Raw genomic sequence first — 104,736 nt, 5'->3', positions numbered from 1 at the left:
CTCTGTATTTCCTTCTCACTTTTTTGGGGTGTGTTTCTGGGGGCGCCGGGATCACTCCCGGTCCGCGCTTCATCAGCTACCGGCGGTCAGCCGAGCAGCTTGGTCGCCAGGGTCGCCGCGTTGTACGAGCCCCAACCGGTGGTGAAGTCCCAGCCGGTGGCGGCGGAGTAGGCGCCGTTGCTGCCACTGGTGATGTCGTGGAAGCCGGTGCCGCTCGCCGTGTAGAGCGCGGGGTTGGCGAAGCCGAGGTTCGCCTTGCCGGCCGCCGCGGCCTGCTGGTTGTAGAGCGCGCCGAACGCCGCCCACTCGGGCGCGGCGGCGCTGGTGCCGCCGACCGTGCCCCAGCTGCCCTGCGAGTAGATCGAGACACCGGGGCTCGGGTTCGCGAGCGCCGACACGTCGGGAACCTGCCGGTAGCCGCCGCCCGCGCTCTTCTGCACCGCGGTCTGCCAGCTCGGGATCTTGAAGACGGAGGACTTGCCGCCGCCACCGCCCGACCAGGCGGTCTCCTTGCTCCACGCGTTGGCGGAGGTGACGGTCAGCGTCGTGCCGCCGACGCCGGTGACGTACGGGTCGGCGGCCGGGTAGTCGACGGTGGTGGTGCCGTCGCCCGCGTCGTCCGAGCCGTCGTCGCCGGAGGCCGCGTAGAAACCGAGGCCCTCGGCCGCGCCCGCCTTGAACACGGCGTCCACGGCGTTGATGTTGGAGGTGGTGCGCTGGCTCTCGGAGGCACCCCAGCTGATCGAGGTGGTCGGGATGCCGCTGTCGACGATGGCCTGGTAGGTGTCGACCTCACCGGCGTCGGAGTTGGGACCCTCGAAGACGGTGACGTTCGCCTTCGGGGCGATGGCGTGCAGGACCTCGATGTCCAGCTCGACCTCGACCTGACCGTCACCGAGCGCGCCGGAACCGCCGTCCACCTTCGAGACGGTCGGAGTGGGGGAGCCCAGGCTGTAGTTGGTGTCGTACTTGGTGATGTTGGACTGCGCGAAGCCGTCGAACTCCAGCAGCGCGATCTTCTGGCCGCTGCCGGTGTACGTACCGGAGACGTTGTAGCCGCCCTTGATCTGGGCCGGGGTGTAGCCGCCGCCGGGGCCGTTGTGCGGGTTGACCTTGGCGGACCCCTGGTGGTGCAGCTGGGCGCGGTTGTTGAGGCCGGTCACGTCGCTGACCAGGCCGGCGATGCCGGTCGGCAGGGTGGGCGCGGTCTCGTTGGCGTAGAAGGCGCGGCCCGACTTGGCGTCCTTCCACGTCGACAGCTTGGTGCCGAAGGCCTTCTCCAACTGGGCGGCGGTGCCGCTGGCGTCGACCAGCAGGTTCCCCGAGTGGACCTTGCCCACGGTGAGACCCTGGGCGCGCAGGAAGTCCTTGACCTGCTTCACCTCGGCGTCCGTCCGGCCGAACCGGGCCGCGAACTGAGCCTTCGTCAGATAGTGGCCGTACGAACTCGACCGCGGATTACTGACGTTGGCGATGAAGGCGTCGAGGCCCTTGTTGTTTCTCGGGGTCAGACTGATGGCCACCGATATGCGCTTGGCGGCGGAGACGGCGCCGGTGCGGGCCGCGTCGTGGTTCAGGCCCTGGAGGACATCTCCCGCGATGGCGGCGCGAGTTGTGTGCGGCTGGGCGGCGGCGTACGCGGTGGGGACGGCGGCGGCGAGCAGGGCCGGTACGGCGACCAGGCCGACCAGTTTCAGTCGTGACGTCACTGAGGTCCTCCGAGGAGTGGGGGGTTGGCGTCCCGGAAGGGAACGGCTTCACCGTAGGAACACCAGCCCCACCCGCATAAGCGGGGGAACCCTTGCGTTGTGTGTTAACTGCGGATGACACATGAACCGCGGATGACACGTGACACGCGGATGACACGTCAGCGGCGGGTGCCGAGTGTTCGGGGAGTCCGGACCCGGCCGGGCTGACTGATCGTCACCGCCCGGGCCGTGGCCTGCTGTTGGTCGTCGTCGCCGACGCTCACGGTCGCCGCTCCGGACGCGATGACGGCGACCGCCATCGCATGGGCGAGCGCGGTGCGCGAGCGGACCCCGACCTTGCGGTAGACCCGCGACAGGGTGCCCTCGACCGTCTTGACGCTGATGAACAGCTCTGCCGCGACTTCCCTGTTGGTGGCCCCGCCGCCGACCAGTTCGGCGATCCTCGCTTCCGTGGGCGTGAGTTCGGGCCGCCCCTCACCGTCCCGGTCGCCGGCCTCCAGCCGGGCCAGTTCGTCCCCGGCCCGTGCCGCCAGCGGAACGGCACCGATGCGGGTCGCCGTCTCCAGCGCCTCACCGAGTGCGGTCCGTGCCGCGTTCCGGTGCCGGGCCCGGCGTTCGACGGCGCCGAGGGCGATCAGGGTGCGCACCAGCTCTATGGGCAACGGGAGTTGGCGCAGCCGGTCCACGGCGGCCCGCAGCCGTACCGCCCCCTCCTTCGCCCGGCCGAGCCCCGCCTCGCGCAGTCCCGCCGCCCGTTCCAGAGCCGCCAGCACGCTGCCGGGTACCTCGCCGGAGACCCGGGTGCGGGCCTCGTCGATGACGGCTCCGGCCGCGTCCGTCTCACCCAGCACGACCAGGGCCTCGGCCAGGTCGCTGTACCAGTGCAGCAGGGGCGGGTCGGCGGCCGACATGGCTGCGCCGAGTTCCCTGACGCGTTGCAGCGCCTCCACCGCGGCGGCTGCTCCACGCGGGTCACCGGCGAGCAACTCGGCCTGCCCCAGCACCGCCAACGCCCGCAGCAGGAACAGCCGGTCGCCGTCCGCCTCCGAGGCCCGCACCGCCTGCTCCGCGAGCCGGCGGGCCTCGTCGGCGCTGCCGCCCGCGGTCGCCGCGAGCGCCGCCGCGTACAGTGCCGGAGCCGTCTGTACGCCGGTGTCGGCGACGGCGCGCGTGCAGCGGGCGGCGGTGCGCAGCGCCTCCCGGCAGTGCCCGGCGCGCACTTGGATCCGGGTGAGCGACACCAGGGTCGCCATGACCTCCTCGACCCCGGCGAACTCCCCGATCTCCGCGAGGAGTTCGGTGACCCGCTCCTGGGCCTCGGTGACCTTGTCGGAGTCCAGGGCGAGGATCGCGCGCATCCGGATCAGCCCCCAGCTCTCCGGTCCGGCGCCGGCACCACCGGCCAGAGCGAGGGCCTCCTCCAACGCGACGTCGGCGGCGACCGGTTCACCGCCCAGGGAGCGCACCCGGGCGAGCGTGGCGAGCGCCCCGATCCTGGTGTCGGTGTCGCCCGCCACGGCCGCCTGCCGGGCAGCGCGCCGGGCATGCCGGGCCGCGTCCTCCAACTCCCCGCACAACAGGCCCCGTACGGCTGCCCAGTGGTGCAGCCACGCCTCGGCCTCAGGGTCGCCGTCGGCATCCCGGAGCCCCTCCTCGATCAAGGCATGGGCACCCCGCAGCGCCTGCCCGGCGTTCCGCAGCAGGACCAGCCGCGCCCGCACCCGCTGCCGTGCGGAACCCGACCCGGCGAGGACGGTCTCGGCCGCGTGCCCGGCCTCCTCCAACTGCCCGGCGTCACAGGCGTATTCGGCCGCCGCCAGCAGCCGGTCGGCGCGCTCCACCGGACGGTCGCCGGGGGTACGCCGGGCCGCGAGCCCGGCCAGCTCGAAGGCGGCGTCGGGCGCGCCGTCGCGGCGGGCGGACTCGGCGGCGGCCAGCAGCGTACGGGCGGTGGTCTCGTCCTCGTACGGGTGGGCGAGCGCGAGGTGCCGGGCCTGCTCCACGGGCTCGGTGACCGCCCGCGCCAGCAGGGCGTGCGCCTGTCGACGACCGTACTCCGGAGCGTCGGCGTAGAAGGCGGCCCGGATCGCCGGATGCCGGAAACGTACGGTCCCGTCGGCGTCGGCCGTCGCGACCCCGAGCCGTTCGGCCTCCGCGAGATCCGCGGCGGGATCGTAGAGTCCGGCGGCGCGCAGCAGTGTGAGGGTGGGGCGGGCGGCAGTGCTCGTGACGAGGAGGGTGTGCCGCGCCGTTTCCGGCAGTGTGCGCACCTGGTCCAGCAGCAGGGTGCGCAGCCTCTGCGGTACGGGCAGGGTGCGGCCGAGCCCGACGGCCGCTCCGTCGCGCGGGGCCGCCCGCCCCAACTCCAGGGCGTACCAAGGGTTTCCGGCGGCGGTGTCCTGGACGGCCCGCAGTACCGCCGGTGGCAGATCGGCCCCGAGACCGGTGTGCAGGAGCTGGGCCACCTCGTCGTCGGTCAGGGGCGGTACGGGAAGCTCGACGGTGCCGGGCGGGCAGCAGCGCGGCCGTTCGGGCTGCTCACCCTCGGCCACCCGTTCCGCGGCCACCACTCGTACGTCGAGGCCCTCGACGCGGCGCAGGACGAAAGCGAGGACCTCGGCGGTCGGCTCGTCGAGCCACTGGAGGCCGTCGAGAACCAGCAGCACGGGGCCGCCGACGGCGAGGGCGCGCAGGACGTCGAGAACCGCGACGCGGATCGCGAGCCGGTCCCGGTCGCCGTCCGGTGTCCCGCCGCGCAACAGGGCCGCCCGCAACGCCACTTGGGGTTCGGGTGCCAAGGCCGCCAGGCAGCTCTCCGGCACCCGGGCGAACAGGTCGACGAGAGCGGCGAACGGGAGCCGGGCGTCCTCCTCGGCGGGGGAGCAGTGCAACACCGTTCCGGCAGGCCGGACATGAGCGGCCGAGGACGCCACGAGGGCGGCCACCAGCACGGACTTGCCGATCCCCGCAGGGCCGTACAGAAGCACTCCGTGACGGATCGTCAACTCGGCCCGGGCGGTGTCGAGCAGCTCGCGGCGCCCGGTCAATGACCGTACTTCCACGGCGAGTCCAGGGACGGAGCACAACCGGAGCCGAGGGCGGGGCGGGTGGATCGGTGGGTGAGGCGGGTGTGTCGGAGCCCCGGATATTTCGGCATGTGTTCATGACAACCGTTGCGGAATCGGCTTGTCAATGACATGACTGATCACGGAGCCGATCTGGTGATCCGGGCGAACGCGATCCACACACTCGTGCCGGGCCAGGCGCCGCAGCGGGCGCTGGCCGTGCGCGGCGACCGCATCGCGGCCCTCTCGCCCGGCCCGGACGGTCTCGACCACCTCGTGAGTGAGCGCACGACGGTCCACGACCTGCCCGGCGCCACGGTGCTGCCCGTGTTCGACGACACCCACACCCACCTGATCTACGCCGCGCTCGGCGCCCACGACGTCCCGGTCCACGAGGCCCACGACATCCCCGAGTTCCTGGACCTGATCAGGCAGCGGGCCAAGGTGACCCCCGAGGGCGAGTGGATCCGCACCACCACCAACTGGTAGGAACTGAACCTGGCCGAGCGCCGCATGCCCACCGCGACCGAACTCGACCGGGCCACCGACCGGCACCCCGTCCTGGTCAAGCGCGGGGGCCACAACGACGTCGTCAACAGCTACGCGCTGCGGCTGGCGGGCATCACTGAGGACACCCCCGTCCCGCCGGGCGGTGTCATCGGCCGCGACGCCGACGGCAGGCTCAACGGCAGGCTGATCGACAACGCACTGGGCCTGGTGGAGCGCCTGGTCCCGGCTCCGGACCGGACCCAGCGCATCGAGGGGCTGCGCCTGGCGTCCGCCCACGCCGCCACCGGCATCGGCACCGTGCGCGACTGCGCGGTCAGCCCCGAGGACTACGCCGTGCTCCTCGCCGCCCGCGAGGCGGGGGCGCTCAGCACCCGGATCCGCGCCCTGATCTCGGCGCTCGGCATGGCCGGCGCGGCCCAGGTGGAGGACCTGCTCGACGTCATGGAGGACTGGCGTGACAGCGCCGACCCGTGGCTGCGGGTGTGGGGCGTGAAGTTCGGCCTCGACGGCGGCCTGGAGGCCGCGGCGACCGAGCAGCCGTACGCCTGTGACCACGCGTTCTCCGGAACGCTGATCTGGGAGCCCGACGCACTGGTCGAGGCCGTCGAGGCCGTGGTCCGCCGCGGCTGGCGGGTCGGCACCCATGCCTACGGCGACCGTGCGGTGCGTGTCCTCCTGGACGTCTACGAGCGCGTCCTCGCCCGCAACCCCGGCCTGCCCCCGGGCACGCTGGTGATGGAGCACGGGGGCTTGGCCGGTCCCGAACAGCGCGCCCGCACCGTCGAGTTGGGAATCCCGGTCACCATCCAGCAGCCGCTCCTGCACGACACCGCCGAGGTGGAGGAGGGCTTCTGGGGCCCGGAACGCGTCGCTCGCCTCTTCCCCGCCCGCGGCTGGATCGACCTGGGCGCCGAGGGCAGCGCCGAATCCGACTTCCCCGTGGGCCAGTTCGGCGCGATGCGCTCCGTCTATGGCATGACCACCCGCCAGACCGTCATCGGAGTCAAGGGTCCGGAACACGCCATCGCCTACGACGAGGCCGTCGCCCTGCACACCGTCAACGCCGCCCGCCTGTGCGGCGATCAGGACCTGCGCGGCACCCTCACCCCCGGCCGCCTCGCGGACCTCACCGTCTGGGACCAGGACCCCGCCCACTGCGCGAGCGACGCCCTGCGCGACCCGAACCCCCTCCACACGATCGTCGGCGGCCGTCTCGTCACCCGGTAGGGAGAACGCGCGGCCCGGAGGGAGGAAACCCATGACTCGCCCGGCACGCAGCGACACGGCGTCCGGGCGAGCAAACGTTCCGTCAGGCGGCCGGCACCGTGCGGATCGCGGCGATGTCGAACTGGAGCCGTACCTTCTCGCTGACCATCGCGCCGCCCTCGGCCAGCCGGGAGTTGTACGTCAGACCCCAGTCGGAACGGTCGATGGTGGTGGTGCCGTCGAAGCCGGCGCGCTCGTAGCCGAACGGGTCGGTGACATGGCCGATATAGGTGAGTTCCAGGACGACGGGACGGGTGACGTCCTTGATCGTGAGGTCGCCGAGCATGCGGTAGACATCGTTGCCGGCCATTTGCACGGCGGTGCTCGCGAAGCGCATCTGCGGGAAGTTCGCGGAGTCCAGGAAGTCACGGCCGACCAAGTGCCCGTCGCGTTGTTCCACGCCGGTGTCGACACTGCCGGTGGACACCACGATCTCGGCCTGCGAGCGGGCGGGGTTGCGGCCGTCGAAGTAGAGGCGGCTTTTGTATTCGGCGAAAGACCCGCGCACGGTCGTCACCATGGCGTGCCGGACGGAGAAGCCGATCCGGCTGTGCGCGGGGTCGATCATCCACTCGCCGGTCAGCGCCGCCAGGGCGGGATCAGGCAGGCCGGAGGAGGTGAAGGCCGGTGGGGCGGCGGGGCGTTGCGGGGCGGCGGGGGGTGCCGAGCGGCGGAGGGGCGCAGCACGGTTGAACAGGTTCATGATTCACGTAGTTACTGCACGCCTGAAATCGCCGCAAGCCTTCATCGGAAACCGACAGCAGCGCGAATCGGCACTGACACGGTTAAATACCGCCACCTCGTGGGCCGTTACACATTTCCCACACATGTTCGTCATCCGGAAAACAGCTACTGCCAATTCGGCGAAGCGTTCAGCGCACAGGGAACCCGAACGAATAACCCTGCTGCTTCAGCCACGGCAGAATCTCGCGCAGCGCGGCCACGGTCTGGGAACGGTCGCCGCCGGCGTCGTGGAACAGGATGGTCGGCCCGTTGGGCAGTTCGCTCTTGACGGTGGCGATGATGGCGTCGGTACCGGGGAGTTCGAAGTCCTTGGAGTCGACGTTCCAGCCCAGCGGCCGCATCCCCTGGGCGGCGGCGAGGTGTCGGCTGTACGGCGTGAAGGCGCCGCCCGGCGCCCGGTAGTACAGCGGGCGGACACCCCCCGAGGCCTTGGTGATCATGCTCGCGGCGTTCAGGATCTCCTGCGACTGGTAGGCGTCGGACTTCTTGTCCATCGTGGTGTCGTGCGAGACCGAGTGGTCGCACAGCCGGTGCCCGGCGGCCACGACCGCCTTGACCAGGTCGGGGTGGGCCAGGGCCTGCGGGCCCACCATGCAGAAGGTGGCCTTCACGCCGTTCTCCCGCAGCACTTGGAGCACCTCCGGCGTCCAGGTCGGGTCCGGCCCGTCGTCGATCGTGATGTTGACGCCCCGCGCGCCCTTGTCCGAGGCGTGCACGATCTCCTCCGACACGGCAGCCGCACGGGCGGGGGCCGAACCGGAGGCGGAGTGATGCGCGGAACCCCCGGAGCCCTGCGTGTCGACGACACCGGCCTGCGCGGTCCACACCGAGGTGGCCGCCGCCACCGCGGTCACCCCGACCGCCGCCGCGAGTACCCGGCCGTACCATCCCCGCCCACCATGCCGCGCCATGTCAGCCCTGTTCTGTTCTGTCGTTCGGTTCCGTGCATTCGTCAGGACGGCACAACGGCGCGCAAGGATCCGTCTGTTACTGATCACGGACAATTTCGCGGGCGTTCCGAGACGCATGAGCAACGAGCGGAAGCCCGAGAGGTTCCGCTGGACGGTGCCGGCCGCACACGCGATGCCCGCGGCCGGGCGCCACACGTCGTGGACACCGTCGAACTCCGCCGTCAGCAGGGCGAAACGGGTCGCGGACGCGGGGTGACGATGCCGCGGGGAGTGCGGACGGGCTCGCCGTACCCCTGACGCGTCGCGGACGACTCCATGGGGCCCTTCTTCGGAAACGCGGAGGCGCGGCACACCAGGTGCGGTACGTGTGGCGTCCCGACCGACACGACCAGCCTGCTGACAGGCCGGCGCCCTGTCGCCTGCCGTGCCGGTGAGCGGAACGGCGGAGTGCGCCCCCGTTGCACCGCCCCCGTCTCTTGACGCCCGTCACCACCGCACCTAGCCTCGACTGAACACGTCTAGACAGGTAGGTCGACGATGACGGATGACTCCCAGGCCCGGCAGTCCCGGCAGCTCCAGGTCGAGACGCACGGTCTCGACGTGATCGGCGACGCCGAACGCAAAGGCACCCCACGCACTCTGTTCTGGCCCTGGTTCGGGGCCAACGTCTCGATCCTCGGGCTGAGTTACGGCGCCTTCGCGCTCGGCTTCGGGATCTCCTTCTGGCAGGCGCTCGTCGCCGGTGTGATCGGGATCGTCTTCTCCTTCCTGCTCTGCGGCTTCGTCGCCGTCGCCGGCAAGCGCGGCTCCGCGCCGACGATGGTGCTCAGCCGCGCCGCCTACGGCGTGCGCGGCAACCGGCTGCCGTCGGTGATCTCGTGGATCCTCACCGTCGGCTGGGAGACCGTCCTCACCGCCCTCGCGACCATGGCCACCGCGACCGTCTTCAGCAGACTCGGCTGGGGCGGCGGCACCGAGACCAAGGTGGTCGCGCTGATCCTGGTCGGCGCGCTCACCGTCGTCGGCGGAGTCATGGGCTTCGACCTGATCATGCGGCTCCAGACGGTCATCACCGTGGTCACCGGCGTCCTCACGATCGTCTACATCGCGCTCGTCGCCGACCACATCCACTGGAGCACGGTCAGCGCCGTACCGGCGGGCTCCGCCCAGGAGTTCATCGGCGCGCTGGTGTTCATGATGACCGGCTTCGGCCTCGGCTGGGTCAACGCCGCCGCCGACTACTCCCGTTACCTGCCCCGCAGTTCGTCCGGCCGGGGCGTGATCGGCTGGACGACCTTCGGCGCCTCCGTCGCCCCGCTGCTCCTGCTGGTCTTCGGACTGCTGCTCGCCGGTTCCTCCAGCACACTCAACAAGGCGGTCGCCGCCGACCCGATCGGCGCGCTCACGACGATCCTGCCCACCTGGTTCCTGGTCCCCTTCGTCGTCGTCGCGGTGCTCGGCCTGGTCGGCGGCGCGGTCCTCGACATCTACTCCTCCGGCCTGGCCCTGCTGTCGGCGGGCCTCCGGGTACCCCGCTACCTCGCCGCGCTCGTCGACGGCGTCCTGATGATCGCGGGCTCCGTCTACATCGTGTTCTTCGCCGACGACTTCCTCGGCCAGTTCATGGGCTTCCTCACCACCCTCGGCGTCCCCATCGCCGCATGGTGCGGCATCATGCTCGCCGACCTCGCCCTGCGCCGCCGCGACTACGACGAGAGCGACCTCTTCCGCCCGAACGGCCGCTACGGCGACGTAGCGCTCACCCCGCTCCTCCTCACCCTCGCCGCCACCGCGATCGGCTGGGGCCTGGTCACCAACACGGCTGCCAGCTGGCTGACTTGGCAGGGCTACCTGCTCGACCCACTCGGCCTCGGCGGCAAGTCCGGCTCCTGGGCCTACGCCAACCTCGGCGTCCTGGCCGCCCTCGCCCTCGGCTTCCTCGGCACCCTCGCGCTGGGCCGCGCCCGCGTCCAGCGGCAGGAAGCAGAGGCCGCGAGCCCGGAGGCGGTGCCCGCCGTATGAGCACCGCGACCGGCCACCTCGCCGTCATCGACATGCAACGCGTCTTCGCCGAGCCCGACAGTCCCTGGGCCACGCCCCGCTTCGAGGAAGCGGCCGCAGGAGTACGACGACTGCTGCCGGCCTTCGGGGAACACATCACCTTCACCCGCTTCGTGGCGCCGGAGAAACCCACCGGCGCCTGGCGCGCCTACTACGACCAGTGGCCCTTCGCCCTCCAGCCGCCGGACGCCCCGCTCTGGCAGCTGACCGACGAACTCGCCGCGCGGGCACGGCACTTGGTGGACGCGCCCACCTTCGGCAAGTGGACTCCGGAACTCGCCGAACGCGTCGTGCCCACCGGCCGCCTCGTCCTGGCCGGCGTCAGCACCGACTGCTGCGTCCTGTCCACGGCACTCGCCGCCGCCGACGCCGGGGTCGAGGTGCTGGTCGTCGCCGACGCCTGCGCCGGTGTGGACGACGACTCCCACGCCAAGGCGCTGCACGTCATGGACCTGTACCGGCCCCTGATCCGGGTGGTCACGGTCGCCGAGGCGGTCGGGGAGGCGTCGTGACCGGCGTCCGGCTCAAACACCAGCGGATCACCGAGGTCCTCGCCAAGGAGATCCGCGGCGGGCGGCTCCCGGCCGGAGAACAACTGCCCGGCGAACACGCCCTGGCCCAACGCTTCGGCGTCAGCCGTACGACCGTCCGCGCGGCCCTCGCCGAACTCTGCGAGGCCGGACTGATCGCCACCCGCACCGGCAAGGGCTCCTACGTCCTCTTCGACGGCCGCCCGCTGGACGACCACCTCGGCTGGGCCCACGCGCTGGCCGGCCACGGCATCGACGCCCACGTGCGGACCCTCTCCGTGCGGGAACTGTGCGACGACGAGCTGGCGGCCCAACTCGCCCTGAAAGAGGCCCGGTTCATGTGCGTCGAGCGCATACGCGAGCTGGCCGGCGACGAAGTCGTCGTGTCGTACGAACGCAGTTTTCTGCCGCTCGTGCCCGGGGTGCGGGACCTGCCGTCCCGCGGGCTCGGGCTGGAGTCGCTGACCGACGTGATGCTGCGGGCCGGACTGCGGCCCGACCACGGCGAGCAGCGGGTGAGCGGGCGCCGGATCGACGGGCGGGAGGCGGAACTGCTGCGCCGCGAACCGGGTGACTGGTTCCTCGACACGCGGCGGACCAGCCGGGCCGCCGACGGTTCCTTCGTCGAACATGTCGTGAGCCTCCTCGACCCCGACCACTTCCAACTGACCCTCGAATTCGGCTGACCCCGCCCCGGAAGCCGCTCCCTGCCCCGGAAAGTACCCATGACCCTCCAGAGCCGCGCCACCGGAGCCCTCTACGGGCTCGCCCTCGGAGACGCCCTCGGCATGCCCACCCAGATGCTGTCCCGCCCACAGATCACCGCACGCTACGGCCCGGTCCTCACCGGCTTCCACCCGGCCGACCCCGACCATCCGCTCGCCGCCGGTATGCCGGCCGGTGCCGTCACCGACGACACCGAACAGGCCCTGCTCCTGGCCGAGTTGCTGCTCGACGGCAAGGGACGTGTCGACTCGGCGGAACTCGCCCGGCGCCTGGTCGCCTGGGAGGACGACATGCGAGCCCGAGGCTCGCTCGACCTCCTCGGGCCGTCCACCAAACGCGCGGTGGAACTCGTCCTCGCGGGTACCCCGGTCGACGAGGTCGGGCGCTACGGCACCACCAACGGCGCGGCGATGCGGATCGCTCCGGTGGGCATCGCGGTGTCCGCCGAGGACCCGGCCGAGTTGGTGGACCGGGTGGTGGAGGCCAGCAGCCTGACTCACAACACCGGAGTCGCGCTGGCCGGTGCCGCGGCCGTGGCAGCCGCTGTGAGCGCGGGACTTGACGGGGCGTCGGTTCCCGAGGCTGTCGAAGTGGCCGTGTCGGCCGCCCGGTTGGCGGCGGGACGCGGGCACTGGGTGGCCGCCGCCGACGTCGCCGAACGGATCGTATGGGCGACCGGGCTGGTGCGGGGCCTCACCGAGGCCCAAGTCCCCGAGCGGGTCTACGCCTTGGTCGGGACGAGTCTCGCCACGCAGGAGTCGGTGCCCGCCGCCTTCGCCGTACTGGCCGCCTGCCCGGACGACCCGTGGCGGGCCGCGCTGCTCGCCGCGTCCGTCGGCGGTGACTGCGACACCATCGCGGCGATCGCCGGGGCCGTCGGCGGCGCCTGCCACGGTGTGGACGCCTTTCCGGCCGACGCGCGGGAGACGCTCGTACGCGTCAACCCGAAGCTCGGCCTGGACGCGACGGCCGCCGCACTGCTCGGACTCCGGGTACGACCGTGAGCAGCAGGCTGTGGCACCTCGGCAACGTCGTCGTCGACCTGGTCCTGGAGATCCCCGCCCTCCCCGAGCGCGGCGGCGACGTCCTCGCCACCCGCACCGAGCGCACCCCGGGCGGCGGCTTCAACGTCATGGCCGCCGCCGCCCGCCAGGGACTCCCGGTGACCTACGCCGGAGCGCACGGCACCGGCCCCTTCGGCGACCGGGCGCGCGCCGCGCTGCACACCGAGGGCATCGACGTCCTGCTCGCACCGCGGACTTCAGAGGACACCGGCTTCGTGGTCTGTCTGGTCGACGCGGACGGTGAGCGCACCTTCGTCACCAGCCCCGGCGCCGAGGCCACCCTGACCGCCACCGACCTCGCCGAACTCCGGCCCGGGGCGGGCGACTTGGTGTACGTCACCGGGTACGGCCTGCTGCATGACAGCAACCGGGCCGCCCTGCTCGACCTCCTGCCCCGGCTGGACCCGGCCGTCACGCTGGTCACCGACCCCGGCCCGCTGGTCGGCGAAATCCCCGTCACCGCCCTGCAGTTGTTCCTCACCCGCTCCGACTGGTGGAGCTGCAACGCCCGCGAGGCCACGCTGCTCACGGGCATCGACGACCCGGCCGAGGCCGCCCGCGCCCTGCAATCCCGCCTGAGGCGCGGCTCGGTGCTGGTCCGTACCGGCCCCGACGGCTGTCTCCTGCACCACGGTGGCCGACTCGTCACGGTCCCCGGCTTCGCCGTGGACGCCGTCGACCTCAACGGCGCGGGCGACGCCCACACCGGTGTCTTCATGGCCGCCCTGGCTCGGGGGACGGACCCGGTGGCCGCCGCTCACCGGGCCAACGCGGGCGCAGCCCTGGCCGTCACCGCACCGGGCCCGGCGACCGCGCCGGACGAGGCACGACTGGACGCGTTCCTGAACTAGGCGCTCTCCTCGGTCAGTTGCCGTCCCGGCGGGAGACCTCGACGTTCTCCAGGATGCCGAGCGCGTCCGGCACCAGGACCGCCGCCGAGAAGTAGGTGCTGACCAGGTACGAGATGATCGCCTGTTCGTTGATGCCCATGAAGCGTGCGTTGAGGCCCGGTTCGACCTCCTCCGGGAGGCCCGTCTGGTAGAGGCCGATCACGCCCTGGTCGTCCTCGCCGGTGCGCATCGCGATGATCGACGACGTACGGGACGCGCTGACCGGGATCTTGCCGCACGGCAGCAGCGGCACCCCGCGCCACGCGGGCAGATGATGACCGCCGACGTCGACGCCGCTGAAATAGACGCCCCGTTTGTTGCACTCCCGGCCGAACGCGGCGATGGCCCGCGGATGGGCGAACAGGAAGCGGGTGTCGCGCCGCATGCTCAGCAGCTCGTCCAGGTCGTCGGGGGTCGGCGGCCCCGAATGGGTGGAGATCCGCTGGTCGTAGTCGGCGTTGTGCAGCAGCCCGAAGTCCCGGTTGTTGACCAGCTCGTTCTCCTGCCGCTCGCGCAACGCCTCAATGGTCAGCCGGAGTTGCTGCTGGGTCTGGTTCATCGGCTGGTTGTAGAGGTCGGTGACGCGACTGTGCACCTTCAACACGGTCTGCGCGACGCTGAGTTCGTACTCGCGCGGGGCGAGGTCGTAGTCCACGAACGTGGCCGGCAGATCGGGCTCGCCCACATGCCCGGCGCTGAGAGCGATCGCCGCCTCGCCGAACGGGTTGGCCGGGCCGGGTTCGTCCGAGCCGAGCGCCTCTACGTGCGCGCGCAGGCCCGCGTGCCGATCTGTGACGGCCTGGTACGCCGTGTGCGGCAGCGTCAGCACCGTGGTGGCCGTCGCCGCGCGGGCCGTGAACTCCCAGGTTCCGTCCGGGCCGGCGAGCACCTGGCCGCCGAAGGTGTCGCCGTCGGCCAGCAGACCGACGACCGCCTCGTCACCGTAGGGACCCTCCCCGAGCTGCTCCACCTTGCCGTGCGCGATGAGGACCACCTGGTCGGCGGGGTGGCCCGCCTCCACGATCAACTGCCCCGCTGCGTACTCCCGTTGCTGGAACCGCTCGGCGAGCGCGCCGAGCGCGTCGGTGTCCGAGAAGCCGCGCAGCAGCGGGAGTTCGCTCAACTCGGCCGGAACGACCCGGACTTGCGCGCCGGTCTGGACGAACGTCACCCGCCCGTCGCCCCACGTGTACGTCAGGCGGCGGTTGGCACGATAGGTGCCGCCGGGCACGTTCACCCAGGGCAGCATGCGGGTCAGCCACCGGGAACTGATCCCCTGCATCTGGGGCTCGGACTTGGTCGTGGTCGCCAGAGTGCGTGCCGCGGCGGTACCGAGGCTCTGCTGTTCCCACTCCTCGGCGCCCGCCTCGGGCTCGTTACCGGTGTCGACCGACATGGTGCCTTCTCTCCTGTACGCGGGTGACGGAACGCCTGCCTCCCGTCACATTCCGTGCGTACAGCTACCCGGCATCGGCCACGACGATTGATGACTTCGGACGGCGGTCGAGGCACACGCCGCTCGCACGTGCTTCCACACCACCCCCGGTTCCTTCGCCCCCACCCGCTTGGCGGTGTCCGAACCGGGGGCCTCAGAGGGTCTTGCCGGGGTTGAGGATGCCCCGGGGATCGAACGCCTCCTTCAGCCGCCGCTGCAACGCGTGGGCCGTGGGCCCGAGTTCGTCCGCCACCCACTGCCGCTTCAGCACCCCCACACCGTGCTCGCCGGTCAGCGTCCCGCCGAGCCGCAGCGCCAACGCGAAGATCTCGCCGGCCGCCTCCCAGGCCGCGTCCGGCAGCCGGTCCAGGGCGGGGTCGACCACGATGATCGGATGGAGGTTCCCGTCCGCGGCGTGCGCGAGCGTGTAGACCGGCACGTCGTGGCGGGCCGAGATGGCGCGGATCTCGCGGGCCGCCTCAGCGAGCCGGGAGCGGGGCACGGCGATGTCCTCGATCAGCGGCCGGCCCAGCCGCTCCAGCGCGGGCAGGGCGAGCCGGCGGGCCGCGAGCAGGGCCTCCGCCTCGACCGGGTCCGCGGTGGTCTCCACCGTCGTCGCGGTCGGCGTCAGCACCCGCGCGACCTGCTCCGCCTCGACCGCCGCCCCCGTCCCGTCGCACTGCACCAGCAGCAGCGCCGCCCCGCGCTCGCCCAGTGCCGGATCGACGGCACGCAGCACCGGCCCGTCGAGCAGCTCCGCGAGCGCCGGTACGACCCTGGCCCGCCCGATCGCGTACGACGCCTCGGCCGCCGCCTCGAACGAGTCGAAGTAGGCGGCCAGCGTGGTGGTCGCCACCGGCACCGGGCGCAGCCGCAGCGTCGCCGACGTGATGACGGCGAGAGTGCCCTCGGAGCCGGTCAGCAGCGCGGTGAGGTCGTAGCCGGTGACCCCCTTGACGGTACGGCGGCCGGTCGTGACCACCGTCCCGTCGGCGAGGACGGCCTCCAGGCCGAGCACGCTGTCCCGCGTCACCCCGTACTTCGCGCACCGCAGCCCGCCGGCGTTGGTCGCGATGTTCCCGCCGATCGTCGAGATCGCCGCACTCGCCGGATCGGGTGCGTACCGCAGACCGTGCTCACCCGCCGCCCGGTCCAACTCGGCGGTGATCACGCCCGGTTCGACCACCGCGAGCTGGTCGTCGGCCGACAGTTCGAGGATGCGATTCATCCCGGACAGGTCGAGGACGAGCACGCCCTCACCGGCCGACGCCCCGCCCGACAGACCGGTGCCCGCACCGCGCGGCACCACCGGCACACGCAGCGCGTTCGCGTGCCGGAGCGTGACGGTCACGTCCTCGGTGCGCCGCGCGTGCACCACGGCGAGCGGGACACCGTCCGGCCGGGTGTCCGAACGGTCCGTGGCATGTGCGGCCAACGTGCGCGGGTCCGTGGCCAGTTGGTCGGGTGGCAGATCCCGGGCGAGCAGACCGAGCAGCCGGGCGGCGGCGGTGGGGGTGGTGGGGGGAGCTGTGGTCACGGGTTCAACGCCTTCGTTCCGATCGCGAGCAGGGAGATGTCCTCCTGGGGCGCGTGCACGGGCGCGCACTGGATGTCCCGGAAGTGCCGCTCCAGCGGGTTGCCGCGGGCGAGCCCGGGATTGCCGAGCAGCCGTACGGCGAGCTCCACCGCCCGCACGCCGTGCCGGTCGGCCAACACCCGTGCCCCGAGGGCCTGTTCGGGGGCGTACGAGGAGTCGCCGGAGTCCACCCGGGCGGCGCCGTCGAACACCAGGTGCTCGGCGGCGGCGAGCAGCACTTCGATCTCCCCGGCGGCCCTGCGGAAGCGTTCCGTACGGGCCACCGGATGACCGAGGTTGGCGGGCACGCGCGCGTGGGCGAACGTGTGGAAGAAGGACTGCGCGGCCCGCGCCACCCCCAAGTAGAGGGCGGCCAGCGGAAGATGGAGGGCCGCGCCCGCCCGGTTGTCCTGCTCGGCGGACGCACCGTACGGGCCGATGCCGATGACGTGCTCGTACGGGATCTCCACGTCCCGGAACGTCACGTCGTGGCTGCCGCTGGCCCGCAGCCCCAACTGGTCCCAGCGGCCGGTGATCTCGATACCGGGGGAGCCGCCGGGCACCAGGAAGGTGCCGACCCGCGGCTCCGGTTCGTCGGTGGTGGCCCACACCAGGAACCAGTCCAGGCCTTCCGCGCCGGTCACGAAGCGTTTGGTGCCGCTCAGCGACCAGCCGGTCGGGGTGCGCCGGGCGAGGGTGGAGGGGAGGCCGCCGCGGGCGGGGGAGCCCAACTCGGGCTCCACACGGGCGTGGTTGACGAGCACCGGCCGCTCGAAGGACTCCTTGACGATCCGCGCGTACAGCTCCTCGGGCCAGTGCGGCTGTACGGCCTGCCGGGCGTGCGTGTTCAGGGTCATCGCGGCGATCAGGGCGACGGACGGGTCACCCTGCCCGATCCGGTGGAGGATGCGCGCGCTCTCCTCGACCCGGGCACCCCGGCCGCCGTAGGACTCGCCGATGGTCGCGGTGAGCAGCCCGGCCTCGTGGGCGATGCGGAGGGAGTCGGCGGGGAAGGCGCCCGACTGGTCGTAGCCGGCGGCCAGTTCGGCGATGCGGGCGGTCACAGGGCCTTCTTCAGGTCGGAGTTGAGTGCGGTGGTCCAGAAGGACTTCACGTCCAAGTGCTTCTTGAGCGCGCCGAGCTCGGTGAAGGCGTCGGCCACCTTCTGCTGCGAGGCGATCGTGTCGTCGCCGACCGTGCGGGCCTGTGTCGGGCGCTGCTTCTGCGCGGCGACCAGGTCCGACTTGGCCTGCGCCACCGGCTGGTGGGTGGCGTCGGCGGTGACCTTCGCGAAGCCGTCCACGTGACCGTCACGGACATAGGCGTACGCCTTGGTGATCCGGGCGATCAGGTCTGCTGCGGCGGCCCGCTGGGCGGGGCTCTTCAGGACGTTGTCGCGCGCCGACCAGAGGAAGTTGCCGGACAGGATGTCCGCGCCGGAGCCGACCGTCGTCGCGCCCTGCTGGTGGGCCGTGATGATCGACGTGCCGTAGGAGGCGAAGGCGTCGATGGAGCCGCCGTTCAGGGCCGCGAGGCCGTCGTTGGGGAGCAGCGGCTTGGCGTCGATGTCCGACCACTTGAGGCCGGCCCGCTTCAGCAGCTCGTACAGGAAGTAGTGGGCGGTGGTGTTCTGGACGTAGCCGACCTTCTTGCCCTTCAGGCCGGCGATGTCGGTCACCTTCGAGCCCTTGGGGACCACGACCTCCTGGTTGAGGGTGGTGCCGCGTTGCACGGCGACGACCTTGAAGTTGGGACTGCCGTCGGCGGCGGCGAAGAGGGGCGGGATCTCGCTGGAGGAGGCCAGGTCGAGGGCTCCGGCGCGGATCGCCTGGAGTTGCTGGTCACCGCCCTGGAACAGGTTCCACTTCACCTTGTACGGGGTGTCGTCGAGATGGGCGTACTTCAGGACGGCCTCGTCAACCTTCCAGCCGGTGTCGCCGACCCGCAGCGTGACGGAGGAGATGTCGGACGAGGTGTCGGCCGTCGCGCTGCCTCCGCAGGCCGCGGCGAACGGCAGGAGCAGGGCGAGGGCGGCGGCGGACGCGCGCAGGGAATGGCGGAACAACACGGGCTCTCCATAAGGGGGTTCGCAATCAGACGAAGGACGGACGGGTCAGGCGGCCTGTGAGGTCGTCGCGCGGTGCGCGAGTTCCTGGCGAACCAGCGGCAGGACGTGCCGGGCGTAGTCGATCGCGTCGTTGAGCGGGTCGTAGCCGCGGATCGACAGCAGGTCGCAGCCGATGTCGACGTAGTCGAGCAGCGCCTGGGCGACGGTCTCGGGCGTGCCCACAAGGGCAGTTGACGCGCCCGCGGCATTCGTGGCGACAGCGGGGGCGGTCCACAGGCAGCGGTCCTGGACCTCGCCGCGCTCGGCGATGTCGAGCAGGCGCTGCGAGCCGACGTTCGCCGGGCGGCCGGTGGTGCGGTAGTGGCGCAGCAACTCGGTGTTCTTCGCCTGGTCCTTGAGGACGCCGAGGGTGCGGTGCGCCTTCTCCCAGGCCAGTTCCTCGGTGGGCGCGATGATCGGGCGGAAGGACACCCAGATACGGGGATGCGGGCGCCCGGCGGCATCCGCGACCGCGTTGACGGAGGCGATCTGCTCCGCCGTCTCCTTCAACGGTTCGCCCCACAGCCCGAAGATGTCGCCCTGCTGACCGCCCACCCGGTACGCGTCCTGCGAGGAGCCGCCGACGGAGATCGGGACGAGGCCGTTCACCGGCTTCACGTCGGAGTAGTAGCCCTCGAACCGGAAGTGCTTGCCCTCGTGCGAGACGGGTCCCTCGGCCTGCCACACCTTCCGCAGGATCTGGATGTATTCGTCCGAACGCTCGTACCGTTCCGCCTTGTTGAGGTAGTCACCCTCCCGGCGCTGCTCCTCGTCGCTGCCGCCGGAGATGATGTGCAGCGTCAGCCGGCCGTTGCTGATCTGGTCCAGCGTGGCCAGGGCGCGCGCGGCGTGCGTCGGGAAGATGACGCCGGGCCGGTGCGCGAGGATCGGGCGGATGCGCTCGGTGTGGGTGGCGACGAACTGGGCGACCTGGAAGGCGTCGGGCGAAGCCGAGTGATAGGCGACCAAGGTGTGGTCGAAGCCGCCGTCGTCCAACGCGCGGGCGTACTTGCGCAGATGGTCGACGTCGAAGCCGGTACGGCTCGACGCGGCGGGACCCGAGGCCCCGGAGTCGGTGTGGACCGCGCTGATGAACTCGACAGGCATGAGCGAACTCCTAAGACGGGAAGGTCACTTGAGCAGTGGAGGTGTCCGTGGTCACTTGAGCAGCGTGGTGTCGGCGGACTTGGCCACGTCGACGTTCGGGTCGAGAACCCCGATGCTGTTCATGAGGTCGGCGACCTGCTGGACGGTCGTGTTGACGTCCGAGGTGATCGGCAGCACCTGGCTGTACGCGGCGGAGGCGAGAGTCTTCGCGACCGTGGCGTCGGCGCCGTTGCGCTGCTCGATGGCCTTCGCGTACGCGTCCTGGTGGGTGCTGGTCCACTTCAGCGCCGTGCTCAGACGCTGGAGGAAGTCGGAAAGGGCGGTCTTCTTCGCCGAGTTGGCGAGGGCCTTCTCGGAGGCGTTGATGAAGCCGTAGCCGCTGACCCGGCCGTCCGCGCCGTCGACGAGGAGCTTGCCGCCCTGTTCCAGACCGACGGCCTGATAGACGCCGAAGGTGGCCCAGATCTTGACCTTCCCGGAGGCGAAGGCGGCCTGCGCGTCGGTCGGCAGCAGGTACTGCACCTTGACGTCCTTGTAGCTGAGCCCGTTCTGCTTGAGGACGTTGGCGAGCAGGTACTCCGAGATGCTGCCCTTCGCCGAGGACACCACGACCTTCTGGCCCTTGAGGTCCTTCACGCTGTCGATGCCGGAGTCCTTGCGGACGACGATTCCGACATGCGTGCCGTCGTTCTTGAGGGCGGCGACGTTCTTGATCTTGACGCCACCGCTGAGCGCCTGGAGCGCGGGCAGGTCGGCCGAGTACCCGGTGTCGGCGGCGTCCGCCTGCACGGCCTGGTAGAGCGGGGCCGCGCCCTGGAACTCGGCCCATTTCACCTTGTACTTGGCGCCCTTGAGCGCGTCCGAGGCGGCGATGATTGTCTGGAGGGTCTTGGCCTGGTCGCCGATGGTGAGGGTGACCTGGCCGCCGGCCGAGGTGTCCGCCGAGGAGTCGGCGCCGCAGGCGCTCAACGCCAGCAGGGAGGCCAGGCTCAGGGTGGCGGCGGCGATTCTGCGGATCACGAGGGGGTTCCTTCCAGGGTGCGGGTCACGCCGAGCCAGTTCAGGAGGCGGGCGCGCAGGGTCACGAACTCGGGGGCGGTCAGATCACGGGGGCGGGGCAGGTCGACGGTCACCTCGTGGGCGATACGGCCCTCGTCCATCACCAGGACCCGGTCGGCGAGCAGCAGCGCCTCCTCCACGTCATGGGTGACCAGGAGGATCGCGCACCCGTGCAGTCGCCACAGCTCGGCGACGAGCGCCTGCACCTTGCCCCGGGTCAGCGCGTCCAGCGCGCCGAACGGCTCGTCCAGCAACAGGAGTTCGGGCTCACGGACCAGGGCACGGGCGAGCGACACGCGCTGGGCCTGACCGCCGGACAGCGTCTTCGGCCATACGGTCGCGCGCTCCGCGATGCCGACCTCGTCGAGGGCCTTGAGAGCAAGGTCCCGGTCCGGGCGGCCGGGCAGCCCGAGCACGACATTGCGCCACACCTTCAACCAGGGCAGCAGCCGCGGCGATTGGAAGGCAGCGCTGCGCCTCGCGGGCACGGTCACCTCCCCGCCGATCTCGTCGTCCAGCCCGGCGAGAATCCGCAGCAGCGTCGACTTGCCGCAGCCGCTGTGCCCGAGCAGGGCCACGAACTCGCCCTCACGGATGTCCAGATCGAGGTCGTGCAGGACGGTGTTGCCGTCGAAGGCCCGCGAAAGCCCCCGAATCTCAACGGAGTTGGCCATGTCTACGCCTCACCCTCGAAGTTGGCCCGCCAGGTCAGCAGGCGGCGCGACAGGATCCGTACGGCGAAGTCGCAGGCCAGCCCGAGCAGCGCGTACACGACGAGGCACAGCACGATGACGTCCGTACGGAAGTACTGCTGGGCGTTGCTCATCAGATAGCCGAGCCCCGCGTCCGCGTTGACCTGCTCGGCGAAGACCAGCGCCAGCCACGCGGTGGACAGCGCGTACCGCAGGCCCACGAGTGCCCCGGGCAGCGCGCTCGGCAGGATCACGTACTTGATCAGCCCGAACCGGCCGAGCCCCATCATCCGTGCGGCCTCGACGAGTTGGGCGTCGGTCGAGCGGATACCGCCGTAGATGTTGAAGTACAGCGGATACGTCACCCCGAGCGCCACGAGCGCGATCTTCGGGGTCTCCTCGATGCCGAACCAGACGATGAACAGCGGGATCAGACCCACCCAGGGGATCGCCCGGAACATGCCCATCGATGAGTCGATGACGTCCTCACCGAGCCGGAACAGCCCCGCCAGCAGCGACAGGGTCAGTGCGACGGTCGCGCCGATGAGGAACCCGATGGCGGCACGGCGGCCCGACGCGGCGATGGCGTGCGGCAGTTCGCCGTTCTTCGTCAGGTCCACCGCCTGACGCAGGACGTCCACGGGGGAGGCCAGCACGGACTCGGGGAGCACGCCGGTGGCGGAGGTCAGGAACCAGAGCAGCACGAGGCCGACCGGTCCGGCGGCCCGTCGCACCGAACGGGGCACGGTGAAACGGCGGTTGACCTTCGCGGTGCCGCGGATGGTGACCCGGGTGGACGGCGCGGGCACGACTTCCTTCTGCTGCGGCAGTACCGCCGCGTCAAGTGGCTTCGTCGTCATGGCCGGTCTCCCTTGGCGGCCGGGCGCGCGGGATCGGCGGACCAGGCGGACCAGGAACCGGGGAAGAGGGTCGCCTCGAACCCGGCGATCTCCAGCGCCGCGATCTGATGGGCGGCGGTGACCCCGGACCCGCAGTACACGCCGATGCGCGCCGCGTCCCCGGCCCCCCGCTCCTCGAACCGCTTGCGCAGCAACTCCGGTGCCAGGAAGGTCCCGTCCGTCGCCAGGTTCTCCCCGGTCGGCGCGGACACGGCCCCCGGGATGTGCCCCGCGCGCGGGTCCACCGGCTCGACCTCACCCCGGTAACGCTCACCGGCGCGGGCGTCCAACAGCAGCCCCGACACGGCGAGTTCGGAGGCCCCGTCGGCATCAGTGATCCGCAGTGCACCCGCGCGGAGTGCGATGTCACCCGGCGTCGGATCAGCGGGAACCCCGGACTCCAACGGCAACCCCGCCGTACGCCAGGCGCCCAACGCCCCGTCCAGCAGGGTCACTTCGGTGACTCCCGCATACCGCAGCAGCCACCAGGCCCGTGCGGCGGCCGTGTTGCCCAGGTCGTCGTAGACGACGACGGATCGGCCGTCGGCGATGCCCCAACGGCGGGCGGATTCCTGCAGTTCGGTGAGGTCGGGGAGCGGATGCCGGCCGCCCTCGGGGCTCGGTGGCGCGGCCAGCTCGGTGTCGAGGTCGACGTAGACCGCGCCCGGGATGTGACCGTCCGCGTAGTGGTCGCGGCCGTACGGATCGCCCAGGGCCCAGCGGACGTCCAGCAGCACGGGCGGCTGCTCGGAGCCGAGGAGTTCGGCCAGCTCGGCGACCGTGGTCGTCACGTGGCTGCTCATGTCAACTCCTCGGCGATCAAAGGAAGTTCACGGGCCTCGCCGGTCTCGCGGACCTCGGGGGCCAGCCGGAGCCGTTCGAGGAACAGGACGACCGTGGCGGCGGCGGTGCGGTGCAGCGCGTCGTTGAGGACGTCGTGCCGGCCGCCGTGGAAGACCACGGTGTGCACGGCCGGGTGACCGTCGTAGACGCTCAGCGCCCGGTCGAGCGGGCTGATCGTGTCGTCCTTCCCGTGCAGGGCCAGGACCGGGACGCGCACCAGGTCCAGGCGCGGTTCGGGTAGCTCGGGGGTGTCGTCGATGGCACCGCGCCGGAATTCGGGGTCGTTGGTGAGCCGCCCCTGATGGGTCGGGCAGGCGGTGCGCGCCGCGACCTCTTCCTCCCAACTGCCCGCTGTCCAGGCGCCGGTGGGCAGCCCGGCCAGGATCAGCGCGTCGACGCCCGCGGTCTGCTCCGCGGCGAGCTGAAGGGCATAGAGCGCGCCCGTGTCGGAACCGACCAGCACCTTCGGGCCGGGCAGCGACTCGTCGGCGAGCAGCTTGGCGGCCTGCTCCAGTACGGCGGGGTCGGTGGTCGGGTCGCCGAGGGCGCGGACGCGGTAGGCGTCGTAGCCGAGCCGGCGGCCGAACCGCTCGTAGACACCGCCGTGTTCGCCCCGCCCGGCCAGCACGATCAACGTGCCGCGCGCGGCGAGGCCTTCGGGTTCGTCCCAGGAGGAGAGAGCGGAAGAGGGCATGGGGTGACAACTCCCAACGAGGGGAAAGGGGAGGGGAATTGAGCAAGGGGGAGGAAGAGCGCAGGCCGGAGCCGCCGTCACGTGTCAGTGCGCAGGGCGGACGTGATCAGCGAGAACTCGGGAGGGGTGCCGCGGAGAGGCGGTGGGTCAACGACAGCGCGCGCTGCACGCCACGCCGAAGTCGATGACTCGGCGCTGCGTCAGAAGGGCAGCAGAAGCGGTCGTGTGCAGCATGCGCCCATCATGACCGGCCACGACCGATCGCGTCCAACGATGATTCCGCATCGAAATCGATCAGTTATCGCGATCGATGCCCGAAACAGCTACCGTCACCGGCATGCCCCAACCTGTCCTCGACATCGTGGCCCTGCGCAGCCTGACCGCGATCGCCGACTGCGGCGGCTTCCACCGCGCGGCGCGGGCCCTCGCCCTGAGCCAGTCCGCGGTCAGCCAGCACGTGCGCAGGCTGGAGAAGACGCTGGGCCGGCCGATCGTCGAGCGGGAGGGGCGTGGCACCCGGTTCACACCCGAGGGGCGGCTGCTCCTCGAACAGGCCCGCCGCATCCTCGCCGTGCACGACGAGGCCGTACGCACTCTGCTCGACGTGGACGGCGACACCGTCACCATCGGCTCCACCGAACACGCGGCCGACCAGTTCCTGCCACGGCTGACCGCCGCTGTCCAGGAGGTGCGGCCGGGTTGCCGGGTCCGCTTCCGCATCGACCGCTCGGCCCGCCTCGTCGAGGCCGTGGAACGCGGCAGCGTCGACGTCGCGGTGTACGTCACCGAGGCCGCCGCCACCGAGGGCACACCGGTCGGCGGCCTCCCGCTCACCTGGCACGCCACACCCGGCTGGCAGCCACCGGCCGCACCCGCGCCCGTCCCGCTGGTCGCCATCGAGGACCCGTGCGCGATCCGTCGCCGCGCCATCTCCACCCTCGCCGCACACGGAGTACCGGCCGCGGTCGTCGGCGACGCCGGCTACCTCGCCGGGGTCCTCGACATCGCCCGCACGGGACAGGGCGTCGCGCTGCTCGCGGCGGTCGGTTCGCCTCCGGACGGCCTGACCCCGTACGACGGCCTGCCCTCCGTCACCCCCATCCCCATGAGCGCGCTGGCCCGCCCGGGTGCCGATCCCGCGACGGTGGAGGCGGCGTTCGCGGCGGTACGGGATCTGTTGCGTTAGCCGGAGGGTGAGGGGAGTGAGCGGGGGAGATCGGCCGGAACTGCCCCCTGTGGTGGGGTAGTCCGGCCTGTTTTGGAGGAAAGATCCCTCGGGGAGAATCGCTGATTCTGCAAGAGGGGGCGCGATCGTCGTGAGGGTCGTCCTGCTCGGTACCGCCTCCGGTGGCGGTTTCCCGCAGTGGAACTGTGCCTGCGCACTGTGCGCCGCCGCCTGCGACGGGAAACTTCCCTCGCGTACGCAGGAGAGCGTGGCCGTCACCGGCAACGCGCGCGACTGGTGGCTCCTCAACGCCTCACCCGACATCCGCACGCAACTCACCGCCACCGCCGCACTCCGGCCGGGCCCCGGCCCGCGCGACTCCCCGCTGCGCGGCGTGCTCCTCACCGACGCCGAGCCCCACCATGTGGCAGGCCTGACCGTGCTGCGCGAGGCGACGGGCCTCAAGGTGTACGCCCCGCGGCCCGTCCTTGCCGCACTCACCCCGGCCCGTGCAGTCCTCGACCACTACGCTCCCTGGGACTGGTCCGACAGTCTCGCCGAGGGCGGTTTCGTACTGGCCGGAGGCCTCGTCGTCACGGCTCACCCGATGGGCGCCAAGCCCCCGACGTACGTGCTGCCCAGCCCGCCGGACGAGCGCTGGGTGACGGCGTACCGCATCGAGGACCTGGCGACCGGCGGGGCACTCGTCTACGCACCACGCGTAGCCGCCTGGACGGACACCCTCGACGACCTGCTGACGGCGGCGGACTGCGCCGTGCTGGACGGCACGTTCTTCACCGCCGACGAGATGGGTACGACGGCACGCGTCGGCGCCCGCCGACGGTCCATGGGTCACCTGCCCGTCTCGGGCCACCGCGGCAGCCTGACCGCCCTCGCCCGCCACCCCGGAGTCCGCCGGATCTACACCCACCTCAACAACACGAACCCCCTGCTCGACCCGAGGTCGGCGGCGCGGGCGCAGGTGAGTGCGGCGGGGGTCGAAGTGCTCATGGACGGGGCCGAGTTCGTGGTGTGAGGCGGGTCCGGAGGTGACCGGGTGCCGGGGGTGACTCGGCGCGCCAGGTCCTGGTCATCAGGGCGAGCATGCTGTGCGGTGCGTCGTCGTCGATCATGACCGTGTACATGTCGTCGTCGTTCGCTTCTACGGCGGCGGCGCGGGCGAACATGCTCTGCTCGTGCTCGGCGAGGGTGGCCTCCACGTCGTCCGGGTGCGCGGCGAGGGCCAGGCCGAGCTCGGCGCCGTCCTGCATGGCGAGGTTGGCACCCTCGCCGTTCGGCGCCCTGAGGTGGGCCGCGTCGCCGAGCAGGGTCACCCCCGGCCTGTGGTCCCAGCGGTGCCCGGCCGGCAGCGTGAAGATGCGGCGCAGGACCGGCGGGGTGTCGCTGTCGGTGATCAGGGCGGTGAGTTCAGGGGCCCAGCCGTCGTACTCCTTCGCGACCTGCGCGGTCAGTGCGGCGGCATCGGTGGTGTCGAGGTCGGCGAGCCAGTCCTGCGGCTTCCTCAACTGCGCGTAGGTGTGCAGGGTTCCGGCACCCTCCCGATGGGCCAGCAGTCCCCTGCCCGGCGCGAGCGCGAACAGTGATCCGGCGCCGACCGCTTCCGCCGCGGCGGGATGGCGCGTGTCGCCGTCGAACAGGAACGTCTCCACGCTGCAGACGCCGAAGTACTCAGGCGTGGCCCCGGAGAGCACCGGGCGCACCCGCGACCACGCTCCGTCGGCTCCGACGAGCAGGCTCGTGACGACGGAGGTGCCGTCGTCGAAGCCGACCTCGTGACGGCCCTCGCCGAGGGCCCGCACGCCGGTGGCCTTGCGGCGCCAGCGGACGGTGCCGGCCGGAAGCGCGTCGAGCAGCAGCTGTCGCAGCGCGCCGCGCGGAACCTCGGGGCGCCGGCCGGTGCCGTCGTCGGGCAGGTCGAGCAGCACGGCTCCCGTCCGGTCCAGGACCCGGTAGGACTCGCGGCCGGGGAGGACGAGCTTGCGGAACTCCTCGGTCAGACCCGCGGCCGCCAGCGCGGGCTGACCGTTCTCGGGATGTATGTCGAGCAGACCGCCCTGGTGACGTGCGGCCGGTGAGGGCTCCGCCTCGTGGACCGTGGCCGGGATGCCGTGCAGGTGCAGCACGCGGGCCAGCACCAGACCGCCCAGACCTGCTCCGATGATCGTGACCGGTGTCGTCATGGTTTCCCTCACAAGCTCCCCGAATCCGCGACGGATCCCCGGCGGATCGCCGACGCATCCGCGTTGGATCGTCACTCCAACAAGCTAACACCGCTTTGGATCGGCGATCCATTCATGCGACACTGAGGACCATGGCGAAGAGAACTGCGAAGACGACTGCGAAGGGAACTGCGAAAGGAACTTCACGGGCCCCGAGGCGCACGGACGGCCTGTCCAGGGAAGTGATCATCGAGGCCGCGACCGACCTTCTGGACGGCGGAGGCGAGAGCGCGCTGACGCTGCGCGCGCTCACCGTGCGCCTGAGCACCGGCTACGGAGCGATCTACCACCACGTCGCGGACAAGGGCGACCTGCTCGCGGCGGCCACCGACGACATCATCGCTCGCGTCCTGACCGACGTGGTCATGGACGGGGACGCGGACCCGCGGGAAGCCCTGCGTCGTGTCGCACTGGGCCTGTTCGACGCGATCGACGCGCACCCCTGGGTCGGTGCCGAACTCTCCCGGGAACCGTGGCGGCCCGCGATGCTGGAGTTCTACGAAAGCATCGGCAGGCTGCTGGACGCGCTCGCCGTCCCCGAGCGAGCACGCTTCGACGCGGCCGGCACGCTGGTGAACTACGTCCTCGGCGTCGCCGGGCAGAACGCCGCGAACGCCCGGCGCCGTGCCGCCGGCGACATGGACCGAGCGGCCTTCCTGGACACCGTCGCCGCGCAATGGGCGCAACTGGACCCCGACCGGTATCCGTACGTCCACGAGGCGGCGACGAGACTGCGTGAGCACGACGACCGCGCTCAGTTCCTCGCCGGCGTCGACATCTTCCTGGCCGGTGTCGCGACCCTGCGTTAACGGTGCGGGCTCGGCTGGGCGTCGTCCAACATCCGCGCCAGGACGCCCCGTTGCAGCGGCAGCACCTCCGCGTGCAGGTCGCGACCCTTCCTGGTCAGTGCCACCCACACCCCGCGTCGGTCCTCCACGCAGACCGAACGTTCCACGAGGCCGTCCTTCTCCAGTCGTCCGATGAGACGGGACAGCGCGCTCTGGCTGAGATGGACCCGTCCGACCAGGTTCTGCACCCGGCACTGGTCGCCCTCCTCGGGCGACTCGGACGCGAGCATGTCGAGGACCTCGAAGTCGCTCGCGCCCAGGCCGTGCGGATGCAGTACGCGGTCGATCTCGCACATCGTGCGCGCGTGCACGGACAAGATGTCCCGCCACTGTTCTTCTAGCTGCCGGGCACCGGCCGACTTCACTGCCATACCCGCACGGTAACACCGATCCGGCCATTTATTGAGTGCGCAACTAGTGCACGTGCAAGTAGCGCGGCCGGCCCGGCATCGGCGTCAGGCGGCCGGATTCTGGGTGAGCCCGACGAAGTTCCCGTCCGCGTCCTTCACGAAGGCGATCAGCTTGCCGCCGCCGACGTCCTGGACGTCCTGGACCAGCTCGGCGCCCGCCTCCACCATGGCCGCGAGCCGTGTCCGGATGTCGTCCACGGTCCAGTACGGCACCGGTCCGGTCATGCCCCTGGAGTGCCCGTTGGGGTCGAGGCCCACGTCCTGCCCGGCGGCCTTGTAGCCGACGTAGTACGGCTCGTCCGCGTACGGCTCGACCCCCAGCAGTGCGCCGAACAGGGCCTTCGCGGCGTCGAGATCCTTGACGGGGTAGATGATCGTGTTCAGTCCGTCGGTCATGGCGAGCTCCTCCGTGCGTGGTCCGACGGATTTCGTCGGTGAATTCAGGCTAGGGCGGGGGAGGCGCGGGGGCTTCTTCAATCCTGATCGGTTGGCACGGGACGGCACGTGGTGGCACCTGGCGAGGTGGGCGTCGGCTCGGCGGTACCGATCAAGAAAACGGTAAGAACCACCCGCCCCACGCCCCCCACCTACAACCTTCCACCCCAGCCCACCGTCCAACTCCCGCCCGGTGCTGGTCACTTGCCGGGGTTTCTCTGTCCCAGCTGGGGGATTTCATGAGTTCTGTCTCCGTCGGACGTGTGCTGCGTCGCGGGGCATGTGTCGGAGCCGTGGGGGCGTTGGTCGTCGCCGGGCTCGGGAGTGGGGCGGCGGTCGCCGACGACGTACCGCAGACCGATGCGCTGGCGATCCAGTCGCCGTACGACGTCGCGGCGACCGTCGCTCCCGACGGTGGTGTCGCGCAGTACCGGCCGCTGGCGCTGGGGCTGACGCACAGCAATGACGCCTTCACCGTGACCGACGGACGGCTGACCGTCGATGCCTCCGGACTCGCCGGGGTCGCCGAGGTGGCCTGGCCCGACAACTGCACGCCGGACGACAGTGGCACCGTCGCCGTGTGCGACACCGGGGACGTGCCGATCCGCTACAGCGCGCAGGTGCGGTTGAAGGTGCGGGCCGTCGCCGGCGCCGCCATCGGAGCACAGGGCACGGTCACGTACTCCGCCGAGGCCACCGGCGGCCCCGACGGCACGCTCGCCGCCCAGCGCAGCGACGACACCACCGTCACCGTGAGCTCCGGCGCCGACCTCGGGATCAGCGCCCCGCAGGACGCCACCGGCGTCGCGCCCGGCACCAGCCTCACCGTGCCGTACGCGATCACCAACACCGGCAACGAGACCGCCCACGGCTTCAGCGTGGACATGTGGGCGACGTACGGCCTCGACGTCACCACCCGCTACCCGCAGTGCACCTACACGGGGCCGGACGTCAACGGCAGTGGCGACACGGTCGTGACCTGCTCCTTCGACACCGATGTCGCCCCCGGCGCCACCGTCGAGCTGCCGGAGCCGCTGCAACTCGCCGTCACCGAACGCGCGTTGTACGACCGGTTCGACTACGACGTCGAGCCCCTAGGTGACGCCACTGACCTCGACACCTCCGACAACAGCCGCTCCTGGCACATCAACGCCGACAACACCGCCGACTTCGCCGTCTACGGCACCGAGGCGAGCGGCGCGGCCGGTGACACCGTGACCTCTGGCTTCCGCTTCGTCAACCACGGGCCCGCCTGGGCCGGTGACGTCAGCGCCGGCGATCCGATCACCACGCTCGACTTCCACCTCCCGGAGGGCACCACCGCCACGTCCGTGCCCAAGACCTGCCACAACGCCTGGACCTCCGGCGAGGACCCGACCATCGGCCACTACGCGTGCACCCTGCCGACATGGGCCAAGCCCGACCTGGACGTCAGCTTCCCGTTCCAGCTGCGCATCGACCGGGTCGTCCCCGACGCGACGGGCCGAGTCACGACCCTGGCCTACAACGGCACGCCCCTCGCCTTCGACTCGAACACCGAGAACAACACGGCCGAGGTGATCGTCAACCCGTCCACCTGACGGTGACGTTGGGGGGCGAGCCCGCAGCTCGCCCCTCAACTCCGGGCGCTCACCGCGCTGTTACCTCAACTCCCCGCGACAGCCGTCCCGTTCACGTCGACTCCCGCTTCACCAACTCCGTGGGCAGAATCACCGCCGCCGTGTCCTCGCCCCCGATCTGCGCCAGCAGCACCCGCACCATCTCCGCGCTGATCCGGTCGAACGGCTGCCGCATCGTGGTGAGTTCGGGGCTCGACGCGAGCGCGGCGGGGGAGTCGTCGAAACCGCCGACCGAGACGTCCTCCGGTACCCGTCGCCCGGCCCGTGCCAGCGTGGTCAGTACGCCCCGTGCCATCAGGTCGGAGGCGACGAACACGGCGTCCAGGTCCGGGACTTGGGCGAGCAGCCGCTCGGCGCCCTTCTCGCCGCTGAGCCGGCTGTAGTCGCCGGAGACGACGAGGCGCTCGTCCACCTCGACGCCCGCCTCGGCGAGCACCTCCCTGTAGCCGGCCAGGCGCTCGACACCGCCCGGGGTGTCCAGCGGGCCGGTGACCGTGCCGATGCGGCGGCGGCCGAGGGAGAGCAGGTGCCGGGTCATGTCCCGGGCGCCGTCCCGGTCGTCGGCCGCGACGTAACTCACCTTGGAGCCGACCCCGATCGGCTTGCCGCACGCGACCAGCGGGACGCCCGCCTCGCTCAGCTCCTCCGCCACCGGGTTCCCGGAGTGGCTGGAGACCAGCAGCACCCCGTCCACGTGCCCGGAGGTGATGTACCGCGTGATGCGCCGCCGCTCGTCCTCGGTGCCGGCCAGCATCAGCAGTAGCGGGATGTCGTGCGCGGCCAGCGCCTGAGTGCAGCCACGCAGCAGGATGTTGAAGTTCGGGTCCTCGAAGAACTTCTCCTGCGGTTCCGTCAGCAGGAAGCCGACCGAGTCCGAGCGCCCGGTGATCAGCGACCGGGCGTGCCGGTTCACGACGTAACCCGTCCTGCGGATGGCCGCGTTGACGGCCTCCTGCGCGGCCGGGCTCACATAGTGCCCGCCGTTGAGGACCCGCGACACCGTGCCCCGCGAGACGCCCGCCTCGCGCGCCACGTCATGGATCGTCGGCGGCCTGCGCCGACCCCCCGTATTGCTCATGGTCACGACTCTACGGCTCCGGGGGCCGGGGCCAGAAGCACCGCGCTGGGAGCGTTCACAGCAGAGAAACATCAGAGACACTTGTCACCGGTCACGGGCGTGCGGTTATGTTGGGGTCGCGCCCTCGGGCATGCTGTGTGCACGTTCCCAAATGATCGACTACGGGAGAGATCCATGCCGGAGACCACCCCTAAGGGCCTCACCAGGCTCGCCTTCGGTGGGGACTACAACCCCGAGCAGTGGCCCGAGAGTGTCTGGCAGGAGGACGTCCGGCTGATGCGCGAGGCCGGCGTCACCATGGTGAGCGTCGGGATCTTCTCCTGGGCGCTGCTGGAGCCCGAGCAGGGTGTGTACGACTTCGGCTGGCTGGACCGGATCATCGACCTGCTGCACGAGAACGGCATCCGCGTCGACCTCGGGACACCCACGGTCGCCCCGCCCGCCTGGTTCTACCGCGCCCACCCCGAGGCCCTGCCCGTCACCGCCGACGGCACCCGCTACGAGTTCGGCTCACGCGGCGCGATCTGCCACAGCAACGCCGACTACCGCGCCGCCGCCGCGAACATCACCACCCGGCTCGCCCAGCGCTACGGCAACCACCCGGCCCTCGCGCTGTGGCACGTCTTCAACGAGTACGGCGTCCCCGTCTCCGCCTGCTACTGCGACTCCTGCGCCGCCCACTTCCGCCGCTGGCTGACCGCGACGTACGAGACCGTCGACGGCGTCAACGAGGCCTGGGGCACCGCCTTTTGGGGCCAGCGCTACGCGGACCTCGGCCAGATCAACCCGCCGCGCCTCACCCCGACCGCCGTCAACCCGGCCCAGGCGCTGGACTATTCGCGGTTCGCCGACGCCACGATGCGCGAGAACTTCGTGATGGAACGGGACATCCTGCACCGCCTCGCGCCCGGCATCCCGGTCACCACCAACTTCATGGCCGCCCTCAGCCAGTGCGAGTCCGTCGACTACTGGGCCTGGGGCCGCGAGGTCGACCTCGTCACCAACGACCACTACCTGATCACCGACGGCCGCCGCACCCACGTCAACCTCGCGATGGCCGCCGACCTCACCCGCTCCGTCGCGGGCGGCGCCCCCTGGCTGCTCCTAGAACACTCCACCTCGGGCGTCAACTGGCAGCCCCGCAACCCCGCCAAGGCCCCCGGCCAGATGGCCCGCAACGCCCTCTCCCACGTGGCCCGCGGCTCGGACGGCGCGATGTTCTTCCAGTGGCGCCAGTCCCGGCGCGGCGCCGAGAAGTTCCACTCCGCGATGCTCCCGCACGGCGGTACGGAGACCCGCGTCTGGCGCGAGGTTGTCGAACTCGGCGCGTCCGTCGAGGAGTTGGGCCAGATACGCGGCACGCGCACGCAGGCCGACGTGGCCGTCCTATGGGACTGGCAGTCGTGGTGGGCGCAGAAACTGGCGTGGCGCCCCAGCGAGGACCACGACGCCCGCGAGCGCGCCGACGCCTTCTACGAGGCCCTCTACGACCGCCACCTCACGGTCGACTTCGCCCACCCTGAAGCCGACTTGTCGGCCTATCCCCTTGTCGTCGTACCGGCGCTGTACCTGATGACGGAGGCGGCCGGCCGCAATCTCCAGCGGTACGTCGAGAACGGCGGCACCCTCGTCGTCTCCTACTTCTCCGGCATCGTCGACGAGCACGACGCCGTCCACGAGGGCGCGTATCCCGGCGCGCTGCGGGACGTACTCGGCCTGACGGTCGAGGAGTTCTCGCCCCTCCTGGCGGGCGAGCGGGTGCGCATCACCGGCGCCGACGGCTCCGAACTCACCGGCGACGTATGGACCGAGTTCGTCGTCCCGAACGGCGCCGAGACCGTGTGGACGTACGCCGAAGGCCTCACCGCCGACCACCCGGCCGTCACCCGGAACCGCCTCGGCGAGGGCACCGCCTGGTACGTGTCGACCCGTCTCGACGCCCACGGCCTGGACGCCGTGCTCGGCTGGGCGACCGAGGACGCCCGGATCGCCCCGCGCGCCGACCTGCCGTACGACGTCGAAGTCGTGCGCCGGGAAGGCGAGTTCGGCAGCTTCCTCTTCGCGATCAACCACAGCGCCTCGGACGTCAAGGTGCCGCTGGGCGCCGGCGGTACCGAGCTGCTGACCGGTGAACGTGCCGCGAGCGGCCTCGCGGTCCCCGCCGGAGCCGTCCGGGTCGTACGACTCGACGGCTGAGCCGAACTCCCCTCCGCCCGCGCGAGCCGTGAGCCGCGGGTGGAGGGGGACGTCCTCCTTCCGGGCGGGCGGTTCTGTTCGGCTGCCGCTGGGCTGGTGGGCGAGGCCTCAGACCGTGTCCTGTTCGGAGCGCGTCGGCGCTTCCTCCTGCACTGCGTCCACCGCGTCCACCGCGTCCGGTTCTTCCGGCTCCGTGCGGAGCGACGCGTCGGGGTCCCCGAACCGCTCGCACAGCAGCCGGCCCACCAGTGCGCCGCCGTAGAGCACGAACCCCACGCCGACGAGCCAGGACTCCACCACCAGGACGGTGCCGACCGGGCCGTAGCTGACCGCGTTGGTGACCAGGAGTGGGGTGAACACCAGGTACGAGAACCAGCGCAGGCCGACCAGGCCCGCCATCGTGGCGAGCGCGCCCGGGAGCAGATACCGCCAATGGACCTGGCGGCTGAGCAGGAAGTGCGGGCCCCACCAGAAGAACAGCAGGCCGGCCGTCATGCTGAGCAGGATGCGGGGCGTGCCCTCAAGGACGCTGCGGGTCTGCACCTGGGCGTACAGGTAGCCCATCAGCATGACCAGCCAGATCAGTTGTCGCCAGATGCGATGCCACGGGGTGCCGGTCGGACGCCACACGTGCTCGTAACCGCTCTGCACGCTCGACGCGAAGGACAGTCCGAACAGCGCGAGCAGGGCCACGCTCCACGCGCTGGTGGCGCCGATCACCTTGCGGGGCGGGGTGAAGACATTGGTGAGCGCGCGGGCGGACCGTCCCGACAGATCCATGCCGTCCACCAGCCACAGCGCGAACCCGCCGTGCCCCAGCGGATCGGCCGCGGCCACCACGATCAGCAGGGGTGCGAGGGTGACCAGGGCGAGTGTGGCGAACCCCATCGCCCGGTGCAGCAGCTCCAACTCCCGCCCGCGCCGGTTGAGTTCGGCGAGTCCGAGGCGCTGCCAGGCGGTGCGGACGCGGCTCACCGGGGAGTTCCCGCGCGGCGGGCGGCCGACCACGTCATTGCGGGCCCCCTTCTCACTTCTCGCCGACCGGCAGCGCGATCCGGGTCACCGGGAATACGCTCGGCGAACGTGACCGGGTGCCGCGATGACCGGGAAGAACAGCAAGCGTACGCGCGCCGGACCCAACCGTGGAGGTGTTCGTGGACCGACCCAGTGCACTGCTCGCCCGCCGCTATGTCGCGATCGGAGGTGTGGGTCCCGAGGATGTCGTGGCCGACGCCCGTGGCCGGGTGCTGACCGGCGTCGAGGACGGCCGCATCCTCCGCCTAGACGGACTGACCAACCCCGAGGCGGTGCGGGTGGAGACCCTCGCCGACACCGGCGGACGGCCGCTCGGCCTCGAACTCCTCCCGGACAACGCCCTGTTGGTGGCCGACGCGGAACGCGGGCTGCTGCGCGTCGACTTGGCGGACGGAACCGTACGCGTCCTCGCCGACTCGGTGGCGGGGGAGCCGCTGCGGGGCGGCAGCAACGTGGTCGCGCTGTCGGACGGCAGTGTGTACTTCACCGTCTTCAGCCTCCGCTACCCGATGGAGCAGTGGATCGGCGACATCGTCGAACACACCGGCACGGGACGGCTGTTGCGCCTCGCACCCGGCGCCGACAGTCCCGAAGTCCTCCTGGACGGACTCCAGTTCGCCAACGGGCTCGCCCCGAGCGCCGACGAGTCCTTTCCTGGTCGTCGCGGAGACCGGCGCCCGCCGGCTGACCCGCTACTGGCTCACCGGACCGAAGGCGGGTTGCAGCGAGTCCTTCGTCGACGACCTCCCCGGAATGCCCGACAACCTCTGGCGCGCCGGCCCGGACGGGCCGATCTGGGTGGCGCTGGCCGGCCCGCGCGTCGCGCCGCTCGAACTCCTCCACCAGGCCTCACCCGCCGTACGACAGGCCGCGGCCCGGGTCGCCGTGCGCGTGCCCTTCCGCCCCACCGGCACGATCGGAGCCATGGCGTTCGACGACGACGGAGCCGTCGTCCATCACCTCGCCGCGCGCGGCTCGTCGTACCGGATGGTCACCAGCGTGTGCGAGGCCGCCGGGCACCTGGTGCTGGGCAGCGTGTGGGAGCGCGGGATCGCGCTGTGCGAGCCGCCCGCCCCGAAGTGACCCCGGCACGCCCCCGGCGTTACCCTGATGCCCGGCCGCGATCAGCTCTCGCGGCGCGGCGGTGGGGCCCGCCGTACCCGAACCGCGGCAGAGGTGCCGCCAACGGTCCCTACTTGTAGAGGCGCGCGCCCCCAGGGCCCCCGACGAGTAGGAGACGTACGGCCATGTCAGCCCCCGAAGCCGAGAGCGTGCGCACCCGTCCTCGGGCCCCGCGTCCGTCCGTCTGGCGCGGTCAGGGACCCGTCGTCGCGGTGGTCGCGCTCGGCGGCGCGCTCGGCGCCACGGGACGCTACGCGGCCTCCCTGTGGTGGCCCGCGCAGAGCGGCGGTTTTCCCTGGACGACGTTCTGGATCAACGTCGTCGGGTGTGCCGTGATCGGTGTGTTCATGGTGGTGATCACCGATGTGTGGGCCGCGCACAGGCTGGTGCGGCCGTTCTTCGGCACCGGTGTGCTCGGCGGCTTCACCACCTTCTCGACGTACGCCGTCGACATCCAGAAACTGGTCGACGCGGGCCATTCCCGCACCGCGCTGGCCTATCTCGCCGCGACCCTGCTCGCGGCCCTCACGGCGGTCTGGCTCGCGGTGACGGCGGCCCGGCGCGTCCTGAAGTGGAGGCAGCGATGACCAGGCTGACCGGCAGCGCCCTGCGCGTGACCGTCTTCATCGGCGAGAACGACACCTGGCACCACAAGCCCCTCTACACGGAGATCGTGCACCGCGCGCACACGGCCGGACTGGCCGGTGCCAGCGTCTTCCGGGGCATCGAGGGCTTCGGCGCCTCCTCCCTGATCCACACCTCACGGCTGCTGTCGCTCAGCGAGGACCTGCCGGTGGCGATCGTGATCGTGGACACCGAGGAACGCGTACGGGCCTTTCTGCCGCAACTCGACGAACTGGTCGGCGAAGGACTCGTGATCCTCGACGACTGCGAGGTCATTCGGTATGTCGGCCGCGCGGACGACTCCGGTGAAACGGACCGGAAGGGTAAGAGGTCGTTGTGAACTGGCTGTTGGTCGTCGCGGGAGCCGCCGTCGGAGCCCCGCTGCGCTATCTCACCGACCGCGCCGTGCAGACCAGACACGACTCCGTTTTCCCCTGGGGCACCTTCGCGGTGAACGTCACCGGCTGCCTGATTCTCGGTGTGCTGACCGGTGCCGCGTCCGCCGGCGCCGCGAGTGCGCATCTCCAACTCCTCGTGGGGACAGGCCTGTGCGGGGCCCTGACGACGTACTCGACCTTCTCGTACGAGACACTGCGGCTGACCGAGACGGGTGCGGGCCTCTACGCTGCAGCCAACGTCGTCGGCAGCGTGATGGCGGGCCTCGGTGCGGCATTTGTCGGGGTGTCGATCGCGCAGGCCCTGTGGGCGTAAGAGATCGGGCGGCTCCCGCGCCCGAGCAGGACCGTTCCCAGCGCTATTGTCTACAGCACTGTCGACCAACTCCCAAGAACTGGATCTCATGAGCGTCATCAGCGTCGGTCAGGCCGCCGTCCTCGGAGTCGTCGAGGGGGTGACCGAGTTCCTGCCGGTGTCTTCCACGGGCCATCTGAAGATCGCCGAAGGGCTGATGAAGATCCCCGTCGACGACAACGCCGTCGTCGGGTTCTCGGCCGTCATCCAGGTCGGCGCCATCGCCGCCGTGCTCGTGTACTTCTTCAAGGACATCGTGCGGATCGTGACCGCGTGGGGCCGTGGCCTGCGCAATCGCGAGGAGCGCTATCACCACGACTACAAGTTCGCCTGGTGGGTGATCTACGCGACGATCCCGATCGTGCTGGTGGGTCTCGCCGCGAAGCCGCTCATCGACGGGCCGCTCGGCTCGCTGTGGGTGGTCGCCGCCTCGCTGATCGTCGGCAGTGGCGTCATGTGGGCGGCGGACCAGATGGGCCGGCACAAGCGGGGTGAGGACGACGTCACGTTCAAGGACGCGATGCTGGTGGGCAGTTCGCAGATCCTGGCGCTGCTCTTCCCCGGTTTCTCGCGCTCCGGCGCGACGATGTCCACCGGTCTCATCCTCGACCTGGACCGCGTCGCCGCGACCCGGCTCTCCTTCTTCCTCGGCATCCCGGCGCTGACCGGCGCCGGCATCTACGAGCTGAAGGACGCCCTGGGGACGGGCGTCGGCGCCGCCCCGCTGGCGGTCGGCACGATCGTGTCGTTCGTGGTCGCCTACGCCTCCATCGCCTGGCTGCTGAAGTTCGTGGCGAAGCACTCCTTCAACGCGTTCGTGATCTACCGGATCATCATCGGTCTGATGCTGTTCGGGCTGCTCGGCACGGGTGTGCTCGACAGCTGACAGCCGCTGACACCGTACGGACGATCATCACAGCGGGCGTGAAGCCGGACTTTCAGGCTTCACGCCCGCTGAATTTTTCTTTTCCGATCGCTTGACAGCACTGTCCCGTCACCCGCAGGATCACGTCCGTGAACCTGTCAGACAGCCAGACAGGTGGAGTCGGGCCGCGGCGCGTCAGCGCCATGGAAGCGGTGCTTGTCCACCTCCGCGGCGCCATCGAGCGCGGCGACTACGCCATCGGCGACAAGCTCCCCTCCGAGGCGGAGCTGTGCCGCACCCTGGAGATCAGCAGGCCCGTGCTCCGCGAGGCCCTGCGGGCCCTGCAGACCATGGGCCTGACCGTCTCCAAGACCGGCAAGGGCACCTTCGTGGTGGCCAACGCCGTGGAGGACCCCACCTTCGGCGACTACGCGGCCAGCGACCTGCTGGAAGTGCGCCGCCACGTCGAGATCCCGGTCGCCGGATACGCGGCACTGCGCCGCACCCCGGAGAACCTGGACCACCTGGCCCACCTCCTGGACCGCATGGAACGGGAGACGGACACCACCGCGTGGGTCGCGATGGACACGCTCTTCCACCTCGCGGTCGCGGAGGCCGCCCAGAACCCGGTGTTCCGCCGGGTCATCGAGGAGATCCGTGACGCGCTGGCCCGCCAGTCCGCGTTCCTCAACGAACTCGGCGGCCGGCGCGAGCAGTCCAACCGCGAGCACCGGGCGATCGTCGAGGCGCTGATCGACGGCAGCGAGCCGGACGCCGTCGAGGCCATGTCCCACCACCTCGACCGGGTCGAGACGACCCTCACCGACATCGTGCGCCCCGCGCGCACGAACACCCCCACGGAAGGCGGACCCGAGGCGTGAGCGAGCAGTCCCTGCACGGCAGCGAGCAGTCCCTGCATGACGGCGTGCAGAAACGATCCGGCCATGTCGACGCCGGAGACGCCGGCTACAGCAAGTCCCTGAAGTCCCGGCACGTCAACATGATCGCCATCGGCGGCGCGATAGGCACCGGCCTCTTCCTCGGCGCCGGCGGCCGCCTCGCCGACGCCGGCCCCTCACTGTTCATCGCGTACGCGGTCTGCGGCCTCTTCGCCTTCCTCGTCGTACGCGCACTCGGCGAACTCGTCCTGTACCGGCCCTCGTCCGGCGCCTTCGTGTCGTACGCCCGAGAATTCCTCGGCGAGAAGGGCGCGTACGTAGCCGGCTGGATGTACTTCCTCAACTGGGCCACCACCGGCATCGCCGACATCACCGCCGTGGCCGTCTACACCCACTACTGGAGCATGTTCTCCGACATCCCCCAGTGGGTGATCGCCCTCATCGCCCTCGCCGTGGTCCTCACGGTGAACCTGATCTCGGTGAAGATGTTCGGCGAGCTGGAGTTCTGGTTCGCGATCATCAAGGTCAGCGCACTCGTCGTCTTCATGCTCATCGGCATCTTCCTGCTGGTCACCCAGCACCAGGTCGACGGCACGACTCCCGGCCCGTCCCTGATCACCGACAACGGCGGCATCTTTCCGAACGGCCTGCTGCCCATGCTCCTGATCATCCAGGGCGTCGTCTTCGCCTACGCCTCGGTCGAGCTGGTCGGCGTCGCCGCCGGCGAGACCGAGAACCCCGAGAAGATCATGCCGAAGGCGATCAACTCGATCATGTGGCGCGTCGGCCTCTTCTACGTCGGCTCGGTCGTCCTGCTCTCGATGCTGCTGCCCTGGAACAAGTACAGCGCGGGCCAGAGTCCCTTCGTGACAGTGCTGTCGAACATCGGAATCCCGGCCGCCGGCGGCGTCATGAACCTCGTCGTCCTCACCGCGGCCATGTCCTCGCTCAACTCCGGCCTGTACTCCACCGGCCGCATCCTCCGCTCCATGGCGATGTCCGGCTCCGCCCCCAAGTTCACCTCGGTCATGAGCCGCAGCCAGGTCCCCTACGGCGGCATCCTGCTCACCAGCGGCATCTGCGTCCTCGGCGTCGGCCTCAACTTCGTAGTGCCGGCGGATGCGTTCGAGATCGTCCTCAACTTCGCGGCGATCGGCATCCTCTCCACCTGGGGCATGATCATGCTCTGTCACTTCCTCTTCTGGCAGAAGACGGAAAAGGGCGAACTGACCCGCCCCGGCTACCGGTTGCCGGGTTCCCCCTGGACCGAGCTCGTGACGCTGGCCTTCCTCGCCTCCGTCCTGGTCCTCATGTACGCCGACGGCGGCGCCGGACGCACCACCGTGCTGTGCCTGCCGCTGATCGCCGCCGCGCTCGTCGCCGGATGGTTCGCCGTCCGCCGCCGCGTGGCCAGCACGTCCTCCACCGCACCCGACGCGTGAGACCCACGTCGTCCTGACCCCGACAGGCAGAGATGTACAGCAGTTCCCTCGCGGACCCACCCCTCATCCGTGAACCCCTCCACGCACCCGTCGCCCACCTCATACGCGACGGAATGATCGAGGGCATCCACTACGGCTCCGTCGTCGTCCTCGATGCCGACGGCCAGGTCCAGCTCCAGATCGGCGACATAGAGGCCGCCTTCTACCCGCGCTCGGCGATCAAGCCCGTCCAGGCCGTCGCCATGGCGCGGGCGGGGCTGCCGCTCGACGGCGAGCTGCTCTCGCTCGCCGCCGCCAGCCACTCCGGCGAGGAACGCCACCTCGCCGGGGCCCGGCGGATTCTCGAACTCGCGGGGCTCACGGAGGAGTCTCTGCGCAACGTTCCCGACCTCCCGTTTGATCCGGCTGTGCGGGACGTCTGGGTGCGTGAGGGGCGGCCACCGTCCCGGCTCGCCCAGAACTGTTCCGGGAAGCATGCGGCGATGTTGTACGTGTCGAAGCTCAATGGCTGGTCGCTCGATGACTATCTCGACCCTGCGCATCCGCTGCAGCAGGCGATCGCGGAGATCGTCGAGGATCTCACCGGGCAGCGGATCGCTCGGGTGAGTGTCGACGGGTGCGGGGCTCCTTTGTTCTCCATCTCTCTCCATGGGCTTGCTCGGGCCGTCGCTCGGATTACTACCGCTGCGCCTGGGACGCCTGAGGCTCGGGTTGCTGATGCGATGCGTGAGCACGCGGAGATGGCGTCCGGGGCGGGGCGGGACGTGGCCGCGTTGATGCGGGCTGTGCCGGGGCTGCTGGCCAAGGACGGGTTCGAGGGGGTTCAGGTGGCCGCGTTGCCGGATGGGCGGGCTGTTGCTGTGAAGGTCTCGGACGGGGCTAATCGGGCGCGAGTGCCTGTTGCTGCTGCGGCTCTTGCTCGGGCCGGGGTTGATCCTGGGCTGCTTGGTGAGTTTGTCGGGGAGCCGTTGCTCGGTGGCGGCGAGCCGGTTGGTTGTGTTCGGCCTGTACGTGCGTTGGACCCTGTGCCGCCGTTGTCTGCGTGTGCCTAGATCGGTTGTGGGGATCTGCGGGCCGGATGTGGCTGGTCGCGCAGTTCCCCGCGCCCCTGAAGGGGCGCCTATCTGAACCCTGTTGGAAAGAGGACCCCATGTCTGTCGTCACCCGTCGCGAACATGATCTGCTCGGGGATCGGGATGTACCCGGCGATGCCTACTGGGGTGTGCACACCCTGCGTGCCACGGAGAACTTCCCCATCACCGGGACGCCGATCTCCGTGTATCCGCACTTGATCGATGCCCTTGCCGCCGTCAAGGAGGCCGCAGCTCTCGCCAATGAGGAGTTGGGGCTGCTCTCGTCGGAGAAGACGGCCGCCATTGTCGCCGCCTGTCGCGAGATCCGGGCCGGGAAGCTGCACGACCAGTTCGTCGTGGACGTCGTTCAGGGTGGGGCCGGCACCTCGACCAACATGAACGCCAACGAGGTTGTCGCGAACCGGGCGTTGGAGTTGCTGGGGCACGCCAAGGGCGAGTACCAGTACCTGCACCCCAATGAGGACGTCAACCTCGGGCAGTCGACCAATGACGTGTATCCGACCGCGGTCAAGATAGCGACCGTCTTCGCCGTACATGGATTGATCGCGTCAATGTCTGTACTGGAGGACGCGTTCGCCCGTAAGGCCGTCGAGTTCCATGACGTGCTCAAGATGGGCCGTACACAGTTGCAGGACGCGGTGCCGATGACGCTCGGTCAAGAGTTCTCGGCCTATGCGGTCATGATTGACGAGGATCGTCAACGTCTTGACGAGGCCGTCCAGTTGATCCATGAGATCAACCTGGGGGCCACGGCCATCGGGACCGGACTCAATGCGCCTGCCGGGTATGCGGAGTCGGCCCGGCGGCATCTCTCGGAGATCACTGGGCTGCCGCTGGTGACCGCGGCCAACCTGGTCGAAGCCACCCAGGACTGTGGGGCGTTCGTCCAGATGTCGGGGGTGCTCAAGCGCGTTGCGGTCAAGCTCTCCAAGAGTTGCAACGACCTGCGGCTGCTGTCGTCCGGGCCGCGCGCGGGGCTGGGGGAGATCAACCTGCCGCCGGTGCAGGCCGGTTCGAGCATCATGCCGGGCAAGGTCAACCCGGTGATCCCCGAGGTCGTCAACCAGGTCGCCTTCGAGGTGATCGGCAACGACGTCACCATCACCATGGCGGCCGAGGCGGGACAGCTCCAGCTCAACGCCTTCGAGCCGATCATCCTGCACTCGCTGTCGGAGAGCATCACGCATCTGCGGGCTGCCTGCCTCACGCTTGCCGAGCGCTGTGTGGACGGCATCACCGCCAACACGGAGGCGTTGCGCGCGAGCGTGGAGAACTCCATCGGTCTGGTGACCGCGCTGAACCCGCACATCGGGTACACGGCCGCCACCGACATCGCGAAAGAGGCTCTCGCCACCGGCCGGGGCGTGGCCGAACTCGTCCTGGAGAAGGGCCTGTTGCCCGCTGAGACGCTCGCCGCCCTGCTGCGGCCGGAGGTCCTGGCCGGCAGCGGACCCGTAGCCGTCTGATCCGCCCACGCGCACCAGGACCCGCCCGGAGGCACAATGGTGATCATGTCCCCATCCATGACCTTCCAGCCGGTCCTGGAGCGCATCGCCGGTGAGATCGAGCGGATGCCCGGCCGTGGCCAGGCCGCCGACTACATCCCGGCGCTCGCCGCCTGCGACCCGCGCCGTTTCGGCATGGCCGTCGCGGAGCTGGACGGCACGGTGTACGGCGTGGGGGACTGGCGGCAGCCGTTCTCCACGCAGTCCATCACCAAGGTCTTCACCCTCGCGCTCGACCTGGCCCGCGAGGGCGACGAACTGTGGGAGCACGTCGGCCGCGAGCCCTCCGGCAACCCCTTCAACTCCCTTGTCCAGCTGGAGTACGAGAGCGGTATCCCGCGCAACCCGTTCATCAACGCGGGCGCGCTCGTCGTCACCGACCGCCTCCAGACCCGCACCGGAGACGCGGCCGGAGAGCTGTTGGCCTTTCTGCGTGCGGAGAGCGGCAACCCGAGCCTCGACTTCGACAAGGACGTCGCCGCCTCCGAGTCCGCGAACGGTGACCGCAACGCGGCTCTCGCCCACTTCATGAAGTCCTACGGCAACATCGACAACCCGGTGCCGGTCCTCCTCGACCAGTACTTCCGGCAGTGCTCGATCGAGGCGTCCTGCGCCGACCTCGCCCTCGCCGCCGGCTTCCTGGCCCGGCACGGCAGCCGCGCCGACGGCACCCGGCTGCTCACCCTCACCCAGGCCAAGCAGGTCAACGCGGTGATGCTGACGTGCGGGACGTACGACGCGGCGGGCGAGTTCGCCTACCGGGTGGGCCTGCCCGGCAAGAGCGGAGTGGGCGGCGGCATCATCGCGATCGTCCCGGGCCGCTGCACCCTCGCCGTGTGGAGCCCCGGGCTCGACGAACGCGGGAACTCGGTCGCCGGGGTCGCCGCCCTCGACCGCTTCACGACCCTGACCGGAGTGTCGGTGTTCTGAACGCCGTCAGCCCAGGAACTCGGTGATCAGCGGCAACAGCACCTTCCGGCGCATGACCTCCATGTGCGTGGTACCGGGCAGCACGGCGAGCTGCGCGTCCGGGATCAGCCGGTGCATCTCGGCCGCGTGCTCGACGCGGAAGAAGTCCGTGTCGCCGATCACGAGGAGCGTGGGCACGGTCACCGCCCGCAGGTCGTCGGCGGTCCAGGGCAGCGGGTCGTTCGCCGCCGCCGAGGTCTTGGCGAAGAAGTCCTGGAAGTGCTCGGGGTGCGGTGCGACGGCCGCATAGGCGTCGGCCATCTCCTGGAAGTCGGCCTTGGTGGGCATCCGGGGCGAGCTGAAGTCGGGGGTGCGGATCTCCTCGTGGACACCGTCCTGGCTGTACTGAATGGCCGCCGGCACGATCCGTCCGACCCGCTCCGGGTGCCGGACCGCGATCTCCAGCGCGACCAGTCCGCCGAGGCTGAAGCCGATGAAGTCGGCCTGCCGGACGCCGAGTTCGTCGAGCAGTGCCACCACGTCCGAGGCCAGGTCCGGGATCGTCAGCTCCCGGTCGGTGTCGGGGGTGTGGCCGTGGCCCTGAAGCTCGGGGGCGATCACATACCGCTCGGCCGACAACGCGGGCAGCATCGTCCCGAAGGTCAGACCGACGGTCTGGACACCGCCGTGCAGCAGCACCAGCGGGCGCCGGTCCTCGTGTGCGACGCCATGGATCTCGTAGTACATCTCCTGGCCGTTCACCTTGATGCGGGCGGAGCTGTTCGGCACGGTCATCACGTCCGTTCTGGGAAAGTCGGTCATCAGGGAGACCGGTCGCGGACAGAGAACTCATCGGTACCGAGGACGGATCACACGGAGGTCATGCGCAGGTCTCCGCACGGAGAGCGGCAGGTCGCTTTCCCGCCATCCGGCGTTGACACGCTTGGCGAGTGTTGGCCATGGCTTTTCCCGTCGATCTCCGCCGCTGCCAGGTACTCGGGCTGGCCGGAACCGCCGTCCTCGCCCTGGGCGGCGAGACGGCCGGAGCACTCCCGGCCGCGGACCTCTTCTCCCCGGCCTCCGCGCAGGCGGCACTCGGGCTGGTCGGGGTCTACTTCGGCGTAGTCCTGCTGATAGCGGCCTGGCTGCTCCTGGGCAAGCTGATCCGCAGCGCCGAACCGCCCACCCCGCGCTCCCTGCTGCTGGTCCTCGCCGTGTGGGCGGCCCCGCTGCTGCTCGCGCCGCCCCTGTTCAGCCGGGACGTCTACAGCTATCTCGCGCAGGGCGCCATGGTCGACGCCCACATGGACGTCTACGCCCACGGCCCCGCCGCGCTCGGCGGCCCCCTCGCCGACGAGGTCGCCCCGCTGTGGCAGCACACGGGGGCGCCCTACGGCCCGGTGTTCCTCGCCGTCGCGTCGGGGCTCTCCGGACTGACCCGCGGTGAACTCCCCGCCGGGCTCTTCGGGATGCGGCTCGTCGCGCTCCTCGGGGTGGGCCTGATGGCCGCCGCGCTGCCCCGGCTCGCCCGGCACAGCGGCGCCGACCCGGCCGCCGCGCTCTGGCTGGGCGCCCTCAACCCGCTCGTGCTGCTGCACCTCGTCGCGGGTGCCCACAACGACGCGATCATGCTCGGGTTGCTCGGCATCGGCCTGGTCGCCGCGCTCGGCCGCTGGCCGATCCTGGGCGCCGTGCTCGTCACGCTCGCCGCCCTGGTCAAGGCACCGGCCGCACTCGGTCTCGCCGCCGTCGTGCTCCTCCAGATCCGCGCGGGCCACCGCCCGGCCAAGGCCGTCACGACGACCGTCGTCGCAGCCGCGGCCACCACGGTCGCGGCGACCGCGATCGCGGGCACGGGATACGGCTGGATAGGCGCCCTCGACACCCCCGTCTCGGCGCACAACTGGGCACTCACCAGCCTCCTCGGCCGCGCCACGGGCGCCCTGCTGGAACACCTCGGCAGCGATCTCGCCCCCTTCGCCGTCCCGGCCTGGCACGCCCTCGGACTCGCGGTCACCGGCGCGGCCATCGTCGCCATATGGTTCCGCCTGCGACCCAGCCCGGTCTACGCCCTCGGCCTGAGCCTCGCGGTCGTCGCCGCCTTCGGCCCGGCGATCCGCCCCTGGTACGCCCTGTGGGGCCTGTTCCTCATCGCCGCCGCCGCGCCCAGCACGTCCGTACGACACCGGGTGGCCGCCGTGACGGGCGTCCTCGCCCTCGCCGTCCTGCCGAGCGGCGGCCCCGCCGACATCGGCCAACTCGTGCTGGCCGTCTCCGGTGGCGTCCTCGCGGTCGTCGTCCTCTGGCAGGCCCGCCAGGCGGCCGAGGCCCCGGCCCTGGGACGTACGGCATGAGAACACCCCGCACCGACCGCGGCCGACTCCTCCTCGTACTGGCCCTCGCCGCCACGGTCACCGCCTTCACTGCGACCGTCCCACTGCTGCGCGACTGGTTCGACCTGCGCGTCTACTACGGCACCGTCCACACCTGGCTCCACCACGGCGGCCGGATCTACGACTACCAGGTGCCCGGGACCACGTACGGCTTCACCTATCCGCCGTTCGCCGCCGTCAGCATGGCCCCGATGGCGTACGTCGGGCTCGGCACCGCGATCGTCGCCGCGCTGGTGCTCAACCTTGCGGCGCTCGCCGTCGTGCTGCGCATCCTGGCCGGGCCCGGGTGGCGGCGGTACGGCTGGTTCGGGTGGGCGCTGGTGGCCTGTGGGCTGGCGCTGTTCGAGCCGTTGCGCGACACCTTCAGCTTCGGGCAGGTCAACCTCCTGCTGCTCGCCCTCGTCCTCGGCGACAGCTGGCTGCTCTCCACCGGCCGGGGCCGTTGGGCGGGCGTCGGCATCGGACTCGCGGCGGCGATCAAGCTCACGCCGGCGCTGTTCATCGCCCTGTTGCTGCTGGGCAGACGCTGGAAAGCCGCCGCGGTCGCGACGGCTGTGGCCCTCGGAGCCACCGGGCTCGCGGCCTTGGCGGTCCCGGACGCCTCGCGCTTCTACTGGACCCAGGCGATGTGGGACACCACCCGCGTCGGCCGCCTCGACTACGTCTCCAACCAGTCCCTGCAAGGCGTTCTGGCCCGCCTCGGCGAGACCGGCCGCCCACTGTGGGCGACCGTCGTCCTGCTTGTGCTGTGCGTATGGGCGGTGCGGGCCCGCCGCGCGGTCGTCGCGGGGGACTGGACGGCCGCGTTCGCGCTGACCGGGCTGACCGCGTGTCTGGTCAGCCCGATCACCTGGGTGCACCATCTCGTGTGGCTGCTGCCGTCCTTCGCGGTGCTGGTCCGCGCCGGGCACCCGCGGATCGCGGGCGCCCTCTACGCGGTGATGTGCACCAGTGTGGTGTGGCTGTGGTTCGACGACGCCTCGGGCATCGACGGCTTCCTCGGCAGCAACACGTACACCTGGGTCACGCTCGGCCTGCTGCTGTGGCTGCCGACCGGTCAGACCCGGGGAAGCCTCTGGCCCCTCATCCGCAACGCCAGGACCACCGCCCCGGCGCCGAGCACGGTGGCCCCCACGACCGCAGCCGTCTCCACCCAGCCCGGACCGTCGTCCGGTACGACAGCGGCGGCCACCGGCACGGCGGCGGGACCCTGCCTCGGCCTGGCGCGCAGCGCGTCCAGCGAACCCACCGGATCGACCCGTCCCGCAGCCGCGAAACCCCAGTCGAGCAGCTCGCGCGCCTCCTCGTACACGGTGAAGCCGCCGCCCGCCTGAGGGTTCATCACCGTGACGACGAGCGAACGCCCGCCCCGGCGCGCCGCCGCGACGAGCGTGTTGCCGGCGTGCGTGGTGTAGCCGTTCTTCACACCGATGAGGCCCGGGTACGGCTCGACGCCGTCGTTGCCGGTCAGCAGCCGGTTGGTGTTCTGGATCGCGTACGAGGACCCCTCACCCGGGAACTCGGCCTCGGCGGTGGAGCAGTACCGCGCGAAGTCCGCGTTGCGCAGTCCGGCCCGCCCGAACACCGCGAGGTCGAAGGCGGAGGACACCTGGCCGTCGGTGTCGTAGCCGTCCGGTGAGATGACATGGGTGTCGAGGGCGCCCAGGGCACGGGCCTTGGCCTGCATCCGGGCGGCCGTGGTGTCCCAGCCGCCGTTGAGGTGGGCCAGTACGTGCACGGCGTCGTTGCCGGAGTTGAGGAAGACCCCGCGCCACAGGTCGGCGACGCGGTACGTGTGGCCCTCCTCGACTCCGACCAGGCTGCTTCCCTCGCCGATGCCGGCCAGGTCCTCCTCGCTGACGCGGTGCCGGATCCCTCCGGGGAGCACGGGGAGGACGGTCAGGGCGAACAGTGTCTTCAGGGTGCTGGCGGGCGGGAGTCTGCGGTGGGCGTCGTGTGCGGCGAGGACCTCGCCGGTGTGGGCGTCCGCGACCAGCCAGGACAGGGCGGAGATGTCGGGGAGCTGGGGAGTGCCGGGGTGGGGGTGGACCTGGGTGTCGGGGCGGTTGAGGAGTGCGGGGGGTGGTGTCGCTGGGCCGGGATCCGTCCCGGTGTGGGCTGTCGCCGCGACGGGTGTCAACGCGAGGACGCCCGCTAGGCAGAAGGCGCAGGCCGACACGGTGATCCGGGATGGGAATCCGATTGTCATACCGCAAACGTAGGAACGGACGGGCTCCAGAGGGCGTTGGCCGGGCCGATTGAGGCGAGTCGGCACCCGGATGCGCTAGTGATTCGGCTGCGGGTCGGTGGGGGCTGGTCGCGCAGTTCCCCGCGCCCCTTAGGGCATGGCCGTCCCGTCAGTTTGACGGCAGCGTGGGTTGGATTTGGCGTAGGAACGTCGCGTTGTTCGGGGTCTCCCGCATGCGCTCCAGCAGCGTTTCCGTGCTGCTCTGGCCATCCCTGGTCTGCAGGGCTCGACGCAAGCCCCGTACTGCCGTCAACTCGGCCGGGGTGAGGAGGAGTTCCTCTCGGCGGGTGCCGGACGGGTTGATCTCGATGGCCGGGAAGACTCGGCGGGAGGCCAGCTCGCGGCTGAGGCGGAGTTCCATGTTGCCGGTGCTCTTGAGTTCCTCGAAGTAGAAGTCGTCGGCGCGGGAGCCGGTTTCTACCAGTGCGGTGGCGAGGATGGTGAGCGAGCCGCCCTCCTCGGCGAGGCGTGCGGCGCCGAAGAACTTCTTCGGGCCGATCAGCGCGGTCGCGTCGACACCGCCGCTGAGGGTACGGCCACCGGAGGCCGCCGCGTTGTTGTGCGCCCGGCACAGCCGGGTCAGCGAGTCGAGGAGGATCACTACGTCCTCGCCCGCCTCGACGAGCCGCTTGGCCCGCTCGATCACGAGCTCGGCCAGCGCGATGTGCTGCTTGGGGGCCTTGTCGAAGGTGGATGCGTACACCTCGCCGCGCACGGAGCGCTGCATGTCGGTGACTTCCTCGGGGCGCTCGTCGAGCAGCACGACCATGAGGCGGGCCTCGGGGTGGTTGCCGGCGACGGCAGCCGCGATCTGCTGGAGCAGTACGGTCTTGCCGGTCTTGGGCGGGGCCACGATCAGTCCGCGCTGGCCCTTGCCGACGGGGGCGATCAGGTCGGCGACCCGTCCGGTCAGGCCGGCCGCCGGGTGTTCGAGGTGCAGCCGCTCACGCGGGTGCAGCGGGGTGAGGTCACGGAAGTGGCGTCGGCCGCGCAGTTCGCCGGGCGTGTGCCCGTTGACGAACGCGACCTCGGTCAGGGCGCGCTGCCCGCCGCGGACGCCTTCCACGAGGTCGCCCTTGCGCAGGCCGTGACGGCGGATCAGCGCGGGGGAGACCTGGAGGTCGGTGGGCGAGGGCTGGCAGTCCAGCGCCCGCAGGTGCCCCTTCCCGTTGCCGTCGATGTCGAGGACACCGGTGGCGGTCTGGGTGCGGGGCTGTTCCTGTACTGGGGGTTCGAGTGTGGTGGTCATGATGGGTGGTCCTTTCAAGGACGGATGCATGTGGTGTGTCATGCGGAAGGAAGGGGGAGAAGCCGCGGGCGGAGGGCGAACGAGCGCTCCTCGGGGCGGCGGGGAACATCACCTCGGGTACGGCGGAAAAACGCCGGTCACGAGATGGTGTGGAGAAGCCGATGCACCGGTCGGAAATCGACGGGCTGTTCGGCGGAAGTGAAGTGGAACCGGCACCGGCGCCCAGAACGGGGCGTACACAAGTGCTGACCGCACCGTAGCACACCCGGTGGCACTCCGGCTGTGAAGTACGGCTCAGCGGCTCGCCAGCAGGCCGTACAGGAGCGGAATCCTCGGCTCGGGCAGTCGCCACCAGCCGCTGGGAGTCCGGGTCATCTGCGGCCAGCGCGGCCACGGCAGCTCGTCGCTCTCGCGAAGCCGCCGGATGCTCATTCCCGCTGTCGTCAACGCGTTGATGACCTCGTCTATTCCGTGCATCCACTCGTAACTGTCGGTCGCGCCCGCCACGGCCGGGCCGTCGGTGTACGTGAATGTCGCGTCGCGGTGCACCGGACCGCCGCCGCCCAGGTAGTCGTGGCGGAGGAGTAGTTCGGGTCCCTCGCCCGGAGCCGGCTTCGGGCCGAGCGAGTTGAGCAGAGGGTGGAACTCGACGAGGTACAACAGGCCGCCGGGACGCAGGAGTTGGGTGACGACCTCCGCCCAGCGCGGTAGATCCGGCAGGTAGCACAGGGCGCCCTTGCCGGTGTACACGACGTCGAACTGCCGTTGCCCCAGGGCCTCCACGGCGTCGTACACGTTCGCCTGCACATAGCCGACGTCGAGGCCCGCCTTCGCGGCGATGCCGTTCGCGGCCGTCACGGACGCCTCGGAGAAGTCGAGGCCCACGGCACGCGCGCCGCGCTGTGCGAACGCGAGGGTCTCCGTGCCCAGGTGGCACTGGAGGTGCAGCACGTCACGGCCGGTCAGGTCGCCGAGGTCGTCCCACTCGAAGGCGGCGAACCAGCGGTCCGGGTCCGGGTCGCCGTCGAGGCCGTAGAACCGGCTGGCGAGGTGGACGGGGGTGCGGGCGTCCCAGTTCGCCTGGTTGGCCCGCATCAGCCGTGCGTGCTCGTCGGTGCTCATGGGGCCATCCAATCGTGGTCGAGGGGTGGACGGCGGGAAGAACACCGGTTCGGCGCCGGTTGCCCGAGGGGAAGTGAGCTACGACGAGAGGGGCAGGTCGTGCGTGCACTGATCGTGGATCCAGGGGCGGCCGGGGGGCTGCGGCTCGGGGAGGCACCCGACCCGGTGCCGGGTCCGGGGCAGGTGCTGGTGGAGGTCCGGCACACCTCCCTCAACTCGGCCGAGCTGTACTTCGCGCAGCGGAGCGCGCCCGGTGAGGTGATCGGCTTCGACTCGGCCGGTGTCGTCGTGCGGGCCGCCGCCGACGGCAGGGGGCCCGCGGTGGGCAGCCGGGTCGTGGGATTCGGTGAGGGCGGCGGGTTCGGCGCGCTGCGCGCCCTGGACGTGGCCGATGTGGCCGTCGTACCGGACGAGATCGACCTCGGCGAGGCCGCCACCCTGCCCGTCGCGGCCGGCACCGCCCTGCGCGCGCTGGAACAGGCCGGACCGCTCCTCGGCCGCCGGGTTCTCGTCACCGGGGCGTCCGGCGGCGTCGGCGGGTTCGCCGTACAACTCGCCGCGCTCGGCGGGGCGTACGTCATCGGCATGGCCGGCTCCGAGACGGGTGCGCGGTGGGTCGGTGAGCTGGGGGCGCATGAGGTGGTGGCCGGGGTCGACGAGGTGAAGGAGCCGGTCGACGTCGTGGTCGACACCGTGGGCGGGGCCCAACTGGTCTCCGCGTACGGCCTGTTGGCCCCGGGTGGCAGTCTTCAGAGCGTCGGCTGGGCTGCGGGGCGGGAGGCCGTGCTGCCCGTGGGGGTCACGCTGGGCAGTATCACGCCGAAGTCGATCGTCTCGGTCTACAACGGCGTCGGACTCACCGACCGGCAGCCGCAGTTGAGGCGGCTGCTCACACTGGTCGGCGACGGCCGACTGCGGGTTCCGGTCGGCTGGCGCGGCCCGTGGGACAGGATCGCCGAAGCCGTCGAGGCGTTGAGCGGTCGTACCCTGCGGGGGAAGGCTGTCCTCGACGTGTTCTGACGTTTCCTGTGAGACCTGGAACGAGTCCTTCACTCCCCGCCTCATACCAGCCATACGAACCCCCGATGGCCCTTCGCCGACCCATTTCTTGTTCTCGCCAATGGCCGTACCTACGCTGCCACCACCGCACCACGGCGGCACGGGACAAGGGACTTGGCAATCATGGGTCGACTGGCCGGGAAAATCGCTTTCATCAGTGGAACGGGGGCAGGAATAGGGCGGGCCGCGGCGCTGATATTCGCGGCGGAGGGTGCTGAAGTCTTCGGTTGTGACATCGACGCGGACAGTGCGGCCGAGACCGTGGAACTCGTCGAAAAAGCGGGCGGAATCATGCGGTCCCTCGCGCCCGTGGACCTGTCCACCGAAGACGGCGCCCGGGAGTGGATCGAGGCCGGGATCCAGGCCTTCGGCGGGATCGACATCCTCTACAACAACGCCTCCGCGCTGCGGAACGGCCCGTTCGCGACCATGCCCGCCGAGGACTGGTACTTCACCATCAAGAACGAGCTGGACATTCCGTACTTCTGTACCCAGGCCGCCTGGCCGCACCTGATCGCACGTGGTGGGGGCGCTGTTCTCAACGTCGCCTCCGTGGCCGCCGTACGCGGTGCGCCGTTCATGCCGATGGTGCCCCACGGGGCCGCAAAGGGCGGGGTGTTGGCGATGAGCCTGCACCTGTGCGCGGCCGGCGCCCCGCACCGCATCCGGGTCAACACCATCGCCCCCGGCATGACCCGCACCTCCGCCACCGCGCCCTTCCTCGACGATCCGGACGGGCCCAAGGCCCAGTTGGAGGCGCGTATCCCGGTCGGGCGCGTGGGGCAGCCCGAGGACATCGCGCGGGCCGCCGCCTTCCTCTGTTCCGACGAGGCGGCCTTCGTCAACGGCGCCAACCTCATGGTCGACGGCGGCGACAGTGCGATGGCGGGCTGAGCCGCCGTGACCACCCGACTCGACCACGTGGGCGTCAACGTACGGGATCTGGCAGCTCAAGTCGCTTGGTATCAGGGCGCGTTCGGGCTCAAGACCGTCTTCGAGTTCCACCTCGAAGGGCCCGGTCTGCGAGGTGTCGTCCTGGAGCATCCGCGGGGCTGGCGCATCGAGTTGCTCGCCAGACCCGGCTCCGTCCCCGGCCTTCGCGCGCCGGACCCGCTGACCGCCGCCCTCACCGAGGGATACGGGCACTTCGCGGTCACCACCCCCGAACTCGACCCCGTCCACGGTGCGTTGGTGGCCCATGGAGCGGGCGAGGTCATGGCACCCGGGCCGTCCCCCGAGCCCGGAGTACGCATGGCCTGGGTCAGTGACCCCGAGGGAAATCTCATCGAACTCATAGAGAAAAACGCAGAGTGAGGGCACGCACGATGACGGATTCGATCTCGTTGAAAAGACTGGACCCCGGAACGCTCATAGCGTGCTGTCTCGCGGTCGCGGCGGCACAGTTGTGCATTACCGTTCCCTCGCCCATCAACGGAGAAATTCAGGCCGCATTCGGCGCCTCGGGTTCCCAAGTCGCCTGGGTCACCTCCGCCTTCATTCTCCCCACCGCGATTCTGGAACTGAATTTCGGTGTGGTGGGCGATCTCTTCGGGCGCAAGCGGCTGTTGGTGCTCGGCGGGCTCGTCCTGGCGCTCGGTGAACTCCTCAACTCCACCTCGCAGAACATCACCATGATGTGGACCGGGCAGGCTCTGGCCGGCATCGGCGCCGCCGCGCTGTTCCCCAGCTCCCTCGCGGTCATCGCGGCGGCCACACCCGACGGCAAGGACCGCGCCAGGGCGGTCTCCATCTGGGCCTTGTCGATCTCGCTGGCCTCCGCGCTCGGCCCGCTGTCCTCCGGGATCCTCGCCACGATCGCCGACTTCCGCTGGGCGTTCGTCCCGCCGGTCGTGCTGGGTCTCGTCGTCGCGGTCACCTCGTGGAAACTCGTCACCGACTCCAAGGCGCCCGAGGGCCGCGCGCTGGACTGGCCGGGACAGATCACCATCGCCGTCGGCCTCACCGCCCTGCTCTGGGGTGTCATCGAGGGTGGCGACCGCGGCTGGGGCAGCGCGGCGATCGTGGGCTCGCTGACCCTGGCGGCAGTCGCGCTCGTCGGGTTCGTCGTCGCGGAGACCCGCGCGGCCTCCCCGATGTTCAACCTCGGCCTGCTGAAGATCCCCTCGTTCGCGGCGGCGGCCGTCGTCGCCCTGGCCGGCATGTTCGGCTTCATCGGCACCGCCTACTGCGTCTCGATCCGCCTCGGCGCCGTGATGCACCTGAGCCCGCTGCGGGCCGGAATGCCCTTCGTGATCCTCCAGTTGATCCCGCTGCTGCTGGCGCCGGTGCTCAGCCGGATGCTCACGAAGATCGACGCCCGCTGGCTGCTGATGGGCGGCCTGCTGCCCATGGCCGCCGGACAGTTCTGGATCGCCGCACTGCCCATCACCACCACCTCCCTGGTCGCCTTCATCGGCCCGGTGCTGCTGCTCGGCATCGGCTTCATCTGCGTGGTGTCCTCGCTGACCTCCGCCGCCGTGAACGCCGTACCGATCAACATGACCGGCATGGCCAGCGGCGCGACCAGCCTGGTCCGCGAGTTCGGCCAGGGCCTCGGCCCGGCCGTGATCTCCACCGTCGCGATGAGCCTCGCGTCCTCCGCGCTCGTCGGAAAGCTCAGCGGGGCCGACGCGGGCATGGAGAAAGCGGCCGGACCGCTCGCGGTCGTCAACGCGGGCAGCGCCCAGGCCAAGGCCGCCGCGCAGACCGCGCTCGGCCACGGCATGGCCATCGGCGTGGTGATCTGCGGGTGCGCCTCGCTGCTGGGCGCGGTGATCACCCTGCTGCTGGTGCGCAAGAACACCGAGCGCGCGGTGGTGGGGGCGGGGGAGCCGTCGGTGCAGGCGGCGACCGCGTAACCGACAGCCGTATCCGAAGAGGCCGGGGCCCGTGCCCCGGCCTCTTCCCTGTTTTCACGAAAGGGGTGTCGATTCGGCTCGGCTGCGTTCGTCGGTGGGGTGTAAGAAGCTCATGAGGACCGGGAGGATCCATGAAGTACATGCTGCTCGTGTGCGGAGACGACACCGCCGACGCCTCCGGAATGGCACCCGTCGAACCCTGGGTGGAGGAGCTCGGCGACCGCAACGTACGGCTGCACGGCCACCGGCTCGCGCTGCCCGCCGAGGCCGTCACCGTACGGGTGCGGGGCGGGGAGGTGCTGCGCACCGACGGGCCGTTCGCGGAGACCAAGGAGTACGTCGCCGGATTCGACATCCTGGAGTGCGACACCCTGGAAGAAGCCGTCGAGGCCGCCGCCAAGCACCCGGTGGCGACCATCGGAGCCATGGAGGTCCGCAGGTTCTGGGACGACGAGGACGCCGAGGCGGCGATCAGGGCGCTCGACGCCGAACTGACCGAGGCGGCCCGCGAACGGGACGTCGACCGCGCGCTGGCCTGCTATGCACCTCATGCGGAGGTTTTCCACCTCGCCGACGGCCACGAGCGCCAGGGCCTCGACGCCCACCGCAAGGCATTGCAGGACCTGTTCGCGTCCGTCACCGGGCCGGTGACCCGCGAGGTGCGGGACTTCCGCGTCCAGGTGGACGAGAGCATCGGCTTCGCCCACTCCCTCGTCCGGCTGACCGCCACCCGCACCGACGGCACCCCGCTCGACGAAACGCTGCGTGTGACCACCGGCTACCGCGACATCGGCCTGCGCCGGCTGATCACTCACGAGCACGCCGTGTCCCTGAAGGAGACCTGATGAAGTACGCCCTGTTGTTCTGCACCCCGGTCGGGGGCGAGGAGCAGAGCCCGGCGGAGCATGCCGAAGATCCACGTTTCGCCGCCTACTTCGAGGAGGTGCGGGCGGGCCGGGTCACCGGAGGTGCACGGCTGCGGCCCTCCACGGACGCCACGACCGTGCGCGTCCAGGGCAACGAAGTCCTGCTCAGCGACGGTCCGTTCGCGGAGACCAAGGAGTACCTCGCCGGCATCTCCTTCATCGATGTCGCGGACCTCGACGAGGCGATCGCGCTCGCCGCCAAGCACCCGGCCGCCTCCGACGGCGGCTCCGTCGAGGTACGGCCGATTTGGGAGTGAACGTGCCGGACGTCGAGGAGGCGGTCGCCGCCGCCTTCCGCGAGGAGTGGGGTCAGGTCGTCGCCACCCTGATCCGGGTGACCGGCGACTGGGACCTCGCGGAGGAGTGCGCGCAGGACGCCTTCGCCCAGGCACTCGACCGGTGGCGGCGCGACGGAATCCCGCGCCGCCCCGGCGCCTGGCTGACCACGACCGCCCGCAACCGCGCCCTCGACGTACTGCGCCGGGAGGCGGTCGGGGCGGCGAAACTGCGGGAGGTCGCGGTGCTGGGGCGGGACGAGGGACCGTACGACCCGGAGTACGACGGCGACGACAGCGGGGTCGAGGACGATCGGCTGCGGCTGGTCTTCACCTGCTGCCACCCCGCGCTGCCCATCGAGGCCCGCGTCGCCCTCACCCTGCGCACGCTCGCGGGTCTGACCACCCCTGAGATCGCCCGCGCCTTCCTCGTCCCCGAGGCGACCATGGCGCAACGGCTGGTGCGGGCCAAGAAGAAGATCCGCAACGCCGGTATCCCGTACCGGGTGCCGCCCGCGCATCTGCTGCCCGAGCGCACGACTGGTGTGCTCGGCGTGGTCTACCTCCTCTTCAACGAGGGGTACGCGGCCACGTCCGGCGCCGACCTGGTCCGCACGAACCTGTGCGCGGAGGCGATCCGCCTGGCCCGCGTGCTGTCCCGCCTGATGCCGGACGAGCCCGAAGTGCTCGGTCTGCTGGCGCTGTTGCTGCTGCACGACGCCCGCCGTGCCACGCGCGTGGACGCGGCGGGGGAGTTGGTGACCTTGGAGGACCAGGACCGTACGGCGTGGGACCGGGCCGAAGTCGACGAGGGCGCGGCCCTGTTGGAGACCGCACTGCGCCGGGGCCGGCCGGGGCCGTACCAGATCCAGGCCGCGATCGCCGCCTGCCACACCACCGCGCCCACGGCCGAGGACACCGACTGGGCCGATATCGCGGGCCTGTACGGCGAGTTGGAACGCTTCGTGCCGTCGGCCGTGGTGCGCCTGAACCGGGCGGTGGCCGTGGGTATGGCCGAACACCCCGACGAGGGGCTGGAGTTGGTGGGCGAACTGGAGCGGTCGGAGGAACTGGCCGACTATCACCTGCTGCCCGCGACCCGCGCCGATCTGCTGCGCCGCAGCGGTCGTACGGCGGAGGCGGCCGAAGCGTACGAGCGGGCACTGGAGTTGGTGGAGAACGACGCGGAGCGAAGGTTTCTGGAAAGTCGGCTCGCGGAGTGTCGATCCGCGTAGGAGCCGTTCGTCGGTGGGGTGAAAGCAGCCCACGACACCGGAGGTTCCGATGAACGCCCTCGTACTCCTGCGCCGCGCACGGCAGTTCCTGGCCCGGCTGGCGGCCGAGGAGCCGGCACCCGGAACCCCGGACGCCTGGCTCGCGGGCCCCCGTCTGGGCGGCTGACCGAGGATCGTCCTCAGCTGACGTCGAGCAGGCCGGCGAGGAGTCGGAGTCGCTCGGCGTCGGGGCTGCCTTCGGCCGCGGTGCAGACCATGAGCGCGGGGCCCGGGTTGCCCGGTATCGGGTAGGCGTCCCAGTCCAGGTTGAGTTCGCCGACCCGGGGGTGGTCGAGGCGCATCTGGCCGCGGGTCGGTTCCGCCACGTCGTGGAGGGCCCACAGGGCCGCGAACTCGTCGCTGCGGACGGCGAGTTCACCCACCAGCTCGACGGCGCGCGGGTTCCCCGGATCGGCGGCGACCTGCGTCCGCAACATCCCGATCAGCTCCGCGACGGTGGCCGCCCGGTTCGGGCAGGTCCGGTCGGCCTGGGGGTGCAGGAACAGTGCCAGCATGTTCCGCTCCTTCTGGGGCTGCCGGGTGAAGTCGCCCAACAGGGCGCCGCCGAGCGGGTTCCAGGCCAGCACGTCCAGGAAACGGCCGACGACCAGAGCGGGCGCGGTCATGCCGTGCAGCAGTCGTAGCGTGGTGTCCGGTACCTCCTCCGGCTCGTACGGACGCGGCAGGCGGGCCGGGGTGCGTGCGGCGGCGGCGAGGCTGTGCAGGTGGCGGGTTTCCTCGGCGGAGAAGTCGAGGGCGCGGGCGAGGGCGTCGAGGACCTGTTCGGAGGGGCGTACGTCGCGCCCCTGCTCCATGCGCTGGTAGTAGTCCGAACTCACTCCGGCCAGCAGCGCCAACTCCTCCCGCCGCAGTCCGGCGACGCGCCGTCTCGGGCCGGGTTCAAGGCCAACATCCTCTGGGCGCAGCCGAGTTCGGCGGGTGCGCAGGAACTCCGCGAGTTCGCGTCGGGGATCGTCGCTCATGGCGTGGGAGGAGTCGGTCACGGCGTCAGTATGCCGTCGGCGCGGCCCGCGAGGGTGGGTCTGCCAGACCCAGGAAAAGGAGAACGACCGTGATGTCGCGTGCGGGGTCCAGCATCGGATCAACCACACGGCAGGCCACGGAAGGACAGCGACATGAAGGCCGTTCAGATCACGAGTTTCGGTACTGCGGACGTTCTGCGGGTCAATGAAGTGGATCGTCCCGCTCCCGGCTCGGGTGAGGTCCTGGTGTCGGTCGAGGCGTCCAGCGTGAACGGGCACGATGTGATCGTCCGGGCAGGGGAGTTGAAGATGGTGTCGGGGCGCCGGTTCCCGATCGGCGTGGGGCTGGACTTCGCCGGCGTCGTCGCCGCGACCGGCGCCGGTGTCGAGGGCTACCGGGTCGGAGACCGGGTGTGGGGCATGGTGCACCCCCGGCAACGGCACTCCGTCGCCGGTGCGGCCGAGTACGTCGTGGTCTCCGCGGAGCGCATCTCACACGCCCCGGCGGACCTCTCGTCGGTCGAGGCGGCCTCCCTGGTGGTCGCGGGTGCCACGGCGCTGATCGCCCTGCGCGACAGTGTGCGCCTGGTGAGCGGCGAGAAGGTCCTGGTCCGGGGCGCGGCCGGCGGAGTAGGCACGGCCGCCGTGCAGTTGGCGCACGCGATGGGCGGCCACGTGACCGCGCTGGCCCGCGACCGCCACGCCAAGATCCTGATCGATCTCGGCGCCGACGAGGTCCTCGACTACGGCTCCACCACCTCGGACGCGATCGGGCCGTTCGACGTCATCGTCGACACCGTCGGCACGGAACTGCACTGCTACCGCGGCCGGTTGGCCAAGGGCGGCCGGATGGTCACCGTCGGACTGTCCCCGTCCGCCATCGCCGCGATCGCCGCGTCGAGCGTGCACGGCTCCCGCCGCATCCGCACCTTCAGCGCCAACCCGGAGCCCCCCGTGCTGCGTGATGTGGCCGACCACGTCACGTCGGGTGCGCTGCGCCCGGTGATCGACAGTGTGTACCCGCTCGCGGACATCGCCGCGGCGCACCGGGCGTTCGAGCGCGGCGGCGTCGTGGGCAAGCACGTGGTGACGGTGCCGCGCGGCTCTCTCTGACGGAGTCCGCTCAGTGGGGCGTGGTGCGCAGGTCGATGCCGCGGACGTGAGCGTCGGCGGTCACGATCCGCGTCGCCATGCGCGACAGGCGCTGCCGGTCGGCTCCGGCCAGCGGCTCGACACAGCGCTCGATCCGCTCGGCGAACTCGGCGGCGACCTGCTCGACGAGCTGTCGGCCGGCGTCGGTGATCGACACCTGGAACGAGCGCCGGTCGACTGAGCTGGCGGTGCGGGTGACCAGACCCCGGCGCTGCGCGCGGTCGACCAGGCCCGTGATCGAGGACTTGTCCAGGCCGAGGTGGCGGCCGAGCTGGTTCATCGTCGGCTCCCGGTCCCGCAGTATCCCGAGCATCCGGGTCTGGACGACCGACAGGTCGTGCTGCCCCGCGATCTCGGCCAGCGCGTTCTGCACCAGGAACGACAACTGGGCGAGGGCGTCGACCAGGCCGAGGTCCTCGGTCGCCGGGGGCTGCGTGTCGTGCGGTGAGGTCATGTCCCGGATTCTACTTGCAAAGGTACGTGGCACCTACTAATTTAATTCGTGCGACGTACTTTCCGCATCACGTACTTTCTGTGTCGCGTACTTTCCGTGCCACGTACCACAGCTGAGGAGAGCTCTCATGGACGTCCATGCCGCGGTGGTCCACTCGTTCGACGCCCCGCCCCGCTATGAGCCGTTCGACCTGCCCGCCCCGACCGATGAGGACCAGGAACTGGTCGACGTCCTCGCCGTGGGCCTGCATCCCCGAGTGCGTACCGGCGCGTCGGGCAACCACTACACGAGCACCGGGAAGCTGCCGATGGTGCCCGGTGTCGACGGGGTCGGCCGGCGCGCGGACGGTCGGCTGGTGTACTTCGTGGCCGATGACGAACTGGCCGGTCCGATGGCCACCCGGACCGTCATCGACAGCCGTCACACCATCCCGCTCCCCGACGGCGCCGACGTCGTGAAGATCGCCGCCTCGATGAACCCCGCCATGTCGTCCTGGGTGGCGCTGCGCCGCCGCGTCCCGATCGAGGCCGGCCAGTCGGTGCTGATTCTCGGCGCCACTGGCAACGCCGGACAGATGGCCGTGCAGGTCGCCAAGCGGCTCGGCGCCGGACGGGTCGTCGGCGCCGGACGTGACCGGGCTCGCCTGGCGGCCCTGCCGGGAATCGGCGCGGACGCGACCGTCGCGCTCACCGACGACGCCGAGGCCACCGCGACGGCGCTGGCCAAGGAGGCCGCCGAAGTCGACCTGGTCATCGACTACTTGTGGGGCAAGCCGGCCGGCGACGCGATCATGTCCTTGCTTCGGGCCCGCGCCGATCGAGGTCGTGCCCTGAACTGGATCCAGATCGGCGCCATGGCGGGCCCGACCATCGAACTCCCGTCGGCAGCACTGCGGTCGGCGAACTTCCGGCTCCAGGGCAACGGCCAGGGCGCGGTGTCCACCCGGACGTACCTGGAGGAACTCCCGTCCCTGGTCGAGGAGATCGAGAGCGGCGGCATCGCGGTCACCGCAAAGGCGGTACCCCTCGCCGACGTCGAGAGCGCCTGGAACGCGCCCGAGGTCCCGGGCGTACGCACCGTCCTGGTGCCCTGAACTCGCCCCGCCCGTCATGCAGTTCGTATCGGAATTACCCAAGGAGCCCGGAGCCATGTCCCCCACCACAGACACCGACGTCATCATCTGCGGCACCGGCGCGGCCGGTCTGACCCTCGCCCTCGACCTCGCCCGCAGGAACATCGCCTTCCTGCTGATCGACAAGGCGCCGCAGCCGTTCATCGGCTCCCGCGGCAAGGGCATCCAGCCCCGCAGCCAGGAGGTCTTCGAGGACCTCGGCGTGATCGACCGGATCGTCGCCTCCGGTGGTGAATATCCCGTCCAGCGCATCTACACCGCCGACGGGCCCATCGACCAGGTCGGCGTGGAGATGTCGGAGCCGACGCCCGAGGAGCCGTACCAAATACCCTTGCTCGTCCCGCAGTTCCTCACCGAGTGTCGGCTGCGCGAACGCCTCGCCGAGCTGGGCCATGCTCCGCACTACGGCCACGAACTCGTCGGCTTCGACCAGGACGGCGACGGTGTGACCGCGCGCATCCCCACCCCGGACGGCGAACAGGCCGTACGGGCAAGGTACTTGATCGGTGCCGACGGCGGATCGAGCTTCGTCCGCAAGGCACTCGGCATCGGCTTCCCCGGCAAGACCCTCGGTGTACGGGCGATCGTGGCCGACGTGTACGTCGACGGCGTCTCGCCGGACGCCTGGCACCGGTGGGGCGAGGACACCGCCGGGCAGGTCTCGATGTGCCCGCTCTACGGCACCGACATGTTCCAACTCCAGGCCCCCGTACCCTTCGACGTGGACCTGGACCTCTCGGCCGAGGGACTCACCGCCTTCTTCCGCGAACGCACCGGGCGCGACGACGTCGTGATCCGCTCCGTGTCCTGGGCGTCCGCGTTCCAGATGAACGCCCGGCTGGCCGACACCTACCGGCGGGGGCGCGTGTTCCTGACCGGGGACGCCGCGCACTGCCACCCGCCGACCGGCGGACAGGGCCTCAACACCAGTGTCCAGGACGCCTACAACCTCGGCTGGAAGCTCGCCGCCGTGCTCGACGGCGCCCCGGAATCGCTGCTGGACACGTACGAGCAGGAACGCCGGCCCATCGCCGAAGCCGTCCTCGGCCTGTCCGAGAAGCTGCTCGAAGCGGCCAAGAACCGCGACATCCACCGGGGCCGCGAGGTCAGCCAACTCGACCTCGGCTACCTGAACTCACCCCTGTCGCTGCACACTTCGGCGCGCGACAAGGGCGTACTGGCAGGGGACCGCGCGCCCGACTCGCCCGTGGCCGGCGCGGGCGGCCTGCCCACCCGCCTGTTCAGCCTGTTCCAAGGACCCCACTGGACGCTGCTCGGCCACGACGTCGACGAGGCCTCGGCCCCGGCACCGCGCCCCGGCCTGCACATCCACACCATCGGCACCCGGGGCGACATCCTCGACAGCGGCGACCGCGTCCAGAGCGCCTACGGGCTGTCCTCCGAGCAGTGGGTGCTTGTCCGCCCGGACGGATACGTCGCCGCCGTGGTCGACACCGCCGAACTCCCCGCCGTAGAAGCCTATTTGGACACCGTCGGCGTCCGCCCCCTCGCGGCGACGCGACCCACCACCACGGAAGCGAGCACCGACATGCCCACAGAGACCTCTGCCGACAGCACCGGCACTCCCCGTACCCGACGGGAGCACCGACAGGCCCGAAGCGCCGCCGAGCAGCGGCTCGCCACCGCCCAACGCGAACTCCACCAGCTCTCGCGCCAGGTCCAGCGCGACCTGCGCAGTGTCCGACGGCACGGCGAGACGACCGCCATCGTCGCCCGCTCGAACTTCGCCGAGCTCGCGGTCAAGAGCATCAACCGGCTGACCGCCAGCCTCCGCACCGACCGCACCGATGAGTAGCGCCTCGCCCCTCATCCACGACGGCCGGTGCCGCCCAGGACGCCGGTCGTCACGTGGCGTCGAGGGCGTTCGTGATCGCCTTCACCCCGCCGTGCGCCGCGTACCCGCCGTCCACGGTGATCTCCGCACCGTTCACGTACGACGCCTCGTCCGACAGCAGATAAACGACCAGCGGCGCCACCTCGTCGACCGTGCCCGCCCGGCCCTGCGGCGTCAGCGACAGGTGGGCCTGGACGAACACCGGGTTCGCGGAGGCCATCAACGGGGTCTCGATGTAGCCGGGGTGGATCACATTCGTACGGATGCCGCGCGGAGCCAGCTCCAGCGCGGCCACCTTGGACAAGCCCCGAAGCGCCCACTTGCTCGCCGTGTACGCGACCGCGTGGTGCGCGGTGAGGCCCGCGACGGAGCCGACGTTCACGATGGACGAACCGGCCGGCATCAGCGGGGTGAGCGCCTGGATGCCGAGGAGTGCGCCCGTGGTGTTGACCGCGAACGCCCGGTTCCAGTCGGCAAGTTCGACCGATCCGAGGCGGGCGCGCATGGGGATGCCCGCGTTGTTGACGAGACCGTGCACCTCGGTGAGTGTCGCCGCGAGACCCGCCCAGTCGTCCGGCGACGACACGTCCAGGTGCCGGTAGGTGACGTCCAGGCCGTCGGCACGCAACGACGCGGCCAGCTTCTCGCCCGCCTCGTCCAGGACGTCGGTCGCGACCACCGTCGCGCCCTCCCGGGCGGCGGCCGCCACCTCGGCGGCTCCCTGGCCCTGCGCGGCCCCGGTGACGACGACGGTACGACCGGCCAGACGCGTGCGGCTCACGGTTCCTCCAGGGGGTGCGGGCTGTCTCCCGTCCACGCTAGGAAGCCGGGGTCAACTCCGGAAACGCACGATCGGCATGGGTGGCATCCGCGCCGACGATCTCCCGCACCACCGGGTCGTTCAGCGACGCGCCCACCTCGCGGACCGTCTCCCGCAGCCAGCGGTGCGCCGGGTCCGCGTGCCGGTTGTGGTGCCAGTACATGGCCTCCACCAGCGGTACGTCGGGGAAGGGCGTCGGTACGACCGCACAGCGCGCGAAACCCTCGTAGCGCCGGGCGAGCCGCTCGGGGACCACGGCGACCAGGTCGGTGCCACTCACCAGGAACGGCAGCACGTTGAAACCGGGCGTGCTGACCTGCACCCGGGGCGTGATGCCGAGGGTCTCCAACTGCCGGTCCGCAGGCGTGAGTTTGCCGACGGCGCAGGCCGCGTGCGGCATCTCCGCGAGGTCGCGCAGCGAGAGCCGCCCGTCCACCAGACGCGGGTTGTCCGGGTCGACGAGACACACGAACCGGTCGTGCATCACGGCCTCGCTGACACCCGGCAGCTGGTAGCCGAGCGGCACGATCATCAGGTCGTGGCAGCGCAGATGGGTCTCGGTCTCCAGCTGCCCGATGACGATCGGGTGGAAGTCGATCCGGATGCCGGGGGCCTCCTGCGCGAGGGCCCGCAGCAGCGGCTCCACGAACACCGTCATCACGTAGTCGGACATCACCACCGAGAACCGCTGCCGACTGCGCGACGGATCGAAGTGCCTGGTCAGCGACAACGCCTCCTCCGCCTTGTGCAGCGAGGACTGGACGACCGGCAGCAGCCGCTCCGCGAGCGGCGTCAACTCGTACTCGCGGCCCACCCGCACCAGCAGCTCGTCGTTGAAGTGCCGCCGCAGCCGGGCCAGGGAGCCGCTCATCGCGGACTGGCTGGTGGACAGCCGCACCCCCGCGTGGGTGACGTTCTTCTCCTCCAGGAGGGCTTCCAGAGCCACCAGAAGATTCAGGTCGATTGCTCCCAGACCCATGCGTGTGTCCTTCCGGCCGCGTCGTTGAAGCTCGGTGAAACCGGAGCGTAACGAGCGGGTTCGCGCCGAGGAAGGGGCCGGGGGAGAAGTCACAGGGATCCGATAGCTGCCATCGGAACCCTGGATGTGCGCAGGTCGGAAGGTTCGCAGTGGGGTCTACGGCCGCGGGGTCCGGCCGCGCCTGCGGGCGCGCGGCAGGTATACGTCCGTACGGCCGGGCACGACGCGGTTGGAGAGGGTGCCGAGGCGCTCCACCGCGAGGGTCACCTCGTCGCCGGGCTTGAGCGGCGGCGGGGTGCGCTCGCCGACCCGGCCCCAGAACTCCGCCAGCGCGCCCCAGCCGCAGGTGCCCGAGCCGAGGATGTCCCCGGGGCGCACCCAGGCGTCCCGGGAGGCGTAGGCGATCATCTCCTCGAAGGTCCAGGAGACGTTGGCGAGGGTGTCGCGGCCGATCAGCTCACCGTTGAGGGTGACCGTCATCTCCAGGTCCAGGAAGCCGTCCGGGTCGCGGCGGTCCTCGACCTCGTCGGCGGTGACCAGACAGGGGCCCAGCGTGTTCGCGAAGTCCTTGCCCTTGGAGAAGCCGAGCCCCAGATTCTTCTCCGGCTTCTGCAGATCGCGCGCCGACCAGTCGTTGAAGACCAGGTAGCCCACGATGTACTCGCGCGCCTGCTCTGGTGTGAGATCACGTCCGCTGCGGCCGATGACCACCCCGACCTCCAACTCGAAGTCGAGCACCGAACAGCCGGCCGGGACCGGCACGTTGTCGTGCGCGCCGTACGCCGCATGGGGGTTGGTGAAGTAGAAGTTGGGCGCCCGGTACCACTCCTCGGGCACGTGCTCCAGACCGTCCAGGGACTTCGAGACCCCCTCGATGTGTGCCTCGAAACCGACGAAGTCCCGGATGGACGGCGGCTTCAGCGGAGGCAGCAGCCTCACCTGATTTACCGTCAAGTCGCTTGGTGTGCGCAGTGCTTCGGTGCCGGCCGCGTGCAGCACGTCCTGCTCCAGCAGGGTCAGTACGGTGATCCCCTCGGGCAGCGGATGAACAGTCCCGTCGCGCAGGACCCCGGCGCGCTCCACGCCCTCGTACTCGTATGTCGCGAAACGCATCGCTCACTGCTCCCAGTGGTTGGTGTTGGTGACGGCCCCTGTGCTGAGGTGACCGGCGAAGAGCCCCTTGGGGTCGTAGGCGGCCCGGATCTCTCGCAGTCGCCGCCACTGTTCGTCGCCCATGAACCTCAACTGCCGCACGGTGAAGTCCGAGTCGCCGAGGTACTGGCCGGCGGTGACCGGCTGCATGTCCGCCATCGCCTCGTCCAGCCAGGACCGCAACTCCGCGTCCCGCGACGGGTCGTCGTGGATGACGTAGGTGGCGCAGTAGATCTCCGACTGCAATGAGAAGGCCATGTCGGGCAGTTGGCGCAGTGGGGCCATGGAGAACCAGATGGTGAACGTCTGCCGGGTGGGCTGCTCGGTGAACGCCTTGCGGATCGCCGGTACGACCTCGTCGGCAGGGCCGGTCAGCCAGGCGTTGTCGACCAGGTAGCGGTGGCCCTCGGGGTTGGCGATGCGCTGGCCCGCCAACTGTTCGCCGAGTGTGGTCTGTTGGGCTTCCACGCGGAACAGGGCCCGATCGGCGTACGGGTTGGCGTGCAGCGGTGCCAGTGCCTCGGCCGCTTCGTCTGCCGTGTCGGTCATCGACACGCCCGTGACCAGCAGCACCGGTTCGTCCAGGTCGGGCGGTGTCTGGGTGAGCGCGACGATCTCGACCAGGTCCGAGACCGTGTGGTGCATGCCGTGCAGCCAGGTCATGACCTCGTCGAACAGGACGAGCGGATACGCGTGCACGGTGTGTCCGAGGTACTTCGGCAGTGGCCGCGTGCGCAGATGGAAGCGGGTGACGATGCCGAAGAAACCCGGGCCCGCGCCGCGCGCCGCCCAGAACAGATCGGCGTGCTGGTTCTCGTCGGCGCGCACCAACTCGCCCTCGGCGGTGACGACATCGATCGCCACGATGTTCTCGGCCGCCCAGCCCCAGCCGCGCGCGTTCCAGCCCTGCCCGCCCTGGAGCAGGAAGCCGCCGATACCGACGGAGGGACAGTGCCCGCCGTTGAAGAGGCGACCGAACTCGCCCAGATACGGGTTGAGTTCGTCGCCACCCTTCACACTGGGCGTCGCCGTCACGATCCCGGTCCCCGGGTCGTACGCCATCTCGCGGAAGCCCCCGAGGTCGATCAGCAGCGCGTCCTGACGCACCGACCAGGCGGCCCAACTGTGCCCACCGGAGCGGACGGCGACCTGCCAGCCCTGTTCCAGGGCGAGCCGTACGCCTTCGACGACGTCCTGCTCCGACTCGGCCATCAGTACGGCGGCCGATGAACGGTCGGTAGGGCGGCGGGCGTTGAAGACCCGCCCGAAGCACGCCGTCTCGAAGTCCTCGTCGTCGGGGAGGTGGAGGGTGCCGGAGAAGCGGTTCAGGTTCACGCTCGTACTCACTTGATCGCGATCGGGTTGACGGGGGCGCCCACCGCGCCGGTCACCGGAAGCGGCGCGGCGACCAGCAGGAACTCGAAGACACCGTCCGCCGCGCAGTCCTCGGCCAGGGCCTCCAGGTCCCACATCTCGCCCAGCGGGAGGCCCATGTTGGGGATCGCTATCTGGTGCAGCGGGGACATCGCGGGCTGCGGGAACTCGTAGGGCCGCACCTCAAGTCCCCACGTGTCGGAGGCGATTGCCGCGATCTCCGTGCGGTGCAGCCAGCCGAGGGTGGTGAAGGAAAGGCCGGGCGCGTCACCGGCGGCATAACCGCCCCACGCGCCGAGCCGCCGTACGCGGCCGAGTTGCCCGGTGCGGATCAGGACGAGGTCGCCGCGCCGGACCGAGCTGGTGGCGCCCTGCGCCTCGATCGTGGCGCGCAGATGCTCCTCCAGGATGGGGAATCCGTCCGGGAGTTCGCCGATTTCGTCGCCGACCGCACGGCCCACGTCGAGGAGGACTCCGCGACTGGTGAAGGCGCCCTTCATGTGCTCGATGCCGGTGACCGAGTCGCCGTCGCCGTTGACGATGGTGCACGGACGGCCGTTCCACGCCTGCTTGTTGTCGTAGATGTGGCCCAGCCCGTCCCACTGCGTGGAGGCCTGCAAGGGCATCAGGACGTGGTCGTCGGCGCCGCCGAAGCCGTGCGGGAAGCCCTGGGTGCCGGCCGCCGCGTCGGAGCCGGTGTCCCTCATGTAGTGGACCGGGTTGATACGGCCGCGGAAACCGCGCTGCGGGCCCGACTCGTTGAACTCCTGGGCGAGGGAGAAGGACCGCCCGCGCCGCACCAGGCCCACCGCGTGGGCGCGGATCGCGTCGTCGATGAAGTTGAGCGTGCCGAGCACGTCGTCCTCACCCCAGCGGCCCCAATTGCGGTAGGCGGAACGGGCCTTGGCGAGTTCTTCCTCGATGGGGCCGAGGGCACCGGCGGTCATCGGGTACGTCCTTTCAGGAGCAGGTCGAGGGCGTTGCCCCCGGCGACGGCGGCCCGGTCGGCCGGGGCGAGTCCGGCCGCGTCGAGGCGGGCCACCGGGTCGTCGACGCCCATGTCGAAGGGGTGGTCGGTACCGAGGACGACCCGGTCCGCGCCCACCTCCTCGACGAGGTGACGCAGTGCGCCCGGGGTGTACACCAGCGCGTCGAACCAGATGCGCCGCAGATAGGAGCTGGGCAACTCGGCGCAGCCGCGCGCGTCCTCCCGTACCTGCCAGGCGTGGTCCGAACGGCCGATGTACGTCGGCAGGTAGCCGCCGCCGTGCGCCGCCACCAGCTTCAGGCGCGGGAAGCGGTCGAGGACGCCGGAGAAGATGAGGTGGGAGAGCGCGACCGTCGTCTCCACCGGCTGACCGACCGTGTTTCCGAGGTAGTTGGTGGCGAGGCGTTCGCCGAAGGAGCAGCCCCAGGGGTGCACGAAGACGATCGCGCCCAGCTCCTCGGCCCGCTGCCACACCGTGTCGTGCGCGGGGTCGGCCAGTTCGCGGCCGTCGACTGTCGTGGAGACACTGATGCCGTACAGGCCATGGTCGTTGACCGCCTGGTCCAGCAACGCGACCGCGAGGTCCGGGTGTTGGAGCGGGACGCTGCCCAGGCCGTACAGGCGCTCGGGTGCCACGGCGCAGTGTGCGGCCACGGCCGCGTTGACCGTGTGGGCGAGTGGGATCGCCAGGTCCGGGTCCGCCCAGTAGTGGTGCATCGGCATCGGGCCGACCACCTGGATGTCGACGCCCATCGCGTCGAGGTCCGCGAGGCGTGTCGTGACGTCCGTCAACCTGGGTGCCAGGCGCTGGAGTTGGGCACGGTTGACGGCCAGGGACGCGGGGGAGTGGGCACGCTGCTCGGCCGCGAGTTCGGCGGCGAGACCCGGGGCGCCCGCGACCAGGGCGTCGGCGGCGGGGACGCCGAGGTGGCCGTGGAAGTCGACCACGGGCGAGCCGTTCACGCCGCCGCCGTCAGGTTGTCCAGCGTCTCCGACATGATGCGGGCCGGGTCGGCGCCGGGCGTACCCGGGTGGATCTCCCAGTCGGCGAGCTGGAGCGAGTTCTCCAGGACCATCCGCACCCGGGGGAGGCGCCGCGCCATGAAGTGGTCCAGCGCTTTCTCGGTCGGTTCGTCCGCCGTCACCAACTCGGCGAGCAGCACGGCGTCCTCCATGCACATCGCGGCGCCCTGCGCGATCAGCGGCGGACAGGCGTGCGCGGCATCACCGATGACCATCGCGCGACCGCGATGCCAGGGCTCGTCGACGAGGATCGCCTCGATCCAGCGGTAGTCGACCGCCGTGTCGTCGGGCAACGAGGCGAGGATCTTGCCCCAGGTCCCGCCGTACCCGGCACCGCGCTCGCGCAGCAGGGCGAGGGGCGCGCGGGGACCGATCAGGGTGGTGTCGAGGTTCTCGTCGAGGAGGTAGGCGTAGCACTGGTCCGGGGAGATCGGGCTGTAGCCGGCCTTGAAGCGAGGGCCGCCGTAGTACACCTCGGCGCAGTCCATCTCGGCCGGGCGGTCGGCCACGACCCGGAAGATCGACATGCCGACGGGCCGGGGCTTGGCGTCGATGCCGATCAGTTCGCGCATCGCCGAGTTGATGCCGTCGGCGCCCACGACGAGGTCGTAGCGGCCGGTCGAACCGTCCGTGAAGGCGACATCCACCTGACCGGGCGACCGGTCGAGCCGCTCGACACTCAGCCCGAGACGGACCCGCACCCCGTGGGCGTGCACCGCGTCGCACAGCGCGTCCTGCAGATCCGAGCGCAACGCCCCTGCTGTGGACGGCAGTTCGGGTCCGCCGGTGTGCGGGGTGTTCAGCTCGGTGATCAGTCCGCCGTCGGCACCGCGCAGCCGCATGATGTCGAACGGCACCGCCCGGGCCAGCACCCGGTCCAGGACACCCACGGAACGCAGCGCCTTGAGCGCGTTGCCCTGAATGGTGATGCCATGGCCCACACCGAACCACTGCGGAGAGATCTCGACGAGCTCCACCTCGGCGCCACGCTGGGCGAGCGCGAGACACAGCACGCTTCCGGTGATGCCGCCGCCGACGACGAGCACCTTTTGTACGGGCATGGGCGATCCTTGCGAACGTAGACAGAAGTGGGGGGTCAGCCGGAGAAGCGGGCGCCGAGTTCGTGGAAGTGCTCGACGGCCGGCGGCTCGGCGAAGAACGGTCCGACCAGGGCCCGCCAGCGCCCGAAGCCCTCGGACTCCCGGAAGCCGACCGTGTGCGCCTCGACCGACTCCCAGCCCACCAGCAGCAGGAAGGTCGTCGGCCGCTCCGCACCGCGCAGCAGTTCGGCCCAGCGGAACCCGTCGGCCTCGGCCAGCACCTCACGGGCCTTGCCGAACACCTCCGCGAACTCCCGCTCACGACCCGCCTCGACGGTCAGCTCGGCATGCTCGACTATCACGTTCTTCTCCTCGGGAAAGTGGGTGCTCCGAGCCTGCGTGGGCGGTCGACGCAGGGTCAACGGATCGAGGCATCGGCAAGGGGGACGTCATGCATCCCGTACGGCGATGGAGCCGCAGCTGAGGGCCCGGCGGGGTCGGTGATGGCAGGCATCGCGGATCGCCATTTCCGCCGGGTCCCCGGGGTGCCTAGCGTCGAGGGCGAGCCCCCACCCGTACGAGGAGAGCGCCGTGCCCGATCCACTGCCCACCCATGCCGGACCCTTCGCCCTCGGCACGTTCGCTTCCGGTGCCTCCGGTGAGGAGAACTTCCCCGGCCTGGTCACCGGCGACCGCGTGCGCGACCTCTCCGATCTCGTGCCGTCCGTCCGCGCGTTGATGGAGGACTGGGACGACTGGCTGCCCCGGCTGGGCTTCCTCGCCCGGTCCTCCGACGGAACCCGGCACGACCTGGCCGAGCTGCGCGTCCTGACCCCGATCGAGCCCGGCCAGATCCTGCAGAGCGGCGCCAACTACCGCAAACACGTGGTCGATCTGGTCGCCGCCGAGAAGGAGAGCGTGCACGGCGCCACCCCCGAAGAGGCCCGCGCCGACGCCGAGTCGATGATGGACGAGCGCGCCCGCAACGGAGTGCCGTACGTCTTCCTCGGCTCCCCGCGCGCGATCAGCGGCCCCTACGACGACATCGTGCTCCCCGCGCTCGGCGAACAGCACGACTGGGAACTCGAACTCGCCCTCGTCATCGGGAAGTCGGGCAAGAACATCGCCGTCGAGGACGCGATGGAGTACGTCGCCGCCTACACGATCAGCAACGACCTCACCACCCGCGACCGCCTCTACCGGCCCGACCTCAAGGCCATCGGCACCGACTGGTTCACCGCCAAGAACGCCGACACCTTCCTGCCCACCGGGCCCTTCCTGGTACCGGCCGCCTTCGTCGGAGACCCCGGCGACCTGCGGATCACCCTGCGCCACAACGGAGTTGTACGCCAGGACGAGTCCACGAAGGACATGATCTTCGACATCCCACGGCTCATCGCGTACGTCTCCACGACCACCACCCTGCGCCCCGGCGACCTGCTGCTCACCGGTTCCCCGGCCGGCAACGGCGCGCACTGGGGCGTCTTCCTGAAGCCGGGCGACGTCGTCGAGTCGGAGATCACCGGCCTGGGCCACCAGCGCAACACCGTCAGGAGCCACGCATGAGCTTCCAGCCCATCACCCATCTGCGCCATGTCGACCTGGCCGTACCGGACTTCGCCCGACAGCGCGCCTTCTACGGCACCACCTGGGGTCTGACCGAGGTCGCCAACGACAGCGGTGTCGCCTTCTTCGCCGCCGAGGGCAGCCCCGAGCAGTACATCGTCCGCATCCGCGAGGACAAACGGAAGCGGATGGACCTGGTCGCCTTCGGGGCCGCCTCGCCGGCCGCCGTGGACGAGCTGCACGGGCGGCTCGGCCGGGCTGCTGTCCAACTCATCGGTGAGCCTGGTGTGTTGGACACGCCTGGTGGTGGCTACGGCTTCCGGTTCTTCGACCCGGACGGGCGGGTCGTCGAGGTCTCCGCGGATGTCGCCACCCGCACCCACCGCAAGATCGAGGAGCGCGAGGCGATCCCGGTGCGGCTCTCGCACTGCGTGGTCAACTCCCAGGACCCGGAAGGCCTCCGCGACTTCTACGTCCAGCACCTCGGGTTCCGGCTCACCGACACCCTGTACTCGACGCACATGGGCGACCTCATGTACTTCCTGCGGTGCAGCCCGCTCCACCACTCCTTCGCGATCGCCCGCGGACCCCATGTCTCCCTGCACCACGCCTCGTTCGAGATGCGCGGGGTCGAGGAGTACATGCGCGGCACCGGGCGGGCGCTGCGCGCCGGAACCCGCCTCACCTGGGGACCCGGCCGGCATCTCGCGGGCGACAACACCTTCTCGTACTTCCACGACCCGCACGGCAACACCGTCGAGTACACGACCGAACTCGCCGTCCTCGAAGAGGACTTGTGGCATCCCGGCCGCCATGACGTCGACGACCCGATCACCCAGGACCAGTGGGGCACCGCCGACCCGATGAGCGAGTCGGTGGCCAAGGAGCAGTTCAACGACCCCGACGTGCTGTTCGTGGCGCCCCCGGTCTGACATCCCCGTCCGACACTCCCTCCGTCGCGAACCACCCGCAGAAAGGCCGCAGTTGTGGCAACGATCCTGAAGCACGCCGTGCCCAAGTCAGAGGTGACCGCCTCCCTCGACCAGGTGCGCCGGACCGTGACCGGCGTCATCGCGGACATCCGTGAACGCGGCGACGAGGCGGTGCGCGCCTACTCCGAGAAGTTCGACAAGTGGAGCCCCGACTCCTTCCGGCTGACGGACGAGGAGGTCGAGAAGATCATCGCGTCGGTGCCGCAGCAGGTCATCGACGACATCCGCTTCGTCCAGGACCAGGTGCGCACCTTCGCCCGCCACCAGCTCGACTCCCTGCGGGAGTTCGAGGTGGAGACCCTCCCGGGCGTGAAGCTGGGCCAGAAGCACATCCCGGTGCAGGCGGCGGGCGCGTACATCCCGGGTGGCCGCTACCCGCTCACCGCCTCCGCCCACATGACGATCGTCACCGCCAAGGTCGCGGGCGTGCCCCGGGTCGTGGCCTGCACGCCGCCCATCCACGGGGAGATCCCGGCCGCCACCGTCGCCGCGATGCATCTCGCCGGCGCCGACGAGATCTGGCTGCTCGGCGGGGTACAGGCCGTGGCCGCCATGTCCGTCGGCACGGACACGATGCGGCCCGTCAACCTGATGGCCGGACCCGGCAACGCCTACGTCGCCGAGGCCAAGCGGCAGCTCTTCGGCGAGATCGGCATCGACCTGTTCGCCGGGCCCACCGAGATCCTCGTCCTCGCCGACGGCCAGGCCGACCCGTTCGTGTGCGCCGTCGACCTGCTCTCCCAGGCCGAGCACGGCCCGGACTCCCCGGCCGTCCTCATCACCACCTCCCGCGAGGTCGCGGAGAAGACGATCGCCGAGGTCGAGCGGCTCCTGCCCGGCTTGCCCACCCGCGACTTCGCCGGGCCCGCCTGGCGCGACCACGGCCAGGTCCACGTCGTCGACACCCTCGACGAGTTGTACGCCCTCGCCGACGAGTTCGCCTTCGAGCACGTCGAGGTACTGACGGCCGAACCGCGCCTCGCACTGGAGCGGATGACCCAGTACGGCGCCCTGTTCCTCGGCGAGGGCACCTGCGTGTCGTTCGGCGACAAGGTCATCGGCACGAACCATGTGCTGCCCACACGTGGCGCCGCGCGCTATACCGGCGGCCTGTGGGTGGGGAAGTACCTCAAGACGGTGACGTACCAGGAGGTCACCGACACCGACTCCCAGGCGCTGCTCGGCCGACTGTGCGGGCGGGCGGCCCGCGTGGAACTGTTCGAGGGACACGCGCGCTCCGGTGACGTACGGGCCGCGAGGGCCGCGGGCGACGAGCTGCCCTGGAACACTCCATGACCCTGGCCGGCCGTACAGCACTGGTCACCGGTGGCGGCGGACCGCTGGGGCGCGCCTTCGCGCTGGCCCTCGCGGACGCCGGCGCCCGGGTGATCCTGGTCGGCCGCAACGAGACGGCGCTCGCGGAGGCGGCGGCACAGGTGGAGAAGGACGGCGGACAGGCCCGTACGGGAGTGTGCGACGTCTCCGATCCGGCGGCCGTCGACGCCCTGGCCGCCGAACTCGCGGACGAGGACGTGTCGTTGCTCGTCAACAACGCCGGAGTCGCGGGCCCTGTACGGCCCCTCGTCGACATCGAGCCGGACGAGTGGGACGACGTGTTCGCCGCCAACGTCCGGGGCGTCTACCTGATGTGCCGGGCCTTTCTGCCGTCGATGCTCGCGGCGGGACTCGGTGACGTCGTCAACGTCGCCTCGGTCAGCGGCAAACGGCCACTGCTCAACCGCACCCCGTACACCGCCTCCAAGATGGCGCTGCTCGGCCTGACCCGGACCCTTGCCGGAGAGGTCGGACCGCGGGGGATCGCGGTCAACTCCCTTTCCCCGGGCCCGGTTCGGGGGCCACGGATGGACCGCAACTTCCGGCTCACCGCCGAACTGACCGGCTGCACGGTCGCCGAGGCCGAACGCGACTTCGCCTCCCGCGCGGCGCTGGGCCGACTGGTCGAGGAACACGAGGTCGCGCAGGCACTGCTGGCGATGCTCGCGATGCCCGGCCTGTGCGGGGCCGACATCGACCTGTCGGCCGGGATGATCGCCCCGTCGTAGCTGAATGGGGTGCGAAAAACGGCGAGGTGGACGGCTGGCGAGCCGCCCGCCTCGCCGTCGTGTTCAAGCTCGTCAACCCGCTATGACGACTCTGTGTGACCGCCATGAAATGGTCGGCGTGATCCGAGGCATCGGACTCCCATATGTGTGTGCCGCCCGCCTGTTCCCTGGTTCTCATGGCTGCTTCACTCCCTCGTGCGCACCTTCGGTGCCTCCGCCGGGCCGTCCGCACCCCGCGTTCGACGGCCGGCCGGTCACACTGCGCAACGGCGCATCGATCCCTGGGAAGGCAAGCAATGACGCTGATCACCCGACGCTCGGTCCTGATCGCCGGTACCGCCACGGCCGGAGCCGTACTGGTGCCGGCGGTCTCCGCCACCGCCGCGCCGACGACCAAGAAGGCTTCGGGCACGCGGATCTCGGTCGGATCCGGTGAAACGTACACGGTCTCCGCGACCACCCGCGTGAGCGAGCTGTCCATCGCCGACGGCGGCACGATCGCCGCCCCGGACGGCTCCAGCCTCTCCCTGACCGTCGACGGAGTGGAGACCGGCCAACTGCTCACCGCCACCGGCGCCACAGCCACGCTGATCCAGGCCGGCACCTACCGGGGCGACGTCGTCCTGACCGTCGCCGCGGCCAACGAGGTGACGTACGAGACGCTCACCTTCCCGTTCCGGCAGGCCGTGTACGTCGACGGCGACGGCGTGGTCAAGGACAAGTCCGTCCTCGCGGCCGTCCTCGGCGGCAAGCTGACGGACGCCTACGCGAAGAACGTGTCGATCACCTCGACCGGCGAGTGCTTCGACGGCGTGTACGTGCAGGACGCCACCTACACACTCGACCGGCCCGCCATCTCCCTTACGGGCAACGGCCGTTGCGACTTCGCGGGCTACGGCGCCGCGGTCGTCGGCGACGGTTCCTCGACCACGCTCGTCGTGGACGGCGCCCGGGTCGACAACAAGGGAGTCGTCCGCACCACCGTCATCGCGAACGACGGCGCCAACGTCATCGTCAAGGACTCCGTCCTCCGCGCCCGCAACGGCGTACTGCCCGCCGACTACCAAGCCACCGTGGAGACGCCGTACATGGAGTCCGTGCCGTGGATGCTCGGCCTCGACGGCAACGTCCGCGCCACCAACCTGATCGGCAAGAGCACCAAGGCCACCTACCTCAACTCCACCATCTTCTCCGAGACGTGGGGCGCACTCTCGGTCGAGGGCGGCAGCGGACTCAAACTCACTGCGATCAACAGCCACTTCGGCAACACGGGGGAGTACGGCTACGGCACCTACGCCATCGGCGACGCGACCGTGCGGGTACTCGGCTCCCGGCTCGACGTCGGCAGCTACGCGACCATCATCGCGGGCCCGGCCGCCGTCGTGCACTACGGCGACAGCACCGGCGCCGCTGTCGCCGCGCTCAACACCGAGCTGGAACTCGGGCTGTCCAAGGCCGAGTTGGCGTCGATACCGGCGCGCAACACCGTCGTGAACTCCGGGCACTTCGGCTACATGTTCTTCGGCGCGGGCCAACTCACCCTCGACGGCGGCACGGTGATCAACTCCGACCGGGCCACCTTCCTCAACAAGGGCCAGCAGACCACGATCAACGTCGACGGATCCCAGGGCGCCCGGCTCAACCCGCGCGACGGGATCATCCTCCAGATGATCGAGCTGGACGACCCGGGCCCGGTCCCGGTCAACGGCAAGATGATGAACATCGGCGTCTACACCGAGCCCACCGGCGACCCGACGAAGGACGCGACCTTCGACCCGACCGCCGTCCACACCACCGACGGAGCCGCCACCTTCAACTCCATCGAACTGAAGGGCGACTTCTACAACGGCATGCGCAAGGGCAAGAACATGGTCCTCACCTTCGAGGGCTCCCGGGTCGAGGGCGTCATCTCCGCGTCGACGGCCAAGCACCGTGTCTCCAGCATCGACGCGTCGACCTTCTACGAGCTGGGCATCGTCACCAACACCACGCAGGCCGCCGTCAACAACGGCGCGATCGTGCAGCTGAACAGCGGCTCGACCTGGACGGTCACCGGCACCTCGTACCTGACCCGGCTCGCCCTCGCCGCCGACGCGACCGTCAGGGCGCCCCGGGGCAAGAACGTGACCCTGACGGTCGACGGTACGGTCACGGCCGTCACCCCCGGGCAGACCTACACCGGCGCCCTCACGCTGACCGTCGCGTGACCCATGGCGGAGGCGCGGGGCTCAGGCGAGCCGCGCCTCCGCCTCCTTCGCGATCTGCTCGAACTGCGCACCCATGGCGGCCTGGAGAGCCTGCGCCCCCGACAACGGCCGGACCATGACCGTCAGTTCGTCGATCAGGCCCTCCTCGTCGACGTGGATGAAGTCGCAGCCGGTCAGCTCCCGGTCGCCGACCCGCGCGGCGAACACCAGCGCGTGGTCGCTGCCGTCCGGGTCACCGATCTCCCGCAGGTACCGGAAGTCCTCGAAGACCCGTGCCACCCCGCGCAGGATCGCCGCGGTGATCGCCTTCCCGGGATACGGCTTGAACACGACCGGGCTGGTGAAGACGACATCCTCCGCCAGCAGCGCCTCGACGGCGTCCATGTCCTGCGCCTCGACCGCCTCACGGAACGCACGCATCGGCTCACCTCTTAGTCAATTAGTTGAGTAGGTGTGGATGAGACTAATCAACGGCTGTTAGCGTGTCCATATGTCCCTCAAGTACGCGGTTCTCGCGGCCCTCCTGGAAGGGGAGGCCTCGGGCTACGAGCTGGCCAAGGTGTTCGACGTGTCGCTGGCGAACTTCTGGCCCGCGACACCGCAGCAGCTCTACCGCGAACTGGAGCGCCTCGCGCAGGACGGACTGATCGAGGCACGGGTCGTACAGCAGGAACGCAGGCCCAACAAAAGGATGTTCACGCTGACCGAGGCCGGCCGGCGCGACCTCGACACCTTCGCCGCCGAACCGCCTAGGCGACCGACCGCCATCCGCGACGAACTCCTCATCAAGATCCAGGCGATGGACGGCACGGACCCCGCGGTGACCCGCGAGCTGATCGAAGAACGCAGGTCATGGGCGCGCGGCAAACTCGACCGCTATGAGCGCGTACGGGACCATCTCCTCGGCGGTCTGACCGAGGAGGAGTACCTACGCGACGCCGGCCGCATCGGGCCGTACCTCACGCTCATGGCCGGGATCACCTTCGAGGAGGAGAACCTGCGCTGGTGCGAGCGCGTTCTCGCGATCCTGCAGCAGCGGGTTGCTCTAGGCTGACCCGGATGTTCAGCCCCGAAGGTCCCAGTCTGCGTGAACTCGTCGTCCAGGCACTGTCGTCCGTCGAGCACGGCTACGACCTCCTCGCGCCCAAGTTCGACCACACCCCCTTCCGGACACCGGCCCCGCTGCTCCACGCGGTCGCCGCGATGCTGGAACGCATCGGTCCCTTCGACGACGGACTCGACCTGTGCTGCGGCACCGGCGCGGGCGCCGACGTGCTGACGAAGGTGTGCCGGGAGAGCGTCACCGGTGTCGACTTCAGTGCGGGCATGCTGGCGGTCGCGCAGGAGCGTGTGAGGAGTGGCGAGCCCCGCGTCTCCTGGGTGCGCGGCGACGCCAGGGCTCTCCCCTTCGCGCCCGCCTTCGACCTCGTGGTGAGCTTCGGGGCGTTCGGGCACTTCCTGCCCCGCGAGCTGCCGGGGCTGTTCGACCAGGTCCACTCCGTGCTGCGGCCCGGCGGATGCTTCGCCTTCCCCGTCATCGCACCGCCGCGCCCCACTTCCCCCGCGTACTGGATGCTGTCCGGCTTCGACGCGGCGATGAAGGTGCGCAACGCCGTCTGGCGACCGCCGTTCGTCATGTACTACCGGGACTTCCGACTCGGCTACGTGAGAGGGGAGTTGGAGCGGACCGGCTTCGACGTCGACCTCCACTCCCTGCCCGAGTTCGGGCGCCGTGGCGACGGCAGCCCACGGGTGCGGATGGTCGTGGCGCGTCGCCCGTGATCGCGCCATTGTCGCGGCCTGGGTGATCTCCTACGCTGAACGGCGTGTGACCAAACGTGCTGTCCGGGAACGGAGTTGTGCATGCTCAGCAAGGGTGAAGCCGGCGAAGCAGTCCGCCAGGCCAAGGTGAAGACCGGTGTCACATGGGCCCAGTTGGCCGAAGCCGTCGGCCGACCGCTCGCGTGGACCACGGCGGCCCTGCTGGGCCAGCACCCCATGAGCAAGGACGAGGCGACCACGGCCGCCGCCCTCCTCGAACTCGGCGAGGACGCCGCCCTCGCCTTCCAACTCCAGCCGACCCGGGGCGCGTTGGACGCCGCCGTGCCCGTGGACCCCACGATCTACCGGCTCTACGAGGTCGTTCAGGTCTACGGCCCCACCATCAAGGAACTGATCCACGAGCAGTGCGGCGACGGCATCATGAGCGCCATCAACTTCCGCCTCGACGTCAGCCGCGTGCCCGACCCCGCGGGGGACCGGGTCGTCATCACTCTCGACGGGAAGTACCTGCAGTACCAGTGGGAGTGATCGTGCCCTCGGCGGCGGCCGGCTCGCCGAGGCGAGGCCGTCAGCGACTCCGGACCGCGTTGAGCCGGGCGGCCTGCCGGGTCAGATGGTCGCGCTCGGCGAGGTTGGGGGCCTTGTGCGCGGCCTCGGCATACAGTCGGGCCGCCGTCGTCAGGTCGCCGTCACGTTCGTGGAGGTAGGCAGCCACCGCGATGTACCGGGGGAGCGACGCGTCCAGTACCGCGAGTGCCGCCAGGCCGGCGCACGGTCCGTCGGCCTCGCCGACGGCGACCGCGCGGTTGAGCCGGACGACCGGACTGTCGGTCAGGCCCGCGAGTTCGTCGTACCACTCGACGATCTGCACCCAGTCCGTCTCCTCGGCGGTGGGCGCGTCCGCGTGCAGCGCCGCGATGGCGGCCTGCGCCTGGAACTCACCCAACCGGTCGCGGGCGAGGGCGAGTTGGAGGATCGTGACGCCCTCGGCGATGGCCACCGTGTCCCACCGGCCGCGGTCCTGCTCGGCGAGCGGCACCAGGTTGCCGTCGGGCGCGGTACGGGCGGCGCGTCGGGCGTGGTGGAGCAGCATGAGCGCGAGCAGGCCCGCCACTTCGGGGTGGTCGATCGCGCCCGCGAGCTGCCGGGTGAGGCGGATGGCCTCGGCGGCGAGGTCGACGTCACCGGAGTAGCCCTCGTTGAAGACCAGGTAGAGCACACGCAGCACGGTCGCGACATCGCCGGGCTGGTCGAACCGCACCCCCGAGACGGTGCGCTTGGCCCGGCTGATGCGCTGCGCCATCGTCGCCTCGGGCACCAGACAGGCCTGCGCGATCTGCCGGGTGGTGAGCCCGCCGACGGCACGCAGCGTCAGCGCGACCGCCGACGACGGCGTCAACGACGGGTGGGCGCACAGGAAGTAGAGCTGGAGCGTGTCGTCCGCCGCGGGCGCGGGGCCGGGCGCCGGCTCCTCGTCGAGGCGGTCCTCACGTCTACGGCGGGCGGTGTCCGCCCGCGTCGCGTCGAGGAACCGCCGCCAGGCCACGGTGACCAGCCAGCCCTTCGGATCCCGCGGCGGATCGCCCGGCCAGACCCGCACCGCCTCGACCAGCGCCTCCTGTACGGCGTCCTCGGCCGCCGCGAAGTCTGCTCCGCGGCGGACGAGGATGCCGAGCACACTCGGCGTGAGGCTCCTCAGCAGGACCTCGTTCACTTGAAAGTGCACTCCGTGGTGGTGGAGTGCACGCCCAGGAACGGCCGCAGCTCCAGCCACTCGTGGATCGGCTTCCCGTTGGCCCCGGGGGCGGCCGACAGCTCGCCGGCCAGCTCCACCGCGCGCTCGTAGGTGTCGACGTCGATCACCATCCAGCCGGCGATGACGTCCTTGGTCTCGGCGAACGGGCCGTCGGTGACCGGCGGGCGCCCCTCGCCGTCGTAGCGGACGAAGGTGCCCTCGGGGGAGAGCGCCTGGCTGTCGACGAACTCTCCGGTCTTCTCCAGCCGGGCCGCGAAGTCGTTCATGTACTGCACGTGGGCGGAGATCTCCTCGGGCGTCCACTGGTCCATGGGAACGTCGTTCACGGCGGCGGGGGCGCCGCGGTAGTGCTTCAGGAGCAGGTACTTGGCCATCGTCGTTCTCCTCGGTGCTGGTGCGACCCATTGTGGTCGCGTTCACCTCGGGGACGGAGCCGGGCGCGGGTTCTCGACATCGACGGCGGATTTTCTTCGCCGCGAGTTTCACGAAGGGGGAGGGAGGGCGGAAAGGGAGGCGTACTCACTCCTCTTCCCTTCTTAACGTATAGCGCACCGGGGGGCTTGCGGCAAGGCCCCCGTCGTGCCGCAGAATGTCCGGCCTGAGGGCATGACCTGCGGAAACGGGAGTCGCGGAATGCGTGTGTTGTTGACGACGTGGGGATCGCGCGGGGATGTCGAACCCATCGCGGGACTCGCCGCCCGACTGGTGGAACTCGGCGCGGAGGTAAGCGTCGCCGCCCCGCCGGACGAGGAGTTCGTGGAACTGCTGGACAGGGCCGGTGTGCCGCTGGTGCCGCTCGGCCCGACAGTGCGCTCGGTGGTGACCGGGGCAAGGCCGCCGTCGGCGGCGACCGCGTTTCAGCTCGCGCCCGAGCTGGTCGCCGCCCGGTACGAGACGCTGCTGCCGGCGGCCGAGGGGTGCGACGTGCTGCTGGCGAGCGGCCTGATGCCGACCGGTGCCCGCTCGGTGGCCGAGAAACTGGGCATCCGCTACGTGTTCGCCTGCTTCCACACGGCCGGGCTGCCCTCGTCGAAGCACCGGCCGCTGGCGCGGCCAGGCCATCAGTCCTCGCCGGACGAGACCGACATCAAGGTGCTGTGGGACGAGGACGCCCAGCGCGTGAACGCCCTCTACCGCGAGGCCGAGAACCGGCACCGGGCGGCGATCGGCCTGCCGCCGGTGGACAACGTCCGCGACCACGCGTTCACCGAGCGGCCGTGGCTGGCCTCGGACCCGGACCTGTTCCCGTGGCAGGACCAGACGGATCTCGACCTCGTGGTGACCGGACCGTGGATCCTGCCCGACGAGCGCCCGCTCCCGGCGGATCTGGAGGCGTTCCTGACGGCGGGCGAGCCACCGGTGTACGTGGGCTTCGGCAGCATGGCACTGCGTACCTCGCCCGACATGGCCCGGGACGCCGTCGAAGCGGTGCGGGCGCAGGGCCGACGTGTCGTTCTCGCCCGCGGTTGGGCGGGGCTGGCTCCGGTCGACGATCGGGACGACTGCTTCGTCGTGGGCGAGGTCAATCACAAGGCGCTGTTCGGGAGGGTGGCCGCGGTCGTACACCACGGCGGTGCGGGCACCACGACGGCGGCCACGCTGTCCGGAGTGCCTCAGGTGGTCGTGCCGCAGATCGTGGACCAGCCATACTGGGCGGCGCGGGTGGCCGAGCTGGGCATCGGTGTGGCGCACGACGGTCCGACGCCGACCTACGACTCCCTGTCGGCCGCGCTCACCACCGTCCTGGCCCCCGAGATCCGGACCCGGGCACGGACAGTGGCCGGCCTGCTCCGCACCGACGGGACGACAGTGGCCGCGAAGATGCTCCTCGACACGGTCGGCGGGGAAGGCAGGTCCACGCACGCGTGACCCTGCCGAACCGAGCACACGAGAAACCGCACGCACCGGTCCTCACACCCAGCCGCACGCCGGGCCGTGAGCGACCGCAGATCGGAATTGATGCCGTGAACCCCCTGACCACCAGCGCCTTCGACCTTCCCGACCGGCTCTCCGCCAAGGCCGACCCGGCGCTGATCTCCGCCGACGAGCGGCACTTCGCCGCGATCGCGGAGTGCCTCGACCAGTCGATCGCGGAACTGACCGAGCGCCTCGACGCCGAGCGCAGGGCGCCCGGCGGCATCGGCCGGGCGGCGATGGACCGGGACACGGAGATCCACCGGCTGACCACACGGCTGCGCGCACTACGCCGCTTCGGCCTGGACCTGTGTCTGGGCCACATGGTGGACGCCGACACCTCCGAGCCCGTGTACATCGGGCGGCTCGGTCTCACCGACAGCACGGGCCGACGTCTGCTGCTCGACTGGCGCTCACCCGCGGCCGAGCCGTTCTTCGGCGCCACCCACGCCAACCCGATGGGTCTCGCGAGCCGCCGCAGGTACCGCTGGACGCGCGGCCGGATCAGCGACTACTGGGACGAGGTGTTCACCGCGGACGGCTTCGTCGGCCACGCGGCCCTCGACGACCAGTCCGCGTTCATCGCCAGCCTCGGCGGCAACCGCTCGGGCCGGATGCGGGACGTGCTCGGCACCATCCAGGCCGACCAGGACGCCATCATCCGCGCCGGTTCCCGAGGCGCCCTCGTCGTCGACGGCGGGCCGGGCACCGGCAAGACCGTCGTCGCCCTGCACCGCTCCGCCTACCTCCTCTACTCCGACCCGCGCCTCGGCCACCGCAGGGGCGGCGTCCTGTTCGTCGGCCCGCACCGGCCCTACCTGGACTACGTCGCCGACGTCCTGCCCAGCCTCGGCGAGGAGGGTGTGCAGACCTGCATCCTGCGGGACCTCGTCGCGGAGGGCGCCGCAGCGGTCGTGGAGACCGATCCGGAGGTGGCCCGGCTGAAGTCGTCCGTGCGGTTGGTGCGGGCGATCGAGCCGGCCGTCAGGTTCTACGAGGAGCCGCCCAGCCAGGGGATGACCGTCAAGACCCACTGGTCCGACATCCGGCTCAGCGCCGAGGACTGGGCCGTGGCGTTCGATGCGGCGGAACCCGGTGTTCCGCACAACGAGGCGCGTGAGCACGTCTGGCAGGAGCTGCTCACGATCCTGGTGGACAAGCACGACGACTCGGCTTCGGCGGAGGACGGCGCGGTCTCGCCCGAGCTGCTCCGGCGGTCGCTGCGGCAGAACAGGGAACTGCTCACGACCTTCAACCAGGCGTGGCCGCTGCTCGAAGCGGCCGACCTCGTCGGAGACCTGTGGACGGTACCGGCTTACCTGCGCAAGTGCGCACCCTCACTGAGCCGCGACGAGGTTCAGCGGCTGCAGCGCGCGGACGCCCAGGCCTGGACCGTGTCCGACCTGCCGCTGCTGGACGCGGCACGGCAGCGGCTCGGCGACCCGGAGGCGGCGCGCCGCAAGCGCCGGCAGGAAGCCGCCGTCGCCGCCGAACACGCGCGCCGGACCGACGTCATCGACAGCCTGCTGCAGAACGTCGAGATCGACGAGAGCGAAGGCGCGATGGGGATGCTCCACGGACAGGACGTACGGGACGCCCTCGTCGACGAGGCCGCCCAGCCCGGCGTCGAACCCGACCTGCTCGCCGGGCCGTTCGCGCACATCGTCGTGGACGAGGCCCAGGAACTGACCGACGCGGAATGGCAGATGCTGCTGCTGCGCTGCCCGTCCCGGAGCTTCACCATCGTCGGTGACCGCGCCCAGGCTCGGCACGGGTTCACGGAGTCGTGGCAGGAACGGCTGAAGCGGATCGGCCTCGACCGCGTCAACCTCGCGTCCCTGACCGTCAATTACCGCACCCCGGAAGAGATCATGACGGAGGCCGAGCCGGTCATCCGTGCCGTGCTCCCGGACGCCAATGTGCCGACCTCGATCCGTAGCAGCGGCATTCCCGTCGTCCACGGATCCACCGCGGACCTGGAGTTGGTCCTGGACACCTGGCTCGCCGAGCACGCGGACGGGATCGGCTGTGTCATCGGTACGGCCGAGATGGACGCGGGCGTCTTCCGGGCGAGGCCCCGCGTCCGGGCGCTGACTCCCGTGCTGTCCAAGGGACTTGAGTTCGACCTGGTCGTCCTCATCGACCCGGAGAAGTTCGGCGAGGGCATCGAGGGAGCCGTCGACCACTATGTGGCGATGACCCGGGCGACCCAGCGGCTCGTCGTCCTCACGAGCCCCTGACAACGGCCGGTGCGCGGCGGGTCCGAACCCGCCGCGCACCGGGCTCAGCCCGCCGCAGGAAGGGTGAACTCGTAGATCAGGGCGTCCTGTTGGGCCTCCACGACGAGGTCGGTGATCTCCAGCGGGCGGGCGTACTGGTCGTGCACGCGGCGGGTCACCCGCACCGAGGGCGCGTTCGCGACCTGGGTGATGGCGTCCCGGTGGTGCAGGGTCAGACCGGCTCGGCGCATCCAGTCGTAGGCGCGCCGGAGTTGGGCGGAGGCGGAGCCGTCGGCGCGGTCGCGGTAGCGGGCCAGTTCCTCCACCTCGGCCAGCGCCACCGCCGAGAAGGACGTGACGGCCGTACGCAGTCCGCTGCCGTCCGCCGCCGCGGACGCGTAGCGGTGTACGAGGGTCGGTCGGTGCGGGGCGATGCCCAGGGCCTCGGCGTGGTCGGGCGGGGGAGTCTCCCAGGTCACCCTGGCCCGGTCGAAGCCGGACGGGTCCGCGCTCCGGGCGCCGACCGGGAAGGTGAGGGAGGACGGGGTCTCGACGGGCAGGCCCGGCAGGGTGGCGTGGCTGCCACGCCGGTCGGTGGCGACCAGGCCGTCCCTGCGCAGCAGCTCCAGCGCCTGCCGTACGGTCTCCCGGCTGACCTGGAAGTGCTCGGCCAACTGCCGTTCCGCGGGCAGGCGTTCACCGGGCGGGATGGTGCCGTCGTGGAGTTCGCCGAGCAGTTGGGTCGCGACCCTTCCGTAGAGGGGCTGGTCGTCGGCGGTCGGGTGGTCGTGGGGGGTGGTGCGGGCCATGCCGCGCCTCCTGTTGGTGACAAGACCGATGGTAGAACCGGTGACAAAAAGTAGCCGTGCGGGCTCATTGCGCGACCAGATCTAGCATTGGTCTAAACCACCAGGGAAGAGCGGCAGGGCAGTTAGGCCGAAACCGACCTGCGACGATCACTCGTCACAGTGCGCCGTACAGGGCGTCGATCAGCGCCAACTTCCGTGGGTCGTCGGCGATATGAGGCCCCATCCGGTTCGGCACATAGCCGAGCGACACCCCGGCGTCCGGGTCGGCCAGACCGCAGGAGCCGCCGAAGCCGTCGTGTCCGAAAGCCCTTGGGTTCGGGCCGTACGCGCCGTTCGGGCCGCTGAGCCACAGGCCGAGCCCGATCTCCGTATCGCTGCCGAGGCTCGGGCCCAGTACCAGGTCGCGGCAGCTGCCCTGCCCCTCGCGCACCCGCTCGGCCGCCTCGGGGGAGAGGACGCGGTGGCCGTCGTAGGTACCGCGCCCGGCGAAGACGCCGTAGAGCGCGGCCACGGCGCGTGCGGTGCCGTGGCCGTTCGCGGCCGGGATCTCCGCGGCGCGCCACTCCGGGGTGTTGGCGTCGGCCGTGCCCACGATCGGGTTGGTCAGCGCGGCGATGGCCGCGGGCGTCAACTGGCTGAAGATCGCGGCCTGTTCACTCGTCGATGTGGCGGGGGGTTGCACCAACTCGGCCGCCCGGCCGGCCTCCTTCTCCGGCAGTCCGATGGTGAAGTCGATGTCGAGCGGACCGGTGACCTCGCGCTCCAGGAAGGCGCTGGGGAGCAACCCCGAGACGCGGCGCACGACTTCGCCGACGAGGAAGCCGTAGGTGATCGCGTGGTACCCGGACCGTGTCCCCGGCTCCCACCAGGGCTCCATGGCCGCGAGGCGCTCGGTGGTCAACTCCCAGTCGTAGAGCTGCGCGAGGGAGTGCGGCTCGCGCAGGCCGGCCAGTCCGGCGCGGTGCGAGAGCAGGTGTCGTACGAGGACGTTCTCCTTGCCCGCGGCGGCGAACTCCGGCCAGTACGCGGCCACCGGGGCGTCGAGGTCGAGCAGGCCGCGGTCGGCGAGGATGTGGGCGCACAGGGCCACCGGGCCCTTCGTCGTCGACCACACGTTGGCCAGTGTGTCCCGCTCCCAGGGGCGGGTCCGTGCCGCGTCCGCCCAGCCGCCCCACAGGTCCACCACGGTCTCGCCGCCCAGGGTGACGGTCACCGCGGCGCCCAGTTCGTCGCGGTCCCGGAAGTTCTCCTCGAACGCCGTGCGTACCGCGGTGAAGCGGGGATCGCAGTGGCCGTCGACGGTTGTCTGGTGCTCGGACATGGGGCCTCCGTGGTCCGCCGGAAGTCCGGGGCGCGACGCTGCGCCCCGGACCCCCTGAACATACCGACTGGTCGGACTGACCGGAAGTCGCCGTACGCTCAGTTCAGGAACAGCGTGCCGGTCGGCTCCCGATGGCCCGGTTCCGTGTGCCAGTAGTCGCGGGTCTCCACGGCCAGTCCGGCGTCGTCGAAGCGCACGAAGACACAGCCGGCGAGGGTGGACGGCTCGCCGGCCTCTTCCGCCAGCACCCTGAACTCGGCCACGGCGAGGCCGTGTTGACCCACGACCGGCACCGAGAACCGCACATCGCCCACCCGCTCCGCCGCGAACGACCAGCGCAGATACGCGGCCAGTTCGGCCCGCCCCCGGTGCGGTTCGCGGAACGGCATCGAGCGGTGGACGCAGTCCTCGGCGTACAACTCCAGCAGCGCCTCCACATCGTGCTCGGCCCAGGCCCGGGCCCAGATGCGGACGAACCGCTCGGCGGCCTCACGCGTGTTCATGCAGCACCTCTCAGATGTACGACCGCAACCAGTCCACCTTGGCCGCCTCCTGGTAAGGCCCGCCGCCCTCATGGTCGTTGAAGTCGTACACCTCGATCCTCTTGTCCTCGTGCGCCCAGGCGTTGAACGCGGCGAAGATGGTGGAGGGCGGGCAGGTCTCGTCCTCCAGGGCCGCCGAGAAGAGGGCGGGGGCGCGGCCTCGGGACGCGAAGTGGACGCCGTCGAAGTACGACAGGGTGCGCAGGACGTCCTCGGTGCGGCCGCGGTGGGTCCTGAGGTAGTTGCCTATCTCCCGGTACGGGTCGCGGTCCGTCAGGGTCGCGGCGCGCGGGTAGTCGCACAGGAACGGCACGTCCGGCGCGATCCCCGCCAGGTCACCGACCAGCCCGCCCACGGCGACGGTGATGCCGCCGCCCTGGCTCACGCCGATCGCCACCGTGCGCGCGGGGTCGACCGACGGGTGCGAACGGGCCGCCTCGACGGCTCTCACCCCGTCCGTGAACACCCGGCGGTAGTAGTAGTTCTCGGGGGCGTCGACACCCCGGGTCATGAAGCCGGGGTACGCGGGCCCGCTGCCCACCGGGTCCGGGGTGCCACCGCCGCCTCCCCAGACGCTGCCCTGACCGCGCGTGTCCATCACGAAGTGGGCGCGGCCCGTCGACGCCCACAGCAGGTTCTCGTGTGGAAGGCCCCGCCCGCCGCCGTAGCCGAGGAACTCCACGATCAGCGGCAGCGGTTGCTCCGCGCCTGCCGGCAGGCGCAGCCAGCCCTTCACCGGGTGGCCGCCGAAACCGGCGAACGACACGTCGTACACCCGCACCGTGGACAGTCCCGTGTCGACCGGTTCGAAGCGGGCGTCCAGATCGTGCTCGCGGGCCTCCTGGAGGGTCTTGGACCAGAAGGCGTCGAAGTCCTCGGGCTCGGTGGACGCGCTGCGGTACGCGCGGAGTTCGTCGAGCGGAAGGTCGAACAGGGCCATCGGCGGGCGCCTTTGTGAAGTGTGAGTGCGGATGATCGCACCGTACGTGTGACATCGGAGGACTCGCCAGGCTTGTGTGGCGCCCCGCGCCTACCATGTCGGCATGTCGTCTGCCGTGGATCTGCTGGTCAAGGACGCCGAACTGCTCGTCGTGGACGGTGGGCGGGAGATCCCGGGCGGCTGGGTCGCCGTCACGGGAGGTCGGGTCACCGCCGTCGGCGCGAGCGGGGCCGAACCCGAGGCGCGCACGACCGTCTCCGCCACCGGGCGGCTCGTCACCCCCGGGCTGATCAACACGCACCACCACATCTACCAGAACCTCACCCGCTCCTACGCGCCCGCCGTCAACGGCACCCTCTTCGACTGGCTGACCACGCTCTACCCGCTGTGGGCGAGCCTCGATGAGGAGGCCGCGTACGTGTCGGCGTACGTCGGTATGGCGGAACTCCTCATGGGTGGCTGCACCACATCCTCCGACCACCTCTATGTGCATCCGCGCCCCTACCTGGTCGACGCCGAGATCCGCGCCGCCCGCGACATCGGCTTCCGCTTCCACGCGACGCGCGGCTCGATGACCCGCTCCGTCGAGGACGGGGGACTGCCGCCGAGGAGCGTCACGCAGAGCACCGACGAGGTGCTCGCCGACAGCGAGCGGCTGATCAAGGCCCACCACGACCCGGAACCGGGCGCGCTGATCCGGGTCGCGCTCGCACCCTGCTCGCCGTTCTCGGTCACCAAGGACGTGATGACGGCGACCGCGGAACTCGCCGAGCGGTACGACGTACGCCTGCACACGCATCTCGCCGAGGACCGCGACGAGGACACCTACTGCCTGGAGACCTACGGCTGCCGGCCCGTCGAGTACTTCGAGGACACCGGGTGGATGAGCGACCGCACGTGGGTCGCGCACTGCATCTACCCGAACGACGACGAACTGCGCCGCCTCGCCGCCGCGGGCGTCGGCGTGGCGCACTGCCCCAGCTCCAACATGCTCATCGGCGGCGGCACGGCCAGGGTGAAGGAGATGCGCGAGCTGGGTCTGCCGGTCGGTATCGGCTGTGACGGTTCCGCTTCGACCGATCACGCCTCGTTGTGGATGGAGACCCGCGGCGCCCTGCTGCTGGGCCGCTACCGGGGCGGACCCGGTGCGATGACCGCGCGCGACGCCCTCGACATCGCGACCCGCGGCTCGGCGCGGTGTCTGGGCCGGGCCGATGAGTTGGGACATCTGCGGCCGGGCGCGTGCGCCGACCTGGTCGTCTGGGACCTGCACGAGGTCGCGCTGGCCGGGGCGATCAGTGACCCCGTCGAGGCGTGGCTGCGGTGTGGCCCCGCGCGGGCGTGGACCACGGTCGTCGGCGGGCGGGTCCTTGTCGACCGGGGTGAACCGGTGCTGCCCGCGTTGGGGGATGTGCTGCGGGACCATGGGCGAGTCGCACGACGTATGCAGCAGGGGGTGTAGCGGCGGGCCATGTGCGGCGGCCCCACGGCCCCCGTTTCGCGGCCCTCGCGTCACGCCCGCCGTCGGGTCCACTGCGGTTCGGTGAGTGCCCAGTCCCGTTCCCACTCGGCCAACCGGTGGCGCAGGGAGACCCGGCGGATGACTGCGGACCCGAGCAGCACCAGCCCCACCACACCGCCCGTGGTCCAGGCGCCGACCGTCAACGTGTGCTGCCAGACGGCCACTTCACCCGCGGGCTGTGCGACGTTGCGGCCCTGGGCGTCGAACCAGACGTCCACCACGTCACCGCGCCCCGTGCCCGCCGGGACCGCGGCCGTGGCCGTACGGGGTCCTTTGCCCGGTTCCGTCCAGCGCACCGCCACCAGGAAGCTGCGCGGGCGGCTGCCTTCCACCGACGGCAGTTCGGCGGGCGGCCTGCCGATCACCTCCGCGCGGACCCGATGGCGGTCGGCGCGCTGGGCGGCGGCGACGGTCCGGGCCTGGTCGTGGGCCCACAGGCCCGCGGCGGCCCCGGCCAGTGGCGCGCAGACGAACAGGAGGACGGCGACGGCAACCGCCGTCCACGTCTCCACGACGTCCGACCGGCGCCGCAACGGATTGTGCCGCCTGCGCCGACTCCGTACCCGGTTCCGCACGTCGACCTCCTCGCCGTCACCGGAGCCGAGGAGCGCGAAGATCACGCTGTCCCGACACCGCGCACGCATGCGAGCGTCCACACAGCAGTCGTACCCCCTCCGGGGCACTTCCCTCAACCGGAGCCCCGAGCGAGCCTCAGCCGAAGCGTTCGATACGGATGCGGTCCACGGGCTGCCCCGCCTCCACCAGCAGCCGCGAGGCATGCTCGGCGAACCCGTTGGAACCGCACACATAGGCCTCCCACCCACCAGGAGGCTGCTCGGCCAGGAACGGCGCCACATGTGCGGCGGCCATACGTCCCACCGGCACACCCTGTGGCGCGCTGCGCGTGAACACGGCCGTGGTCTCCGCGCCGTACTCCCGCGCGTAGATCAACTCCTCGGGACTGCGGGCCGACACCACCAGCCGCAGCGGCACGGACAGCTGCCGCGCCCGGTGCTGCCGGATCATCGACATCAGCGGTACGACGCCGGAACCGGCACCCAGCAGCAGTGCGGGCCGGTCGCCGGGCCAGGCGAAGAAGCCGCTCAGCGGGCCGCGCACCTCGACCTCGTCACCGGGCTCGGCCACCGTGTGGAACCAGCCCGACACCTCACCGCCCTCGACGTGGTCCAGGGTCAGTTCCACATGTCCGGCGTCGTCTGGGTGCGAGGCGATCGAGTAGTGGCGCTGCGCCACATAACCGTCCTCGGCCCGCAGCCTCAGCATCAGGTGCTGGCCGGGCAGATGTCCGGCCCAGTCGGGCACCGCGAACCGGAACGTGGCGGCGTGCGGGGTCTCCCGGCGGATCTCGGTGAGGGTGGCGGTCTGCCACACGGCGGCGGCCCGGTTGCTCACGGCGATACGTCCCGGCACCGCGAACCTGGTGGCGGGCGCGAAGATGTCAGTCACCGGAGTACCGCTGTTCCTCCCAGGGGTTGCCCCGGGCGTGATAGCCGTTCTGCTCCCAGAAGCCCGGCTCGTCGTGGTCCAGGAGCCGCAGGCCCGCGATCCACTTGGCGCTCTTCCAGAAGTACAGGTGCGGCACCAGCAGCCGCGCGGGGCCGCCGTGCTCGGCGGGCAGTGGCCCGCCGTCGTACTCCCACGCGATCCAGGCCCGACCCCCGGTCACGTCGGAGAGCGGGAGGTTCGTGGTGTACCCGGTGTGCGAATAGGCGACCACATGTGTGGCGGACACATGGGGCCGCACCACATCGAAGAACGCGTCCAGCGAGACGCCCCCGAACCGCACCCCGAACTTCGACCAGCTCGTCACACAGTGGATGTCACCCTCGTAGGCCGACGAGGGCAGTTCGTGCGCCTGCGTCCAGTCCCAGGTCCGCGGCTCGGCCACCAGTCCGTCGACGCGGAAGGTCCAGTCGGCGGGCGCGAGGTCGGGTGTGACCTCGGCGGACAGGACGGGCCAGTCGTCGCCCGCGTCGTACTGACCGGGTGGCAGACCGGCGTCGGGGACACGGGGGCGTCCGGTGAAGCCTCGGGTGACGTGCATACGGGTGGAGCCTCCAGGCCGCTGCGGCGCGGGTCCGCCGGGCGAGCGCGATCAGTGGTTTCTCGTTTCAACGGTACGCGTCCACGAGGTATGCCCAGGTCCGAGGGTGCCCGCCGACTATTGCGGCCGTATGAACTCTCCGCGCCCCGGGGAATAGGCGCCCGGCGACGGACCTTGGTCTTCAGTGCGGCTTGAGTGCGGACAGCCGGTGGTCGTGCTGCTGTTGTCGTGACCACCGGTGATCCGGTGACTGCGCAGGAGAGTGAGGAAGCAGATGCCGAAGGCGTACGTTTTCACGCGGTACGGGGGACCCGAGACCGAGGCGCTCGTCGAGGTCGACCAGCCCCGTCCCGGCCCCGGTGAAGTCCTCGTCGCGGTACGCGCGGCCGGGGTGAACCCGGTCGACTGGAAGCAGCGCACCGGCTACCGCCGACCCGGCGAGAGCGGCTCGCGCGCGTTCCCCGCGGTCTTCGGCCAGGAGGTTTCCGGAGTCGTGCGGGAGACCGGTGCCGGAGTGGACGGATTCGCCGTCGGCGACGAGGTGTTCGGCGGCACTGTGGCCGGCGGATACGCCGAGTACGCCCTGCTGCTCGCCACGGTCACCGCGCACAAGCCCGCCGAGCTGCCCTTCACGGAGGCGGCCACCCTGCCGGTCGCCGCCGCGACCGCGTACGACGGCATCCGCCAGCTCGACCTGCCTGCCGGCGCGACCGTGCTGATCACCGGCGCGGGCGGCGGCGTCGGTTCCGCGGCCCTGCAGATCGCCCGCGCCCTCGGACTGCGCGCCGTGGGCGTGGCGAGCGCGGGCAAGAAGGACTTCGTGGAGTCGTTGGGCGCGGTCCACGTCCCGTCCGGACCGGACCTGGCCGCACGGGTACGGGCCGCCGCTCCGGACGGCGTCGACGGCGCCTACGACCTCGTCGGCGGCGAAGTGCTCGCCGAGGCCGCCTCTCTCCTCACCGACCACTCGAAACTGATCACCGCCGGAGCCCCCGCCCCCGAGGTCGAGAAGCTCGGCGGCGCCCGTGTCGAGCGCGCCCGCAACGCCGCCGTCCTCGACGCGCTCGCGCAGCTCGTGGTCAGCGGCCGACTGGACCCGCACGTGACACGGACCTTCCCCCTCGACCAGGCCGGCGAGGCCCTGCGCACCGTCGAGGACGGCCACGCCCGCGGCAAGATCGTGATCGAGATCTCCGAATGAGCGCAAGCGCAGTGGAACAGCACGTCCTCGACCACCCCGCCCGCGCCGCGCTCACCGGCCCGCACGCCCACCTCGCCGAGCGGCGCGGCCGGGTGCTGCGCTACCCGGTCGACGTGAGCCCGTGGCTGGCTCTGCCCGACGACCCCGACGCCGACGACTGGGCGGACGTCGCCGCGCTCTCCGGTCCCGGCGCCGAGTTCCTGCTCCTCGGCTTCGGAGGCCGGATACCGGACGACTGGGAGACCACCTTCCACGCCGACGGCGTACAGATGGTCGACGACGGACTGTCGCCCGCACCGGACCCGGAGGCGATCCTCCTCGGCCCCGCGGACGTCCCCGAGATGCTCGACCTGGTGGAACGGACCCGGCCCGGCCCCTTCCTGCCCCGCACCGTCGAACTCGGCACCTACCTGGGCATCCGCCGCGACGGCGCCCTCGTCGCCATGGCCGGCGAACGACTCCACCCGCCCGGCTGGACCGAGATCAGCGCCGTCTGCACCGACCCGTCCGCCCGCGGCGAGGGCCTCGCCAGCCGCCTCATCCTGGCCGTCGCCCACGGCATCCGCGAACGCGGCGAGATCCCGTTCCTGCACACCGGCGCGGGCAACGCCAACGCCATCCGCCTGTACGAGTCCCTGGGCTTCCGGCTGCGCCGGACCACCGCGTTCCTCGCCGCACGAGTGCCGGAGCACCTGCCCCGGACACAGGCCGTGGCGGTGTCGTAGAACCGAAGGGACCGGCGGCGCCTCAGCCGGCGTCCGCGGCCCCGTCCGGCCACGCGTTGTAGCGCTCCAGATAGCCGGCGAACCGCGCCAGATCCTCCTCCGGCCAGTCCGCCAGCCGTTCCCGGAAGGCGGCCTGGCGGTTCTCGGTGACCTGGGCCAGGATCTGCCGGCCGGCGTCGGTCAGATGCAGCACCTGGACGCGGTGGTCCTCCGGATCGAGGCGGCGCTCGATGAGGTCGGCGCGCTCCAGGGCGGCGACCTGACGGCTGACCGTGGACTTGTCCAGGGCGTAGTGCGCGGCCAGATCGGTGGCCCGGCAGCCGTCCTGTTCCTCCAGGTGGCCGAGCAAGGTGTACGACACCAGTGACAGCTCGGGGTGGAGGCGGCCCGCCGAGGCCCGGGCGCGCCGCGCGAAGGTCGTCATCTCGCGCTGGATGGTCTCCACTGCCTGTTCCGGTTGCACTGGAATCTCCCTCATTCTCCTGGTTGCATAGTACAACTCAGTGAAGGGGGCGGCCTCTCGCGGGCCCGTGGTTCGGGTACTGTTGCTCATCGGTCGCGGACGGTCCCGGCCCTGAAGTCCCGGGAGGTGAGACCCATTTCCGCTGTGTCAGGTCGGGTGCTCTCACCTCAGGACAACTCGGTTCACCGGTAGCAGGTGACCGCGAGAGCGCCCTTCGGTCACCTTCCGAAAGGCTCTCGCCTTCCATGCCTTCCCTTTCCCCCGCCTCCGTCGTCACCGCGCTCCGTGCCGCGGGCTGTGTCTTCGCCGAGGACGAGGCGCGACTGATCCTCTCCGCCGCCGGCACCCCGGACGAACTCGCCGCCATGGTGGACCGCCGGGTCGCGGGCCTGCCCCTGGAACACGTCGTCGGCTGGGCCGAGTTCCGCGGACTGCGCATCGCCGTGGAAACCGGCGTGTTCGTGCCCCGCCGCCGTACCGAGTTCCTCGTCGAACAGGCCCTCGCGCAGGCCCCGGACGCGTCCGTCGTCGTGGACCTGTGCTGCGGTTCCGGCGCGGTCGGCGCGGCCCTCGCAGCCGCCCTCGGCCGGGTCGAGCTGCACGCCGCCGACATCGACCCCGCCGCTGCTCCCTGCGCCCGCCGCAATGTCGCCGCCCACGGCGGGCACGTCCACACGGGCGACCTGTTCGCGGCGCTGCCCGACGAGCTGCGCGGCCGTGTCCACATCCTCGCGGCCAACGTGCCGTACGTCCCCACCGGCGAGGTCGGTCTGCTGCCCGCGGAGGCGCGCGAGCACGAACCGTTGGTCGCCCTCGACGGCGGCACCGACGGCCTCGACATACTCCGCGAGGTCGCCGCCGGGGCGCCCGCCTGGCTCGCGCCCGGCGGCTGCCTGCTCGTCGAGACCAGCGAGCGTCAACTCCCGTCAGCCGTGGAGGCGTTCACGAGTGCCGGGCTGGAGACGCGGTCGGCCTACTCCGAGGAGCTGTACGCGAACGTCGTGATCGGCGTCAGGCCGGCGCGGCCCGTCAGGTCGTAGCGCCGCTGCCGGACGGGCTGGGTGAGGGGCTCGGGTCGCGGTCGCCGCGTCCCCAGGGACCGTGGCCGCCGCCCGGGAACCCGCTGGGTCCCCCCGACGCGCTGCCGCGGTCCTTGCGGTCGAAGGTGCCGGTGAAGGCCCGGTCGGCGGTCCGGGTTCCGGAGTCGGAGCGGGTGCCGGTGAGGGAGGCCGTGTCGCCCTTCTTGAGGGCGCCGGAGTTCTGGGCCGTGGCGCCGGAACCCACGGTCCAGGTCCACGAGGTCCCGTCCTCGCTCTTGACGGTGACCTGGTCGCCGTCGACCTTCGTGACCGTCCCCCGCTGCCAGATCCGTACGACCCACTTGCCGGTGGAGTCGTCCTTGACCGTCGCCTCGCCGTGCACGGCCTTGCCGCCGACTCCGAACCCGAACCACATACCGCCGCCCCCGTGCCGGAAGCCGGGCCCACCGGGCGACGGCGACCCCGACGGGGACCCGGCAGCGGCGGGCACGGCCTCGCTGCCCGAACCTCCCGAGGTCGCCGCGTAGGCGACGGTCCCGCCGAGCGCCAGCACACCGACGGTGACCGCGGCGATCACCGCCCGGGCCCGCCCCGACCGCTGCCGCCACAACCGGTCGAGACCGCGATCCCGCTCCGCTCCGCCGGGCCCGGTGAGCACCTCCCACTCGGGTGCGTGGTCGGGCATCGGCGGTACCGCCCCGGAACTACGGTCGTCGTGCTCAGGGTCGTGCGTCACGGCTCGCTCCCTCGGCCCGGGCGCCCGGCATCCCACGGCACGCCTCCCTGTGATTCTCGACTCCGCCCGATAAGGAACGGGTAACGGCTCCCTGTGAATCCGACGCAGCCCGTCCCGCATCCGCGATTGTGCAACTAGTTGCATAAACCCCTCCCCGTCCTCTACAAAAGAGGCACGACACCGCGCACGGAGGGCCCGATGAGCCGTTACCCGCACCTGCTGAACCCCCTCGACCTGGGCTTCACCACGCTGCCCAACCGTGTCCTCATGGGCTCCATGCACGTCGGCCTGGAAGAGGCCGAGCGCGGTTTCGAGCGCATGGCGGAGTTCTACGCGGCACGCGCGCGTGGCGGAGTCGGCCTGATCGTCACCGGTGGCATCGCGCCCAACGAGGCCGGACGCCCCTACGAGGGCGGCGCCAAGCTGACCACCGACGCCGAGGCCGCGCAGCACGCCGAGATCACCGCCGCCGTGCACCGCGAGGGCGGGCGGATCGCGATGCAGATCCTGCACTTCGGGCGCTACGCCTACCACCAGGACCTCGTCGCGCCGAGCGCCGTCCAGGCGCCGATCAGCCCCTTCCCGCCCCGCGCGCTCACCGACGACGAGGTCGAGCAGACCGTCGAGGACTACGTCCGCGCGGCCCGCCTCGCCCGGCAGGCCGGGTACGACGGCGTCGAGATCATGGGCTCCGAGGGTTACCTCATCAACGAGTTCATCGCCGCGCAGACCAATCACCGCGACGACCGGTGGGGCGGCTCGTACGAGAACCGGATGCGCTTCCCCGTCGAGATCGTGCGCCGGGTGCGCGAGGCGGTCGGCGAGGACTTCATCATCGTCTACCGGCTGTCGATGCTGGACCTCGTGCCCGGCGGCTCCACGCTCGACGAAGTCATCAGGCTCGCCAAGGCAGTTGAGGCGGCCGGGGCGACCATCATCAACACCGGCATCGGCTGGCACGAGGCCCGCATCCCGACCATCGCGACCTCCGTGCCGCGCGGGGCGTACACGTGGGTGACCAAGAAGCTGATGGGCGCGGTCTCGATCCCGCTCGTCACCACCAACCGCATCAACACCCCTGAGCTGGCGGAGCAGTTGCTCGCCGACGGGTGTGCCGACATGGTGTCGATGGCCCGCCCGATGCTCGCCGACCCGGACTTCGTCGCCAAGGCCGCGGCCGGCCGTTCCGACGCGATCAACACCTGCATCGGCTGCAACCAGGCGTGCCTCGACCACACCTTCAGTGGCAAGATCACCTCCTGCCTGGTCAACCCGCGCGCCTGCCACGAGACCGAACTGGTCCTCGCCCCAACGCGGTTGCGCAAACGCGTCGCGGTGGTGGGCGCGGGTCCGGCGGGACTCGCGTGCGCGGTGAGCGCGGCCGAACGCGGTCACCAGGTCACGTTGTATGACGCCGCCGCCGAGATCGGCGGTCAGCTCAACGTCGCCCGACAGGTCCCGGGCAAGCAGGAGTTCGACGAGACGCTGCGCTACTTCCGCACCCAGCTCGCCGAGCACGGGGTGGACGTACGCCTCAACACACCTGTGACGGCAGCTGACTTGGGCGACTACGCCGAGGTCGTCGTCGCCACCGGCGTCACCCCGCGCACCCCCGACATCCCCGGCGTCGACCACCCCAGCGTCGTGGGGTACCTCGATGTCCTGCGCGACCGCGTCCCCGTCGGCGACCGCGTCGCGATCCTCGGCGCGGGCGGCATCGGCTTCGACGTCGCCGAGTTCCTCACGGACGGCGGCGACAAGGCGAGCGAGGACCCTGCGACGTACTTCCGTGCTTGGGGCGTCGACATGGACTACGCGGCCCCCGGCGGCCTCACCGCACCCGAGCGTCCCGCCCCGCCGCGCAGCGTCCACCTCCTCCAGCGCAAGGCCACCAAGGTCGGCGCCGGCCTCGGCAAGACCACCGGCTGGATCCACCGCACCGAACTCAAGCACCGGGGCGTCACCATGGTCCCGGGCGTCCAGTACGACCTGATCGACGACGCCGGACTGCATGTCACCGTCGACGGCCGCAGCACCGTCCTGGAGGTCGACACGGTCGTCCTGTGCACCGGCCAGGACCCGCGACGTGACCTCTACGACGAACTGACCGCCGCCGGACGCAGCGTGCACCTGATCGGCGGTGCCGACGTGGCCGCCGAACTGGACGCCAAGCGCGCCATCAAGCAGGGCACCGAGGTAGCGGCTGCCCTCTGAGGCCCAACGCCCGTCCCTAGGATGACCTCCATGTCACTCCCGCACGCGATCCTCACCGCCCTCCTGGAGAAGCCGTCCTCGGGCCTTGAGCTGACCCGGCGCTTCGACAAGTCGATCGGCTACTTCTGGTCGGCGACGCACCAGCAGATCTACCGCGAGCTGGGAAAACTGGAGGCCGAGGGCCAGATCAGGGCCCTTGCGTCCGAGCAGCCGGCCCGCGGCCAGAAGAAGCAGTACGAGGTGCTGCCGGCGGGCCGCGCCGAACTGGCCCGCTGGACCGCGTCCTCCCAGGACCCCAAGCCGCTGCGCGACACGATGCTGCTGCGCCTGCGCGCGGCGGCCGTGGTCGGCACGGACGGCATCGAGTCCGACCTCCGCCACCATCTCGCCCTGCACCGGCGGCAGTTGGCGGAGTACGAGGAGATCGAGAAGCGCGACTTCCCGCCCGACCGGGACAGCCCCCAGGACCGGCTCCGGCACCTCGTGCTGCGCGCCGGCATCGACCTGGAGACCTTCTGGACGCAGTGGCTCACGCATGCGATCGAGGAGTTCGCCGAGTTGCCGTAGGACATGGCCGAGGGGCCGCCCGATCGTGGGCGGCCCCTCATGGTCGTGGACGGTCAGAGGCGGTACGGCTTCGCGCGCCTGCGCAGGAACCAGGCCGTCGCGATGAGGCCGACTCCCACCAGGCCCCCGCCCGCCGCCAGGGTGAGCGGGCCGTAGTCCTTGGTGGCCCCGCCGAGGCCGCCCATGACGCCGCGCGAGGGCGAGGCCGTGGCCGTGGGGGTCGTGGAGCTGGAAACGATCACGGACTGGGTGCCCGCGGGCGTGCTGACGTTCTGGCACATGACGATGACGGTGTAGGTGCCCGGAGTGACGTTGGTCCAGGCGGTGGACTGGCTGACGGTCGTCCCCGCCAGGGTCGCCTTGCGGCCCTCGGCGAAGCTCCCCTGGCTGCTGGTGAGGAGCGAGCCGGTGCCCCAGACGCCGGTGGTGCGGTTCTGGGAGCACGCGCTGGTCGTGACCGAGACCGTGGTCCCGGTCGTGCTCACGGAGATCCCCGACGCCGCGCCGGCGGTTCCGGCGGTCAGGGCGAGGGGAAGAGCGGCGGCGGCTGTCACGGTCAGGCCGGAGCGGAGTAGTAGCTGAAAAGTGCGCATGGGACTGCCCTCCGGCGGCACGGTTGGCGGAACATCCCTTGCGCCGCCGGGATCGGGAAACGGCCGTGCTGCCTCCAAGGAAGCCAACGCGCCCTGGGCCCGTCCCGCATGCGGACGGCGACCGGGCAGGTGACGGATTCCTTCGTCCGGCTCAGGGGTGATGCGCTGTCGGCGTCACGCGGGCTCACCAGGTGGGTGCCGCGCGGAGCAGCCGCTCCCGTACGAGCGTGACGTGCGGGTTGTCCGGCGAGCCGGGGCGCCGGGTGAGATACGAGGTGTTGATCGGCGGGTCCTCGGGCACCAGCAGCGGCACCAGCGCGCCGGACGCCAGCTCGTCCAGGCACAGATAGCGGGGGAGCACGGTGATCCCGGCACCGGCCACGACCGCCGCCCGCACCCCGCGCAGATCGGGCACCGTGATCGCGGCCTGCCCGCCGAGCCGGGTACCGAAGACATGCCGCCAGTAGCGGCGGGCGATCGGCAGATCCTCCGCGTACGCAACCAGGGGCACCCCGTGCAGCGCGGCGGGCCCCTCGGCCGCGACCCGCCCGGCCCCGATGCGCTCCGCCCACGCGGGCGCGGCGACCAGCACGAACTCCTCGTCCGCCAACGGCTCCCAGGTCAGCGTCCGCCCGCGCGGCCGAGCCGTGGCGATCACCAGGTCGAAACGGCCGCCCCGCAGACCGTCGAGCAGATCGTCCGTCAGGCCCGGGCTGACCCGCAGCCGTACGCCCTCCGCGGTCAGCGGTGCCAGGGCGGGCAGCACGCGCGTGCACAGCAGCTCCGCCGGGCCCGCCACGTGCACCGGCTCCGGGGACTGGTCGGCGCCGGGGCCGCCACGGTCCGCCACGACGGCCAGCGCGTCCAGGGGTGCCGCGACCTGCGCGGCCAACTGGTCCGCCACGGAGGTCGCGACGACACCACGCGACCGCCGCTCGAACAGCTGCCGCCCCAACTGCTCCTCCAGTGACCGGATCTGCGTCGTCACCGTCGGCTGCGACAGCCCGAGCAGCCGCCCCGCCGCCGTGAACGAACCGGCGCGGTGCACGGCGAGGAACGTGCGCAGGAGGGAGAGATCGAGCGGTGCGGCGGCGGCCGGAGCGGGAGTCGGCGAGCCATCGGAATTCCCATGGACCATGAACCGAATCCTACGGTCCACCTATGGCGTGGTCTCGCCCGTCGTCACCGTCCGCTCCGCCGAGAACCCGCCCCACGTGCCGTCCGGCAGCCGCGCCCTGAGCCGCACCCGGTGGCCGACCCCGGCCTCCCTGCCCGTGTAGAAGCTGTACGTCGCATGATCGCGCGGCGCGGTCCCGCCCCAGACCAGTGAGGTGGCGGGCTGTCCGTCGAGCTGGACCTGGTACTCCGTGACCACCCCGTCCGTGCGCGGCGGCACCCAGGACAGGTCGATGTAGTACGCCCCGTCCTTGCCCCGGTGGGTGGTCGCGCGGAAGTCCGTGGGCGCGGTGCCCCGCCCGTCGTCGCTGCCCGGCGCGGTGGTGAGCGGGACGGCCGTGCTCGCGGGCGAGAGGTTGTCGGCGGCGTCCCGGGCCCGCACGGTGAAGGAGTAGCGCGTACTGGGCCGCAGCCCCGTGACCACGGTCGCCGTCTGGGCGCCGCCCACACTGTGGATCTTCGCCCCGCCCTGATAGATGTCGTACGACACCACACCCCGGTCGTCCTTCGAGCCGCCCCAGGACAACTGGACGGCCCGGCTGCCGATGACCCGGCCCTGCGGGGTGCGCGGACGGGTGGGCGCCGAGTGGTCGTCCGCGACGGCGACCGGTGTCCTCGCCCTGACCTCCCGGCTGGGCGGCCCGAGGCGCCCGTCGGTGTCCCGGGCCCGCACGGTGAAGGAGTACATGGTGGCGGGCCGGAGCCTGATGACATCCACCATGTGCTCGGAAGCCGATACTTCCTTCACTTTCGTGGTGCCGCGATACACCTCGTAGGTGCGGATGCTCGGGCTCGCCGTCACCGCGTCCCACATGACGTGCACGCTGGTCGCGCTCCCCGCCGCGGCCGTGACTCCGGCCGGGGCACCGGGGGCGTGGCCGTCCCCGTCGCCACCCGTGCCGCCCCAGCCGCAGGAGGCGAGCAGCAGGAGCGCGGCGCACACCAGGACGGTACGAAGGAGAGCGAGGGCGGCACGGACGCGTCGCACGATTCTGCCTCCCCGGCACTACGCGGTATCACACGACGGAAAAGGTCCGGACCAATATGACCCGGGTGGTGCGACCGCATCAAGAGGGGCGCCGTTGCCGACCCGTCACAAGGGTTACGTATGCTGAAGCACTCACGGCTGAACTCACCCCCGGGAGTGGGTAGTTCATGCCGGTGGCGCGGACCGCTGTCGTCGCTGATCCCGCGCCGGCGCGGGCGGCCGGGCGGCCGGAGCCGACACCGGCTCAGGTCCCCGGCCCCCGTCGGGAGTGGCAGGGGCTCAGGCGCCCGGCCCCCGTCGGGAGTTCGGGGCGTGCACCGTCCGGCCCCCTAACGGTGGCCGCGCGATCGGACCGGTACCAGGGTGGGCTGAGTGTCCGTCAGATCCCCCAGGAGAGGCTCCCTATCGTGCGTGTCCAGACGCTGACGCTGGCCGCGGCCGGCGCCGCCCTGCTCGCCCCGACCACGCTGCCCGCCGCACCTGCCGCACTCGTCCGGCCTCAGGCGGGTCCCGCGGCGCTGCGCGAGGGCGACGTGAGCGCCGCCGATCTGCTGGCCAAGGTGCGGGACTGCACCCCCGTGTCCCGCGGCCGGTACCGCAGCGACGACGGGGAGCGCGCGACGATTCCGGTCTGCGGCACCAAGGAGGCCGTCTTCTGGAAGGCCGACCTGGACATCGACTGCGACGGACAGGCCGGCGCCCGCTGCAACGCGCGCACCGACCCGCTGTTCTCGTCCATGACGGCGTACCAGCAGTCCGACGGCCGCTATCTGGACGCCGAGCGGCTCCCGTACATCGTCGTCCCCGCCGCGAGCGCCCTCTGGAACCACCGGGACCACCGCATCGGCGGCGGCTCGGTCGCCGCCGTCGTCTACCAGGACCGGGTGCAGTACGCCGTCGTAGGAGACGTCGGCCCGCACGACATCATCGGCGAGGCGTCGTACGCCACGGCCAAGGCCCTCGGTATCCGCCCCGATCCGCGCGGCGGCGGAACGGACACCGGGGTCACCTACATCGTGTTCAAGGACTCGCGGGTGAAGCCCATCGAGGACCATGCGGCGGCAGTGGAGACGGGGCAGCGGCTGGCGCGCCTCTTCGTGCGGGACGCCGCCGGGCGTCCGGGGTCGTAGGGCACAGCCTGCCGAGCCCTGCGGGGCGGCGGCGTCAGACCGCCGACCAGCCGTCGTCGACCGGCAGGATCACGCCGTTGATGTTGCTCGCCGCGTCCGAGGCGAGGAACACGATCGCGGCGGCCTGCTCCTCGGGCCGGGCCAGACGGCCCACGTTCACGAAGTGCGGGCCGAGCGCCGCCGGACCGTGGGCGGCCCGGTCGGCCTCCACGGAGATGTTGGTCGCCGTGGCGCCCGGGGCGATGGCGTTGGCCCGGATGCCCTGCTTGCGGTACATCACGGCGAGGTTCCTGGTCAGGCCCACCACCCCGTGCTTCGAGGCCGTGTAGGCGGCGCCCGCCGCACTGCCCCGCAGACCCGCCTCCGAGGCGGTGTTCACGATCGCGCCCCTGCCCGCCGCCAGCATGTGCGGCAGCACGGCCCGGGTGAGCAGGAAGGGCGCGGTCAGATTGACCCGGATGACCCGCTCCCACTCCGCGTCGGCCACGTCCGCCAGCGCCGACATGCGGTCCATGATCCCGGCGTTGTTCACCAGGACGTCGACCCCGCCGAACCGCTCCACGGCGGTCGCGGCCACCTCGTCGACGACCGCCTGCTCGCTGAGGTCACCCGTGACCGCGACGGCGGTGCCGCCCGCCTGCTCGATCTCCTTGACGACCGCCCCCGCGCCGTCGGCGTTCAGGTCGGCCACCACGACCTTGGCGCCTTCCGCGGCGAAGGCCAGGGCGGCGGCGCGCCCGATGCCGGAACCCGCTCCGGTGACGATGACGCTGCGTCCGTCGAGTCCACTGGCCATGAGGTGCTCCTGTCCGTCGTAGGAGGGCTGAGCGCCCGTCGGTCCCTCACCATACGACTTAATGTCTTCAAGTGACATAAAGTCATGGTGGAGAATCCCGGGAGGTCACGACCGCAGCCGGAGGGGAACTGATGACCGCACCCAGCGGACGCACGGGACGACCGCCTCTCACCGAGGCGCGCAAGGCCGAGATCCGGCTGGAGATCGCCCGGGCCGCGGTGGAGCTGTTCGTCGCCCAGGGCGTGGCGGCGACCACCGGTGAGCAGATCGGCCAGGCGGTCGGCGTCTCGGCGCGCACCGTGTGGCGCTACTTCCCGAGCAAGGAGAGCTGCGTACGGCCACTCTTCTCGGCCGGTATCGACGTGATCGCCGCCCGGCTGCGGGAGTGGCGGCCCGGCCGGCCCCTGGCGGAACTCTTCGACCGGGATCTCGCGACCGCCCTCCTCGCCGCCACCGGCCCCGGCGGCGCCACGGGCAGCGCGCTGGTACGTCTCACCCGCACCGAACCGGGCCTGCGCGCGATCTGGCTCCAGACCTACGACGAGGCGGAACCGGCGTTCGCCCACGCACTGGCCGACCGGGCGGGCCTGCCCGCCGACGACCTGCGCCCCATGATCCAGGCGGCGATGCTCAACGCGGCACTGCGCGCGGCGGTCGAACGGTTCGCCTGGCACCGGAGCGAGAGCGCGGCGGACGTGGCGATGACGGAGGAGGCCGAAGTGGCGGAGACGCTGCGCTCGGCGCTGGCCGTCGCGGCGGAAGGGGTCTCGTAGGGGAGCGGTTCAGGACGGGCGCGGGTGCATCTCGGCCGGCGTGGCCCGACGGGCGTACTGCGAGGGGGGCGACCGCCCCACGGCCCCGCCTCACATCCGTCCGTCGGGGAGGGGCCGTGGGGCCCCTACCAGGCACAGGGCGCCTCGCAGGCCAAG

97 protein-coding genes and 3 pseudogenes are annotated in these 104,736 nt (G+C 71.0%); 51 read left to right on the top strand and 49 right to left on the bottom strand.

What is annotated here, in order from left to right; translation table 11 throughout:
* Positions 1 to 86: 86 nt before the first annotated feature.
* Positions 87 to 1,709, bottom strand: coding sequence for a S53 family peptidase (locus AB0I69_RS45050; protein WP_363101644.1), 1,623 nt, complete (start codon positions 1,707 to 1,709; stop codon positions 87 to 89).
* 158 nt (positions 1,710 to 1,867) lie between these two features.
* Positions 1,868 to 4,771, bottom strand: a complete 2,904-nt coding sequence (locus AB0I69_RS45045) for an AAA family ATPase (RefSeq protein ID WP_363101643.1) — start codon at positions 4,769 to 4,771, stop codon at positions 1,868 to 1,870.
* A 135-nt stretch (positions 4,772 to 4,906) separates the two neighbouring features.
* On the opposite strand from AB0I69_RS45045, the pseudogene AB0I69_RS45040 reads away from it, so the two are divergent.
* Positions 4,907 to 6,511 (top strand): annotated as a pseudogene (locus AB0I69_RS45040) (amidohydrolase).
* Between the two features lie 82 nt (positions 6,512 to 6,593).
* Here the strand turns inward: AB0I69_RS45040 and AB0I69_RS45035 are convergent.
* Positions 6,594 to 7,253 carry a YceI family protein gene (locus AB0I69_RS45035; RefSeq protein ID WP_363101642.1) on the bottom strand — a complete coding sequence of 220 codons (660 nt, stop codon included), beginning with the start codon at positions 7,251 to 7,253 and terminating at the stop codon, positions 6,594 to 6,596.
* 169 nt (positions 7,254 to 7,422) lie between these two features.
* A complete protein-coding gene (locus AB0I69_RS45030; RefSeq protein WP_363101641.1) occupies positions 7,423 to 8,205 on the bottom strand; it encodes a polysaccharide deacetylase family protein in 783 nt (260 codons plus the stop codon).
* A gap of 537 nt (positions 8,206 to 8,742) precedes the next feature.
* Here AB0I69_RS45030 and AB0I69_RS45025 point away from each other — a divergent pair.
* Genes AB0I69_RS45025 through AB0I69_RS45005 form a run of 5 tightly spaced genes read left to right on the top strand, consistent with a single transcriptional unit; the run spans position 8,743 to position 13,437 of the window.
* The gene (locus tag AB0I69_RS45025; RefSeq protein ID WP_363101640.1) at positions 8,743 to 10,227 is read left to right on the top strand and encodes a cytosine permease; all 1,485 of its coding nucleotides are present in this window, start codon (positions 8,743 to 8,745) and stop codon (positions 10,225 to 10,227) included.
* On the top strand, positions 10,224 to 10,778 hold the full coding sequence (locus AB0I69_RS45020; protein ID WP_363101639.1) for a cysteine hydrolase: 555 nt from the start codon (positions 10,224 to 10,226) through the stop codon (positions 10,776 to 10,778). The genes AB0I69_RS45025 and AB0I69_RS45020 overlap by 4 nt, the downstream gene beginning before the upstream one ends.
* On the top strand, positions 10,775 to 11,482 hold the full coding sequence (locus AB0I69_RS45015; RefSeq protein ID WP_363101638.1) for a GntR family transcriptional regulator: 708 nt from the start codon (positions 10,775 to 10,777) through the stop codon (positions 11,480 to 11,482). Before AB0I69_RS45020 ends, AB0I69_RS45015 begins: the two co-directional genes overlap by 4 nt.
* Positions 11,483 to 11,521: 39 nt before the next feature.
* Positions 11,522 to 12,526 carry an ADP-ribosylglycohydrolase family protein gene (locus AB0I69_RS45010; RefSeq protein WP_363101637.1) on the top strand — a complete coding sequence of 335 codons (1,005 nt, stop codon included), beginning with the start codon at positions 11,522 to 11,524 and terminating at the stop codon, positions 12,524 to 12,526.
* Positions 12,523 to 13,437, top strand: a complete 915-nt coding sequence (locus AB0I69_RS45005) for a PfkB family carbohydrate kinase (protein WP_363101636.1) — start codon at positions 12,523 to 12,525, stop codon at positions 13,435 to 13,437. The genes AB0I69_RS45010 and AB0I69_RS45005 overlap by 4 nt, the downstream gene beginning before the upstream one ends.
* A gap of 13 nt (positions 13,438 to 13,450) precedes the next feature.
* Here AB0I69_RS45005 and AB0I69_RS45000 read toward each other — a convergent pair whose 3' ends face one another.
* The 10 genes from AB0I69_RS45000 to AB0I69_RS44955 all read right to left on the bottom strand — a co-directional run bounded on the left by AB0I69_RS45000 (position 13,451) and on the right by AB0I69_RS44955 (position 23,888).
* Positions 13,451 to 14,872 (bottom strand): family 2B encapsulin nanocompartment shell protein, encoded by a 1,422-nt coding sequence (locus AB0I69_RS45000; RefSeq protein WP_363101635.1) that lies wholly within the window; start codon positions 14,870 to 14,872, stop codon positions 13,451 to 13,453.
* 193 nt (positions 14,873 to 15,065) lie between these two features.
* On the bottom strand, positions 15,066 to 16,448 hold the full coding sequence (locus AB0I69_RS44995) for an FAD-linked oxidase C-terminal domain-containing protein (RefSeq protein ID WP_363101634.1): 1,383 nt from the start codon (positions 16,446 to 16,448) through the stop codon (positions 15,066 to 15,068).
* Entirely contained in the window at positions 16,445 to 17,551 is a 1,107-nt protein-coding gene (locus AB0I69_RS44990) for an acyl-CoA dehydrogenase family protein (protein WP_363101633.1), read from the bottom strand. Before AB0I69_RS44990 ends, AB0I69_RS44995 begins: the two co-directional genes overlap by 4 nt.
* Positions 17,548 to 18,555, bottom strand: coding sequence for an ABC transporter substrate-binding protein (locus AB0I69_RS44985; protein WP_363101632.1), 1,008 nt, complete (start codon positions 18,553 to 18,555; stop codon positions 17,548 to 17,550). Before AB0I69_RS44985 ends, AB0I69_RS44990 begins: the two co-directional genes overlap by 4 nt.
* A gap of 45 nt (positions 18,556 to 18,600) precedes the next feature.
* Entirely contained in the window at positions 18,601 to 19,701 is a 1,101-nt protein-coding gene (locus AB0I69_RS44980; RefSeq protein ID WP_363101631.1) for an LLM class flavin-dependent oxidoreductase, read from the bottom strand.
* Between the two features lie 51 nt (positions 19,702 to 19,752).
* Positions 19,753 to 20,721, bottom strand: coding sequence for an ABC transporter substrate-binding protein (locus tag AB0I69_RS44975; protein WP_363101630.1), 969 nt, complete (start codon positions 20,719 to 20,721; stop codon positions 19,753 to 19,755).
* Complete coding sequence (locus tag AB0I69_RS44970) at positions 20,718 to 21,434, bottom strand: ABC transporter ATP-binding protein (protein ID WP_363101629.1); 717 nt, start codon at positions 21,432 to 21,434, stop codon at positions 20,718 to 20,720. Before AB0I69_RS44970 ends, AB0I69_RS44975 begins: the two co-directional genes overlap by 4 nt.
* 2 nt (positions 21,435 to 21,436) lie before the next feature.
* A complete protein-coding gene (locus AB0I69_RS44965; protein WP_363101628.1) occupies positions 21,437 to 22,312 on the bottom strand; it encodes an ABC transporter permease in 876 nt (291 codons plus the stop codon).
* A complete protein-coding gene (locus tag AB0I69_RS44960; protein WP_363101627.1) occupies positions 22,309 to 23,154 on the bottom strand; it encodes a sulfurtransferase in 846 nt (281 codons plus the stop codon). The genes AB0I69_RS44965 and AB0I69_RS44960 overlap by 4 nt, the downstream gene beginning before the upstream one ends.
* Positions 23,151 to 23,888, bottom strand: a complete 738-nt coding sequence (locus AB0I69_RS44955) for a lysophospholipase (protein ID WP_363101626.1) — start codon at positions 23,886 to 23,888, stop codon at positions 23,151 to 23,153. The genes AB0I69_RS44960 and AB0I69_RS44955 overlap by 4 nt, the downstream gene beginning before the upstream one ends.
* A gap of 337 nt (positions 23,889 to 24,225) precedes the next feature.
* Here AB0I69_RS44955 and AB0I69_RS44950 point away from each other — a divergent pair, with 337 nt between their 5' ends.
* Both AB0I69_RS44950 and pqqB read left to right on the top strand, forming a co-directional pair.
* Complete coding sequence (locus tag AB0I69_RS44950; RefSeq protein ID WP_363101625.1) at positions 24,226 to 25,074, top strand: LysR family transcriptional regulator; 849 nt, start codon at positions 24,226 to 24,228, stop codon at positions 25,072 to 25,074.
* Positions 25,075 to 25,204: 130 nt separating this feature from the next.
* Positions 25,205 to 26,089, top strand: a complete 885-nt coding sequence (gene pqqB, locus AB0I69_RS44945) for a pyrroloquinoline quinone biosynthesis protein PqqB (protein ID WP_363101624.1) — start codon at positions 25,205 to 25,207, stop codon at positions 26,087 to 26,089.
* On the opposite strand, the gene AB0I69_RS44940 is transcribed toward pqqB, so the two are convergent.
* Positions 26,061 to 27,254 (bottom strand): NAD(P)/FAD-dependent oxidoreductase, encoded by a 1,194-nt coding sequence (locus AB0I69_RS44940; protein WP_363101623.1) that lies wholly within the window; start codon positions 27,252 to 27,254, stop codon positions 26,061 to 26,063. The two genes, pqqB and AB0I69_RS44940, sit on opposite strands and share 29 nt — an antisense overlap.
* Before the next feature lie 131 nt (positions 27,255 to 27,385).
* On the opposite strand from AB0I69_RS44940, the gene AB0I69_RS44935 reads away from it, so the two are divergent.
* A complete protein-coding gene (locus AB0I69_RS44935; protein WP_363101622.1) occupies positions 27,386 to 28,102 on the top strand; it encodes a TetR/AcrR family transcriptional regulator C-terminal domain-containing protein in 717 nt (238 codons plus the stop codon).
* Here the strand turns inward: AB0I69_RS44935 and AB0I69_RS44930 are convergent.
* The gene (locus tag AB0I69_RS44930; protein ID WP_363101621.1) at positions 28,099 to 28,512 is read right to left on the bottom strand and encodes a MarR family transcriptional regulator; all 414 of its coding nucleotides are present in this window, start codon (positions 28,510 to 28,512) and stop codon (positions 28,099 to 28,101) included. The two genes, AB0I69_RS44935 and AB0I69_RS44930, sit on opposite strands and share 4 nt — an antisense overlap.
* Positions 28,513 to 28,596: 84 nt before the next feature.
* Positions 28,597 to 28,947 (bottom strand): VOC family protein, encoded by a 351-nt coding sequence (locus tag AB0I69_RS44925; protein WP_033278601.1) that lies wholly within the window; start codon positions 28,945 to 28,947, stop codon positions 28,597 to 28,599.
* Between the two features lie 278 nt (positions 28,948 to 29,225).
* Between AB0I69_RS44925 and AB0I69_RS44920 the strand changes: the two genes are divergently transcribed.
* Entirely contained in the window at positions 29,226 to 30,566 is a 1,341-nt protein-coding gene (locus AB0I69_RS44920) for a hypothetical protein (RefSeq protein ID WP_363101620.1), read from the top strand.
* A gap of 91 nt (positions 30,567 to 30,657) precedes the next feature.
* Here AB0I69_RS44920 and AB0I69_RS44915 read toward each other — a convergent pair whose 3' ends face one another.
* Complete coding sequence (locus AB0I69_RS44915) at positions 30,658 to 31,689, bottom strand: LacI family DNA-binding transcriptional regulator (RefSeq protein WP_363101619.1); 1,032 nt, start codon at positions 31,687 to 31,689, stop codon at positions 30,658 to 30,660.
* A 168-nt stretch (positions 31,690 to 31,857) separates the two neighbouring features.
* Here AB0I69_RS44915 and AB0I69_RS44910 point away from each other — a divergent pair, with 168 nt between their 5' ends.
* A complete protein-coding gene (locus AB0I69_RS44910; protein WP_363101618.1) occupies positions 31,858 to 33,879 on the top strand; it encodes a beta-galactosidase in 2,022 nt (673 codons plus the stop codon).
* 108 nt (positions 33,880 to 33,987) lie between these two features.
* On the opposite strand, the gene AB0I69_RS44905 is transcribed toward AB0I69_RS44910, so the two are convergent.
* On the bottom strand, positions 33,988 to 34,854 hold the full coding sequence (locus AB0I69_RS44905; RefSeq protein ID WP_363101617.1) for a ribonuclease BN: 867 nt from the start codon (positions 34,852 to 34,854) through the stop codon (positions 33,988 to 33,990).
* Between the two features lie 179 nt (positions 34,855 to 35,033).
* On the opposite strand from AB0I69_RS44905, the pseudogene AB0I69_RS44900 reads away from it, so the two are divergent.
* The 10 genes and pseudogenes from AB0I69_RS44900 (at position 35,034) to AB0I69_RS44855 (ending at position 44,145) form a co-directional block, all read left to right on the top strand.
* A pseudogene (locus tag AB0I69_RS44900) lies at positions 35,034 to 35,997 on the top strand (SMP-30/gluconolactonase/LRE family protein).
* A gap of 164 nt (positions 35,998 to 36,161) precedes the next feature.
* The gene (gene crcB, locus AB0I69_RS44895; protein ID WP_363101616.1) at positions 36,162 to 36,623 is read left to right on the top strand and encodes a fluoride efflux transporter CrcB; all 462 of its coding nucleotides are present in this window, start codon (positions 36,162 to 36,164) and stop codon (positions 36,621 to 36,623) included.
* Positions 36,620 to 37,000: a DUF190 domain-containing protein gene (locus tag AB0I69_RS44890; RefSeq protein WP_363101615.1), complete on the top strand. Its 381-nt coding sequence runs from the start codon at positions 36,620 to 36,622 to the stop codon at positions 36,998 to 37,000. The genes crcB (AB0I69_RS44895) and AB0I69_RS44890 overlap by 4 nt, the downstream gene beginning before the upstream one ends.
* The gene (gene crcB, locus AB0I69_RS44885; protein ID WP_363101614.1) at positions 36,997 to 37,371 is read left to right on the top strand and encodes a fluoride efflux transporter CrcB; all 375 of its coding nucleotides are present in this window, start codon (positions 36,997 to 36,999) and stop codon (positions 37,369 to 37,371) included. The genes AB0I69_RS44890 and crcB (AB0I69_RS44885) overlap by 4 nt, the downstream gene beginning before the upstream one ends.
* Before the next feature lie 88 nt (positions 37,372 to 37,459).
* Entirely contained in the window at positions 37,460 to 38,296 is an 837-nt protein-coding gene (locus AB0I69_RS44880; RefSeq protein WP_363101613.1) for an undecaprenyl-diphosphate phosphatase, read from the top strand.
* A gap of 182 nt (positions 38,297 to 38,478) precedes the next feature.
* On the top strand, positions 38,479 to 39,156 hold the full coding sequence (locus AB0I69_RS44875) for a FadR/GntR family transcriptional regulator (protein ID WP_363101647.1): 678 nt from the start codon (positions 38,479 to 38,481) through the stop codon (positions 39,154 to 39,156).
* Entirely contained in the window at positions 39,153 to 40,616 is a 1,464-nt protein-coding gene (locus tag AB0I69_RS44870; protein WP_363101612.1) for an amino acid permease, read from the top strand. The genes AB0I69_RS44875 and AB0I69_RS44870 overlap by 4 nt, the downstream gene beginning before the upstream one ends.
* Positions 40,617 to 40,648: 32 nt before the next feature.
* Positions 40,649 to 41,668 (top strand): asparaginase, encoded by a 1,020-nt coding sequence (locus AB0I69_RS44865; protein WP_363101611.1) that lies wholly within the window; start codon positions 40,649 to 40,651, stop codon positions 41,666 to 41,668.
* A 98-nt stretch (positions 41,669 to 41,766) separates the two neighbouring features.
* Entirely contained in the window at positions 41,767 to 43,176 is a 1,410-nt protein-coding gene (aspA, locus tag AB0I69_RS44860) for an aspartate ammonia-lyase (RefSeq protein WP_363101610.1), read from the top strand.
* Between the two features lie 36 nt (positions 43,177 to 43,212).
* Entirely contained in the window at positions 43,213 to 44,145 is a 933-nt protein-coding gene (locus AB0I69_RS44855) for a glutaminase (protein WP_363101609.1), read from the top strand.
* A gap of 6 nt (positions 44,146 to 44,151) precedes the next feature.
* Here AB0I69_RS44855 and AB0I69_RS44850 read toward each other — a convergent pair whose 3' ends face one another.
* Complete coding sequence (locus AB0I69_RS44850; RefSeq protein ID WP_363101608.1) at positions 44,152 to 44,946, bottom strand: alpha/beta hydrolase; 795 nt, start codon at positions 44,944 to 44,946, stop codon at positions 44,152 to 44,154.
* A 137-nt stretch (positions 44,947 to 45,083) separates the two neighbouring features.
* Between AB0I69_RS44850 and mptB the strand changes: the two genes are divergently transcribed.
* Positions 45,084 to 46,478 (top strand): polyprenol phosphomannose-dependent alpha 1,6 mannosyltransferase MptB, encoded by a 1,395-nt coding sequence (gene mptB, locus AB0I69_RS44845; RefSeq protein ID WP_363101607.1) that lies wholly within the window; start codon positions 45,084 to 45,086, stop codon positions 46,476 to 46,478.
* Positions 46,475 to 47,851 (top strand): glycosyltransferase 87 family protein, encoded by a 1,377-nt coding sequence (locus AB0I69_RS44840; RefSeq protein ID WP_363101606.1) that lies wholly within the window; start codon positions 46,475 to 46,477, stop codon positions 47,849 to 47,851. The genes mptB and AB0I69_RS44840 overlap by 4 nt, the downstream gene beginning before the upstream one ends.
* 11 nt (positions 47,852 to 47,862) lie before the next feature.
* Here AB0I69_RS44840 and AB0I69_RS44835 read toward each other — a convergent pair.
* The 3 genes and pseudogenes from AB0I69_RS44835 to AB0I69_RS44825 form a co-directional block, all read right to left on the bottom strand.
* A pseudogene (locus AB0I69_RS44835) lies at positions 47,863 to 48,726 on the bottom strand (D-alanyl-D-alanine carboxypeptidase); the annotation flags it as partial.
* A gap of 148 nt (positions 48,727 to 48,874) precedes the next feature.
* Complete coding sequence (gene rho / locus AB0I69_RS44830; protein WP_363101605.1) at positions 48,875 to 50,014, bottom strand: transcription termination factor Rho; 1,140 nt, start codon at positions 50,012 to 50,014, stop codon at positions 48,875 to 48,877.
* A gap of 294 nt (positions 50,015 to 50,308) precedes the next feature.
* The gene (locus AB0I69_RS44825; RefSeq protein WP_363101604.1) at positions 50,309 to 51,136 is read right to left on the bottom strand and encodes a class I SAM-dependent methyltransferase; all 828 of its coding nucleotides are present in this window, start codon (positions 51,134 to 51,136) and stop codon (positions 50,309 to 50,311) included.
* 99 nt (positions 51,137 to 51,235) lie between these two features.
* On the opposite strand from AB0I69_RS44825, the gene AB0I69_RS44820 reads away from it, so the two are divergent.
* From AB0I69_RS44820 to AB0I69_RS44790, 7 genes are all read left to right on the top strand, one after another.
* Positions 51,236 to 52,156 carry a zinc-binding dehydrogenase gene (locus tag AB0I69_RS44820; RefSeq protein ID WP_363101603.1) on the top strand — a complete coding sequence of 307 codons (921 nt, stop codon included), beginning with the start codon at positions 51,236 to 51,238 and terminating at the stop codon, positions 52,154 to 52,156.
* 162 nt (positions 52,157 to 52,318) lie between these two features.
* Positions 52,319 to 53,089 carry an SDR family NAD(P)-dependent oxidoreductase gene (locus AB0I69_RS44815; protein WP_363101602.1) on the top strand — a complete coding sequence of 257 codons (771 nt, stop codon included), beginning with the start codon at positions 52,319 to 52,321 and terminating at the stop codon, positions 53,087 to 53,089.
* A 6-nt stretch (positions 53,090 to 53,095) separates the two neighbouring features.
* Positions 53,096 to 53,509: a VOC family protein gene (locus AB0I69_RS44810; RefSeq protein ID WP_363101601.1), complete on the top strand. Its 414-nt coding sequence runs from the start codon at positions 53,096 to 53,098 to the stop codon at positions 53,507 to 53,509.
* Positions 53,510 to 53,520: 11 nt separating this feature from the next.
* Positions 53,521 to 55,053, top strand: coding sequence for an MFS transporter (locus AB0I69_RS44805; RefSeq protein ID WP_363101600.1), 1,533 nt, complete (start codon positions 53,521 to 53,523; stop codon positions 55,051 to 55,053).
* A gap of 131 nt (positions 55,054 to 55,184) precedes the next feature.
* Positions 55,185 to 55,898: a nuclear transport factor 2 family protein gene (locus AB0I69_RS44800; RefSeq protein WP_363101599.1), complete on the top strand. Its 714-nt coding sequence runs from the start codon at positions 55,185 to 55,187 to the stop codon at positions 55,896 to 55,898.
* Complete coding sequence (locus AB0I69_RS44795; RefSeq protein ID WP_363101598.1) at positions 55,898 to 56,236, top strand: YciI family protein; 339 nt, start codon at positions 55,898 to 55,900, stop codon at positions 56,234 to 56,236. The genes AB0I69_RS44800 and AB0I69_RS44795 overlap by 1 nt, the downstream gene beginning before the upstream one ends.
* Complete coding sequence (locus AB0I69_RS44790; RefSeq protein WP_363101597.1) at positions 56,233 to 57,489, top strand: RNA polymerase sigma factor; 1,257 nt, start codon at positions 56,233 to 56,235, stop codon at positions 57,487 to 57,489. The genes AB0I69_RS44795 and AB0I69_RS44790 overlap by 4 nt, the downstream gene beginning before the upstream one ends.
* 179 nt (positions 57,490 to 57,668) lie before the next feature.
* Here AB0I69_RS44790 and AB0I69_RS44785 read toward each other — a convergent pair whose 3' ends face one another.
* On the bottom strand, positions 57,669 to 58,511 hold the full coding sequence (locus AB0I69_RS44785; protein ID WP_363101646.1) for a helix-turn-helix transcriptional regulator: 843 nt from the start codon (positions 58,509 to 58,511) through the stop codon (positions 57,669 to 57,671).
* Positions 58,512 to 58,664: 153 nt separating this feature from the next.
* Here AB0I69_RS44785 and AB0I69_RS44780 point away from each other — a divergent pair, with 153 nt between their 5' ends.
* Entirely contained in the window at positions 58,665 to 59,624 is a 960-nt protein-coding gene (locus AB0I69_RS44780) for an NADP-dependent oxidoreductase (protein ID WP_363101596.1), read from the top strand.
* A gap of 10 nt (positions 59,625 to 59,634) precedes the next feature.
* Here the strand turns inward: AB0I69_RS44780 and AB0I69_RS44775 are convergent, their stop codons facing one another.
* On the bottom strand, positions 59,635 to 60,117 hold the full coding sequence (locus AB0I69_RS44775; protein ID WP_363101595.1) for a MarR family transcriptional regulator: 483 nt from the start codon (positions 60,115 to 60,117) through the stop codon (positions 59,635 to 59,637).
* A 127-nt stretch (positions 60,118 to 60,244) separates the two neighbouring features.
* Between AB0I69_RS44775 and AB0I69_RS44770 the strand changes: the two genes are divergently transcribed.
* Both AB0I69_RS44770 and AB0I69_RS44765 read left to right on the top strand, forming a co-directional pair.
* Positions 60,245 to 61,210 (top strand): zinc-binding alcohol dehydrogenase family protein, encoded by a 966-nt coding sequence (locus tag AB0I69_RS44770; RefSeq protein ID WP_363101594.1) that lies wholly within the window; start codon positions 60,245 to 60,247, stop codon positions 61,208 to 61,210.
* A gap of 55 nt (positions 61,211 to 61,265) precedes the next feature.
* Positions 61,266 to 63,065, top strand: a complete 1,800-nt coding sequence (locus AB0I69_RS44765; protein WP_363101593.1) for an FAD-dependent oxidoreductase — start codon at positions 61,266 to 61,268, stop codon at positions 63,063 to 63,065.
* A 49-nt stretch (positions 63,066 to 63,114) separates the two neighbouring features.
* Here the strand turns inward: AB0I69_RS44765 and AB0I69_RS44760 are convergent, their stop codons facing one another.
* From AB0I69_RS44760 to AB0I69_RS44725, 8 genes are all read right to left on the bottom strand, one after another.
* On the bottom strand, positions 63,115 to 63,885 hold the full coding sequence (locus AB0I69_RS44760; protein WP_363101592.1) for an SDR family oxidoreductase: 771 nt from the start codon (positions 63,883 to 63,885) through the stop codon (positions 63,115 to 63,117).
* Between the two features lie 37 nt (positions 63,886 to 63,922).
* The gene (locus AB0I69_RS44755; RefSeq protein WP_363101591.1) at positions 63,923 to 64,903 is read right to left on the bottom strand and encodes a LysR family transcriptional regulator; all 981 of its coding nucleotides are present in this window, start codon (positions 64,901 to 64,903) and stop codon (positions 63,923 to 63,925) included.
* Between the two features lie 156 nt (positions 64,904 to 65,059).
* A complete protein-coding gene (locus AB0I69_RS44750) occupies positions 65,060 to 66,016 on the bottom strand; it encodes a fumarylacetoacetate hydrolase family protein (RefSeq protein ID WP_363101590.1) in 957 nt (318 codons plus the stop codon).
* A gap of 3 nt (positions 66,017 to 66,019) precedes the next feature.
* Positions 66,020 to 67,402, bottom strand: a complete 1,383-nt coding sequence (locus AB0I69_RS44745; RefSeq protein ID WP_363101589.1) for an FAD-binding oxidoreductase — start codon at positions 67,400 to 67,402, stop codon at positions 66,020 to 66,022.
* Complete coding sequence (locus AB0I69_RS44740) at positions 67,399 to 68,376, bottom strand: cyclase family protein (protein ID WP_363101588.1); 978 nt, start codon at positions 68,374 to 68,376, stop codon at positions 67,399 to 67,401. The genes AB0I69_RS44745 and AB0I69_RS44740 overlap by 4 nt, the downstream gene beginning before the upstream one ends.
* A complete protein-coding gene (locus AB0I69_RS44735) occupies positions 68,373 to 69,380 on the bottom strand; it encodes an amidohydrolase family protein (RefSeq protein WP_363101587.1) in 1,008 nt (335 codons plus the stop codon). The genes AB0I69_RS44740 and AB0I69_RS44735 overlap by 4 nt, the downstream gene beginning before the upstream one ends.
* Positions 69,377 to 70,621, bottom strand: coding sequence for an FAD-dependent monooxygenase (locus AB0I69_RS44730; RefSeq protein ID WP_363101645.1), 1,245 nt, complete (start codon positions 70,619 to 70,621; stop codon positions 69,377 to 69,379). The genes AB0I69_RS44735 and AB0I69_RS44730 overlap by 4 nt, the downstream gene beginning before the upstream one ends.
* On the bottom strand, positions 70,537 to 70,842 hold the full coding sequence (locus AB0I69_RS44725) for an antibiotic biosynthesis monooxygenase (RefSeq protein WP_363101586.1): 306 nt from the start codon (positions 70,840 to 70,842) through the stop codon (positions 70,537 to 70,539). The genes AB0I69_RS44730 and AB0I69_RS44725 overlap by 85 nt, the downstream gene beginning before the upstream one ends.
* Before the next feature lie 229 nt (positions 70,843 to 71,071).
* Here AB0I69_RS44725 and AB0I69_RS44720 point away from each other — a divergent pair, with 229 nt between their 5' ends.
* The 5 genes from AB0I69_RS44720 (at position 71,072) to AB0I69_RS44700 (ending at position 77,308) form a co-directional block, all read left to right on the top strand.
* On the top strand, positions 71,072 to 72,046 hold the full coding sequence (locus AB0I69_RS44720) for a fumarylacetoacetate hydrolase family protein (RefSeq protein WP_363101585.1): 975 nt from the start codon (positions 71,072 to 71,074) through the stop codon (positions 72,044 to 72,046).
* Entirely contained in the window at positions 72,043 to 72,978 is a 936-nt protein-coding gene (locus AB0I69_RS44715; RefSeq protein WP_363101584.1) for a VOC family protein, read from the top strand. Before AB0I69_RS44720 ends, AB0I69_RS44715 begins: the two co-directional genes overlap by 4 nt.
* 54 nt (positions 72,979 to 73,032) lie before the next feature.
* Positions 73,033 to 74,334 carry a histidinol dehydrogenase gene (gene hisD / locus AB0I69_RS44710; protein ID WP_363101583.1) on the top strand — a complete coding sequence of 434 codons (1,302 nt, stop codon included), beginning with the start codon at positions 73,033 to 73,035 and terminating at the stop codon, positions 74,332 to 74,334.
* Complete coding sequence (locus AB0I69_RS44705) at positions 74,331 to 75,101, top strand: SDR family NAD(P)-dependent oxidoreductase (protein WP_363101582.1); 771 nt, start codon at positions 74,331 to 74,333, stop codon at positions 75,099 to 75,101. Before hisD ends, AB0I69_RS44705 begins: the two co-directional genes overlap by 4 nt.
* A gap of 296 nt (positions 75,102 to 75,397) precedes the next feature.
* Positions 75,398 to 77,308, top strand: a complete 1,911-nt coding sequence (locus AB0I69_RS44700) for a hypothetical protein (protein ID WP_363101581.1) — start codon at positions 75,398 to 75,400, stop codon at positions 77,306 to 77,308.
* A gap of 21 nt (positions 77,309 to 77,329) precedes the next feature.
* On the opposite strand, the gene AB0I69_RS44695 is transcribed toward AB0I69_RS44700, so the two are convergent.
* A complete protein-coding gene (locus AB0I69_RS44695) occupies positions 77,330 to 77,728 on the bottom strand; it encodes a nuclear transport factor 2 family protein (protein ID WP_363101580.1) in 399 nt (132 codons plus the stop codon).
* A gap of 70 nt (positions 77,729 to 77,798) precedes the next feature.
* Here AB0I69_RS44695 and AB0I69_RS44690 point away from each other — a divergent pair, with 70 nt between their 5' ends.
* The 3 genes from AB0I69_RS44690 (at position 77,799) to cynS (ending at position 79,618) form a co-directional block, all read left to right on the top strand.
* Positions 77,799 to 78,362 carry a PadR family transcriptional regulator gene (locus tag AB0I69_RS44690; protein ID WP_363101579.1) on the top strand — a complete coding sequence of 188 codons (564 nt, stop codon included), beginning with the start codon at positions 77,799 to 77,801 and terminating at the stop codon, positions 78,360 to 78,362.
* A gap of 5 nt (positions 78,363 to 78,367) precedes the next feature.
* Positions 78,368 to 79,090 carry a class I SAM-dependent methyltransferase gene (locus AB0I69_RS44685; RefSeq protein WP_363101578.1) on the top strand — a complete coding sequence of 241 codons (723 nt, stop codon included), beginning with the start codon at positions 78,368 to 78,370 and terminating at the stop codon, positions 79,088 to 79,090.
* An 81-nt stretch (positions 79,091 to 79,171) separates the two neighbouring features.
* The gene (gene cynS / locus AB0I69_RS44680) at positions 79,172 to 79,618 is read left to right on the top strand and encodes a cyanase (RefSeq protein WP_363101577.1); all 447 of its coding nucleotides are present in this window, start codon (positions 79,172 to 79,174) and stop codon (positions 79,616 to 79,618) included.
* Between the two features lie 40 nt (positions 79,619 to 79,658).
* Here the strand turns inward: cynS and AB0I69_RS44675 are convergent, their stop codons facing one another.
* Positions 79,659 to 80,804, bottom strand: a complete 1,146-nt coding sequence (locus tag AB0I69_RS44675; RefSeq protein ID WP_363101576.1) for a DUF6596 domain-containing protein — start codon at positions 80,802 to 80,804, stop codon at positions 79,659 to 79,661.
* Positions 80,801 to 81,220: a YciI family protein gene (locus AB0I69_RS44670; RefSeq protein WP_363101575.1), complete on the bottom strand. Its 420-nt coding sequence runs from the start codon at positions 81,218 to 81,220 to the stop codon at positions 80,801 to 80,803. The genes AB0I69_RS44675 and AB0I69_RS44670 overlap by 4 nt, the downstream gene beginning before the upstream one ends.
* Before the next feature lie 259 nt (positions 81,221 to 81,479).
* On the opposite strand from AB0I69_RS44670, the gene AB0I69_RS44665 reads away from it, so the two are divergent.
* Entirely contained in the window at positions 81,480 to 82,715 is a 1,236-nt protein-coding gene (locus tag AB0I69_RS44665; RefSeq protein WP_363101574.1) for a glycosyltransferase, read from the top strand.
* A gap of 95 nt (positions 82,716 to 82,810) precedes the next feature.
* Positions 82,811 to 85,000, top strand: a complete 2,190-nt coding sequence (gene helR / locus AB0I69_RS44660) for an RNA polymerase recycling motor ATPase HelR (protein ID WP_363101573.1) — start codon at positions 82,811 to 82,813, stop codon at positions 84,998 to 85,000.
* Between the two features lie 44 nt (positions 85,001 to 85,044).
* Here helR and AB0I69_RS44655 read toward each other — a convergent pair whose 3' ends face one another.
* From AB0I69_RS44655 to AB0I69_RS44640, 4 genes are all read right to left on the bottom strand, one after another.
* Entirely contained in the window at positions 85,045 to 85,788 is a 744-nt protein-coding gene (locus AB0I69_RS44655) for a GntR family transcriptional regulator (RefSeq protein WP_363101572.1), read from the bottom strand.
* Positions 85,789 to 85,942: 154 nt separating this feature from the next.
* A complete protein-coding gene (locus AB0I69_RS44650; RefSeq protein WP_363101571.1) occupies positions 85,943 to 87,109 on the bottom strand; it encodes a serine hydrolase domain-containing protein in 1,167 nt (388 codons plus the stop codon).
* A 98-nt stretch (positions 87,110 to 87,207) separates the two neighbouring features.
* Positions 87,208 to 87,612, bottom strand: coding sequence for a nuclear transport factor 2 family protein (locus AB0I69_RS44645; protein ID WP_363101570.1), 405 nt, complete (start codon positions 87,610 to 87,612; stop codon positions 87,208 to 87,210).
* Positions 87,613 to 87,622: 10 nt separating this feature from the next.
* Positions 87,623 to 88,591: an acetylxylan esterase gene (locus AB0I69_RS44640; protein ID WP_363101569.1), complete on the bottom strand. Its 969-nt coding sequence runs from the start codon at positions 88,589 to 88,591 to the stop codon at positions 87,623 to 87,625.
* Between the two features lie 103 nt (positions 88,592 to 88,694).
* Here AB0I69_RS44640 and AB0I69_RS44635 point away from each other — a divergent pair, with 103 nt between their 5' ends.
* Positions 88,695 to 90,053, top strand: coding sequence for an 8-oxoguanine deaminase (locus AB0I69_RS44635; RefSeq protein WP_363101568.1), 1,359 nt, complete (start codon positions 88,695 to 88,697; stop codon positions 90,051 to 90,053).
* A 50-nt stretch (positions 90,054 to 90,103) separates the two neighbouring features.
* On the opposite strand, the gene AB0I69_RS44630 is transcribed toward AB0I69_RS44635, so the two are convergent.
* The 3 genes from AB0I69_RS44630 to AB0I69_RS44620 form a co-directional block, all read right to left on the bottom strand.
* Positions 90,104 to 90,757 carry a hypothetical protein gene (locus AB0I69_RS44630; protein ID WP_363101567.1) on the bottom strand — a complete coding sequence of 218 codons (654 nt, stop codon included), beginning with the start codon at positions 90,755 to 90,757 and terminating at the stop codon, positions 90,104 to 90,106.
* Positions 90,758 to 90,824: 67 nt separating this feature from the next.
* On the bottom strand, positions 90,825 to 91,580 hold the full coding sequence (locus AB0I69_RS44625) for a ferredoxin reductase (protein WP_363101566.1): 756 nt from the start codon (positions 91,578 to 91,580) through the stop codon (positions 90,825 to 90,827).
* A complete protein-coding gene (locus AB0I69_RS44620; protein WP_363101565.1) occupies positions 91,573 to 92,178 on the bottom strand; it encodes a sulfite oxidase-like oxidoreductase in 606 nt (201 codons plus the stop codon). Before AB0I69_RS44620 ends, AB0I69_RS44625 begins: the two co-directional genes overlap by 8 nt.
* A gap of 274 nt (positions 92,179 to 92,452) precedes the next feature.
* Between AB0I69_RS44620 and AB0I69_RS44615 the strand changes: the two genes are divergently transcribed.
* Both AB0I69_RS44615 and AB0I69_RS44610 read left to right on the top strand, forming a co-directional pair.
* A complete protein-coding gene (locus AB0I69_RS44615; protein ID WP_363101564.1) occupies positions 92,453 to 93,379 on the top strand; it encodes an NADP-dependent oxidoreductase in 927 nt (308 codons plus the stop codon).
* On the top strand, positions 93,376 to 94,104 hold the full coding sequence (locus tag AB0I69_RS44610; RefSeq protein WP_363101563.1) for a GNAT family N-acetyltransferase: 729 nt from the start codon (positions 93,376 to 93,378) through the stop codon (positions 94,102 to 94,104). Before AB0I69_RS44615 ends, AB0I69_RS44610 begins: the two co-directional genes overlap by 4 nt.
* Before the next feature lie 22 nt (positions 94,105 to 94,126).
* Here the strand turns inward: AB0I69_RS44610 and AB0I69_RS44605 are convergent, their stop codons facing one another.
* Positions 94,127 to 94,567, bottom strand: a complete 441-nt coding sequence (locus AB0I69_RS44605) for a MarR family winged helix-turn-helix transcriptional regulator (RefSeq protein ID WP_363101562.1) — start codon at positions 94,565 to 94,567, stop codon at positions 94,127 to 94,129.
* A 245-nt stretch (positions 94,568 to 94,812) separates the two neighbouring features.
* On the opposite strand from AB0I69_RS44605, the gene AB0I69_RS44600 reads away from it, so the two are divergent.
* Positions 94,813 to 95,607, top strand: a complete 795-nt coding sequence (locus AB0I69_RS44600) for a putative protein N(5)-glutamine methyltransferase (protein ID WP_363101561.1) — start codon at positions 94,813 to 94,815, stop codon at positions 95,605 to 95,607.
* Here the strand turns inward: AB0I69_RS44600 and AB0I69_RS44595 are convergent.
* Positions 95,597 to 96,343 carry a hypothetical protein gene (locus tag AB0I69_RS44595; RefSeq protein WP_363101560.1) on the bottom strand — a complete coding sequence of 249 codons (747 nt, stop codon included), beginning with the start codon at positions 96,341 to 96,343 and terminating at the stop codon, positions 95,597 to 95,599. The two genes, AB0I69_RS44600 and AB0I69_RS44595, sit on opposite strands and share 11 nt — an antisense overlap.
* A gap of 198 nt (positions 96,344 to 96,541) precedes the next feature.
* On the opposite strand from AB0I69_RS44595, the gene AB0I69_RS44590 reads away from it, so the two are divergent.
* Positions 96,542 to 98,557 (top strand): NADPH-dependent 2,4-dienoyl-CoA reductase, encoded by a 2,016-nt coding sequence (locus AB0I69_RS44590; RefSeq protein WP_363101559.1) that lies wholly within the window; start codon positions 96,542 to 96,544, stop codon positions 98,555 to 98,557.
* 30 nt (positions 98,558 to 98,587) lie between these two features.
* Entirely contained in the window at positions 98,588 to 99,124 is a 537-nt protein-coding gene (locus tag AB0I69_RS44585) for a PadR family transcriptional regulator (RefSeq protein WP_363101558.1), read from the top strand.
* A 53-nt stretch (positions 99,125 to 99,177) separates the two neighbouring features.
* Here the strand turns inward: AB0I69_RS44585 and AB0I69_RS44580 are convergent, their stop codons facing one another.
* The 3 genes from AB0I69_RS44580 to AB0I69_RS44570 all read right to left on the bottom strand — a co-directional run bounded on the left by AB0I69_RS44580 (position 99,178) and on the right by AB0I69_RS44570 (position 101,881).
* A complete protein-coding gene (locus AB0I69_RS44580) occupies positions 99,178 to 99,717 on the bottom strand; it encodes a hypothetical protein (protein ID WP_363101557.1) in 540 nt (179 codons plus the stop codon).
* A 184-nt stretch (positions 99,718 to 99,901) separates the two neighbouring features.
* Positions 99,902 to 100,855: a LysR family transcriptional regulator gene (locus AB0I69_RS44575; protein WP_363101556.1), complete on the bottom strand. Its 954-nt coding sequence runs from the start codon at positions 100,853 to 100,855 to the stop codon at positions 99,902 to 99,904.
* 21 nt (positions 100,856 to 100,876) lie between these two features.
* Entirely contained in the window at positions 100,877 to 101,881 is a 1,005-nt protein-coding gene (locus tag AB0I69_RS44570; RefSeq protein ID WP_363101555.1) for a fibronectin type III domain-containing protein, read from the bottom strand.
* 407 nt (positions 101,882 to 102,288) lie between these two features.
* On the opposite strand from AB0I69_RS44570, the gene AB0I69_RS44565 reads away from it, so the two are divergent.
* Positions 102,289 to 103,011, top strand: a complete 723-nt coding sequence (locus tag AB0I69_RS44565; RefSeq protein ID WP_363101554.1) for a glycoside hydrolase family 75 protein — start codon at positions 102,289 to 102,291, stop codon at positions 103,009 to 103,011.
* A 34-nt stretch (positions 103,012 to 103,045) separates the two neighbouring features.
* On the opposite strand, the gene AB0I69_RS44560 is transcribed toward AB0I69_RS44565, so the two are convergent.
* Positions 103,046 to 103,807: a glucose 1-dehydrogenase gene (locus tag AB0I69_RS44560; RefSeq protein WP_363101553.1), complete on the bottom strand. Its 762-nt coding sequence runs from the start codon at positions 103,805 to 103,807 to the stop codon at positions 103,046 to 103,048.
* 131 nt (positions 103,808 to 103,938) lie between these two features.
* On the opposite strand from AB0I69_RS44560, the gene AB0I69_RS44555 reads away from it, so the two are divergent.
* Complete coding sequence (locus tag AB0I69_RS44555) at positions 103,939 to 104,580, top strand: TetR family transcriptional regulator (RefSeq protein ID WP_363101552.1); 642 nt, start codon at positions 103,939 to 103,941, stop codon at positions 104,578 to 104,580.
* The last annotated feature ends 156 nt before the right edge of the window (positions 104,581 to 104,736 follow it).

It is taken from the genome of Streptomyces sp. NPDC050508 (assembly GCF_040655155.1).
In the GTDB taxonomy this organism is placed as follows: domain Bacteria; phylum Actinomycetota; class Actinomycetes; order Streptomycetales; family Streptomycetaceae; genus Streptomyces.
Note: the sequence above shows the minus strand (reverse complement) of the source record. Positions and strands in the feature narration are given on the sequence as shown.

What these genes read in the sequence shown, in the direction of transcription:
- AB0I69_RS44650 (WP_363101571.1), bottom strand. Translation starts at nt 87,109, where the DNA reads ATGTCCGAGCACCAGACAACCGTCGACGGCCACTGCGATCCCCGCTTC.
- AB0I69_RS44865 (WP_363101611.1), top strand. Translation starts at nt 40,649, where the DNA reads ATGTACAGCAGTTCCCTCGCGGACCCACCCCTCATCCGTGAACCCCTC.
- AB0I69_RS44715 (WP_363101584.1), top strand. Translation starts at nt 72,043, where the DNA reads ATGAGCTTCCAGCCCATCACCCATCTGCGCCATGTCGACCTGGCCGTA.
- AB0I69_RS44910 (WP_363101618.1), top strand. Translation starts at nt 31,858, where the DNA reads ATGCCGGAGACCACCCCTAAGGGCCTCACCAGGCTCGCCTTCGGTGGG.
- AB0I69_RS44825 (WP_363101604.1), bottom strand. Translation starts at nt 51,136, where the DNA reads ATGAGCACCGACGAGCACGCACGGCTGATGCGGGCCAACCAGGCGAAC.
- AB0I69_RS44705 (WP_363101582.1), top strand. Translation starts at nt 74,331, where the DNA reads ATGACCCTGGCCGGCCGTACAGCACTGGTCACCGGTGGCGGCGGACCG.
- AB0I69_RS44815 (WP_363101602.1), top strand. Translation starts at nt 52,319, where the DNA reads ATGGGTCGACTGGCCGGGAAAATCGCTTTCATCAGTGGAACGGGGGCA.
- AB0I69_RS44880 (WP_363101613.1), top strand. Translation starts at nt 37,460, where the DNA reads ATGAGCGTCATCAGCGTCGGTCAGGCCGCCGTCCTCGGAGTCGTCGAG.
- AB0I69_RS45030 (WP_363101641.1), bottom strand. Translation starts at nt 8,205, where the DNA reads ATGGCGCGGCATGGTGGGCGGGGATGGTACGGCCGGGTACTCGCGGCG.
- AB0I69_RS44600 (WP_363101561.1), top strand. Translation starts at nt 94,813, where the DNA reads ATGCCTTCCCTTTCCCCCGCCTCCGTCGTCACCGCGCTCCGTGCCGCG.
- AB0I69_RS44670 (WP_363101575.1), bottom strand. Translation starts at nt 81,220, where the DNA reads ATGGCCAAGTACCTGCTCCTGAAGCACTACCGCGGCGCCCCCGCCGCC.
- AB0I69_RS45025 (WP_363101640.1), top strand. Translation starts at nt 8,743, where the DNA reads ATGACGGATGACTCCCAGGCCCGGCAGTCCCGGCAGCTCCAGGTCGAG.
- aspA (WP_363101610.1), top strand. Translation starts at nt 41,767, where the DNA reads ATGTCTGTCGTCACCCGTCGCGAACATGATCTGCTCGGGGATCGGGAT.
- AB0I69_RS44585 (WP_363101558.1), top strand. Translation starts at nt 98,588, where the DNA reads ATGTCACTCCCGCACGCGATCCTCACCGCCCTCCTGGAGAAGCCGTCC.
- AB0I69_RS44685 (WP_363101578.1), top strand. Translation starts at nt 78,368, where the DNA reads ATGTTCAGCCCCGAAGGTCCCAGTCTGCGTGAACTCGTCGTCCAGGCA.
- AB0I69_RS44640 (WP_363101569.1), bottom strand. Translation starts at nt 88,591, where the DNA reads ATGGCCCTGTTCGACCTTCCGCTCGACGAACTCCGCGCGTACCGCAGC.
- cynS (WP_363101577.1), top strand. Translation starts at nt 79,172, where the DNA reads ATGCTCAGCAAGGGTGAAGCCGGCGAAGCAGTCCGCCAGGCCAAGGTG.
- AB0I69_RS44645 (WP_363101570.1), bottom strand. Translation starts at nt 87,612, where the DNA reads ATGAACACGCGTGAGGCCGCCGAGCGGTTCGTCCGCATCTGGGCCCGG.
- AB0I69_RS44780 (WP_363101596.1), top strand. Translation starts at nt 58,665, where the DNA reads ATGAAGGCCGTTCAGATCACGAGTTTCGGTACTGCGGACGTTCTGCGG.
- AB0I69_RS44610 (WP_363101563.1), top strand. Translation starts at nt 93,376, where the DNA reads ATGAGCGCAAGCGCAGTGGAACAGCACGTCCTCGACCACCCCGCCCGC.
- AB0I69_RS44755 (WP_363101591.1), bottom strand. Translation starts at nt 64,903, where the DNA reads ATGGGTCTGGGAGCAATCGACCTGAATCTTCTGGTGGCTCTGGAAGCC.
- AB0I69_RS44555 (WP_363101552.1), top strand. Translation starts at nt 103,939, where the DNA reads ATGACCGCACCCAGCGGACGCACGGGACGACCGCCTCTCACCGAGGCG.
- AB0I69_RS44920 (WP_363101620.1), top strand. Translation starts at nt 29,226, where the DNA reads ATGAGTTCTGTCTCCGTCGGACGTGTGCTGCGTCGCGGGGCATGTGTC.
- AB0I69_RS44695 (WP_363101580.1), bottom strand. Translation starts at nt 77,728, where the DNA reads ATGCGTGCGTTCCGTGAGGCGGTCGAGGCGCAGGACATGGACGCCGTC.
- AB0I69_RS44615 (WP_363101564.1), top strand. Translation starts at nt 92,453, where the DNA reads ATGCCGAAGGCGTACGTTTTCACGCGGTACGGGGGACCCGAGACCGAG.
- AB0I69_RS44765 (WP_363101593.1), top strand. Translation starts at nt 61,266, where the DNA reads ATGTCCCCCACCACAGACACCGACGTCATCATCTGCGGCACCGGCGCG.
- AB0I69_RS44930 (WP_363101621.1), bottom strand. Translation starts at nt 28,512, where the DNA reads ATGGCAGTGAAGTCGGCCGGTGCCCGGCAGCTAGAAGAACAGTGGCGG.
- AB0I69_RS45010 (WP_363101637.1), top strand. Translation starts at nt 11,522, where the DNA reads ATGACCCTCCAGAGCCGCGCCACCGGAGCCCTCTACGGGCTCGCCCTC.
- AB0I69_RS44850 (WP_363101608.1), bottom strand. Translation starts at nt 44,946, where the DNA reads ATGACCGACTTTCCCAGAACGGACGTGATGACCGTGCCGAACAGCTCC.
- AB0I69_RS44655 (WP_363101572.1), bottom strand. Translation starts at nt 85,788, where the DNA reads ATGGCCCGCACCACCCCCCACGACCACCCGACCGCCGACGACCAGCCC.
- AB0I69_RS44785 (WP_363101646.1), bottom strand. Translation starts at nt 58,511, where the DNA reads ATGAGCGACGATCCCCGACGCGAACTCGCGGAGTTCCTGCGCACCCGC.
- AB0I69_RS44665 (WP_363101574.1), top strand. Translation starts at nt 81,480, where the DNA reads ATGCGTGTGTTGTTGACGACGTGGGGATCGCGCGGGGATGTCGAACCC.
- AB0I69_RS44775 (WP_363101595.1), bottom strand. Translation starts at nt 60,117, where the DNA reads ATGACCTCACCGCACGACACGCAGCCCCCGGCGACCGAGGACCTCGGC.
- AB0I69_RS45035 (WP_363101642.1), bottom strand. Translation starts at nt 7,253, where the DNA reads ATGAACCTGTTCAACCGTGCTGCGCCCCTCCGCCGCTCGGCACCCCCC.
- AB0I69_RS44740 (WP_363101588.1), bottom strand. Translation starts at nt 68,376, where the DNA reads ATGACCGCCGGTGCCCTCGGCCCCATCGAGGAAGAACTCGCCAAGGCC.
- mptB (WP_363101607.1), top strand. Translation starts at nt 45,084, where the DNA reads ATGGCTTTTCCCGTCGATCTCCGCCGCTGCCAGGTACTCGGGCTGGCC.
- AB0I69_RS44855 (WP_363101609.1), top strand. Translation starts at nt 43,213, where the DNA reads ATGGTGATCATGTCCCCATCCATGACCTTCCAGCCGGTCCTGGAGCGC.
- AB0I69_RS44560 (WP_363101553.1), bottom strand. Translation starts at nt 103,807, where the DNA reads ATGGCCAGTGGACTCGACGGACGCAGCGTCATCGTCACCGGAGCGGGT.
- AB0I69_RS44620 (WP_363101565.1), bottom strand. Translation starts at nt 92,178, where the DNA reads ATGCACGTCACCCGAGGCTTCACCGGACGCCCCCGTGTCCCCGACGCC.
- AB0I69_RS44630 (WP_363101567.1), bottom strand. Translation starts at nt 90,757, where the DNA reads ATGCGTGCGCGGTGTCGGGACAGCGTGATCTTCGCGCTCCTCGGCTCC.
- AB0I69_RS44890 (WP_363101615.1), top strand. Translation starts at nt 36,620, where the DNA reads ATGACCAGGCTGACCGGCAGCGCCCTGCGCGTGACCGTCTTCATCGGC.
- AB0I69_RS44770 (WP_363101594.1), top strand. Translation starts at nt 60,245, where the DNA reads ATGGACGTCCATGCCGCGGTGGTCCACTCGTTCGACGCCCCGCCCCGC.
- AB0I69_RS44960 (WP_363101627.1), bottom strand. Translation starts at nt 23,154, where the DNA reads ATGAGCAGCCACGTGACGACCACGGTCGCCGAGCTGGCCGAACTCCTC.
- AB0I69_RS44795 (WP_363101598.1), top strand. Translation starts at nt 55,898, where the DNA reads ATGAAGTACGCCCTGTTGTTCTGCACCCCGGTCGGGGGCGAGGAGCAG.
- AB0I69_RS44805 (WP_363101600.1), top strand. Translation starts at nt 53,521, where the DNA reads ATGACGGATTCGATCTCGTTGAAAAGACTGGACCCCGGAACGCTCATA.
- crcB (WP_363101616.1), top strand. Translation starts at nt 36,162, where the DNA reads ATGTCAGCCCCCGAAGCCGAGAGCGTGCGCACCCGTCCTCGGGCCCCG.
- AB0I69_RS44690 (WP_363101579.1), top strand. Translation starts at nt 77,799, where the DNA reads ATGTCCCTCAAGTACGCGGTTCTCGCGGCCCTCCTGGAAGGGGAGGCC.
- AB0I69_RS44875 (WP_363101647.1), top strand. Translation starts at nt 38,479, where the DNA reads ATGGAAGCGGTGCTTGTCCACCTCCGCGGCGCCATCGAGCGCGGCGAC.
- AB0I69_RS44700 (WP_363101581.1), top strand. Translation starts at nt 75,398, where the DNA reads ATGACGCTGATCACCCGACGCTCGGTCCTGATCGCCGGTACCGCCACG.
- AB0I69_RS45020 (WP_363101639.1), top strand. Translation starts at nt 10,224, where the DNA reads ATGAGCACCGCGACCGGCCACCTCGCCGTCATCGACATGCAACGCGTC.
- AB0I69_RS44590 (WP_363101559.1), top strand. Translation starts at nt 96,542, where the DNA reads ATGAGCCGTTACCCGCACCTGCTGAACCCCCTCGACCTGGGCTTCACC.
- AB0I69_RS44940 (WP_363101623.1), bottom strand. Translation starts at nt 27,254, where the DNA reads ATGACGACACCGGTCACGATCATCGGAGCAGGTCTGGGCGGTCTGGTG.
- AB0I69_RS44970 (WP_363101629.1), bottom strand. Translation starts at nt 21,434, where the DNA reads ATGGCCAACTCCGTTGAGATTCGGGGGCTTTCGCGGGCCTTCGACGGC.
- AB0I69_RS44950 (WP_363101625.1), top strand. Translation starts at nt 24,226, where the DNA reads ATGCCCCAACCTGTCCTCGACATCGTGGCCCTGCGCAGCCTGACCGCG.
- AB0I69_RS44635 (WP_363101568.1), top strand. Translation starts at nt 88,695, where the DNA reads ATGTCGTCTGCCGTGGATCTGCTGGTCAAGGACGCCGAACTGCTCGTC.
- AB0I69_RS44800 (WP_363101599.1), top strand. Translation starts at nt 55,185, where the DNA reads ATGAAGTACATGCTGCTCGTGTGCGGAGACGACACCGCCGACGCCTCC.
- AB0I69_RS44980 (WP_363101631.1), bottom strand. Translation starts at nt 19,701, where the DNA reads ATGCCTGTCGAGTTCATCAGCGCGGTCCACACCGACTCCGGGGCCTCG.
- rho (WP_363101605.1), bottom strand. Translation starts at nt 50,014, where the DNA reads ATGACCACCACACTCGAACCCCCAGTACAGGAACAGCCCCGCACCCAG.
- AB0I69_RS44925 (WP_033278601.1), bottom strand. Translation starts at nt 28,947, where the DNA reads ATGACCGACGGACTGAACACGATCATCTACCCCGTCAAGGATCTCGAC.
- AB0I69_RS44965 (WP_363101628.1), bottom strand. Translation starts at nt 22,312, where the DNA reads ATGACGACGAAGCCACTTGACGCGGCGGTACTGCCGCAGCAGAAGGAA.
- AB0I69_RS44955 (WP_363101626.1), bottom strand. Translation starts at nt 23,888, where the DNA reads ATGCCCTCTTCCGCTCTCTCCTCCTGGGACGAACCCGAAGGCCTCGCC.
- AB0I69_RS44840 (WP_363101606.1), top strand. Translation starts at nt 46,475, where the DNA reads ATGAGAACACCCCGCACCGACCGCGGCCGACTCCTCCTCGTACTGGCC.
- AB0I69_RS44575 (WP_363101556.1), bottom strand. Translation starts at nt 100,855, where the DNA reads ATGGTCCATGGGAATTCCGATGGCTCGCCGACTCCCGCTCCGGCCGCC.
- AB0I69_RS45000 (WP_363101635.1), bottom strand. Translation starts at nt 14,872, where the DNA reads ATGTCGGTCGACACCGGTAACGAGCCCGAGGCGGGCGCCGAGGAGTGG.
- AB0I69_RS44935 (WP_363101622.1), top strand. Translation starts at nt 27,386, where the DNA reads ATGGCGAAGAGAACTGCGAAGACGACTGCGAAGGGAACTGCGAAAGGA.
- AB0I69_RS44750 (WP_363101590.1), bottom strand. Translation starts at nt 66,016, where the DNA reads ATGCGTTTCGCGACATACGAGTACGAGGGCGTGGAGCGCGCCGGGGTC.
- AB0I69_RS44580 (WP_363101557.1), bottom strand. Translation starts at nt 99,717, where the DNA reads ATGCGCACTTTTCAGCTACTACTCCGCTCCGGCCTGACCGTGACAGCC.